General features: G+C 38.8%; 104 protein-coding genes and 2 riboswitches (2 of these 106 running past the window's edge). Of the genes, 76 read left to right on the plus strand and 28 right to left on the minus strand.

Features of this window, described 5'->3' with window-relative positions; genetic code table 11:
• The 8 genes from JTI58_RS16550 to JTI58_RS16585 all read left to right on the plus strand — a co-directional run.
• Nucleotides 1-378, plus strand: partial view of a tetratricopeptide repeat protein gene (locus JTI58_RS16550; protein ID WP_205442373.1) — the end only. The gene continues 891 nt to the left of window position 1, outside the view; only the last 378 of its 1,269 coding nucleotides appear in the window; its start codon lies off the left edge, out of view; the stop codon is at nucleotides 376-378.
• A 14-nt stretch (nucleotides 379-392) separates the two neighbouring features.
• Entirely contained in the window at nucleotides 393-950 is a 558-nt protein-coding gene (locus JTI58_RS16555) for a ReoY family proteolytic degradation factor (protein WP_205442374.1), read from the plus strand.
• 142 nt (nucleotides 951-1,092) lie between these two features.
• Nucleotides 1,093-1,542, plus strand: a complete 450-nt coding sequence (locus JTI58_RS16560; RefSeq protein WP_205442375.1) for a DUF2487 family protein — start codon at nucleotides 1,093-1,095, stop codon at nucleotides 1,540-1,542.
• 154 nt (nucleotides 1,543-1,696) lie between these two features.
• Entirely contained in the window at nucleotides 1,697-2,203 is a 507-nt protein-coding gene (locus JTI58_RS16565) for a QcrA and Rieske domain-containing protein (RefSeq protein WP_205442376.1), read from the plus strand.
• A 19-nt stretch (nucleotides 2,204-2,222) separates the two neighbouring features.
• Nucleotides 2,223-2,897 carry a menaquinol-cytochrome c reductase cytochrome b subunit gene (qcrB, locus tag JTI58_RS16570; protein WP_036123184.1) on the plus strand — a complete coding sequence of 225 codons (675 nt, stop codon included), beginning with the start codon at nucleotides 2,223-2,225 and terminating at the stop codon, nucleotides 2,895-2,897.
• Nucleotides 2,898-2,938: 41 nt separating this feature from the next.
• Nucleotides 2,939-3,712, plus strand: coding sequence for a menaquinol-cytochrome c reductase cytochrome b/c subunit (locus JTI58_RS16575; protein ID WP_205442378.1), 774 nt, complete (start codon nucleotides 2,939-2,941; stop codon nucleotides 3,710-3,712).
• A 263-nt stretch (nucleotides 3,713-3,975) separates the two neighbouring features.
• The gene (locus tag JTI58_RS16580; protein WP_205442379.1) at nucleotides 3,976-4,572 is read left to right on the plus strand and encodes a lipoprotein heptaprenylglyceryl N-acetyltransferase LhaT; all 597 of its coding nucleotides are present in this window, start codon (nucleotides 3,976-3,978) and stop codon (nucleotides 4,570-4,572) included.
• Between the two features lie 54 nt (nucleotides 4,573-4,626).
• Entirely contained in the window at nucleotides 4,627-5,307 is a 681-nt protein-coding gene (locus tag JTI58_RS16585) for a zinc metallopeptidase (protein WP_243456421.1), read from the plus strand.
• 55 nt (nucleotides 5,308-5,362) lie between these two features.
• Here the strand turns inward: JTI58_RS16585 and JTI58_RS16590 are convergent, their stop codons facing one another.
• Nucleotides 5,363-6,232, minus strand: a complete 870-nt coding sequence (locus JTI58_RS16590) for a YitT family protein (protein WP_205442380.1) — start codon at nucleotides 6,230-6,232, stop codon at nucleotides 5,363-5,365.
• Between the two features lie 115 nt (nucleotides 6,233-6,347).
• Between JTI58_RS16590 and JTI58_RS16595 the strand changes: the two genes are divergently transcribed.
• The 6 genes from JTI58_RS16595 (at nucleotide 6,348) to JTI58_RS16620 (ending at nucleotide 11,383) form a co-directional block, all read left to right on the plus strand.
• Nucleotides 6,348-6,683, plus strand: coding sequence for a nucleotide pyrophosphohydrolase (locus JTI58_RS16595; protein WP_036077682.1), 336 nt, complete (start codon nucleotides 6,348-6,350; stop codon nucleotides 6,681-6,683).
• The gene (gene dapB / locus JTI58_RS16600) at nucleotides 6,683-7,480 is read left to right on the plus strand and encodes a 4-hydroxy-tetrahydrodipicolinate reductase (protein ID WP_205442381.1); all 798 of its coding nucleotides are present in this window, start codon (nucleotides 6,683-6,685) and stop codon (nucleotides 7,478-7,480) included. Before JTI58_RS16595 ends, dapB begins: the two co-directional genes overlap by 1 nt.
• A gap of 19 nt (nucleotides 7,481-7,499) precedes the next feature.
• Complete coding sequence (mgsA, locus tag JTI58_RS16605; RefSeq protein ID WP_205442382.1) at nucleotides 7,500-7,904, plus strand: methylglyoxal synthase; 405 nt, start codon at nucleotides 7,500-7,502, stop codon at nucleotides 7,902-7,904.
• A gap of 33 nt (nucleotides 7,905-7,937) precedes the next feature.
• Nucleotides 7,938-9,083: an N-acetyl-alpha-D-glucosaminyl L-malate synthase BshA gene (bshA, locus tag JTI58_RS16610; protein ID WP_205442383.1), complete on the plus strand. Its 1,146-nt coding sequence runs from the start codon at nucleotides 7,938-7,940 to the stop codon at nucleotides 9,081-9,083.
• Nucleotides 9,070-10,242, plus strand: coding sequence for a CCA tRNA nucleotidyltransferase (locus JTI58_RS16615; RefSeq protein WP_205442384.1), 1,173 nt, complete (start codon nucleotides 9,070-9,072; stop codon nucleotides 10,240-10,242). Before bshA ends, JTI58_RS16615 begins: the two co-directional genes overlap by 14 nt.
• A gap of 157 nt (nucleotides 10,243-10,399) precedes the next feature.
• The gene (locus tag JTI58_RS16620) at nucleotides 10,400-11,383 is read left to right on the plus strand and encodes a biotin--[acetyl-CoA-carboxylase] ligase (RefSeq protein ID WP_205442385.1); all 984 of its coding nucleotides are present in this window, start codon (nucleotides 10,400-10,402) and stop codon (nucleotides 11,381-11,383) included.
• A 561-nt stretch (nucleotides 11,384-11,944) separates the two neighbouring features.
• Here the strand turns inward: JTI58_RS16620 and JTI58_RS16625 are convergent.
• Genes JTI58_RS16625 through JTI58_RS16635 form a run of 3 tightly spaced genes read right to left on the minus strand, consistent with a single transcriptional unit; the run spans nucleotide 11,945 to nucleotide 13,700 of the window.
• Nucleotides 11,945-12,781 (minus strand): DUF4097 family beta strand repeat-containing protein, encoded by an 837-nt coding sequence (locus tag JTI58_RS16625; RefSeq protein WP_205442387.1) that lies wholly within the window; start codon nucleotides 12,779-12,781, stop codon nucleotides 11,945-11,947.
• Entirely contained in the window at nucleotides 12,782-13,387 is a 606-nt protein-coding gene (locus JTI58_RS16630; protein WP_205442388.1) for a DUF1700 domain-containing protein, read from the minus strand.
• A complete protein-coding gene (locus JTI58_RS16635; RefSeq protein WP_036124518.1) occupies nucleotides 13,380-13,700 on the minus strand; it encodes a PadR family transcriptional regulator in 321 nt (106 codons plus the stop codon). Before JTI58_RS16635 ends, JTI58_RS16630 begins: the two co-directional genes overlap by 8 nt.
• A gap of 429 nt (nucleotides 13,701-14,129) precedes the next feature.
• Between JTI58_RS16635 and panB the strand changes: the two genes are divergently transcribed.
• The 5 genes from panB to dinG all read left to right on the plus strand — a co-directional run bounded on the left by panB (nucleotide 14,130) and on the right by dinG (nucleotide 21,529).
• Nucleotides 14,130-14,966 (plus strand): 3-methyl-2-oxobutanoate hydroxymethyltransferase, encoded by an 837-nt coding sequence (gene panB / locus JTI58_RS16640; protein WP_205442389.1) that lies wholly within the window; start codon nucleotides 14,130-14,132, stop codon nucleotides 14,964-14,966.
• Nucleotides 14,966-15,820: a pantoate--beta-alanine ligase gene (gene panC / locus JTI58_RS16645; RefSeq protein WP_205447356.1), complete on the plus strand. Its 855-nt coding sequence runs from the start codon at nucleotides 14,966-14,968 to the stop codon at nucleotides 15,818-15,820. The genes panB and panC overlap by 1 nt, the downstream gene beginning before the upstream one ends.
• A 1-nt stretch (nucleotide 15,821) precedes the next feature.
• Nucleotides 15,822-16,205, plus strand: coding sequence for an aspartate 1-decarboxylase (panD, locus tag JTI58_RS16650; RefSeq protein WP_205442390.1), 384 nt, complete (start codon nucleotides 15,822-15,824; stop codon nucleotides 16,203-16,205).
• A gap of 230 nt (nucleotides 16,206-16,435) precedes the next feature.
• Entirely contained in the window at nucleotides 16,436-18,577 is a 2,142-nt protein-coding gene (locus tag JTI58_RS16655) for a 5'-nucleotidase C-terminal domain-containing protein (RefSeq protein WP_205442391.1), read from the plus strand.
• A 180-nt stretch (nucleotides 18,578-18,757) separates the two neighbouring features.
• Entirely contained in the window at nucleotides 18,758-21,529 is a 2,772-nt protein-coding gene (gene dinG, locus JTI58_RS16660; RefSeq protein ID WP_205442393.1) for an ATP-dependent DNA helicase DinG, read from the plus strand.
• 71 nt (nucleotides 21,530-21,600) lie between these two features.
• Here the strand turns inward: dinG and JTI58_RS16665 are convergent, their stop codons facing one another.
• Nucleotides 21,601-22,260: a TetR/AcrR family transcriptional regulator gene (locus JTI58_RS16665; protein ID WP_205447358.1), complete on the minus strand. Its 660-nt coding sequence runs from the start codon at nucleotides 22,258-22,260 to the stop codon at nucleotides 21,601-21,603.
• Between the two features lie 320 nt (nucleotides 22,261-22,580).
• On the opposite strand from JTI58_RS16665, the gene JTI58_RS16670 reads away from it, so the two are divergent.
• Nucleotides 22,581-24,614, plus strand: coding sequence for a CocE/NonD family hydrolase (locus tag JTI58_RS16670; RefSeq protein WP_205442394.1), 2,034 nt, complete (start codon nucleotides 22,581-22,583; stop codon nucleotides 24,612-24,614).
• A gap of 22 nt (nucleotides 24,615-24,636) precedes the next feature.
• Nucleotides 24,637-25,935, plus strand: coding sequence for an MFS transporter (locus JTI58_RS16675; RefSeq protein ID WP_243456086.1), 1,299 nt, complete (start codon nucleotides 24,637-24,639; stop codon nucleotides 25,933-25,935).
• 132 nt (nucleotides 25,936-26,067) lie between these two features.
• On the opposite strand, the gene JTI58_RS16680 is transcribed toward JTI58_RS16675, so the two are convergent.
• Nucleotides 26,068-27,888 (minus strand): sensor domain-containing diguanylate cyclase, encoded by a 1,821-nt coding sequence (locus JTI58_RS16680; protein WP_243456088.1) that lies wholly within the window; start codon nucleotides 27,886-27,888, stop codon nucleotides 26,068-26,070.
• Nucleotides 27,889-28,063: 175 nt separating this feature from the next.
• On the opposite strand from JTI58_RS16680, the gene JTI58_RS16685 reads away from it, so the two are divergent.
• The 5 genes from JTI58_RS16685 (at nucleotide 28,064) to JTI58_RS16705 (ending at nucleotide 31,315) form a co-directional block, all read left to right on the plus strand.
• Nucleotides 28,064-28,831, plus strand: a complete 768-nt coding sequence (locus tag JTI58_RS16685; protein WP_205442395.1) for an isocitrate lyase/PEP mutase family protein — start codon at nucleotides 28,064-28,066, stop codon at nucleotides 28,829-28,831.
• A 25-nt stretch (nucleotides 28,832-28,856) separates the two neighbouring features.
• On the plus strand, nucleotides 28,857-29,414 hold the full coding sequence (locus JTI58_RS16690) for a bifunctional transcriptional activator/DNA repair enzyme AdaA (RefSeq protein ID WP_205442396.1): 558 nt from the start codon (nucleotides 28,857-28,859) through the stop codon (nucleotides 29,412-29,414).
• Nucleotides 29,415-29,428: 14 nt separating this feature from the next.
• Entirely contained in the window at nucleotides 29,429-30,343 is a 915-nt protein-coding gene (locus JTI58_RS16695) for a DNA-3-methyladenine glycosylase family protein (RefSeq protein WP_205442397.1), read from the plus strand.
• Nucleotides 30,330-30,815 carry a methylated-DNA--[protein]-cysteine S-methyltransferase gene (locus JTI58_RS16700; RefSeq protein ID WP_205442398.1) on the plus strand — a complete coding sequence of 162 codons (486 nt, stop codon included), beginning with the start codon at nucleotides 30,330-30,332 and terminating at the stop codon, nucleotides 30,813-30,815. Before JTI58_RS16695 ends, JTI58_RS16700 begins: the two co-directional genes overlap by 14 nt.
• A 182-nt stretch (nucleotides 30,816-30,997) precedes the next feature.
• Entirely contained in the window at nucleotides 30,998-31,315 is a 318-nt protein-coding gene (locus JTI58_RS16705) for a DUF378 domain-containing protein (RefSeq protein WP_205442399.1), read from the plus strand.
• Nucleotides 31,316-31,418: 103 nt separating this feature from the next.
• Here the strand turns inward: JTI58_RS16705 and JTI58_RS16710 are convergent, their stop codons facing one another.
• The 3 genes from JTI58_RS16710 to JTI58_RS16720 all read right to left on the minus strand — a co-directional run bounded on the left by JTI58_RS16710 (nucleotide 31,419) and on the right by JTI58_RS16720 (nucleotide 35,656).
• Entirely contained in the window at nucleotides 31,419-32,939 is a 1,521-nt protein-coding gene (locus tag JTI58_RS16710; protein ID WP_205442400.1) for a CoA-acylating methylmalonate-semialdehyde dehydrogenase, read from the minus strand.
• Nucleotides 32,940-32,952: 13 nt separating this feature from the next.
• Nucleotides 32,953-34,314 carry an aspartate aminotransferase family protein gene (locus JTI58_RS16715; RefSeq protein ID WP_205442401.1) on the minus strand — a complete coding sequence of 454 codons (1,362 nt, stop codon included), beginning with the start codon at nucleotides 34,312-34,314 and terminating at the stop codon, nucleotides 32,953-32,955.
• A gap of 172 nt (nucleotides 34,315-34,486) precedes the next feature.
• Complete coding sequence (locus tag JTI58_RS16720) at nucleotides 34,487-35,656, minus strand: PucR family transcriptional regulator (protein ID WP_205442402.1); 1,170 nt, start codon at nucleotides 35,654-35,656, stop codon at nucleotides 34,487-34,489.
• A gap of 141 nt (nucleotides 35,657-35,797) precedes the next feature.
• Here JTI58_RS16720 and JTI58_RS16725 point away from each other — a divergent pair, with 141 nt between their 5' ends.
• From JTI58_RS16725 to JTI58_RS16755, 7 genes are all read left to right on the plus strand, one after another.
• Entirely contained in the window at nucleotides 35,798-37,042 is a 1,245-nt protein-coding gene (locus JTI58_RS16725) for a Zn-dependent hydrolase (protein ID WP_205442403.1), read from the plus strand.
• A gap of 44 nt (nucleotides 37,043-37,086) precedes the next feature.
• The gene (gene hydA, locus JTI58_RS16730) at nucleotides 37,087-38,490 is read left to right on the plus strand and encodes a dihydropyrimidinase (protein ID WP_205442404.1); all 1,404 of its coding nucleotides are present in this window, start codon (nucleotides 37,087-37,089) and stop codon (nucleotides 38,488-38,490) included.
• A gap of 100 nt (nucleotides 38,491-38,590) precedes the next feature.
• Nucleotides 38,591-39,958, plus strand: coding sequence for an NAD(P)-dependent oxidoreductase (locus JTI58_RS16735; protein ID WP_205442405.1), 1,368 nt, complete (start codon nucleotides 38,591-38,593; stop codon nucleotides 39,956-39,958).
• Nucleotides 39,959-40,420: 462 nt separating this feature from the next.
• A complete protein-coding gene (gene preA, locus JTI58_RS16740) occupies nucleotides 40,421-41,683 on the plus strand; it encodes an NAD-dependent dihydropyrimidine dehydrogenase subunit PreA (protein ID WP_205442406.1) in 1,263 nt (420 codons plus the stop codon).
• Nucleotides 41,684-41,807: 124 nt separating this feature from the next.
• Nucleotides 41,808-43,322: an NCS1 family transporter gene (locus tag JTI58_RS16745; RefSeq protein ID WP_205442407.1), complete on the plus strand. Its 1,515-nt coding sequence runs from the start codon at nucleotides 41,808-41,810 to the stop codon at nucleotides 43,320-43,322.
• A 45-nt stretch (nucleotides 43,323-43,367) separates the two neighbouring features.
• Nucleotides 43,368-43,577, plus strand: a complete 210-nt coding sequence (locus JTI58_RS16750) for a hypothetical protein (RefSeq protein WP_016995612.1) — start codon at nucleotides 43,368-43,370, stop codon at nucleotides 43,575-43,577.
• 76 nt (nucleotides 43,578-43,653) lie between these two features.
• Nucleotides 43,654-43,806 (plus strand): hypothetical protein, encoded by a 153-nt coding sequence (locus tag JTI58_RS16755; protein WP_205442408.1) that lies wholly within the window; start codon nucleotides 43,654-43,656, stop codon nucleotides 43,804-43,806.
• 95 nt (nucleotides 43,807-43,901) lie between these two features.
• On the opposite strand, the gene JTI58_RS16760 is transcribed toward JTI58_RS16755, so the two are convergent.
• Nucleotides 43,902-45,293 (minus strand): branched-chain amino acid transporter BcaP, encoded by a 1,392-nt coding sequence (locus tag JTI58_RS16760; RefSeq protein WP_205442409.1) that lies wholly within the window; start codon nucleotides 45,291-45,293, stop codon nucleotides 43,902-43,904.
• A gap of 260 nt (nucleotides 45,294-45,553) precedes the next feature.
• Here JTI58_RS16760 and JTI58_RS16765 point away from each other — a divergent pair, with 260 nt between their 5' ends.
• From JTI58_RS16765 to JTI58_RS16780, 4 genes are all read left to right on the plus strand, one after another.
• A complete protein-coding gene (locus JTI58_RS16765; protein WP_205442410.1) occupies nucleotides 45,554-46,927 on the plus strand; it encodes an amino acid permease in 1,374 nt (457 codons plus the stop codon).
• Between the two features lie 153 nt (nucleotides 46,928-47,080).
• A complete protein-coding gene (locus JTI58_RS16770; RefSeq protein WP_205442411.1) occupies nucleotides 47,081-48,475 on the plus strand; it encodes a spore germination protein in 1,395 nt (464 codons plus the stop codon).
• 22 nt (nucleotides 48,476-48,497) lie between these two features.
• The gene (locus tag JTI58_RS16775) at nucleotides 48,498-49,580 is read left to right on the plus strand and encodes a GerAB/ArcD/ProY family transporter (protein WP_205442412.1); all 1,083 of its coding nucleotides are present in this window, start codon (nucleotides 48,498-48,500) and stop codon (nucleotides 49,578-49,580) included.
• Nucleotides 49,577-50,689 carry a Ger(x)C family spore germination protein gene (locus JTI58_RS16780; RefSeq protein WP_205442413.1) on the plus strand — a complete coding sequence of 371 codons (1,113 nt, stop codon included), beginning with the start codon at nucleotides 49,577-49,579 and terminating at the stop codon, nucleotides 50,687-50,689. The genes JTI58_RS16775 and JTI58_RS16780 overlap by 4 nt, the downstream gene beginning before the upstream one ends.
• A gap of 37 nt (nucleotides 50,690-50,726) precedes the next feature.
• On the opposite strand, the gene pgeF is transcribed toward JTI58_RS16780, so the two are convergent.
• A complete protein-coding gene (gene pgeF, locus JTI58_RS16785) occupies nucleotides 50,727-51,491 on the minus strand; it encodes a peptidoglycan editing factor PgeF (protein WP_205442415.1) in 765 nt (254 codons plus the stop codon).
• A gap of 148 nt (nucleotides 51,492-51,639) precedes the next feature.
• Here pgeF and JTI58_RS16790 point away from each other — a divergent pair, with 148 nt between their 5' ends.
• The 5 genes from JTI58_RS16790 (at nucleotide 51,640) to JTI58_RS16810 (ending at nucleotide 56,342) form a co-directional block, all read left to right on the plus strand.
• Complete coding sequence (locus tag JTI58_RS16790; RefSeq protein WP_205442416.1) at nucleotides 51,640-52,269, plus strand: transmembrane-type terpene cyclase; 630 nt, start codon at nucleotides 51,640-51,642, stop codon at nucleotides 52,267-52,269.
• Between the two features lie 231 nt (nucleotides 52,270-52,500).
• Complete coding sequence (gene safA / locus JTI58_RS16795; protein ID WP_205442419.1) at nucleotides 52,501-53,109, plus strand: SafA/ExsA family spore coat assembly protein; 609 nt, start codon at nucleotides 52,501-52,503, stop codon at nucleotides 53,107-53,109.
• A 428-nt stretch (nucleotides 53,110-53,537) separates the two neighbouring features.
• Nucleotides 53,538-54,266 carry a TPM domain-containing protein gene (locus JTI58_RS16800; RefSeq protein WP_205442421.1) on the plus strand — a complete coding sequence of 243 codons (729 nt, stop codon included), beginning with the start codon at nucleotides 53,538-53,540 and terminating at the stop codon, nucleotides 54,264-54,266.
• Nucleotides 54,267-54,437: 171 nt separating this feature from the next.
• The gene (locus JTI58_RS16805) at nucleotides 54,438-55,418 is read left to right on the plus strand and encodes a VanW family protein (RefSeq protein WP_205442422.1); all 981 of its coding nucleotides are present in this window, start codon (nucleotides 54,438-54,440) and stop codon (nucleotides 55,416-55,418) included.
• Nucleotides 55,419-55,517: 99 nt separating this feature from the next.
• Nucleotides 55,518-56,342, plus strand: a complete 825-nt coding sequence (locus JTI58_RS16810; protein ID WP_205442423.1) for a methyl-accepting chemotaxis protein — start codon at nucleotides 55,518-55,520, stop codon at nucleotides 56,340-56,342.
• Between the two features lie 51 nt (nucleotides 56,343-56,393).
• On the opposite strand, the gene JTI58_RS16815 is transcribed toward JTI58_RS16810, so the two are convergent.
• From JTI58_RS16815 to JTI58_RS16835, 5 genes are all read right to left on the minus strand, one after another.
• Entirely contained in the window at nucleotides 56,394-57,011 is a 618-nt protein-coding gene (locus tag JTI58_RS16815; protein WP_205442425.1) for an HAD-IA family hydrolase, read from the minus strand.
• 221 nt (nucleotides 57,012-57,232) lie between these two features.
• Nucleotides 57,233-58,618, minus strand: a complete 1,386-nt coding sequence (locus tag JTI58_RS16820; protein WP_243456090.1) for a DHA2 family efflux MFS transporter permease subunit — start codon at nucleotides 58,616-58,618, stop codon at nucleotides 57,233-57,235.
• A 694-nt stretch (nucleotides 58,619-59,312) separates the two neighbouring features.
• Nucleotides 59,313-59,576, minus strand: a complete 264-nt coding sequence (locus JTI58_RS16825; protein ID WP_205442428.1) for a hypothetical protein — start codon at nucleotides 59,574-59,576, stop codon at nucleotides 59,313-59,315.
• Between the two features lie 47 nt (nucleotides 59,577-59,623).
• Nucleotides 59,624-60,400 carry a YibE/F family protein gene (locus JTI58_RS16830; protein ID WP_205442429.1) on the minus strand — a complete coding sequence of 259 codons (777 nt, stop codon included), beginning with the start codon at nucleotides 60,398-60,400 and terminating at the stop codon, nucleotides 59,624-59,626.
• Nucleotides 60,397-61,521, minus strand: a complete 1,125-nt coding sequence (locus tag JTI58_RS16835) for a YibE/F family protein (protein ID WP_205442431.1) — start codon at nucleotides 61,519-61,521, stop codon at nucleotides 60,397-60,399. Before JTI58_RS16835 ends, JTI58_RS16830 begins: the two co-directional genes overlap by 4 nt.
• Nucleotides 61,522-61,741: 220 nt before the next feature.
• Nucleotides 61,742-61,867, plus strand: a riboswitch (FMN riboswitch).
• 116 nt (nucleotides 61,868-61,983) lie between these two features.
• A riboswitch (FMN riboswitch) is annotated at nucleotides 61,984-62,109 on the plus strand.
• Between the two features lie 220 nt (nucleotides 62,110-62,329).
• Here JTI58_RS16835 and ribE point away from each other — a divergent pair.
• The 7 genes from ribE to JTI58_RS16870 all read left to right on the plus strand — a co-directional run bounded on the left by ribE (nucleotide 62,330) and on the right by JTI58_RS16870 (nucleotide 69,063).
• Nucleotides 62,330-62,968: a riboflavin synthase gene (ribE, locus tag JTI58_RS16840; protein WP_205442432.1), complete on the plus strand. Its 639-nt coding sequence runs from the start codon at nucleotides 62,330-62,332 to the stop codon at nucleotides 62,966-62,968.
• Between the two features lie 26 nt (nucleotides 62,969-62,994).
• Entirely contained in the window at nucleotides 62,995-63,624 is a 630-nt protein-coding gene (gene ribB / locus JTI58_RS16845; RefSeq protein ID WP_205442433.1) for a 3,4-dihydroxy-2-butanone-4-phosphate synthase, read from the plus strand.
• Between the two features lie 15 nt (nucleotides 63,625-63,639).
• Nucleotides 63,640-64,107, plus strand: a complete 468-nt coding sequence (ribH, locus tag JTI58_RS16850; RefSeq protein WP_205442434.1) for a 6,7-dimethyl-8-ribityllumazine synthase — start codon at nucleotides 63,640-63,642, stop codon at nucleotides 64,105-64,107.
• 154 nt (nucleotides 64,108-64,261) lie between these two features.
• A complete protein-coding gene (locus JTI58_RS16855) occupies nucleotides 64,262-65,704 on the plus strand; it encodes a spore germination protein (RefSeq protein ID WP_205442435.1) in 1,443 nt (480 codons plus the stop codon).
• 545 nt (nucleotides 65,705-66,249) lie between these two features.
• Entirely contained in the window at nucleotides 66,250-67,557 is a 1,308-nt protein-coding gene (locus JTI58_RS16860; RefSeq protein WP_205442437.1) for an ATP-binding protein, read from the plus strand.
• 98 nt (nucleotides 67,558-67,655) lie between these two features.
• Nucleotides 67,656-68,204 (plus strand): histidine phosphatase family protein, encoded by a 549-nt coding sequence (locus JTI58_RS16865; RefSeq protein ID WP_205442438.1) that lies wholly within the window; start codon nucleotides 67,656-67,658, stop codon nucleotides 68,202-68,204.
• Nucleotides 68,205-68,217: 13 nt separating this feature from the next.
• Complete coding sequence (locus tag JTI58_RS16870) at nucleotides 68,218-69,063, plus strand: GNAT family N-acetyltransferase (RefSeq protein ID WP_205442439.1); 846 nt, start codon at nucleotides 68,218-68,220, stop codon at nucleotides 69,061-69,063.
• Nucleotides 69,064-69,251: 188 nt separating this feature from the next.
• On the opposite strand, the gene JTI58_RS16875 is transcribed toward JTI58_RS16870, so the two are convergent.
• The gene (locus JTI58_RS16875) at nucleotides 69,252-72,347 is read right to left on the minus strand and encodes a copper amine oxidase N-terminal domain-containing protein (protein WP_205442440.1); all 3,096 of its coding nucleotides are present in this window, start codon (nucleotides 72,345-72,347) and stop codon (nucleotides 69,252-69,254) included.
• A 425-nt stretch (nucleotides 72,348-72,772) separates the two neighbouring features.
• Between JTI58_RS16875 and JTI58_RS16880 the strand changes: the two genes are divergently transcribed.
• The 4 genes from JTI58_RS16880 (at nucleotide 72,773) to JTI58_RS16895 (ending at nucleotide 76,663) form a co-directional block, all read left to right on the plus strand.
• On the plus strand, nucleotides 72,773-72,997 hold the full coding sequence (locus JTI58_RS16880) for a transcriptional regulator SplA domain-containing protein (RefSeq protein WP_205442441.1): 225 nt from the start codon (nucleotides 72,773-72,775) through the stop codon (nucleotides 72,995-72,997).
• 15 nt (nucleotides 72,998-73,012) lie between these two features.
• Complete coding sequence (gene splB, locus JTI58_RS16885) at nucleotides 73,013-74,038, plus strand: spore photoproduct lyase (protein ID WP_205442442.1); 1,026 nt, start codon at nucleotides 73,013-73,015, stop codon at nucleotides 74,036-74,038.
• 359 nt (nucleotides 74,039-74,397) lie between these two features.
• Nucleotides 74,398-75,333, plus strand: a complete 936-nt coding sequence (locus JTI58_RS16890) for an arginine deiminase family protein (protein WP_205442443.1) — start codon at nucleotides 74,398-74,400, stop codon at nucleotides 75,331-75,333.
• Nucleotides 75,334-75,349: 16 nt separating this feature from the next.
• Nucleotides 75,350-76,663 carry an amino acid permease gene (locus JTI58_RS16895; protein WP_205442444.1) on the plus strand — a complete coding sequence of 438 codons (1,314 nt, stop codon included), beginning with the start codon at nucleotides 75,350-75,352 and terminating at the stop codon, nucleotides 76,661-76,663.
• On the opposite strand, the gene JTI58_RS16900 is transcribed toward JTI58_RS16895, so the two are convergent.
• The 3 genes from JTI58_RS16900 to JTI58_RS16910 all read right to left on the minus strand — a co-directional run bounded on the left by JTI58_RS16900 (nucleotide 76,610) and on the right by JTI58_RS16910 (nucleotide 78,651).
• On the minus strand, nucleotides 76,610-77,416 hold the full coding sequence (locus JTI58_RS16900; protein WP_205442446.1) for a YqcI/YcgG family protein: 807 nt from the start codon (nucleotides 77,414-77,416) through the stop codon (nucleotides 76,610-76,612). The two genes, JTI58_RS16895 and JTI58_RS16900, sit on opposite strands and share 54 nt — an antisense overlap.
• Nucleotides 77,417-77,671: 255 nt before the next feature.
• Complete coding sequence (locus JTI58_RS16905) at nucleotides 77,672-78,136, minus strand: hypothetical protein (RefSeq protein ID WP_205442447.1); 465 nt, start codon at nucleotides 78,134-78,136, stop codon at nucleotides 77,672-77,674.
• A 77-nt stretch (nucleotides 78,137-78,213) separates the two neighbouring features.
• On the minus strand, nucleotides 78,214-78,651 hold the full coding sequence (locus JTI58_RS16910; RefSeq protein ID WP_205442448.1) for a MarR family winged helix-turn-helix transcriptional regulator: 438 nt from the start codon (nucleotides 78,649-78,651) through the stop codon (nucleotides 78,214-78,216).
• A gap of 121 nt (nucleotides 78,652-78,772) precedes the next feature.
• Here JTI58_RS16910 and JTI58_RS16915 point away from each other — a divergent pair, with 121 nt between their 5' ends.
• Nucleotides 78,773-79,360: an NAD(P)H-dependent oxidoreductase gene (locus tag JTI58_RS16915; protein WP_205442449.1), complete on the plus strand. Its 588-nt coding sequence runs from the start codon at nucleotides 78,773-78,775 to the stop codon at nucleotides 79,358-79,360.
• A gap of 25 nt (nucleotides 79,361-79,385) precedes the next feature.
• Here JTI58_RS16915 and JTI58_RS16920 read toward each other — a convergent pair whose 3' ends face one another.
• From JTI58_RS16920 to JTI58_RS16935, 4 genes are all read right to left on the minus strand, one after another.
• A complete protein-coding gene (locus JTI58_RS16920; RefSeq protein WP_205442450.1) occupies nucleotides 79,386-80,459 on the minus strand; it encodes a sensor histidine kinase in 1,074 nt (357 codons plus the stop codon).
• Nucleotides 80,456-81,133 (minus strand): response regulator transcription factor, encoded by a 678-nt coding sequence (locus tag JTI58_RS16925; RefSeq protein WP_205442451.1) that lies wholly within the window; start codon nucleotides 81,131-81,133, stop codon nucleotides 80,456-80,458. The genes JTI58_RS16920 and JTI58_RS16925 overlap by 4 nt, the downstream gene beginning before the upstream one ends.
• Nucleotides 81,134-81,147: 14 nt before the next feature.
• Complete coding sequence (locus JTI58_RS16930; protein ID WP_205442452.1) at nucleotides 81,148-82,905, minus strand: ABC transporter ATP-binding protein; 1,758 nt, start codon at nucleotides 82,903-82,905, stop codon at nucleotides 81,148-81,150.
• Nucleotides 82,906-83,035: 130 nt separating this feature from the next.
• Entirely contained in the window at nucleotides 83,036-84,754 is a 1,719-nt protein-coding gene (locus JTI58_RS16935; RefSeq protein ID WP_205442453.1) for a PucR family transcriptional regulator, read from the minus strand.
• A gap of 214 nt (nucleotides 84,755-84,968) precedes the next feature.
• Here JTI58_RS16935 and JTI58_RS16940 point away from each other — a divergent pair, with 214 nt between their 5' ends.
• From JTI58_RS16940 to JTI58_RS16975, 8 genes are all read left to right on the plus strand, one after another.
• A complete protein-coding gene (locus tag JTI58_RS16940) occupies nucleotides 84,969-85,577 on the plus strand; it encodes an ankyrin repeat domain-containing protein (protein ID WP_205442454.1) in 609 nt (202 codons plus the stop codon).
• A gap of 31 nt (nucleotides 85,578-85,608) precedes the next feature.
• Nucleotides 85,609-86,487 (plus strand): oxamate carbamoyltransferase subunit AllH family protein, encoded by an 879-nt coding sequence (locus JTI58_RS16945; RefSeq protein WP_205442455.1) that lies wholly within the window; start codon nucleotides 85,609-85,611, stop codon nucleotides 86,485-86,487.
• A gap of 2 nt (nucleotides 86,488-86,489) precedes the next feature.
• Nucleotides 86,490-88,043, plus strand: coding sequence for an acyl-CoA synthetase FdrA (fdrA, locus tag JTI58_RS16950; RefSeq protein ID WP_205442457.1), 1,554 nt, complete (start codon nucleotides 86,490-86,492; stop codon nucleotides 88,041-88,043).
• Nucleotides 88,036-89,463 carry a YlbE family protein gene (locus tag JTI58_RS16955; RefSeq protein WP_205442458.1) on the plus strand — a complete coding sequence of 476 codons (1,428 nt, stop codon included), beginning with the start codon at nucleotides 88,036-88,038 and terminating at the stop codon, nucleotides 89,461-89,463. The genes fdrA and JTI58_RS16955 overlap by 8 nt, the downstream gene beginning before the upstream one ends.
• A 31-nt stretch (nucleotides 89,464-89,494) precedes the next feature.
• Entirely contained in the window at nucleotides 89,495-90,973 is a 1,479-nt protein-coding gene (locus tag JTI58_RS16960) for a cytosine permease (RefSeq protein WP_205442459.1), read from the plus strand.
• Nucleotides 90,974-90,975: 2 nt separating this feature from the next.
• Nucleotides 90,976-91,926 (plus strand): carbamate kinase, encoded by a 951-nt coding sequence (arcC, locus tag JTI58_RS16965; protein WP_205442460.1) that lies wholly within the window; start codon nucleotides 90,976-90,978, stop codon nucleotides 91,924-91,926.
• Between the two features lie 13 nt (nucleotides 91,927-91,939).
• A complete protein-coding gene (locus JTI58_RS16970) occupies nucleotides 91,940-92,398 on the plus strand; it encodes a nucleoside deaminase (protein ID WP_205442461.1) in 459 nt (152 codons plus the stop codon).
• Nucleotides 92,399-92,584: 186 nt separating this feature from the next.
• Nucleotides 92,585-93,820, plus strand: a complete 1,236-nt coding sequence (locus JTI58_RS16975) for a Zn-dependent hydrolase (RefSeq protein WP_205442462.1) — start codon at nucleotides 92,585-92,587, stop codon at nucleotides 93,818-93,820.
• A gap of 130 nt (nucleotides 93,821-93,950) precedes the next feature.
• Here the strand turns inward: JTI58_RS16975 and JTI58_RS16980 are convergent, their stop codons facing one another.
• Nucleotides 93,951-95,111: an MFS transporter gene (locus tag JTI58_RS16980; protein WP_205442463.1), complete on the minus strand. Its 1,161-nt coding sequence runs from the start codon at nucleotides 95,109-95,111 to the stop codon at nucleotides 93,951-93,953.
• Nucleotides 95,112-95,239: 128 nt separating this feature from the next.
• Here JTI58_RS16980 and JTI58_RS16985 point away from each other — a divergent pair, with 128 nt between their 5' ends.
• Entirely contained in the window at nucleotides 95,240-96,118 is an 879-nt protein-coding gene (locus tag JTI58_RS16985) for a LysR family transcriptional regulator (RefSeq protein WP_205442465.1), read from the plus strand.
• Nucleotides 96,119-96,314: 196 nt separating this feature from the next.
• Nucleotides 96,315-97,565 (plus strand): MFS transporter, encoded by a 1,251-nt coding sequence (locus JTI58_RS16990; protein ID WP_205442467.1) that lies wholly within the window; start codon nucleotides 96,315-96,317, stop codon nucleotides 97,563-97,565.
• 61 nt (nucleotides 97,566-97,626) lie between these two features.
• Here JTI58_RS16990 and JTI58_RS16995 read toward each other — a convergent pair whose 3' ends face one another.
• Nucleotides 97,627-99,474 carry a multicopper oxidase family protein gene (locus JTI58_RS16995; RefSeq protein WP_205447372.1) on the minus strand — a complete coding sequence of 616 codons (1,848 nt, stop codon included), beginning with the start codon at nucleotides 99,472-99,474 and terminating at the stop codon, nucleotides 97,627-97,629.
• 325 nt (nucleotides 99,475-99,799) lie between these two features.
• Here JTI58_RS16995 and JTI58_RS17000 point away from each other — a divergent pair, with 325 nt between their 5' ends.
• The 7 genes from JTI58_RS17000 to JTI58_RS17030 all read left to right on the plus strand — a co-directional run bounded on the left by JTI58_RS17000 (nucleotide 99,800) and on the right by JTI58_RS17030 (nucleotide 106,351).
• The gene (locus JTI58_RS17000) at nucleotides 99,800-101,224 is read left to right on the plus strand and encodes a tetratricopeptide repeat-containing diguanylate cyclase (protein WP_205442468.1); all 1,425 of its coding nucleotides are present in this window, start codon (nucleotides 99,800-99,802) and stop codon (nucleotides 101,222-101,224) included.
• Between the two features lie 318 nt (nucleotides 101,225-101,542).
• Nucleotides 101,543-102,025 carry a cell wall elongation regulator TseB-like domain-containing protein gene (locus tag JTI58_RS17005; RefSeq protein WP_205442469.1) on the plus strand — a complete coding sequence of 161 codons (483 nt, stop codon included), beginning with the start codon at nucleotides 101,543-101,545 and terminating at the stop codon, nucleotides 102,023-102,025.
• Between the two features lie 16 nt (nucleotides 102,026-102,041).
• Nucleotides 102,042-103,235, plus strand: a complete 1,194-nt coding sequence (locus JTI58_RS17010; RefSeq protein WP_205442470.1) for a pyridoxal phosphate-dependent aminotransferase — start codon at nucleotides 102,042-102,044, stop codon at nucleotides 103,233-103,235.
• Nucleotides 103,236-103,263: 28 nt separating this feature from the next.
• A complete protein-coding gene (gene asnS, locus JTI58_RS17015; protein ID WP_205442471.1) occupies nucleotides 103,264-104,559 on the plus strand; it encodes an asparagine--tRNA ligase in 1,296 nt (431 codons plus the stop codon).
• Nucleotides 104,560-104,636: 77 nt separating this feature from the next.
• Complete coding sequence (locus JTI58_RS17020) at nucleotides 104,637-105,365, plus strand: DnaD domain-containing protein (protein WP_205442473.1); 729 nt, start codon at nucleotides 104,637-104,639, stop codon at nucleotides 105,363-105,365.
• 12 nt (nucleotides 105,366-105,377) lie between these two features.
• The gene (gene nth / locus JTI58_RS17025; protein ID WP_048389975.1) at nucleotides 105,378-106,040 is read left to right on the plus strand and encodes an endonuclease III; all 663 of its coding nucleotides are present in this window, start codon (nucleotides 105,378-105,380) and stop codon (nucleotides 106,038-106,040) included.
• Nucleotides 106,037-106,351: a YpoC family protein gene (locus JTI58_RS17030; protein WP_205442474.1), complete on the plus strand. Its 315-nt coding sequence runs from the start codon at nucleotides 106,037-106,039 to the stop codon at nucleotides 106,349-106,351. The genes nth and JTI58_RS17030 overlap by 4 nt, the downstream gene beginning before the upstream one ends.
• 393 nt (nucleotides 106,352-106,744) lie before the next feature.
• Here JTI58_RS17030 and JTI58_RS17035 read toward each other — a convergent pair whose 3' ends face one another.
• Both JTI58_RS17035 and recU read right to left on the minus strand, forming a co-directional pair.
• Complete coding sequence (locus JTI58_RS17035; protein ID WP_205442475.1) at nucleotides 106,745-109,408, minus strand: penicillin-binding protein 1A; 2,664 nt, start codon at nucleotides 109,406-109,408, stop codon at nucleotides 106,745-106,747.
• A 2-nt stretch (nucleotides 109,409-109,410) separates the two neighbouring features.
• Nucleotides 109,411-110,055 carry a Holliday junction resolvase RecU gene (gene recU, locus JTI58_RS17040; RefSeq protein ID WP_205442477.1) on the minus strand — a complete coding sequence of 215 codons (645 nt, stop codon included), beginning with the start codon at nucleotides 110,053-110,055 and terminating at the stop codon, nucleotides 109,411-109,413.
• Nucleotides 110,056-110,435: 380 nt separating this feature from the next.
• Here recU and JTI58_RS17045 point away from each other — a divergent pair, with 380 nt between their 5' ends.
• The 5 genes from JTI58_RS17045 to JTI58_RS17065 all read left to right on the plus strand — a co-directional run.
• Nucleotides 110,436-110,630, plus strand: coding sequence for an endonuclease (locus JTI58_RS17045; protein ID WP_205442478.1), 195 nt, complete (start codon nucleotides 110,436-110,438; stop codon nucleotides 110,628-110,630).
• A gap of 210 nt (nucleotides 110,631-110,840) precedes the next feature.
• Nucleotides 110,841-111,224: a YppE family protein gene (locus JTI58_RS17050; RefSeq protein ID WP_205442479.1), complete on the plus strand. Its 384-nt coding sequence runs from the start codon at nucleotides 110,841-110,843 to the stop codon at nucleotides 111,222-111,224.
• Nucleotides 111,199-113,478, plus strand: coding sequence for a DEAD/DEAH box helicase (locus tag JTI58_RS17055; protein WP_205442481.1), 2,280 nt, complete (start codon nucleotides 111,199-111,201; stop codon nucleotides 113,476-113,478). The genes JTI58_RS17050 and JTI58_RS17055 overlap by 26 nt, the downstream gene beginning before the upstream one ends.
• Before the next feature lie 224 nt (nucleotides 113,479-113,702).
• Nucleotides 113,703-114,389 carry a response regulator transcription factor gene (locus JTI58_RS17060; RefSeq protein WP_205442482.1) on the plus strand — a complete coding sequence of 229 codons (687 nt, stop codon included), beginning with the start codon at nucleotides 113,703-113,705 and terminating at the stop codon, nucleotides 114,387-114,389.
• Nucleotides 114,386-115,343: the 5' portion of a HAMP domain-containing sensor histidine kinase gene (locus tag JTI58_RS17065; RefSeq protein ID WP_205442483.1), read on the plus strand. 116 nt of this gene lie beyond the right edge of the window; the window shows 958 of its 1,074 coding nt (coding positions 1-958); it begins with the start codon at nucleotides 114,386-114,388; its stop codon lies beyond the right edge, outside the window. Before JTI58_RS17060 ends, JTI58_RS17065 begins: the two co-directional genes overlap by 4 nt.

Genomic DNA, 115,343 nt, shown 5'->3' on the forward strand with positions numbered 1-115,343 from the left:
AGAGAAGCTATAGCGCTCGATCCTGAATATATGGAAGCGGTACTGGCACTTATTTCTGTGTTTGGACAACAGGAGCGTCATGAGGATGTAATTGAGTTATTTGAGACATTACAGCAAAATGATTTTGAATGGAGCACTTTATATCCTTTTGCAGCAGAGGCATATGAAAATTTAGAATTGTACGACCGTGCATACGAATTTTACCGTTTGGCATATAATGATTTTAAGGAAGACGCAACATTTTTAGAAAAATATGTTTACTTCTTATTAGAGGAAGGAAAGCGTTCAGAGGCAAGAGAGGTTCTTGGACAATTAATCAACATTCAACCGGGTGAACCAGAGTGGCAGGAGAAGTTAGAAACCTTAGAATTTGAGTAAAGGAGGGAGTGGGTATGACTGCTTCTGTATCAGTTGTTGATAAAAAAGCATTTGTTCGATGGTTTTTAAAAAATTATCAATTGAAACGTCGTGAGTGTGTATGGATTTTAAATTACTTATTAAGTAATGATGACTTGTTAAAAAGAATCCGTTTTGTGGAAGAAGCTCACTATTGTCCTAGGGCGATGGTGATGTCGACAGTAGACTCAACAGGTGTGCCTTTTCGTTTCTATAAAGGTAATGTGATGACGGCAGATGCTGAGAAGTCTTTCCATGATTTACGCTTACATGAACAAGAAGATATGTATATACAATTGAATTTTCCAAATATACCACCAAGTGCACAATACTTAGCAGTTCTTGAAGAAAACCCTTATATGCCAGAAACACTGCTAGTCAGTGAAAAGGATCGTTTACTGGCAGAAGAGCTGCTTTCCAATAGCTTACTCGTATTCCAAGAGGAGAAATTACTCGCACAAATTGATGAAGCCCTCGACCAGGGAGATGAAGCGCGTTTTTATGAATTGTCTAATTTGTTACAAGCATTGAAGGAAACGGCTAATTTACGTTAATTATAGGTAAAAATTGAATGTCCTTTATCCATTTCAATATGGTAACATTACTAGTGAATGATTGTTTTCACTTTTAATTGGGTATCCTATTGAAGAGTGGAAAAGGACATTTTTATTTTGCAATAAAAGGAGGGTTTGTTGAATGTATTTTAATGCAAACGATGTAACATCGTTTATGGCACAAAAAGATTTTATTGATACCGCGATTGTTCCACTTGTATCCATTGATCTATCTGCTGAAAAAATGAAACAGAGTGGTGCCGAGGTAGATTTTGTCATGTCTTTAACTTCTTTTATAGAGCAGCAGTTTAAAGGCCGACTACTAGTCATGCCACCATTTTCTTATATGACAACTTTAAAAAACGATGACTTACCACAGCAATTAGAAGCACAATTACATAATGCTGGATTTAAGCATGTGTTCTTCATTACTTGTGACCATTATTGGACAAAGAGTGGAGAGATAGTCAATATGATTTGGTTACCAGCGATTCCGTTAGAAAGTATGGATGCGAGTGTGAAAAAATCCATTCTAGAAGATCAATTACGACAAGTGATTCCAATGCTTTCGACTAAATGGGCACAGATTTAACAATTAGTTTCAATAAATGTTCACATTCTCCAGCTTTCCACAGAATGCTATATTGACCAAGCTATGGACTTGATATATCATATATATGTCCTAGTATTACTATTTGTAAAAGTATGTCCGTTGGACTGACCTTTAAGTTAGAGGGGGGAAAATAATGAGTAATAATCGAGTTTCACGTCGTCAATTTCTAAGCTATACACTTACTGGTGTAGGTGGATTTATGGCGGCAGGCATGCTAATGCCAATGCTTCGATTCGCAATTGATCCAGTGTTACAAAAGCATGATGGTGGAGATTTTGTCAAAACAGAGCATAAAGTCGCTGACCTCACTGAAGAACCTGTAAAAGTTGACTTTTCATTCGAACAAGTTGACGCATGGTACAAATCGAATGTTACAAACGTAGCGTGGGTATATAAAAACGGCGATCAAGTCATTGCTCTATCACCTGTTTGTAAGCATTTAGGATGTATGGTTGACTGGAATGGAGATTCTGGACACCCAGAACAATTCTTCTGCCCATGTCACGCAGGTCGTTATGAGAAAAACGGGAAAAACGTTGCAGGTACACCACCTCTAGGTCCGTTGGATGAATTTGAAGTACAAGAACAAGATGGCTATTTAATGATTGGTCCAGCAAAAGCAAATACTCTAGTTAAATAAGTAAGGGGGTACGACAACTGTGCTAAATAAAATTTATGATTGGGTCGATGAACGCCTAGATATTACACCGATTTGGCGTGATATTGCCGACCACGAAGTGCCAGAGCACGTTAACCCTGCACATCATTTTTCAGCATTCGTTTACTGCTTTGGTGGATTAACATTCTTCATCACAGTAATTCAAATTCTATCTGGTATGTTCCTAACAATGTACTATGTACCAGACGTTGTGAATGCCTGGAAATCAGTTTATTATTTACAAAACGAAGTAGCATTTGGTGAAATCGTACGCGGTATGCACCACTGGGGAGCTTCATTAGTTATCGTAATGATGTTCTTACATACACTTCGTGTATTCTTCACAGGTTCTTATAAAAAACCTCGTGAGTTAAACTGGATGGTTGGTGTAGGTATTTTTGGTGTAATGATGGGTCTTGGCTTTACAGGATACTTATTACCATGGGATATGAAAGCATTATTCGCTACTAAAGTAGGTATCGAAATTGCTGCATCTGTACCGTTTATCGGTGGGATGATTAAAATATTATTAGCGGGTGACACTACGATTCTTGGTGCTCAAACGTTAACTCGATTCTTTGCGATTCATGTATTCTTCTTACCTGCAGTATTGTTTGGGTTACTTGCAGCGCACTTTATCATGATTCGTCGTCAAGGAATTTCAGGACCGTTGTAATTGTCTTGACGGTTCGATGATCTTTAAAAGGAGGGGACACTATGCATCGCGGAAAAGGAATGAAATTTGTCGGCGATTCTCGTATTAAAGCGAATCACAGAATGCCGAATGTTCCAAAGGATTATTCCGAATATCCAGGTAAGACGGAAGCTTTCTGGCCGAACTTCTTACTGAAGGAATGGATGGTAGGTGCTGTATTTTTAATTGGATACTTATTACTAACTGTCGCTCACCCGTCACCACTTGAAGGGCCGGCAGATCCAACTAGAGCGTATACACCACTACCGGACTGGTACTTCTTATTTATGTATCAACTTTTAAAATACTCATTTGCTTCTGGTCCATACAATGTAATCGGAGCTATTGTAATTCCAGGTCTTGCATTTGGAGCGCTATTATTAATGCCATTTTTAGACAAGGGTCCAGAACGTCGTCCATCTAAACGTCCATTACCAACAGCGTTTATGTTATTAACTTTAGCTGCTATGTTCTACCTAACTTGGGAGTCAGTTGTTAACCATGACTGGGAAGCTCAAAAAGCTATGGGTGCCATCGTAGAAACAGTTGAGTTCGATAAAGAATCAGAAGGTTATAAAATCTACGCTGGTTCTGCATGTATTACATGTCACGGTGAAGGTTTAGAAGGTGGGGCTGGTGCGCCATCTCTAATGAACACAGGTTTAACGGTTGATCAAATTAAGGACATTGCTCATAATGGTTCTGAGAGTGGTAAAATGCCACCAGGATTATGGACAGGTTCAGATGAAGATCTTCAAAAACTTGCTGAATTCATCGAAAGCTTAAAAGCAGAGTAATAGTAAAAGAGTCAGGAAACTGGCTCTTTTTTTTCTACCTTGTTATACTATTGGGACTGAAAGCTATGCAAAAAGGTTCCCCTGTATCATGAAATTTAGCGAAAAATGTCGAAAAAACTTTTTTTCTTGAATCAAATAAGCGGATTAAATCAATAAAATAACACATATTGATGTTGAGGTACACTTGAAGTATAGAGGGAAAGCTCTAGGATTTCAGAACTATACATAATCATGGATTGTTTTTATCGGAAGGAGTTGACATCATGCAAATCACAAAAGCACATATTTGGTACCTTCTGACCCATAAATCCTTCTTGATAGCGCTGCTTATTATTAATCTACTAGGTACAATTTATGGCTATTATTGGTATGGGTGGCAGCTAGCCATCACAGAGCCTATTTTTTATATTTTTGTGCCAGATAGCCCGACAGCTAGCTTATTCTTTTGCTTTGTGTTGATCGCTTGGATTATGGGGAAAAGCTGGCCACTGATGGAAGTGCTTGCCCTTGTTACATTGGTGAAATATGGCTTATGGGCAGATGTGATGAATATTTGGACATTAGTTGAAACAGGATCTATTGGCTGGCAGGGCTGGATGTTAGTCGGTTCACACTTTGCTATGGCAGTGCAAGCTGTATTATACATGAAAAAATATATCTTCACTTATTGGCATGTTGCGATAGCAGCTGTTTGGACATTGCATAATGATGTCATTGACTATGTATTTGGTCAAATGCCTATGTATCGAGATTTAGCGAATTACACAAGCTACATTGGTTACTTTACATTTTGGTTATCAATTGCATGTATTTTACTTGCAATTTTCTCAATTAGGTGGCGCAAATATTTGCCGAATTAGGGTATAAATTATAGAATTATAGTATCGAGGTAGAAAGGGGTTAGAAAATTGTCAATGAGCATGTATATTGTATATTTTGCGATTATTATGCTGCTTCCACTTTATGCTCAAATGAAGGTAAAGGGTACGTATAATAAATTTGCAAAGCAACGTACAATGAAGGGGCAAACTGGTGCAGAGGTAGCGCGTGCGATTTTAGATGCAAACGGCTTATATGATGTACGAGTTGTGCCAACGCAAGGTGTGTTGTCTGATCATTATAATCCGGCAACAAAAACTGTAGCTTTATCAGAAAGTAACTTTTATGAAGCGAGTGTTGCAGGTGCTGCGGTTGCTGCCCATGAGGTAGGTCACGCCATCCAACATAAAGAAGCTTATTCTATGCTTACATTACGTAGTAAGCTCGTTCCAGTAGCAAACATTTCTTCCAATGCGTCTTGGATTTTCGTAATGATAGGTATTTTTGCAAGTAGTACGAATTTCTTGCTATTAGGTATCATATTATTAGCAGCAGGTGTTGTTTTCCAATTAGTGACACTGCCAGTGGAGTTTGATGCTTCGAAACGTGCCTTAGTGCAAATGAATTCACTAGGTATTATTTCAAACGAAGAAGAACGTCCAGCACGAAAAGTGTTAAGCGCAGCAGCACTCACATATGTAGCAGCAGCAGCTGTAGCTGTACTTGAGTTATTACGTTTAGTTTTAATTTTTACAAATATGCGTAGCGACGACTAAGAAAAAACTTGTTATAGTGGAGCACCACTATAGCAAGTTTTTTATCTTCGTATGCTTAATGAAGCGGCTGCTTTTGATCGTCTAGTGTGAAGCCTTCTCCTGCCACATCCCGTACTTCTATGATAGAAACAAATGCGTGCGGATCTACTTCATGCACGATAGATTTTAACCGTACAACTTCATTGCGACCAATCACACAATAGATTACCTCTTTCGGTTGTTTGGTAAAATGACCATGTCCTTCTAAAATGGTGATACCTCGCTCCATTCGTAGAGCGATTGTTTCGGCAATTACACCAGACTTTTCCGATATAATAAGCGCACCACGAGCAGCATAGGCTCCCTCTTGAACAAAGTCAATGACACGGGCACCAACAAATACGGCCACTAATGTATACATCATCGACCGCGCATCTAAGAACGTTAGCCAAGACAGGAGGATGACGACGGCATCGAAGACAAACATGGTTTTCCCCATACTCCAGCCAAAATATTTATGCCCTAGTCGTGCCAAAATATCGACACCACCTGTAGTGCCGCCAAAACGAAAGACAATCCCAAGTCCCAGTCCGACGAAGACACCAGCAAACAGTGCCACAAGCAACATGTCATCCTCTAAATGAATGGTAAATTGATATTTTTGGAAAACTTTCAGAAAAAGAGATACGGATAAAGTGCCGACAAGTGTATAGACAAATGATTTTTTTCCAAGTAATCGATAACCTATGATAAACATGGGAATATTTAATAACAGGTTCATTAAAGCGGGGTCCCAACCTAATGTAAAGTATAGTATCAGTGTAATCCCACTTAGTCCACCTTCACCCAGCTGATTTTGGATGTTGAAGTGAACAAAGCCGAAGCTGAAAACGGCTGCTCCGAGCATTATTGCGATAATATTACGAATTTTAATCTGTTTTAGCATTTGACCTCCTGTAGTTCCAAACAAATGAAGTAGTGTAATCTATTATCTGACATTTTATTGGTTTTGACAACAATGGTGTAAATTTTATACGATGGTAAATAGGAGTGTGATTTTTATGGCAGATCAACTAACAATGCAAGCATTACAACAGCGTGTCGATGACTATATAGGACAATTTAAAGAAGGGTATTTTCCACCATTCGAGTTACTTGCGCGTCTAACAGAAGAATTAGGTGAACTATCACGTGAAGTTCAGGATGTGTATGGACAAAAAAAGAAAAAGAGTACAGAGGATACAAACAGTATTGAAGAGGAGCTAGGGGACTTTTTCTTTGTATTAGTTTGTTTTGCCAATGCACAAGGTATTAAACTAGATGAAGCACTATTACGCGTCATACATAAATTTGAAACTAGAGATAAGGATCGTTGGACTAGAAAGGATGAAGAATGATGTCGATTCGTGTAGCCATTGCAGGAGCAAGAGGAAAAATGGGGGCTGAGGCTGTACATACGGTCATGAAACATGACAATATGGAATTAGTAGCTGTACTAGATTATAAGGAAGTAGGAAAAACACTAGCTGATTTAGATATATTTCCAGCAAGTTATACAGTGCCTATTTTTACAGAAATGCATGATCTTGTAGAAGCAACTGCACCGGATGTACTAGTGGACTTAACCAATCCGCATGCAGTCTACAATCATACGAAGGAAGCACTGAATTTAAATGTACGACCTGTAATTGGTACAACAGGATTCACAGATGCACAACTAGAGGAATTATCAGCCATGGCCAAGGAGAAAGAGTTAGGTTGCATTATTGCACCGAACTTTGCGATTGGTGCTATCCTAATGATGAAGTTTGCAAAAGAAGCGGCCAAATACTTACCAGATGTAGAGATTATAGAAATGCACCATGATCAGAAGCTTGATGCACCATCTGGTACAGCGGTGAAAACGGCACAGTTAATACAAGAGGTCCGTACGCCAAAGGCACAAGGACATCCAGAAGAGAAAGAAACCATTAAAGGTGCAAGAGGTGGAGACTTTGATGGCATGCGTATTCACTCCGTACGTTTACCTGGTTTAGTGGCACACCAGCAAGTATTATTTGGAGGGGATGGACAGCTACTAACGATTCGCCATGATTCATTAAACCGTAATTCTTTTATGTCTGGTGTTGCGTTTTGCATAGAAGAGGTTATGAAAATGGATCAGCTTGTTTATGGTTTAGAAAACATCATCTAAAGATTGGGATGGAAGCTATATGAAAATCGCATTGATTGCACATGATCGTAAAAAAGATAATTTAGTACAGTTTGCTATTGCTTACCAAAATATTTTACATGAACACACGCTATATGCTACCGGCACAACAGGACAACGTGTCATCGAAGCTACTGGTTTAGAAGTGACACGTTTTCGTTCAGGGCCACTTGGTGGCGATCAACAAATTGGCGCAATGATTGCCAATAATGATATGGACATGGTGATATTTTTCCGTGATCCGTTAACAGCACAACCACATGAGCCAGATGTTTCTGCACTAATCCGTCTTTGTGATGTTTACCAAGTGCCACTGGCGACAAATATGGGAACAGCAGAAATATTACTAAAAGGCCTACAAGAAGGTTTTGTGGATTGGAGACTGATACAAGAAAGACGTAATTAACAAAAGACGTGATTCAGAAAGGATGATCATCGAATGAAAAAGCTAAAAATCGGCATTACCTGTTATCCTACAGTTGGTGGCTCTGGTGTCATTGCAACAGAATTAGGCAAAATGCTTGCAGAAAGAGGACATGAAATTCATTTCATCACCTCAAGCGTACCATTTCGATTGAATAAAATTTATCCAACCGTCTTTTTCCATGAAGTCGAAGTTAGTAATTATTCAGTGTTTCAATATTCTCCATACGATATTGCATTAGCGAGTAAAATGGCAGACGTCATCAAGGATGAAGAGTTGGATGTGCTACATGTGCATTATGCCATCCCACATGCAGTGTGTGCGGTGCTAGCACGTGAAATGAGCGGTCGAGACATAGGCATCGTCACAACCCTTCATGGCACAGATATATCGGTGCTTGGGCAGGATTCTACGCTCTCACAGGCCATTAAGTATGGGATTGATAAATCTGATATTGTGACAACCGTGTCGCAAGCATTAAAAGAACAAACCTATGAACTAATTGATACAGTAAAACCAATTGAAACGATTTATAACTTTGTGGACGAACGCGAATACTTCCCACGCAATTCAGGAAACTTAAAAGAGCAATTTGGTATTGAAGAAGATGAAAAAGTCCTCATTCATGTATCAAACTTCCGTAAAATTAAAAACCTTCCACATATTGTAGACGCCTTTATGAAAATTCGTGCCAACATGAAGGCAAAGCTCTTATTAGTAGGAGATGGCCCAGAAAAGCATCGTGTCATGGACCAAGTAAAGGAAAGTCCATATATGAAGGATGTTTTATTTTTAGGGAAACAAGAAAACTTAGCTGAATTGTATGCGATTAGTGATCTAAAACTATTACTATCACAGCAGGAATCGTTTGGACTGGTTTTATTAGAGGCGATGGCTTGCGGTGTACCTTGTATTGGATCAAACGTAGGTGGTATTCCAGAAGTCATTGAGCATGGTGTAGATGGCTATATCGTGGAATTAGGGGATACTGATGCAGTGGCGGAGTATGCAACTCATTTATTGCAAGACGAGGAACAATTACTGCGTTTCCGAGAAGCGGCCATCCTTGCAGTAGGTGATAAATTCCACTCGTCCAAAATTGTGGAACAATATGAAAATTTGTACGAGAAGGTTGCGGAAAGAAATCATGCAAAACAATAAAGAATGGCAAGCAGCCTATTCAGTTATTGAACAACTAGAACAGGCTGGCTTTGAGGCGGTTATTGTCGGTGGAGCGGTAAGAGATGCTTTACTTGATCGTCCCGCCCATGATGTAGATGTTGCTACAAATGCCTTGCCTGAAGAAGTAAAAACTGTATTTCAAAAAACTGTAGATATTGGGATTCAGCATGGGACGGTACTTGTTATCGTACCCGCTGGACCAGTAGAAGTGACAACCTATCGGACAGACGGGGAATATACAGATCATCGAAGACCACAGAATGTGCATTTTGTTCGATCACTAAAAGAGGACTTACAACGCCGCGATTTTACGATGAACGCCATTGCCATGCGTCGTGATGGCTCTTTTGTAGATTATTATGATGGACGTCAAGATATTGAAAAGCACCTTATACGAGCGGTAGGAGAGGCACAAAAAAGGTTTGCAGAAGATGCTTTACGGATGCTACGAGCTATACGTTTTTCAGCACAGCTTGGTTTTACGATCGAGGCGAATACATTCACAGCCATCCAACAAAGAGCTGCTGATTTGGCCTTTATTGCAAAAGAACGCATTAAAGCAGAGCTTGATAAGCTTTGGGTAGGACAAACAGTTTTTGGGGGGCTACAAAAACTAGAGGATAGTGGTTTGACGGCCTATTTAGCAGGTGATTTTCAGGCTGAGCAATGGCGTGATTTCCAAACAAAGGACGCTCTCCTTGGCTGGGCCTACTTTGCCTTACTACAAGGAACGGCATGGCGAGAGATAGTGCGTGAATATCGATTATCTAATAAGGAATTGGCGTTTGTTAAATCCGTTTTAACCGCTTATGAGGCTTTAAAAGATGGATGGACAAATCGTCATTATTTTATCTACACAGAGCAACAACTAGAGGCTGCACAATATTTTGCTCAACTTCGCCAATTGAACGTCTCGATACCACAGCAATCTATTCAAGAATTACAGGCAAAGTTACCGATAAAACATAAGCAAGAATTAGTGGTGAATGGGGCTGATTTACTGAAATGGTCTGGCAAAAAAGGTGGACCGTGGGTAAAAGCCGCGTTGGAGGATATGCTGACAGCCATTCTTCATCAGGAACTTCAAAATGATCGACAACAGATTAGAAGCTGGCTAGAGCAGCATGATCTTACTTAAAGCCAAATACATGATAGTCAAAAGCCGTCTCTTTTTTCAGGAGACGGCTTTTATTAATTTCCCCATCGTTGGTGGTCATTTACGCTAATTTACAGTATGATTAAGACAAAATAAGTTACATAACAAGAGTACAGTTAACTAAAGGATTGATGTGAAGATGACAATTTCCATGAAGGACGAAATTTTAAAAAGAATATTGGCTGCTGACGGAGAAGCAGTTTCTGGTCAGGAATTAGCAGATTCTCTTGGTGTCTCAAGGACCGCTGTTTGGAAGCATATGCAAACGTTACAAGAGGAAGGGTATACTTTTGAAACAATTAAGAAAAAGGGGTATGTATTGACAGGTGTACCAAATAGCTTGAGCCCTACACAAATTGAGCTTTTTTTAAAGACAGAGCATTTTGGACGTGAAATCCATTATTACGATGTAGTTGATTCTACACAAACCATTGCGCATAAGCTTGCACAGGAAGGCGCCCCACACGGTACGATTATTATTGGCGAGGAGCAAACAGCTGGGCGTGGTCGTATGGCGCGTCCTTGGGAGTCTGCAAAGGGCACAGGTATTTGGATGACCGTTATCGTGCGGCCAGATGTTACACCACAGCAGGCTTCATCCTATACACTTGTGGTGGCAGTAGCTGTCACGATGGCCATTAAAACCTTATATAAACATATAGAACCAGCGATTAAATGGCCCAATGATTTATTGATTAATGGCAAAAAATGTACAGGAATTTTAACAGAAATGCAGGCAGAGGCTGATCTTGTGCAAGCTTTACTTGTTGGAATTGGCATAAATGCAAACCAAGTAGCAGCTGATTTTTCACCTGAAATTGCCGATATTGCCACTTCACTACAATTAGAAGCAGGAGAAGAAATCAATCGTGCGGCACTTGTGGCCTCTATCTTACACTACTTAGAACAATTTACAGAACTTTATGTCAAAGAAGGTTTTGCCAGTCTAAAGACACTATGGCAGCAATTGTCCTGTACAATTGGCCAACGTATCGAGGTAACGACGATACGTGAACGGTTTGAAGGGGTTGCGAGTGGCATTACAGACGATGGTGTCCTGCAGCTGACGCAGGACGATGGAACGATTCGCACGATCTATGCAGGAGATATTAAAATATTATAAAAAAGAAGCTGCAAGTAACGTCCTGAACTTGCAGCTTCTCATGTTGTTGCAAAAAGATGATGTTAACGGCAGAAAAAGCAACTTTGCAAGGTGAGGGGTTGATTTCCGTTCCGCCAGCATCCTTTCCAGGGGGCGTCCGAGGAGCCGCTTCCCTCACTTACGTTCGCTCTCATACTAGCATAGCAATCAAATAGCCCAATTTCTGTATTCTTAGAGGGGATAAGCTCTTATTTTCAATGTGGAGAAGTAATGCGTGACAACACCCCTTCATAAAGAGTAATGAAAGCCTTCACTTTATTTGAAAACCTTTGCTAAAAAGTTAACATTTTGTAGGTTGGAGTGGAGGGCTACTTGACTCCCGTGGGATAGCGAGACAGGCGAGCCCCTACACGGAGCGGTAGCGGAGGAAGCGATTCGGCGCTCGCCCACAGGAAAGCAAGTAGCCTGCAACGGAAACCATTTTCACCTTTCACAAAAATTCTATTGATGGTTTTGTTTTTCAACAACATGAGAAGCTGCAAGTAACGTCCTGTACTTGCAGCTTCTTTTATTGTCTATTCATTATTTTAGTGACACATCTATATCACCATGTGATAAGGATACATTCAGTTGGTGCTCCCCATTGGTTACTTGAGTTACTGTGCCACTTTGTTCCTCATCATTCATGCTAACATCACCAAAGCTTGTTTTGAGGTCATAGCCTAAATCACTTTGTTTGTTTTGTAAGTGAAGCGTTGTATCGCCAAAACTTGAGGTAATCGTTGTTTGGCCATTTAATGAGCCAGCAATATCGATATCTCCATGCTCACTCTCAACAGTGAAGCCGTTACTAGCAAATTGCTGAAGCGTCAAATCACCAAAGGACTGCCTAATCTCTGTGTTGTCACCAGTCGTGTTGTTGAAAGTAATATCTCCGTAATCTTGGATGAGATTAAGCTGCTGATACTGTAGCCCATGAATGGCTGTATCACCAAAATTACTGTCGATCACAATCGCCTCTATTTTTGTATCTTTTGGGACATAGAGTTTGATTGAAGGGGAAGAGAAGTTTCCAAAGCCAAATTGAAAATCATTCTTTTTCTTTGCCATTGTTTCAATGGTTAAAGTGCCGTTTTCAATATGATAGGTTACATCTTCTTGCGCAAGGACCTTTGTGTCTAATTTATAGTCGCTATCACTTGCAACAATTTCCACATCTCCATAATCATTTACAATATTAATACTTGTGAACGCATCTAAAGTATGAGACTGACTTACTAATTTAGTATTGCTTGGGACGTAAAGACCCTCTGAATCTTTTAGAATCAGCCAGCGACCCCCTGAAAAATAGCCAATCAATGCGAGTAGAATGCCTAATGCAATCATTGTCATGGCAATAAGGGTATTTTTTGACGTCATTTAGAAGTCCCCCTTTTTTCGCTTCTTTGTCATTTTGTGGAATAGTCTTCCTAATGTTTCAACAGAGACAACAACGGTTTTCTTGATAACACGAGCAACAATTGGGAAAAGTAGGACACCTAAGCCCGTTACGATTAACCCGACACCCATAAAGAGCAACGCAGTCGGCCAATGCTCTGTTAAAATTAAGAAACCTGAAATCATAGCCGCAACGCCACCGACAAAAATACTAATAACTGTTGCGACAATAGCAAAGATTAAGCTGATAATAACTGCGCCAAATGAAAAGATAAGTGCAATGGCTGTTGCAAGTAATGGCAATGAAAGGGGCGCAGACAGTATAGCTAGAATAATGAGCCAAATAGCAGACATATTCTTTTTGGTTGATTTTGCCGAGGAGGTTTCCAAATCCTTTAATGCGAAATCAGCTAATATTTGCGAGGCAACATGTGAAGGAGAGCCAAGTTGTGAAATGACCTGATGCTCATTTTCCTCTCCTGCTTCCTCAAAGTATTCTTCATAATAGGCAAGCGCAGCATCTAACTCATGCGCAGGAAGCCGACGTAATTTTCCTCGTAGCTGTTTCAAATAGCTTGCTCTATCCATCTAAATTCCCTCCTAAAAGTACACAATCAACCTTTTCCTTATACACTTGCCATTCTTTTAATAGCTCTAATAATCGTATACGTCCTTGCTCTGTAATTTGATAATAGCGTCTATTTCTTCCTTGATAAGGCTGATCGTACGTTGTTAAATAATGCGCTTTTTGTAAGCGGCGTAATACAGGATACAGTGTAGACTCTGAAATCTCCATGACTGATTGTACCTGCTGCGTTAAAGAATAACCATAGGCGTCCTCTTTGTCGACAATAGCCAGTACACAAGCATCAAGTAAAGCTGAACCAAGCTGAAATGTCATCTTTTCACCTCACATGTAATACCTATACTTCATTTTATATTATATGACATATAGTATGTGGATAGTATATGACGTATAGCATTGATTGTCAATTCTAAAAGATAATTTTTTCCAATGTGGTTAGACGAAGATATTGTAAGAAAATAATATTTGAAGATTAGTAGGAAAATCTGTTATAGTATGTGCGAAGGGCAGTATCCATTGTGAACGGCACCTTCAAAAATGCATCAGACTATACGAACAAATATCTGCCTTGATCTTTTCAGACAGGGACGGAAGAAAACGATACGTTCAAATATAGCTTTTATTTTGCAAGCTATTACCTCTTCATGGGGTCTTTTTATCATTGAACGACACACTACCCTTCTGTCCATTTTCGGCACAGAAGGGTTTTTCTGTTTTCTTCCTTGAAAAAAGGAGGACTACAAAATGAAAACGACGACAGATTTTTTAAAGATGAAAGCGGCGGGCGAGAAAATCGTGATGGTGACGGCCTATGATTATCCAGCTGCTAAATTCGCGGAAGACGCTGGTGTTGAGATGATACTAGTCGGGGATTCACTTGGAATGGTTGTGCTCGGCTATGATTCTACAATGCCCGTGACTGTAGCGGATATGGTTCATCATGCAAAAGCAGTAAGACGAGGGGCAAAGGATACGTTTATGGTCGTTGATATGCCATTTGGTTCTTATCATGGCGATGTCAATGAGACACTAAAAACAGCCATTGCGATGATGCAACAAACAGGAGCAGATGCTTTAAAGGTTGAGGGAGCAGGAGAGGTTATACCTGTCATTCGTAAATTAACGTCAGCTGGTATTCCAGTAGTAGCTCATTTAGGTTTATTGCCACAATCAGCGGGAGTCCTTGGTGGTTATAAGGTGCAAGGGAAAACAGCTGAACAGGCGGCTACACTGATTGAAGAAGCAAAACAATGCGAAGAGGCTGGTGCATGTGCAGTCGTGTTAGAATGTATTCCTCATCAGCTAACAGAGATTGTTTCAGCTAGTCTTGTTATTCCAACCATTGGCATAGGCGCAGGTGTAGAGGCTGATGGACAAGTGCTGGTGTATCATGACATGCTAAGCTACGGTTCGCACCATGTACCGAAATTTGTTCAACAATTTGCTGATATGGGCAAAGAAGCAAGCACGGGTATGATTCGTTACGTAGAAGAGGTGAAAGCGGGTACTTTCCCAGCTCCAAAGCATTTCTTCACAATGAAAGAGGAAGCGTTAGATCAGCTATATGGAGGCGTTAAATGATGAAAGTCGTCACGACTATACAGGCATTAGCCGTAGAAATTCAAGCAGCTAAGCAGGCTCAAAAAACGATTGGACTTGTTCCAACGATGGGCTATTTACATGAAGGTCATTTAACATTAGCACAAACAGCTCGTGCAGAAAATGATGTCGTTGTGATGAGTATATTCGTCAATCCAACGCAATTTGGGCCAAATGAAGATTTTGAAAGTTATCCTCGTGATTTGCCAAGGGATACAGCATTAGCTGAATCTGTCGGTGTTGATATTGTGTTCGCGCCAAGTGTGGACGAAATGTATCCCCAAGATGGAGGCATTCGTCTACATGCAGGTGAGCAGGCCACGATTCTTTGTGGTGCGAGTCGCCCTGGTCATTTTGACGGTGTTTTACAGGTTGTCTCTAAATTATTCCATTTAACACTGCCAACACGGGCTTATTTCGGTCAAAAAGATGCACAGCAGGTTGCGATTATTGCGACGATGATACGTGATTTTAATTTCCCTTTAGAAATGCGCATTGTCCCAATTGTGCGTGAGCAGGACGGTTTAGCGAAATCTTCACGTAATGTCTATTTAAGTGCGTCAGAGCGACAAGAGGCTCCAGCGATCAATGAAGCATTACAATTGGCACGCGATAGCTTTTTAGCGAATGGTGATGCTGATAGCGCACTTGCAAAAGCAAAAGCTCATATTCATGCAAGAACACATGGACGAATTGATTATATAGAATTATTGGCATACCCCGATTTAACACCAGTGACAGCTACAACACAGCAAGTTCTGTTGGCAACAGCTGTTTATATAGGTAAGACACGCTTAATCGACAATTGTATTTTTACTGTGAAAGAGGGACTATAAAATGTTACGTATGATGATGAATAGTAAAATCCACCGTGCAACAGTGACACAGGCGGATTTAAACTACGTAGGCTCCATAACAATTGATGAAGATATTTTAGATGCAGTAGGTATGCTGGCAAACGAAAAAGTACATGTCGTTAATAATAATAATGGCGCTCGTTTTGAAACATATATTATTGCTGGTGAACGAGGTTCAGGTGTGATTTGTGTCAATGGCGCAGCAGCAAGACTTGTACAGCGTGGTGATATTGTCATCATTATTTCCTATGTGTATGTAGATAATCAGGAGGCTAAAGATCATCAACCAACTGTAGCCATCATGGGAGAGGGCAATACGATTAAGGAAATGATTGCACACGAACCAGAGGCAACAGTGATGTGAATTCAGCCATAGTATAAATTTAATACCAGAGAGGAGGATGGCAAATCATAGCCAATCCTCCTTTTTTTACGATTGAATTAGTTATAAAAGTAGCTGGTAAAATTTTGCTTTTATTACTATTAAACTAGTTTTTAAAATTATAATTTTACAAATGTTCTAGTATTTTGTGTCATATTTATGTAGAATTTAGTTGTTAGTACATCATTTTACTAGTGGAGGTATCATTTGTCATGGAAAATAAACGTAACAAATTTTTAACAGTTACTGCGGCAGCATTAGCTGTAACAGCGGTAGCGGTAGTACCAGCATCGGCAGCAAGTCCTTTTTCGGATGTAAAGGAAAGTCATGCAGATTTTGAAGGTATTGCTACACTTTATGCAGCAGGGATTATCAGTGGTTACCCAGATGGTACATTCAAACCAGATACAAATGTCACACGTGGACAAGCTGCAAAAATGATTGCAGGCGCATTAAAATTGGATACTAAAGAAGTAGAGGATCCAAAATTTACGGATATTAGTGCATCGAATCCTTATTATGGCTCGATTGCAGCGCTTGTAGGATTAAATGTCATTACAGGCTATGGAGATAATACTTTCCGTCCAAACCAAACTATTACACATGGTGATTTAGCAAAAATCTTAGCATCTATTCCAACATTACCAGAGCTAGAAAGTGCAAAAAATCATGAGGCTAGTGAAAAAGTTACACGTGGACAACTGGCAACATTCATTGCAGAAGCTCTAACAAAATCAAACCCAGAAACACCTGAAACACCAGAGACTCCAGAAACACCAGAAGATGCATTCTCATTATCGATTTTACACGTTAATGATACACATGCTCGTGCAAATGAATTACCTAAATTGGCGACAGCTGTAAAAGAACAAAGAGAAGCAAAGAAAAATGTTTTAACATTACACGCTGGCGATGCATTCAATGGTACATTATATTTCAATGAATTTCATGGACAAGCAGACCTAGCGCTATTAAATGAAATTGGCTTTGACGCAATGGTATTTGGTAACCATGAATTTGATTTAGGTGCCTCTCCTGAAGGTCATCAAGCATTAGCGGATTTTGTTAAAGGGGCTAAATTCCCATTTGTAGATGCTAATACTGATTTCTCAGCAGATGCTAAATTCACAGGTTTATTTACTGATTTAATTTCAAGTGAGCCTGAAAATGGTAAAATTTATTCTGGTATTGTAAAAGAAATTGATGGAGAAAAAGTAGGTATTTTCGGCTTAACGACTGAGGAAACGGTTGATATTGCTTCTCCTGATAAAGTAACATTTACAAATTATATTGAGGAAGCGAAAAAAGCAGTGGCAGCCTTTGAAGGAATGGGTGTCAACAAAATTATCGCTTTAACACATATTGGCTACAATGATAATCCGAATGTTGATAATGATATTTTACTAGCTAAAAATGTACCAGGCATTGATGTCATTGTTGGTGCACATGATCATACAAAATTAGACGAGCCATTTGTTGTTGATACAAATACAGTAGGTGAAGCAAAGGATGCTACATTAATTGTACAGGCCAATGAGTATGTAAAATACTTAGGTACGCTTGATGTAACATTTGATGGAGATGGTGTAGTTACTGAATATGGTGGCGAGTTAATCGACCTTGGTAAGGTAGCTGAAGACGAGACATTAGTGAAATTACTAGCACCTTATAAAGCAAAAGTAGATGAAGTGAACAACAAAGAAATCGGTGTAACACTAAAAGAAGCTTTAGCTAACCCACGTGCAAGTGAAACAAGTCTTGAAAGTGTGCGTAGTAATGAAACAGCCCTAGGTAATATCATTACAGACGGTATGCTAGCAAAGGCACAAAAATATACTGATAAAACGGTTGTAATGGCATTACAAAATGGCGGTGGTATTCGTGAAGCAATTCCAGCTGGGAATATTACAGTTGGTCAAGTAATTACAGTATTACCATTCGGTAACACTTTAGCATTAATGGATGCAACAGGTGCTGAGCTAAAAGCAGCATTTGAAGTGTCCTTGAAAAATGCACCTAAAGAAAATGGTGGCTTCTTACACATTGCTGGAGCGAAATTACAATATGATTCGTCAAAAGAAGTAGGCTCACGTGTTGTATCTATCGAATATTTAGATAAAGTAACAGGTAAATACGTTGCTATTGAAGATGGTAAAACTTACACAGTAGCTACAAATGCCTATACTGCTAAAGGTGGAGATGGCCTAGATATGTTTGCTAAAGCATATGAAGAAGGTCGTGTTACAGATTTAGGCTTATCTGATTGGGAAAACCTTCAAGAGCAATTACTATCACTTAAAGAAGTGAAAACAACATCAGAAGGTCGTATTGTTGATGTTGCAAAAAAACAATAAGCTTGACATTCTTTAAGTAAACAATCAAGTACCATTCATTTACGCAACCTTAGAGGCTTTCTCTAAGGCTGCGTTTTTTTTGTATGGATGCAGTGATTTAACAAAGGGGAGAAAGGATGCCTAGGAGCCAATTATATGATAAAATTCAACTTATCTAATGTGAACTGTGAGTTGAGATGTATGATGGAAAGTCAAAAATATGCAATTGTAGATTTGGAGACAACTGGTCATTCACCAGCCAATGGGGACCGGATGATTCAAATTGCCGTTGTTATTATGAAGGATTGGGAAATTGAGCGTACCTATACGAAGTTCATTAATCCTGGGAAAGCAATTCCAACTTTCATTCAAGATTTAACGCATATAACGAATGAGGATGTAAAGGATGCTTTACCATTTGAAGCGCATGCGGATTACATATATGAGCTACTTGCTGACTGTGTATTTGTCGCACATAATGCAGATTTTGACTTATCCTTTTTACAAGCAGAGTTTAAACGTGCCGGACTTCCGAAATGGCAAGGCAAAAAAATGGATACGGTGGAACTGGCTAAAATTTTGTTTCCTATGTCTCTCGGTTTTAAGCTAGGGGATTTAGCGGCTGATTTAAATATCGAGCTAGCAAATGCACATCGAGCGGATGACGATGCACGCGCGACAGCAGAGCTATTCAGGCATTGCTGGAAGGAGCTGTTAAGTCTGCCACAGCTAACGCTTGAACAGATGCATAAGCGTTCATTTCGCTTGAAATCAAATATTTCTCAGCTTTTTTTTGAGGCGTTGCAAATTAAACGCCAGCATATTACAGGCCGTGAGAATGTGCATTATTATCGTAATTTTGCGATTGGCAATGGCCGAAATAAGCATGAACATATGACAGAAACGATTCCCTACCCTCAATCAGTAGCTGAGAAAATATCTTTAATGTCAAAGGCAATGCCGAATTTTGAGGAACGACCTGCACAATTTGACATGATGGACACGATTTGGCAGGCATTCCATGAACAACAGGAGTGCGTGATTGAAGCTTCTACGGGCATTGGGAAAACTGCTGGCTATTTACTCCCTGCGATCTTATTTGCCCGTGCTGTCGATAAAAAGATTGCCATCAGCACTTATACTTCCTATTTACAAGAACAGCTTGTAGAAGAGGAGTTACCAAAGATCGAAAAAATCCTTGGAACAAAAGTGAATTTGTGTGTGCTAAAGGGCATGCAGCATTATATTGATCTCGAGCGCTTTGAGCAATGTATGGCACATGCTGATGAATCCTATGATGATACATTTACTATTTTACAAATACTCGTTTGGCTGACAAAAACAGAGACAGGTGTATTGAGCGAGCTCAATGTTTCTGGTGGCGGACAACTATTTTTAGAAAAAATTCGAAAAATACCGAATGACAAGCCTTCAAAGGGTTTTGATTTCTATGAGCAAGCTTTAAAGAACAGTGCAGTTGCTGACTGTATTGTAACGAACCATGCCATGGTGTTAAGTGATTTAGTGCGTCAAACACCACTCTTTACAGAAATAGATGGCTGGATTATTGACGAGGCGCATCAATTTATTCAGGCTGCTATGCAGCAGGATGAAGTGGTCTTCTCCTATACACAGTGGAAGTATATTTTTGGACAAATTGGCACGATGGAGGACACCGCTCTATTTCAACAATTTTGCCAAGCAGCGAAGAAAAAACAGCGAGTGGCCATGCAAAATTTGCAGCATCTAGACGCACAATTTATACGTTTACAGCGGACATTTGATGAAACCATTCAGAGGGCTGTTCAAAAAATGCAACAGCAAATGAAAGGCAAACAAGCAGGTAGTAAATGCACCTTGTTCTTAGAGGATGTCTCACTTGCGAAAGAATCGTTTGCACAAGTAAGCAAACTAACCCAGCAATGGCTGGATCTCGCTACTAGCATTACGCAGTCATTCGAAAATGCGATTGAGCAGCTTGATAAAAACGATCAATATGTATTATCAGAATGGCAATATTGGATTCGAGAAGTGAAGATAAAAATTGCTGAATGGGACGATATTTTTCTATCACCACAGGAAGGCAATTCTGTTTGGTTAGAATTTGATGTACGGAGTGTCCCTGGTAGTCTTCATGTCTTTAAAAAGCCTGTCAATGTCACGCCGATAATTGAACAAGTATTAGCACCATTACGTCAACAAGCAAGTATTGTTTGGACATCTGGCACATTAACGGTACCAGGCAATGAGGGTTTTGTTACACGCCAGTTAGGTATCGCTGATAATGTCGAAGTCTTGAAACTGCAAGCTCCGCCAGCCTACTATGCTGGAGCAAAGGCATTTATTGTCACCGATATGCCAGATATTCAGCATGTCAGCCAGGAAGAATACATTGAGGCTGTTGCCCATGCAATTACGCGGACTGTTCGAATGACAGAGGGACGTTGCTTTGTGCTCTTTACAGCACAGGATATGCTACGAAAAACAGTCGAGCTTATCCAAGATAGTGAACTTTTAGATGATTACATGCTATTTGCACAAGGTGTAACAGGCGGTAGCCGTATGCGTATTCTAAAATCATTTCAAAAATTTAGTCATGCCGTTCTATTTGGTACAAACAGTTTTTGGGAGGGGGTAGATGTTCCAGGAGATGCACTGGCCTCTGTCATTGTCGTACGATTACCATTTTCTTCACCAGAAGAGCCTGTTTTTAAGGCAAGGGCAAAGCACCTAACTACTCAAGGCCGCAATTCCTTTACTGAGCTTTCCCTACCAGAAGCGATCATGAGGTTTAAGCAAGGCTTTGGTCGATTAATACGTTCTTCGCAGGATAAAGGAGCTTTTATTGTCCTAGACCGACGAATTACTAGTAAGTCATATGGGAAAGAGTTTATTAAGGCATTGCCACCTATCGATGTCAAGAAATTACAGCTACCCGAATTGTTAAAGGAACTAAATCATTGGCAAAAATAATAGAAACCCCTTTTAGCATTGCTAGAAGGGGTTTTTTACATATTGTTGAAGCCATAAAAGAGTGGCAATGTTTATGATTCTCGTTGCTTGTTTTTATTTTGCTCATCAAAAAGATTAGCATTACGAACGATTTCTGTAATATATTTCATAGTGATTGCCGTTGCTTGTTCGGCATCATAACTTTTGCGATTATTCAATAGGTTCGTAAACATGCCTTGCCAAATTAATAGTGTAATTTCATTGATGGCATCAACATTGCCTTCAGTTAAGTAGCCTTCTTTTAAAGCGATCTCTAACATAGAACGCCCTCGTTTCGTTAGACTGTGTTGAAATAAAATGGTCTTTAAATCATCAGGGATATTGATTAAATCATTGGGGTAAAAATTATAATAATTTTCCAATAGTGCTTCTGGTGTTTCCCCTAAATCCATGATAAAGACTGCGTGAAAAATCTGAGGTTGTTTGAAGGAATATTGACAAAAGCACTCCCAAGCCAATAAGTATTTTTCAATAGGATCTTTGCCTCTTTCTATGTAGCGAGCAACTTCGTTGGTATAGTCTTGCAAGCATCTCATCGATGCAAAAAATAGAAGATGCGAGATTTCTGAAAAATAATTGTAGATAGTAGCACTGTTGTAACCTGCTTTATCAGCAACCTTTCGAATCGTGACATTTTCCAGCCCTTCTTCTTCGATGATTTCCGCAGTGGCATCTACAAAGTATTTCCACATACGACTCCTTTGTATTTCCTTTTTCTTCAAAGTAATATCCCCCTAACGAACAAATAATTACTGTAAAATCATTAATTAAATGTATATATTTACCGTGTTGTAGCTAATTTAAACTTATTATAGCATAACAATTTTAATTTCCTTCTTTCATTATAGCATTAGCTTTTATCATTTTAAGAGTTGTGCATTAGAATTTCAGGTGATATACTAATCACAATTATTTTATAATCATGATTACTAAATAATCAAGATTCTGAATAATTAGACGAAGAGGATGTATAACAAGGAGTCTTGCTTAGACACAAGGGGAGGATTATGCAATGAGTAAAAAAATTGTGACACAATTTGAGTGTACATATGAAACGATTGAAAACACATGGATCGAGTTAGCAGACGGCACAAAGCTTTCTAGTCGTATTTGGCTACCAAATGTGAAATTAGGAGATAAAGTACCAGCCATTTTAGAGTATATTCCTTATCGCAAAACAGATGGAACGAGAGCGAGAGATGAACCTATGCACGGTTATTTTGCAGGACATGGCTATGCTGTTGTGCGAGTGGATATGCGAGGTTCAGGTGAGTCAGATGGTTTATTAAAGGACGAATATCTAAAGCAAGAGCAGGATGATGCCCTTGAAGTCATTGAATGGATTGCAAACCAAAGCTGGTGTGATGGCAATATCGGGATGATGGGGAAATCGTGGGGCGGATTTAATTCTCTACAAGTAGCAGCTCGTCGACCACAGGCGTTAAAGGCGATTATTACCGTAGGCTTTACAGATGATCGTTATAACAATGATATTCACTATAAGGGCGGTTGCTTGTTAAACGATAACTTCTGGTGGGGTGCTATTATGTTAGCTTACCAGTTACGTCCGATTGATCCTCACATTGTTGGCGATAGCTGGCGTGAGAAATGGATGGAGCGCTTAGAAAATATGCCTTTATGGATGGCACAGTGGATGGAGCATCAAACAAGAGACGATTATTGGAAACATGGTTCAGTTTGTGAGAATTATCAAGACATAGAAATCCCAGTTTTTGCGCTAGATGGCTGGGAAGATTCCTATACAAACACAGTCTTAAGCTTAATGGAAGGGCTTTCTGTTCCGAGAAAAGGCATCATTGGCCCGTGGGCACATGTTTATCCACATGATGGAGTGCCAGGTCCTGCAATGGGCTTTTTACAAGAAGCTGTGAAATGGTGGGATCATTGGTTAAAAGGAATAGACAACGATGTAATGGATGGCCCAATGGTGAATGTCTGGGTTGAAGAGAGCATGGAGCCATCCGTTAAGAAACCAATCAGCAAGGGCTATTGGGTTGGTTTAGAATCGTGGCCAGCAGCGGAATCAATACAAACTAAGGTGTATCAGCTGACACATGGAAAACTAGTAGAAAATCGCAGTGAGCAACAAGAGCAAGTCCTACTAAAAACTCCTCAAAATCATGGTCTTTTATCTGGTGAATGGATGGGTGCTGGCGTACTAGGCGAAAGTCCAGCAGACCAACGATTAGACGATGGAATGGCAATGGTTTTTGAAACGGATAGGCTAGAGAATGCATTAGAGATTGTGGGCTATCCAAAATTTGAAGTGGAATTAAAAAGTGACAAACAACATGCAATGCTGTTTGCACAGCTATCAGACGTAGCACCTGATGGAGCTGTCACACGTGTATCCTATGGCGTGATGAACCTAACACACTTAAATGGGCATGATCGTGTAGACCTGTTAACACCTGGTGAAAAAGTGAAGGCCTTTGTTCAGTTAGACTGTTGTGGCCATCAATTTAAAGCGGGACATCGTTTACGTCTATCCTTAGCTACAACGTTTTGGCCGATGTTTTGGCCAATGCCAGAAGACGCTACATTGACATTAAATCTAGAAACAGCTACCTTATCATTGCCAACCTTCCATGGTCAGCAAGTAGTAGGACCTAATATGAATGCTGAAAGTGCACCATTAACGCCAATCACAACGCTACAAGAAGGAAGAGTCGATCGTTCTATAGCCTATGATATTTTAACAGATACATGGACATGTATTACAGATGGAGTTGGAGGCGTATTTGGTGAAGGCATTTATCGCTTTGATGATATTGATGTCACTGTAGAACATAATTTGAAACGAGAATTAACCTTAACGAATGCTGATCCACTATCGGCTCAGTATACAATCTATCAAAAGATGAAAATTGGTCGTGAAGGCTGGTGGATTGACGCTGATATTACTGTTACCAAAACATCCGATCAGGAAAACTTCCAAATTGTTGGGGAAATGGCCATCAAAGAAAATGACAAACAAGTCTTCCATAAGGAATGGAATCAAAAAATTAAACGTCATGGCTTGTAAATAACATATAAGGGGTAAACATATGGAGGCTAAGTTAAAAAAGAATACAGCTACTTTAGTTATTTTAGCTGTTTCAGGTGCATTAATTTACGCATTGCCTTATTTTAGAAACTACTATTATGATGTCTTTCTAGATGCATTTCATTTAACCAATACACAAATGGGGACACTTGGTAGTGCGTATGGTGTTTGTTGTTTAATTTCCTACATTTTTGGAGGCTTTTGTGCAGATCGTTGGAAAACGAAATATTTATTAACCATTTCTTTAGTAGCCACAGGATTATTAGGGTTTACATTATTATTGTATCCACCCTATCCAGTACTTCTACTGATTCATGCTGCTTGGGGAATCACGTCCATTATGACGTTCTGGGGAGCATTAGTAAAAGCGGTTCGTTCTTTAGGCTCTGAAAATGAACAAGGAAAAGCGTTTGGATTTTTTGAAGGCGGACGTGGTGTAACCAATATTATTCAATCCGCTGTGATTTTAGGAATCTTTGCTTTTTTTGCAAAACATATGAGTGATAAAATGGCTCTCTCAGCAGTGATTACGGTGTATTCTGTCATTTGTCTTTTGTTGGGCCTCATGATTATGATGCTGTATAAAGATCCAGAGCAAGGAACTGTCAGTCCAGAAGATAGGGAGAGCAGTAAAACGTTTGATTGGGCAGTCCTTTGGAAAGTGTTGAAGATGCCAACTACTTGGCTTGCGACTATCCTTATCTTTACGTCCTATGCGATGATTATTAGCTATTATTACATTACACCTTATGCAACGGCCGCATTTGGTGCGTCTACGTTAATTGCTGCGGCTTTGGGCTATTTCTCGCAATATTGTCGTCCAATTGGTAGTTTTAGTGCAGGAATCATAGGCGACCGAATTGGTGTGTCGAATATGGTGTTAATTGGCTATATTTTGTTAGCGTTTGGTTTAGTAGGGCTCATTTTATTGCCAGGAAAAGCTTCTTTCATCCTTATGCTTTTAGTGTTCATTGGGATTATCTATACATCTATGTATGCTTTACAAGCGATGCATTTTGCAATTCTAGTAGAAGGTGATTATCCAGTAGAATCAACAGGAACTGTGTCTATGCCACTGATGATAATTGGTTATAGTGGTGAAATCTTTATGCCAATTATTGCAGGAGCCTGTTTAGATTACTGGGGTGGCACAGCGGGCTATAAAGTATTCTTTGGTATTTTATTAGCCTTAGCTATTATAGGATTCATTACTGTAGTCATTTGGCAGCGTGTGACGAAAGAAAAACGCCGAGAAATTGCCTTACAACGAAAGCTTTCGAAGGAACAGGCACTTACTTAATTTAGATAAACAGAGAGCTTACATTGGTTTCTTCCAAAGCAAAAAAAGCTGCGAATAGTTTTTTTACTATTTAAGGTGCGATATATAAGTTAATTATTCACAAGTCAATGTGTAAACAAGAACAAGGAGGCGTCAAGGTAATGACGCCTCTGTTTTCGTCTCCGGTTTTGTATGATCTAGTAAAAATTCCACACGATTTCTACCATGGTGTTTGGCCTGATATAAAGCCTTGTCACATCTAGATAATAAGGAATGAATTGTATCGCCCATCACAAAGCATGTCACACCAAAGCTTCCTGTTTTGTGACCAACAACTGGAAATGAATGCTGTTCAAGCTGCTGTCTTAGATTTTCAGATAGCTGCACAGCATCCTTTAAATGAGAACATGGGCAAATGACTAAAAACTCTTCACCGCCCCATCTACCAACGATGTCTCCAGCTCGTACATTATTTTTCAATAGCTCTGCTACAGTTTGTAATACAGTATCGCCTACCTGATGACCATGTTCATCATTAACGGCTTTGAAGTGATCAATATCTAACAGAATCGTAGAAAGAGGTGTTCCATTTATTTGAGCATTTTCTAATTCTTTTTCTAATACATCATCTAGGCGTACACGATTTGGAATCTGTGTTAGATGATCTGTGTTAGCTAATACTTCAAGCTTCAGCTTCGCTAATTCAAGCTCTTGGGTGCGAGCGTGTATTTTCTCTTCAAGTTGCTCATTTAACGTTTCTTGCATGATTTGATGTTCTTTCTTGATAATATTGATTTTATCTCCTAATGCTAAAGATAAAAAGATTGATTCAAAAATAGCTCCAATAGCCGGAACCTCCTCAAATATACGTGGATGGAACGGGATCACACTTAAAAAGGCTAGTGCTTGAACGATAATGGAGCCAAGTAAAACCGTCCAACCAATTAGATAAAATCGAGCCATTTTTTGGCCCTTTACTAATACAAAAATGCCTGACAACCATAAAAAAGTAAAGACAACAACAGCAAAGCTAGTTGTAAAATTATTGGTGATGGACACATCCGGAATGATAAAGGAAGCCATTAAAGAACAGATCGTAATCCATAAAAGCAATTTTCCTAGTTTGTGGAATAGCGGTAGAAATTTTTTTAACTCTAAAAATTGAATGCAAAATAAAAGCATAAATACAAGCAAAAGATTTCCACTGACTGTTAAAGATTTGATAAAGAACGCTTTCGGCAACCATGGTCCTAATAATTCAATGTCTAGTGAATTTAACGTAGCTTGATAGAAAATAAAGCTCAGCATATATAAAACATAGAAGAAATATGCTTTGTCTTTTAATGAAAAATATAAAAATAAATTATAAATTAAGAGGGCGGATAAAAAACCATAAAAGATACCTGTTAAAAATTTATATTCGCTGATCTTGTTGATGAAACTGATTTCACTATAAAGATAGGATGTTATACTGAATGGTAATGCCCCGTCTAACTTGAAATAAATTTCACGAATAGCAGGATCATTGATTTGAAATAAATTAGATCGTGAAGATATCGATTGCTCCCCTAGATTGGCGATTCCTCTTTTTTGTACCTCGTAGGTCCCATCTGCTTTAATGACATACATATCAATGCTATCTAGTTTATCAGTTACCTCTAGCCAATAGGATTTATTTTTATCTATTAAAATATCATCCATGGATAAACGTAACCAAATAGTATCTCTCGTATGCCAGAAGAATGGATACGATTGATTACTAGCCACAAAAGAATGGTCATGGACACCACTCAATAAATCTTCGATAGAGGCCTTTTTGGAAGTGTCTCGAAAAATTTCATAATGCTGTCCTAACACAATAGGATCTAGCAGCTTATCTGTTTGGCTGATTGCACTAACAGGGGGGATGAGAGCGAACATAACTAGGATAATAAGTATGAATAAATTTATTCTTCTGACAATTTTATTTTCCATGTAAGGGTCATAGCTCCTATTCTACAGTTACTAGATTATATGTAAACAATTGAATAGCCTATTACAAGATATTTGCCACAACATTATTATAGATCATAACAGCAAGATTGAGGACGAAATAAAAGGATAGTTCCTGATAATATAAGGTCTAACAAACAGCATGGAGGCTTATATTATGTCAAAAATTCAGGAATTCTATGATTTACATTTTTCACAAGAGCTATTATTTATTGGGAATGCTTGGGATGTTTTATCAGCATTATCATTAGAAAAGGCAGGCTTTCAAGCAATCGGCACAACAAGCTGGGGCATAGCGAACTCACTTGGCTATGCGGACGGTGAAAAAATCGATTTTCAACGACATCTAACAATTATTCAATCCATTACAGAGCAAGTCAACATACCCGTATCAGCAGATATTGAAGCGGGGTATGGCCATGATGAACAAAGTATTATCGACAATGTTTTGAGAACGGCAGATGTGGGAGTAGCAGGGATTAACATTGAAGATTCCCTTAAACATCAAACAGGCTTAAGAAGCATAATTGAACACTGTTATTTATTAACAAACATGAGGAAAGAATTAGATAATCATGGCTATAAAGATTTCTTTATAAATGCTCGAACGGATACGTACTTTCAATTGGAGCAACCATTTGAGGAAACAATAACAAGAGCAAAAGCTTATATTGAGAGCGGAGCAAGTGGTATATTTATCCCAGGCTTAACAGATGCCAATGAAATAAGCACGGTGACTTGTAATATAAATGCGCCCATTAATCTTCTTTCTTTACCTAATTTAACGAATGTCAAGCTGTTAAAAGAATTAGGGGTGAAACGTTTTAGCTTTGGTAATGCACTTTCAGATAAAATAATTGCGCATTTAACACAGCGTGCTGCACAATTAATAAAAGACCAAGATACTTCTGTGTTATATATTTAGTCGATGGGAATGAGGTGAAATAATCATGGACAATGCAGTCAATTTATCATTTGAGGAAAAATGGGAAAAGATTATAGCGTGTGATCAAACCTATGATGGGCTTTTTTATACAGCGGTTAAAACTACTAAGGTTTATTGCCGTCCTTCCTGTAAATCCAGAAAACCGAAAAAGATGAATGTTGAATTTTATGAAGATATCCAAGAGGTAGAGGCGGCTGGCTATCGGGCATGTAAACGATGTCAGCCTGAAATCGAACATTCCCCACACACGCAATTGATTAAAAATGTTACGACTTTTATGATGAACGAATATAAACAAAGATTGACTTTACAGGATATGGCGGAGCATGTTGGCCTCAGTCCCTTTCACCTTGAACGACTATTTAAACAAGAGACTGCTGAGACGCCCCGAACGTATTTAGAGAAAATCAGAATTGATAAGGCTGCCCATCTATTAAAACATACCAACTTTACAAATTTAGAGATATGTTATGAAGCTGGCTTTCAAAGTCCATCTAATTTTTATAAAGTTTTTCGACGGATGAAAAATTGTTCACCTACAGAATACCGTAACTTATCGTAACAGGGAGACATGATATGAAATGGACAAACGATGTTGGTTCTTTAGTTATCGAGTTACCACAAGCATTTAATTATAGAGAGTGTTTGCAGTTCTTAAAGCGCTCACATCACGAAATTCTTCACCATATAAAGGATAATGTGCTCTACAAATTATTGAAGATTGATGAACAATTTATTTTATGTGAAATAACTGAGCAAGCCCATAAAATAATAGTAACATTCCCAATGAAACAGCCAGCTAGCCATGAACAGGCAATCATCGCTCAATATGTCGCAGAGTGGTTTGATATAACAAATGATTTGCAGGGGTATTACCAGATGGCTGAAAACGATCAAATCTTAAGTTCACTTGTGAAAAAATATAGCGGATTACGGTTAATCGGGATTCCTGATTTATTTGAAGCATTAGTTTGGGCAATTATTGGTCAACAAATAAATTTATCTTTTGCCTATACGTTAAAAAAGAGATTTGTCGAGCAATTTGGAGAATATATTTACTTTGAACGGCAAAGCTACTGGCTGTTTCCAACGGCAGAGAGAATAGCTGTTATTGAGGTAGATAATTTGATCAACCTCCAATTTACACGGCGGAAATCAGAATACATTATTAATATTGCCAAAATGATCACAAGCGGTCAATTGACAAAAGATTTGTTGCGTCAAAAAGAAGACTACGAAGCCATGAAAAAAAGTTTAATGGACATTCGAGGAATTGGTGCATGGACAGCAGATTATGTGCTTATGAAATGTTTACAACAACCGACTGCATTTCCAATAGCTGATGTTGGTCTGCATAATGCTTTGAAAATCCAACTAGCATTAGAACGAAAACCAACGATTGAAGAAATGAAGAACTATGCGAAACATTGGCAAGGCTGGCAAGCTTATGCCACTTTTTATTTATGGAGGTCACTGTATGAAACGATATAAATTAGATTATCAATCACCCATTGGAATTATTGAAGTAGAGGGAAGTGCTACTGCAATTGATGCCATTAACTTTGCAGAACGAGAGCAGATGATCAACATTCCTCAGCAAGACACACCTCAAGTTCTATTAGAATGTGTTAAGCAATTGCACGAGTATTTTCTAGGTGAACGTCAGGAGTTCTCATTTCCTTATGTATTTCAAGGTACAGATTTTCAACAAGCTGTTTGGCATGCCTTACCGAGTGTAGGCTTTGGTGAAACGGCTTCATACAAGGATATTGCCATTGCTATTAACAATGAAAAAGCTGTAAGGGCTGTCGGTAGTGCGAATGGTAAAAATAATATCAGCATTGTTGTGCCATGTCATCGAATTATCGGCTCCAATGGAACGTTGACAGGTTATGGAGGCGGGATGTGGCGCAAAGAATGGCTGCTTCAGCACGAGCAAACACATAAAAATTCATCCAAGTAATGCGGTTCATAGGAGTATATCCTTACGCCATTTGTACACAGTATAAAAAAGACGTTATTGCAAAAAATAAGACCGTCAAAATGGCGGTTGTAATGACTAGTCTTTGTCATTTTATCGCTTCTTATGACACCTCCCTGCTAAGAAATATAGCTTGGAGTATTGACGATAAAGGAGGTGTACACATGAGCGTGCTTTATAGAATCGCTTTAGTATTAGTCATTATAGGTGCAATCAACTGGGGACTCATTGGATTCTTTAGATTTGATTTAGTGGCTTATTTATTTGGTGGACAAACAGCGGTCTTATCTCGATGGATTTATGCACTCGTTGGGCTTGCTGGGCTGATTACGATACCAATTCTTGTAAAGCGATTTGAAGACGAGGATGATGTGGATACATTCACTCGTATGGATAGAAATCCTAGCTATGGTATGGAGGCTGGGGAGGAAGCAGATTTCTCTGAAGTAAGAGAGACGGAAGAGAAAAAAGAGAACAAGTAGTTACACTGTAAAAACTGGTGACCATGTTAGCTCGTCAGTTTTTTCAATAGCAAGCTTAAATATTCGCGTAGCTACTGACTACGCGAATATTTGTATTTCATGATTAGTCTTGATTACTTGGAAAGGCAAAGGATGAGGTAACGTCATTCCCTTGTTCTATCCATTTTTCTGAGATGGTTTTCGCTTTGGTGAAAAAACGTACTTGGTCAGGTCCAAACATATGCCCTTCACCAAATCTTGAACGTTTCCAGCCACCAAAGTTATGATAGCCTACTGGAATAGGTATCGGTACATTGACACCTACCATACCTACTTCAATTTCAGTGGTAAACTTTCGAGCAGCTGCACCATTGTTCGTAAAGATGGTTACGCCATTCCCTAATTCATGGGCATTAATGAGGGCGATAGCTTCCTCTAGTGTTGCTACGCGCACGACATTCCGTGCAGGCCCAAAAACCTCTTGCTCGTAAATTTCCATCCCAGGCTTTACATGATCGAGTAAAGTAGGACCGAGATAGAAGCCGTTCGATTGTTTGGCAATTTCCGGATTTCGTCCATCACAGACTAGTGTTGCGCCTTCCTCTAGGCTACGATCAATATAGCCAATAATGGCGTCCTTTGATTGCTGAGTGATGACTGGTCCAAAATCAACTTCGGCATCTGTATAGGGACCCACTTTTAATTTGGCAATTTTACTGGCAAGAATACCGACTAATTTATTGGCCGTATCCTCACCAACAGGAATAATGGTTGAAAGTGCCATACAACGCTGAGAGGCAGCTCCATAGGCAGCCCCTAAAAAAGCATTAGCAACATGCTCTAAGTCAGCATCTGGCATCACCACCATATTATTTTTACCGCCACCTAATGCTGTGACACGTTTCCCATGTTGAGAGGCTGTAGCATAAATGGCTTCTGCCACTGGCGTAGAGCCTACAAAGGAAATTGCTTCAATGGCTGGGTGACATAACAGCTCATGAACGGCATCTTTATCGCCATTAATAACCGTCCAAACCCCATCTGGTAAGCCTGCCTCTTTCCACAGCTCTGATAAAAATAAAGCGGAGCAAGGAACTCGCTCTGACGGCTTCAACATAACACAGTTTCCTACTGCCACCGCCATACTTGTAATCGCTAGCGGTACCATGACAGGGAAATTAAACGGCGAAATAGCTGCTACGACGCCTAATGGTTCTTTCACAGAATAGGCATTGATATGACCACCAACATTCACAGAGTACTCTCCTTTAAGTAAATGTGGGGCATTGATGGCTAAATCAACAGATTCTAAACCCCGTGTAATTTCGCCCTTGGCATCCTCAATCGTTTTGCCACTCTCTGTACAGATCAAATCAATTAGCTCATCGATATTTTCTGTTATGAGTTGGCGGAATTTAAGGATAATTTCAGTTCGTTTCCCAACAGATAAGGCGCGCCAAGCAGGAAAAGCCGCTTGGGCAGCAGCGATCGCTTCCTGTACCTCTTGTTTTGTTGCCAAAGGAACACGAGCAATGACAGTGCCAGTGCTTGGATTGTAAACATCTGAAAACTGTCCGCTTTTTCCTAGAACTGTTTGTCCATTGATAAAATGTCCTAACTCTTGTATGTCTGTATTCGTTACCATCTAGCTATTCCTCCTACAGTTTAATAGATTGTAAGGCTTGCACAAATTTTTCAACAATGAAATCCTTCTCATCTGAGGAAATAATCAGAGGAGGAGATAAGGTTAACACATTATTGAAGCCTGCAACGGTTACACCATTTTTCCCAATGATTAACCCTTGTTCCTTACATTGTGTCATTACTTTGTTTACAAGCGTGATATCGAGTGGTGTTTTGCTGTTTTTATCTTGAACAAGTTCTATGCCAATTAATAAGCCTTTCCCTCGAATATCCCCAACATGCGGGTGCTCCTTTAATTGCTCCTGTAGGGTAGTAAGTAATGTAGCACCTAGTGCAGCAGAGTGGGCAAATAAATTTTCCTGCTCCATTATTTCAATATTTTTTAATGCGACGGCACATGCTGCTGGCGATCCACCGAACGTGTTGACATGGCGGAAAAAGTCGTATTCCTCTGTTCCTGCAAACGCCTCATAAATTTCACGTCGAACAGCTGTGGCAGACAGTGGCATATATGCACTGGTTAAGCCTTTTGCCATTGTCACGATATCAGGCTGGATGCCATAGTTTTGGAACCCAAAAGCTTTGCCTGTCCGTCCAAAACCACAAATGACTTCATCAACAATAAGCAGTGCGCCATGCTTCTCACAAACAGCTTTGACTCCTTGTAGGTAGTTGTCATGGGGCATAATTACACCACCGCCAGTAATGATAGGCTCCATAATGACAGCTGCTATGGAATCGGACATTTCCCAAGTCATGACATGATCGATTGCTTGGACGGATGGCAATGCACAAGGGTCCTTACTTTGAATATGGTCTTCATTAGCACGATACGAGTCAGGTGGCGTAACATGTAAAAATCCTGGTGCCAGTGGCTCATATTTATACTTTCGTTGGGCTTGTCCAGTTGCAGCTAGAGCACCCATGGAGCTACCATGATAGGCACGGTAACGCGAAATAATTTTCGTGCGATTAACGTGACCTTTTTGTTGATGATATTGTCTAGCAATTTTGAAGGCAGCCTCATTTGCCTCAGAGCCACTATTGGAGAAGAAGACGACATAATCATCACCTAATAGCTCACTAATTTTTTCACTTAATTGAATGGCAGGGATATGCCCAACAGATAATGGTGTATACGTATTTTCCAGTAATTGCTCATAGGCAGCTTTAGCAATATCCTCTCGTCCATAGCCAACATTCACACACCATAAACCAGCCATCGCATCTAAATAGCGTTTGCCTTCAATGTCGGTAATCCACGCGCCTTTAGAGGATTGCACAATCATCGTTGCATTTGGATTATATGGCTTCATTGAGTGCCATACAAATTGTTCATCTTTTACTTGCCAATTGGGACTTGTAACATTTGTCACGAAGCTTCACTCCTTCTAAACAGGTAGTTGATTAGCATGCATATGTTTTCGTCAGATGTGGACAACAAAAATGCACAGTCGACCCCATTTGTACTTTATATGTATGCTTCAAGTATTTTAGAAGGAGTATTTAATGAGAAAGAAAATTCAGTTAATTTAAAAGTTTGACATGCTATTGATGCATTAAGACATCCTCTATTAAAAAAGCAATATACAAATTAGTCTTCGTAAAGGGATTGCTTAAGTCCATATCCAATAGCATTTCAATTTTCTTAATTTTATAAAGGACCGTGTTACGATGGATAAATTGACGTTCACTAATCCTGCTTGTACTGCCATTTTCCTCTACAAATATGCGTAAAAAAGGTACATAGTCTGTGCCATGTAATTCATCATAGCGATAGAGCTGTCCTAAAATATCCTGACTGAAGGACTTCATCAGGGGCTGGTTTTGCACAGCCATCAATATTTTATAGGCACCGATTTCTTTGTATTTATATAAATAACGATTGTTATGAAGCTGTGCTAAATGAATGACAGTTAAGGATTCATCATAGCTTTGGCGAACTTTTTCTAGCTCTTTATGATAGTTACCTTTACCGATAATAATATCCAAGTAACCATTTTTTAAGATGATTTTTTCATAGATTTCTTCCACGACTTTTGAGAAGGGTATATTTGGTGTATTGATTTGTGCTTTATCAATTAAAAAGATGAGGTGATTTTTATGCTTTAATTTTAAGAAGCGTTGATAGCGATTTTGAAAAGCGAATTGGATCATGACTTCGTAACGGTCAATAGCCGCTTGGGTGCCAATGGTTGTACATGTTATGATCGCTAATTCTCTTCCTTGAGGAAATCCTAGCTGTGCTAGTTGATCTTTCATTGTGTTAGCGTTTTGTTTGTACTGAAATAGTAGATTGAAAAGAACCTTTTCTTCGATAGAAAGCTCTTGATGATGGTTGGCAATAAATTGAAAGGTAGTTTTTAATAGATCGGCAATGCGATAATTCCATGGCATTTGAAAAATAGGGAAATCATGTTGATTGGCAAAAGAGATGACGGCTTCTGGAATATTAGGAATGAATGGTCCTGTATTAATGATAAAGCCAGCTACTTTTTTTGTGTATGCCTGTTTGACAAGCTGTTCCAAGGAATCTTGCTGTGCATCTAAATTAATGCCTGTTGTGACGACCAATTCATTGGGTCTACAAAACATGATTAAATCACTGCTTTCCACAACATTAATACCAGTAACTCTGCGATACGTACCACTATGTCCAGCGACTAATGTGAGCATTGGGAATTGAACTCCCTCTACAATTTTACGAATCGTCCCCATACTTCCCCCCCCTTAATTATGAACATAACTTACCATATATGATGTGCAGTTGCACATATTTTTTTAGTGTTATATCCATATCTCACAAATTTTATCTATTTTAGAATGTTTATTAACTACTGTGAAAGAGAGGACTTGCATATGTATAAATGTAATAGTAGACGATTGCAAGAGTTAATTGAACAATTTAGTCAATTTGGGGCCACTGAAAATGGTGGCGTCACACGTTTGTCTCTTTCGAATGAGGATGTTCTAGCAAGAAACTATTTTTGTGAATGTTGCAAAGCGTTAGGAATGGATATTCAGGTGGATGATATGGGCAATATGTACGCCACTCTTCCTGGTAAGAAGAATGTGCCACCCATTGTCATGGGTTCCCATCTAGATTCAGTTGAAAAAGGTGGAAGATTTGATGGCGTGTTAGGTGTACTAACAGCGATTGAGGCCATTCGAACAATAAAGGAAAATGATATTGAAGTGGACATCCCACTCATGATTGTCAATTTCACGAATGAAGAGGGGGCACGTTTTGATCCAGCCATGATGAGTTCTGGGGTCATCACCTCGAAATTCGACAAAGAAAAAATGCTGCAATCCACAGATAAACATGGCATTCGTTTTCAAGAAGCGTTACAAGCAAGTGGCTATGAGGGAGAGCAAGCCAATCGTCTGAAGGAAGCACTTGCTTATATTGAATTGCATATTGAACAAGGGCCAGTACTAGAGGCAAAACAACTGGAAATTGGTGTGGTAGAGGGTGTACTCGGTATGGTTTGCTACGAAATTACCATTACAGGACAATCAAATCATGCAGGTACAACACCAATGTCAATGCGTAAAGACCCGATGATTGTGGCATCGACCATCATTACAGAGCTACATGAACAATTAGGAAAAATTGATGAACAACTTGTTTTTACCTTTGGTCGTATGAATGTTTCCCCGAATATTCATACCGTCATCCCAAATAAGGTGACATTTACAATTGATTCTCGTCACCAAAAACCAGAGGTCATGCAACAGGTTGAGGATATTCTCAACGCGCTTCCAGAAACAGCAGGTGGATGCCATATTCAGCCTGTCAAGTTGTGGGGCAGGGATACCGTGTATTTTGATAGTGCGATTTGCAATGAAATAGAAAGAGCTTGTCAAAGCTTTGGCTATTCAGCGCATCGAATGTTTAGCGGCGCTGGACATGATGCGCAGTATATGGCAAGTATGGTTCCTTCCGCGATGATTTTTGTTCCAAGTATTCAAGGCAAGAGTCATTGTGAGGAAGAGGAAACAGCCTTTGAGGATTGTGCAAAGGGCGCAGATATTTTACTAGAAACGGTGTTAACGCTACAAACGAAGTTTAGTATGGGCGAAACATATACACTGCATTAACTATCAAGCATTCTCTAATTTTGCGATGAAGGGTGAGAGGCATAATGAAAAAAATCATTAAAGGTGGACGAGTAGCAACGGCTGCTGATGTATATGAGGCAGATATTTTAATTGATAACGGTAAAATTGTTCAAATTGGCCGAAATTTAACGGATGCTGGCGCTGAAATTATTGATGCTACAGGCAAGTATGTATTACCTGGTGGCATTGATCCCCATACGCATTTAGACATGCCATTCAATAATACGGTGACAGATGATGATTGGAAATCAGGCACCATTGCAGCGGCTTTTGGTGGGACAACGACTATTTTAGATTTTTGTTTAACAGCAGGGGAAGAAAAATTATCGGCAGCGGTAGAAAAATGGCATGACAAGGCAAAAGGAAAGTCAGCTATTGACTATGGCTTCCACTTAATGATTGGTGAATTAACACCTGAAACCGAAGCCGAATTACCACAACTATTGGAGCAAGAGGGCATTACTTCTGTCAAGGTCTTCATGGCTTATGCAAAAGAATTCCAAGCGACAGATCGTACACTATTTAAAGCCTTTAAAATCGCCAAGGATCTTGGTGCGATAGTGATGGTCCATTGTGAAAATGGCTCTGTTATTGATGAGCTAGTAGAGGAAGCAAGACGTGCAGGACATAAGGAACCAATCTATCATGCACTGACTCGTCCTGCAGAATTGGAAGGCGAGGCAACAAAACGTGCCATCGAATTAGCCCATATAGCTGGTGCGAAGCTCTATGTGGTGCATGTGACATGTAAAGAAGCGGTAGATGAAATTATTGCTGCCCGTGAAAAGGGCTATGATGTCTATGGTGAAACTTGTCCACCGTATTTAACACTCGATCAATCAGCATTAGCACAGCCAGGCTTTGAGGGAGCGAAATATGTTTGGTCACCTCCACTTCGTCCTAAATATCATCAAGAACATTTATGGCATGCCTTAAAGGCAAAACAGCTACAAACGATTGGCTCAGACCAATGCTCCTTTAGCTTTAAGGGTAAAAAGCAGCTAGGCTTAAATGACTTCTCAAAAATTCCGAATGGCGGGCCATTTATTGAAGACCGCTTCAGTATTTTATATTCAGAGGGCGTGGCAAAAGGTAGAATTTCCATCAATGAATTTGTTGATATGATCTCTACTAGTGCCGCAAAGATATTTGGTTTATTCCCGCAAAAAGGAACAATTGCAATTGGTTCAGATGCGGATATCGTCATTTTTGACCCAGAGGCACAGCGCCAAATTTCGGCTAAAACACATCATATGAATGTGGACTATAACCCATATGAGGGCTGGGAGGTAACAGGTGAGCCTGTTAGTGTACTCGTACGTGGGGAATATGTCATTAAAAATAAAGAATTTGTAGGCGTACTTGGCAGTGGGCGATACATTAAACGTCCATTAAAAACAGTAGCTGCGGAAGCACTTAATATTTAGCTTCCTACAGGGATAGGACCGATTGTTTTGACTGGAGAGCAAAGCAATCGGTCTAGTAATTAGAGTACGGAAAAAATGAACACATGAGGGGGATGTGGAAATGGTTCCGATTCAAGAGAATGCGATGACCATGCAGCTTAGACGTAATTTTGTGGAATTAAAAGGCAAGATGACAAAGAATGAGGCTATTGAGGAAGCCAATCGTTGTCTATATTGCTATGACGCACCATGTATTAAAGCATGTCCAACAAGTATTCAAATCCCAAATTTCATAAAAAAAATTGCATCCGGTAATATGAAGGGTTCAGCTACGACTATATTAGAAGCAAACCCAATTGGTGCAAGCTGTGCAAGAGTTTGTCCAACGGAAGAACTGTGTGAAGGGGCGTGTGTCTTAAATTCTTCAACAAAGCCAATTAAAATTGGTGAGTTACAACGCTATGCAACGGATTGGGCAATGGAAACCAATGCTCAGCTATTTAAACCAGGGTCATATAATGGTCAGAAAGTAGCCATTGTTGGGGCAGGTCCTGCTGGTTTGTCGGCAGCGCGTGAACTCAGTCGCTTAGGCTACCAAGTAACGATCTATGAGGCTGAAGCGAAGGCTGGGGGCTTAGGAAGCTATGGAATTGTAGCGTTCCGATTGCCAAATGATGTCGTAGATTGGGAAGTAGAGCAGATTGAACAGCTTGGTGTGGACATACAAACGAACACAGCTGTAGGTGTGGATATTTCTGCTGCTGAAATTTTGGCGCACTATGACAGTGTTATTTTAGCTGTCGGCATGGGTGCTGTCCCGAATCTGGGCATTGATGGGGAAGATTTAGAAGGGGTACATGATGCCATTGAGTTTATTCGAAAAACAAAAATGGGACCGCTTACAAATGATATTGTAGGGAAACGAGTAGCTGTAATCGGTGCTGGAAATACGGCTATTGATGGTGCTACAAGTGCGGTACGCTTAGGAGCAGACAATGTACAAATTCTTTATCGCAGAACACAAAAAGAAATGACGGCATACAAATTTGAGTATGAATTTGCCAAGCAGGACGGCGTGGAATTTAAATGGCTAACGGCACCAAAGAAAATTATCGGCAATGAAGCAGGAAAGGTGACAGGCATTGAATGTGTGAAAATGAAGCTTGGTGAGGTGGGTCCTGATGGTCGACAACGCCCAGAAGAAGTAAAGGGCTCCAATTTTATCATTGAAGTGGATGCTGTTATTAAAGCCATTGGGCAAACTCGTTTCGTATCGTTAATTGAAGCCTTTGGTTTAGCTCATACAAATGGTGTCGTCGATATTGATGAGACAACAATGCAAACGTCCAATGACAAGGTATTTGCATGTGGAGATGTTGTCTTTGGCAATGGACAGGGTGAAGCGATGGTAGTGACCGCTGTGCAACAAGGCAAAGATGCAGCATACAAGATTCATGAACGTTTAAGAAAACCAAGTGAGATTGCATAAAGTGAACCTTCAATCAGTGGAGGCTCTTCATCCTCCACTGATTGTTAGTTTCACCAATCGGGTTTTTACAGGCTGTTAATACCCCATCTGAATGATTTTATAATATCTTACATTTTGAAGTGTTGGTCTTACAGCCTGTTAATACGGGATAAAGTGAACCTTCAATCAGTGGAGGTTTTTCATCCTCCACTGATTGTTAGTTTCACCAATCGGGTTTTTACAGGCTGTTAATACCCCATCTGAATGAATTTTTATTATCTTACATTTTGAAGTGTTGGTCTTACAGCCTGTTAATACGGGATAAAGTGAACCTTCAGTGGAGGTTTTTCATCCTCCAGTGATTGTTAGTTTCACCAATCGGGTTTTTACAGGCTGCTGAACTTGGAGGTCTTACAGCCTATACCTGACGCTATGCTTTCAGTACAAAAAAGATTGTTAGTAAGGGATAGAGGGGGAACTTACATGGCAGACTTACGCATTAATTTAGCGGGCATCAAATCGCCGAATCCATTTTGGCTAGCATCTGCTCCACCAACGAATTCAGGCTATCAAGTACAGCGTGCATTTGAAGCAGGCTGGGGTGGCGCAGTATGGAAAACGTTAGGGGAACCGATTTTAAATGTGTCTTCCCGTTTTGCAGCTGTTAGCTATAATGGTCAGCGTGTGGCGGGCTTTAATAATATTGAATTAATTACGGACCGACCACTAGAAGTCAATTTACAAGAAATTTATGAGACGAAAAAGAAATTTCCTAATCACGCAATTATTGCCTCATTAATGGTGGAACCAAAACAAGAAAAATGGCATGAAATTGTGAAACGTGTAGAAGATGTGGGGGTTGATGGTCTTGAGCTTAACTTTGGTTGTCCACATGGGATGGCAGAACGAGGCATGGGTTCTGCCTCTGGTCAAGTCCCTGAATTGGTGGAAAAGCAAACGTACTGGGTAAAGGAAGCGGCGCGTACACCTGTCATTGTTAAACTGACGCCAAATATTACGGATATTACCGTGACGGCAGAAGCAGCAACACGAGGTGGAGCAGATGCGGTAAGTATGATCAATACGATTAACAGTTTAGCGGGTGTTGATTTAGATTCTTGGAATACAGTACCACATGTGGCAGGCAAAGGAGCTCATGGAGGCTATTGTGGTCCAGCAGTTAAACCAATTGCACTGAATATGGTCGCAGAGTGTGCCCGTAATCCATTAGTCAATGTACCGATTTCGGGCATTGGAGGCATCTCCAATTGGCAAGATGCTGCGGAATTTATTTTAATGGGTGCAACAGGTGTACAGGTATGTACAGCAGCGATGCATCATGGCTTTAGTATTGTGGAGGATATGATTGATGGGCTGAATAACTACTTAGATGATAAAGGCCTAGCTTCAGTCATGGATTTAGTCGGTCGCTCTGTGCAAAGATATTCAAACTGGGGCGATTTAGATTTAAATTATAAAATTGTCGCAGAAATTAATAATGACGTTTGTATTAATTGCAATAAATGCCATATCGCTTGTGAGGATACATCCCATCAATGTATTGATCTTTATACGGAGGATGGTCGCCCAATGTTAAAGGTTCGTGAGGAAGACTGTGTAGGCTGTAATTTATGCTCGATTGTTTGCCCTGTCGATGGGGCCATTTCAATGGTAGAACGTACATCCACAATTCCGCCAATGACATGGAATGAACGCCAATCACTTCTTAGCAGTCTAGCAAAATAAAGTACCGTTGTTCAATTTTGAATAAAGATTAAAATCGAAATTCCACCTTCCTTCAGCATTTTTGGTGAAGGAAGGCACTTCAAGTAGGTTGTCACGGAAATTAGAAAAAAAGGAGAGAAACATTATGGAACGTGAAGGGAATTATTTAAAATCCCCAGATTTACTTCCAGTGACACATCAACAAAGAAATATTGGAACATTTGGTTTTGCAGTGATTTGGATAGGAATGGCGATTGTATTAGCGGCTTTTGCCATAGGTGGTTCAGCCATCATGAACTTATCCTTACCAATGGTCATAGTGGCAACATTGGTAGGTTCTTGTTTAATCGGTGTTTTTATGACGTTAATTGGTGATATCGGGATAGAGCATGGGCTATCTTTCCCTGTTTACATGCGAGCACCATTTGGCACATTCGGTACGCATATACCTTCTCTTGTAAGAGGCGTTACAGCTGCCTGTTGGTTTGGTCTGAATACGTATTTTGGTGCATTAGCGATAAACGGTATTTTAAATTTATTGTTTGGCTTTGATAATTGGTTTATTTGTTTCCTTGTGTTTGCAGCACTTCAACTCTTTAATACTTCACTGGGCATTAAATCCATTGAGCGCTTTGCTGATTTAGCAGCCCCTGTCATTATTTTAATTTCTTGTTGGATGTATTACACATTGGCAGATAATGCAACATCTCAGGGAAAAAATATTTGGACGTGGGTGGAAACCCCAACAACAGGCTTCGCTGCTTTTACCGCTTTTATGGTAGTAGTGATGGCAAATATGGGCTTTTGGGCAACATTAGCAGCTGATATGCCATCCTTGTCCCGTTTCTTTAAAGCACCCAAAAATGAGCGTAATTGGTTCAAGCGTAATAAAACACAGCTTGTAGGCTCTTTAATTGTCATGCCCATTACAAACACGTTCATTGTTACAATTGGAGCAGTGTGTTATATGGCTGTGGCATCGGCTGATCCAATCAATGCCTTACAGCAAAGTGCAAGTGGCTTTATTCTAGGAATTTTATTGTTGATGATTGTGTTAGCACAATGGTCGACAAATACCTCTGCTAATGTCGTGCCAGCAGCTACTATTTTCTCTAATATTGGAGGACCAAAAGTTCCATTCTGGGTAGGGGTTGTCATTGCAGGTATTATTGGTATTCTTGCTCAGCCTTGGAGCCTATTTGATGTGATGGTCAATGTCCTATTAATCATTGGTGGTATTTTAACGGCGATTGTAGGAATTTTATTTGCTGATTATTACCTCATTCGTAAACGGCGAGTACATGTAAAAGAGCTTTATGAATTAGACGGGCAATTTAAATATTATAAGGGCTTTAATATGGCAGGGTTAATCGCCTGGGTAATCGGCGGAGTAGTTGCGAATATATTTTCAACTTATTCCTCTTTAGTAGGGTTCGCTGTAGGAGCGATTGTATATTATATATTAGCGAAGTATTGGTGGTTTAAAAAGTATCCACAAGCTGAGCTAGATGATCCAAGTGATGCCAAATATTTAGGCATTACGGTTGGACATAATTTAGATGAACTATTTGGGCAACCAGCAGCTCCAACGGCGGCTCCAGATGAAGATGAACTGGTGGAGCAACAAGATCCTCTGTTCGAAATGAAGGGTGCCGAGTAAGAGAGACAACATCAAGACATTTTCAAAAGAAGGTGAGGTGATGGCATGTCTGAATTCCAACAAAGCACAGAGGAAATCCAAAAAGTAGATCATTATTTAGATAGTGGCTTTAAAATCAAATATGTCTACGAAAATTTAAGTGGAATGTTTGTTGAATTTGCTCGTCAGGAAGAAGTGACATTGCTACAAATTCTAACAGCAGATGCACGTAAATACTTCTCTGCCAAATTACAAGAACAAACATTACTACAATAAAGACGTAAACTCTATTCCTTTCGTTAAAATGGGAATAGAGTTTTTTTATTTTCCTTGTATTAAAGGGAGGGATTGGATGAAAAAGATCATGTCTATAGCAGAAAAAGACTTTTTGGCAAGGCGAGGGGTTGATTTCCGTTCCGCCGGCGTCCTTTCCAATCAACCATTCTACAAAAGTGTCTTTACCTTTGCTTTCATACTAACAGTAGTGAAAAAAGTGGAGAAGTAATGAATGACAACACCTCTCCATAAAATGAGTAGTGAACACCTTTGCAAAAAAAGTTAGTGGAATAGCTCGGTGCTCGCACACAGGACATCTTTTCTTTAGTGATTATTCATCACACTATGCTTTTGTCCATATACCGCATAAATAATCACACCAATGATAAACCAAATGCCACAGGCAATCCATGTGTGGACAGATAGCTGTGAAATCAAAAATAGGCACATGAAGAATGACAAAATCGGCAATATCGGGAAAAATGGTACTTTAAAGCCACCAGCCGGAATATTTTTATTTTTACGCAAATAAACAACACCGATTGAAACGATGGTAAATGCCACTAATGTCCCCATATTCACTAATTCGGCAAGCTTTGAAAGAGGCACAAAACCAGCACAGAAGGCTACTAATAGGGCAAATATCCATGTATTTTTTACGGGCGTTTTAAACTTAGGGCTCAGTTCAGCCATACTTTTTGGAAGTAGACCATCACGTCCTAATGCATAGAGTAAACGTGTTCCTCCATAAGACATAACTAATATAACGGTCATCATTCCTACTACTGCACCAAGAGAGATAATCCCCGCAATCCAATCTTGATGGACAAGCTGCATCACATAGCTAACAGGATCACTAACATTTAATTTTTGATAGGGAACGATACCTGTTAACACGAGTGATACAGCAACATAAAGTACCGTACAAATAAGTAATGAACCGATAATACCAATCGGCATATTACGTTGTGGATTTTTTACTTCCTCTGCAGCTGATGACACAGCATCAAATCCTAGATAAGCAAAAAATACGAGTGCCGCACCGCTAAAGACGCCGCTAATACCAAATGGCAGGAAGGGCTCCCAATTGGTAGGCTTTACGTAAAATACGCCTACCCCAATAAATAATAGAATCACAGCAATCTTTATAAAAACCATCACAGAATTAAATCTTGTGGACTCCTTAATACCTAGCGTTAATAAAAAAGCTGTCACAATAATAATCAAAATGGCTGGTAAGTTGATATATGTTCCTGCTGCAGGGTTAAATGCCCCTGATATAGCTGGTGGTAGAACAATATGAAAGCCAGCAAGCAATGCGTTTAAATAAGATGACCAACCTGTAGCAACAGCGGCAACAGCGAGACCATATTCCAAGAGCAATGCCCATCCTACTAGCCAGGCGATGAGCTCACCAAAAACAATATAACCATACGTATAGGCACTCCCTGTGACGGGCACGCTAGAGGCGAATTCAGAATAGCACATCCCCGCGAAAGCACATACGATTGCTGCGATAATAAAGGAAAAAACGATCCCTGGTCCTGCATGGGTTGCCGCAACAGTACCTGGCAAGATGAAAATACCTATACCCACAATAGCGCCGATGCCTAATAGGATAAGATCGAAAGCTCCTAATGTTTTCTTTAGTTGAATAGTCCCTTTATTTTGCAATAAATCCTCTATTTTCTTTCTTCTAAATACTGTTTTACGCACAAAAATTCCTCATTTTCTTAAAAATATATAAAGATATTATACTTTTTTGATAATTAGGTCAATTACTTTTGTGAGATAAAGTTGAATTTATCGAATTTTAAGAATTTTTTGAAATAAAAGAGTGGTATTTGTTGAAACTATCAAATTATCATTATTTTTTGTTTTTCCTAAAAATACATTTGTCTTTTTTAGAATAATTGTTTATGATTTTTAAAGGATGTTCAACGTAGAAATTACATCAGGAAAAGAGGCGTTATGGAGTGGCCAATAAGGAATTACAACGAGGATTAGAAGCACGTCATATTCAAATGATTGCACTTGGTGGTACGATTGGTGTAGGGCTATTTATGGGCTCGGCAAGTGCTATTCAATGGACGGGACCTTCTGTACTCCTTGCCTATGGGATAGCAGGTATTTTTATTTTTTTCATTATGAGGGCAATGGGTGAGATGCTTTATACAGAGCCAAGTACAGGCTCTTTTGCCACGTTTGGCTATAAATATATTCACCCTTTAGCGGGTTATTTAACAGCGTGGAGTAACTGGTTCCAATGGGTTATTGTTGGGATGTCTGAAATTATAGCAGTGGGAACGTATATGCAGTATTGGTATCCGGAATTACCAGCGTGGATACCTGGCCTTATTGCGATGGTGATTTTAGGTGTGGCGAACTTCATCTCTGTCAAATCATTTGGTGAATTTGAATTTTGGTTTGCGATGATTAAAATCGTGACGATTATTTTAATGATTATTGCAGGAATTGGATTGATCTTCTTTGGCTTTGGCAACGATGGTATAGCAATTGGCTTATCTAATCTGTGGAGTCACGGTGGCTTCTTTACGGGTGGCTGGACAGGCTTCTTCTTTGCCTTATCCTTAGTCGTTGCTGCTTATCAAGGGGTAGAGCTCATTGGAATTACAGCAGGGGAAGCAAAAAATCCTCAACAAACGATTACCAATGCCATCCAAAGCATTATTTGGCGTATTTTAATTTTCTATATCGGTGCAATCTTTGTCATTGTTACGGTGTATCCATGGGATGAGCTAGGGACAATTGGTAGTCCTTTCGTGGCGACATTTGCGAAGGTAGGTATTACAGCGGCTGCAGGTATTATTAATTTTGTTGTCATCACAGCAGCAATGTCAGGCTGTAACAGTGGGATTTATAGTGCTGGACGTATGTTATATACACTTGCTATGAATGGACAAGCACCAAAATTTTTCGCCAAGCTTTCTAGTAATGGCGTACCGTTATTTGGAACAGCGGGCGTGTTAGTTGGGTTAGTCATTGGTGTTATCCTAAGCTATATTGCCCCTAAAAATTTATTTGTTTATGTGTATAGTGCAAGTGTCTTACCAGGGATGATTCCATGGTTTATCATTTTAATTAGTCAAATTCGTTTTAGAAAAGAAAAGGGAGCGCAAATGGCGAAGCATCCTTTCAAAATGCCTTTTGCACCCATTACAAACTATGTAACGATTATCTTTTTAATCATGGTGCTAGTTGGCATGTGGTTCAATGATGATACACGCATATCATTAATTGTTGGCATTATTTTCTTAGCTCTCGTAACAATGAGCTACTACGTATTTGGTATTGGTAAAAACCGATACAGCAAAGATTCTATAGAATAGCATAAAAGGATGTATCTCTAACTGGGATGCATCCTTTTTGTATGGCTATTTTTGCTAGCACAATTTTTACATAAATAAACGAAAGAAAAGCCAAACTACTAAAAATGAATGATATGGACTGGTATTCATCGGAATGAAAGGGGTGGAGCGAAAATGAACGAGATACCCGAACAAATTGTCGCTAAATTAAAGCAGGAAATTAACGAAGTCGATGATGTGAAACTGAAAATGATCGCTACAGAAGAAGGGGATGTGACGGTCATTTATTTCTCCTCACTCATCGAAAAAATGACCTTACAAACCATGGTGACGATTCCACTGGCCAATAATTTGAAACAAATTCATCAAATGGCTCAATATGTGGACCCAAAGGATGTACAGGGTGTCGTTAAAAAATTGAATGCTGGGCAAACCCTTCTTTTCTTTCACGAAACCAATGCACTTTTAAGCGTCGATACATATAGTGCACCTACAAGGGCTATTACGGATACGGAAACAGAGTCAACTGTAATTGGTCCACAGGATGCATTTACTGAATCACTCGAAACGAATATTTCGTTAGTGAGAAGACGTATTCAAAGCTCCATGCTAAAAAATGAAAACCGAATTGTTGGGTCCGAAGCTAATATTAAAATATCGATTATGTATATGGATAATATAGTGAGTCATGAAAATTTAGATGATCTAAGAAACCGTATCGACCAGGTAGAATATCCGTTATTTACAGATATATCCGTGTTGAAGCAATTAATTGAGGATAATCCATTATCGCCGTTTCCTCAATATTATATGACAGTCCGTCCAGATAGTATTTGCCGTTATCTTCTAGATGGTAGAATTGTCGTTTTTATGGATAATAGTCAATTAGCGATTGTCTGTCCCACTTCTTTTTTTGAAATGTTCGTGTCGATTGAAGATTATTACAACCGTTGGACAACGGCATCTTTATTAAGGATGCTGCGCTTTTTTGGTTTTTTCTTAACGATCATAATTACACCTATGTATATATCAGCCTTAACCTTCCATCCAGAAATTTTGCCATATGAATTATTATTAAATCTTCAGGAATCCAGAAGTAAGGTGCCATTTCCACCGCTGATTGAAGTGTTATTTATCGAGCTTATTATTGAAGTCTTGCGAGAAGCGGGCTCCCGAATGCCTGCCAAAGTCGGACAAACAATTGGTATCGTAGGAGGTATTGTGATTGGGACGGCCGCTGTAGAAGCTGGTTTACTCAGTAATATACTCATTGTATTAGTCGCAACCTCTGCTCTACTGTCCTTCTTACCGCCGATTTTTTTAATGAGTAATACTAGCCGATTTATCCGTTATATTTTTATTTTATCGGCAGGATTATTTGGATTGTTTGGACAGATGCTCGCCTTTGCATGGTTAATTCACCATTTATTAAGTCTAAAATCTTTAGGCACACATTATATGACACCTGCTATTCCAAGAAAGCCAACCGATTTATTGGATAGTGTCATCAGATTTCCAACAAAATATTTAAGGAACAAATCAGGGATTTCCAAGGCACAGAAAAAATAGAACCAGAATGAGGTGGTCAACTTTGAATACAACAAATGGAAAGGTGTTAAATCGCTATCATGTCATTTTCTTAGCACAAAGTATTATGATTGGTACCGGTATCCTTTCACTACCTCAAAAACTAAGTTCTATGGGCTATACACAAACATTTATGCCGCTTCTCTTTGGCGTGATTGCCAGCCTGACGCTATTTGCCATGGTATGGCTTTGCTCTAAATTTCCCAATGATGATTTATTTCGGATGAATGAAATACTATTGGGAAAATGGCTCGGAAAGTTTATAAATATACTCATCATTATTCAATTTATTGTCTTTAGTGCAGGAATTATTAGTAATTATATGCACTTAATTCAAAGCACAGCTTTACAGGAACAAACAATTACCTTGCCTGTACTTTGCTTTTTACTGTTGCTTATTTACATCGTAAGTGGGGGCATAAAATCAATTGCACGATTTTGTATGATGACCTTTTTTATCACGATTGGCGTCATCTATTTTACGCGCTGGGCGATTGAAAAAGGTGATCCTAGTCATTTTTTGCCTCTATTTAATTTCACACCGAATGAATTTTATGAAGCGTTAAAGCAAGGTTATTTTTCTATACTTGGTTACGAATTGATCTTATTTTATTTTCCTTATATCATCGATCAAAAAAAGGCCTTCCGTCATTCCTTAATAGGCATTTGGATTAGTATTTTTTTATGCTTTATAACAACAGCTATTAGCGTCATGTATTATTCAGAGTGGCAATTGAAAAATGTAGAGTTTTCAGTATTAAACTTGTTTAAAGCTGGAGAATTTACCTTTATTGAGCGAATCGATATCATTGGCATTACACTTTGGGTTCTTCTTATACTATCCTCGGTCACAGCCTATGTTTGGTGTGCAAAAAGGGGTGTGGATACCTTACTTAAAAAGAAAAAACAAAATTATCAGCTATATATCATCGCCTTCATCATTTTTATCATTATAAAAATGCCTTTTTCGCGTGAATTTCAAGAAAAATTATTTATGGCAAGTAACTATATGGGCTATTTGCTGGTGATTTGGCCCGTGTTTTTAATTCTGATATATATAATTCGGAAAAAGCAGGTGCAAGTATGAAACATAAACAGCTATGCATCATTTCTTTTTTGATTTTAGTTTTACTGGCAGGTTGTTCTAAAAAAGAAATAAAAGTTCCTCTAGAGGATGTTGGGATGGTAGATTCGATGGCCTTTGATTATATCGATGAAAACCAGATGAGGCTCACAGTAGCAATTCCTCAATATTCTCCAGACGCAGAAAAAGACACACAAACGTTTTCTATTACAACAGATTTAGTGTCAAGCGGCATCGTGGAAATCGAAAAGCAATCCGATAAGAAAATAGTCTTCAATCAATTGCGAGTGGTCTTAGTCAACGAAGATTTTGCACGGAAAGGGAATGTTCGAAAAATCATTCAGCACTTATATCGTAATGCAGAAGTGGGTAATAAAGTATTGATAGCCGTGGTGAAGGATAATGCGGAAGCGATTTTAAAAGGGGATTATCCTGATAAGCCAAGTATTAATTTCTATTTGAATAATCTATTAGAGCCTAGTATTAATACTGCTTTTAATCCAAATACTAATATTCATGATTTTATGTATTCGATTACCAATCCAGTAATTGATACAGTATTACCTTATGTTGAAAAACGAGGGGAAAAATTAGAGATAAAAGGCGTTGCCATATTTAAAGGGAATCATATGCATGAATTAATTAAACCTGAGGAAGCACTTGTTATCCAAGCATTAAGTGGACGGAAGAACCTTGCGCCTCTGCATCTGGATTTAAACGCGGGACACGGAGAAGAAAAGGTAATGATCGATTTAATCGAGAGCAGTGTGAAAAAAGAGAGTAATAAAAATATGGAATCACCCAAATTAACGATTTTCTTAAAAATTAAGGGTACATTAAGCGAATATAAGGGAGAAAGAGAGTATCAATTATTCACGGTTGAAAGTATTAGTGATTTAGAAAAAGATGTGAATAAACAGCTTGAACAGGATATTGGTGGTTTTTTAGAGCGATTAAATAAAACAGAGGTAGACCCCGCTGGCTTAAGTGAAGAATTCAGAATGTACCATCATGGAAAATGGACGACGAAAAAAACAAGAGAACTCATTGGAAAATTAGACGTAAACGTCCGTGTAGAAACGTCCATTATTAGTACAGGTACATTAAAATAATAGCACAGGCCAACTCGTCAAGAATTGGCCTGTTTTGTTAATGTGCTTTTCGCATAATAAAGCTTAAATGTCTCCCTGCTTGTTTGTCTTGACGGTAAGAAAAGCCATCTGGGCTAAGGAATGTACAGGTTTCATCAATTTGAATTTGTTCAGGAGGAATACTCGCAAGCTCACATTGTTTTTTGACCGTTTGTTGATTATCAATATGATATTTTTTCGTTTCTGCATTGTAATACATAAATTCTTCGGCATAGCCGAGGCTGTGAAACTTTTCATAAACATCCGCATCTACCTCAAATTTTTGCTGACTCAGCGCCATACCAATTTGAACATGAAAATCCTCTGGTCGACATTGTTCTTCCTTCATCAGATGCTGAAACAGTTTGGGTGTTATTTCTTTGACGGTTCCTTGCCATCCTGAATGAATAACACCGACGAGTCCATTCACAGCATTATAAAAAATAACTGGAACGCAATCTGCCGTAAAGCTACATAATAGTAAGTTAGGCTCTACTGTATAAAGCGCATCGGTATTCTTCACCGCTGTATCCATTTGCGCTGCCCCACGTCCTTGATCGGCTAATGTGACTTTATGGAAGTTTGCACTGTGTGTTTGCTCTGTACAAATAAAATTTTGTAAGTCACAGTTCAAAGTCGCGGCTAAATGCTGACGATTGTCAATTATAGCTTGAACATCTTGGCAACTATGCAAAGCCATATTATTGTGCTCTACTTCCATCTCATCTTTTAAGGTAGTCCCAGCAATCAATTGCTCATTATCTACATACATTTTTATTTTCATTTAATCACCTCGTTTTACTATATAGGATTGCTTATGGAATGTATAGGTTGCCGTAGCTACTCTTTTACCCGTCTATCAAACTTTTAGACATATCGAATCGATTTCCTCACATATAGTAGAAGGAATGCTAGAGAGGGGGAGAGAGTGAATGTTGAGTGAACAAGACATATTATTAATTTGCCAAGTAGGCATGGGACTTTTTTGGATATTTACATATATACTTATTATTTATAAAGGATGGCAAGATAAAACATATGGTATGCCTATGGCAGCTATTTGTGCCAATATTTCATGGGAATTTATTTTTGCCTTTTTCTACCCACAAAATGACCTCCAACGCTATATTACGCTGATTTGGTTCGTATTGGATGTCTTTATTTTAATGCAATTTTTACGCTATGCTCCAAATGAATATCGAAAGCTGCTATCAAAAAAGCTATTGTATTTCTCCTTTTTGATCTCGTTAATTTTCAGCATGCTGATCATTTTAGGCATAGTCTATGAGTTTCAAGATTTCGAAGGAAAGTACGTAGCATTCTTCCAAAATCTTATGATGTCAGGGTTATTTATTGCTTTATTATTGAAAAGAGGGAATTTAGCTGGCCAATCAATGGGGATTGCAGTGTGTAAGATGGTGGGTACATTATTTGCTGCAGTTGGCTTTTATCTCTACTTCCGCACGCCATTGATTACCATTATTTCTGTAGCAACACTCTTTTATGATTGGCTCTATATTCTTTTAATTTATCGATTGCAGCGTAAGCAATTAGCAAAATAGGATATATTGTGCAAATTTTGAACACCAAATCTATTAGTAATGTATGCCAATTACAAATAGATTGCAACTTGATGACAAGCCGAATGACAAAGAATAGCGTGATAAAGGGCTTCGACCATTCATATTGCGTGCTTGTCATACAAATGTAAAAATCCTTCCAAATATTTTGTGATGATTATGGCTCTGAAACTATTTACGATAATGGTAGAGCAAATAGGAAGGATGATTAACATGTTTAAAAAAATAAAAAAAGCAGCACTCGCTTCAGTAATAGCAACTTCATTATTAGTACCCGTTGCGGCAATGGCAGCCGAATCCTATACAGTGGCATCTGGAGACACACTATGGAAAATAGCATTAAAAACAGAAACGGGTGTACAAGAATTAATTGATGCCAACCCACAACTTGCCAATCCAAATCAAATTTCCCCAGGACAAAAAATTAACATCCCTGTAAAAGAACAGGCAACAGTTGAACAAGAGGTTGTTAAACTTGTCAATGAAGAACGAGCAAAAGCAGGCCTTTCAGCATTACAAGAAGATTGGGAGCTAGCTAGAGTAGCTAAATATAAGTCGCAAGATATGCACGATAAAAATTACTTTGACCACACAAGTCCAACGTATGGTACACCTTTTACAATGATGAAAAACTTCGGTATTACGTATAAATCTGCTGGTGAAAATATTGCGAAAGGTCAACGCTCCGCACAGGAAGTTGTAACGGCCTGGATGAACAGTGAAGGACACCGCGCCAACATCCTCAATAAAAGCTATACACATATTGGTGTAGGGTATGTACAGGACGGTAACTACTGGACACAAATGTTTATTCAAAAATAAAGAATCACATTATTTTGTACTGAAGCTTTCTTACAAGAGTTGAAAATGATAGAGCATCTACTGGCTAATTAGATAGCTAGTTGATGCTCTTTTTTAAGTAAACGCTGCGGGTATTGGGTGTAGCTTCGCGGGTATCGAGTGTAGCTTCGCGGGTATCGGTTGTAGCTTCGCGGGTATTGGTTGTAGCTTCGCGGGTATCGGGTGTAGCTTCGCGGGTATCGGTTGTAGCTTCGCGGGTATCGGTTGTAGCTTCGCGGGTATTTGCAGCAGCTTCGTGAGTATCCCCCTTGCTTTAAGATGACATCTGCCTGCTGGCTATCACCATTGCGAATTGCTATCTACTAGTAGTCAATAAGTTTCTCCTAGTGTATTTTAGAAATATGACGTAGCTATACATAGAAAATGAGCATCATAGGAGGGAGTGATCAATGATGAATAAAAAGGTTATTTTTATGTTCTTGATTTGCATGACGATGTTCTTGTTTAGTCAAAAAGGTACTTATGCAACAACTGTTCCAGCTCCTGTCGGTGATATATATGTGCAAGATTTTATGGAATTACTCACAAAAGAGGAGAAAGCGCAATTAATACAGATGGCTAAGGAATTGGAGGAGGAAACATCTGCAAAAATTGTTCTATTAACGATACAAACAACAGGTGAGCAAACCATTGCAGAATTTGCGAAAGAGGCTTTCCGACAATATGGTGTAGGGGGCGAAGGTGTTTTATTCGTATTAGCAATGGAGGATCGAAAGACACGTATTGAAGTTGGTGATGATTTAGCAGGTATTATTTACGATGAACTAGCAGGGCAGATTCTTGATGACTACACTATTCCAGCGTTACAAGAAGAAGAGCCTAATCAAGCTATATTCAATACGTTTGAGGTATTAATTCAAACTGTGAAAGAAGGGCATCTATCACAGTCAAAAAATTGGAATTTTGCAGAATGGGGCTTGACTGACTGGCTGGCATTTTTACTGTTTGCTGCTATTGGACTTACTACAGCACTCTTCCTTTTACTTTTTATTATGGGATTGTTTATGAAGGGTGATCAATCAAAAGGTGCTAAATCTCGTTCTGAGGATTCTACAAGCTATTGGCATAATAATGACAATGATTCTGGAGGTGGCGGCGGGGCTGATAGAGGATGGTAGCGTTAGTTGCCTCACCATCTTTAAGAAATAAACAAGCTACCATGTCTTGCAATTGACACCATAGCGTGTTTTTGCTGCCTTAACAAATAAAAATAACCAAAAAACAACACACTATGAGCAATAGACGAATAAGATGTCTCTGTAGTATGAAGATAGAGGTGGTGTTTATGGTTGAAAAAGAAGTGGTTAGCTACAAGCGGCATAATCTGGATGCTAGGTCTAGTAGGGTGTGATAAAGAAGCGGTCAATGATAGCAAGCTAGAACAAGAAATTCAACAACGCGAAGAAGTACAGCAACCTGTTACATATGAACAAGAGCAATTGATTGAGCCTATTGTAAAGGTTGTTGATCCAACTACGAATAAGGTAATTACAACAATATCTCCAAAGGAATTTGGCTTCGATACAGACCCACAAGCCTATCAAAAGCACATAGAACAATTAGCAAGGGAATGGGCGAGAGGAACAGATACTTCAGATGGCTTTGATCAGCGTATGCTACTTGATCGACTGGATGAAAATGGGCAAGTCATCAAGGGGAAGCCGCAAATCATTTTAAAGGAAAGTGAACTAGTGGAGCGAATTATAAAAACTTCAGCGACTGGTGGTCAGGTAGAAATACCACTCTATATAACAGAAAGTGGCTATTATTTTGAGGATCTTCCTTTATTAGAGGAAGTAGTTGTTGCATCCTATACGACGTATTTCAATCGTGCTGATTTAGGAAGAAATAAAAATATAGAGCTTTCTGCAAGAGCCATTAATAATGTGATCGTAGGCAGTGGCGATTATTTTTCTTTTAATACAATTGTGGGACCGAGAGACGAAGCAAATGGCTATCAGCCTGCACCTGAAATTATTAATAAGAAGGTAGTCATGGGTATTGGCGGTGGAATCTGTCAAACATCTTCAACTCTCTTTAACGCAGTAGATCAAATTCCAATCAAATATGTTGAGCGCCATCATCATTCCTTAGATGTAGGGTATGTTCCAAAAGGTAGAGATGCTACGGTTTCTTATGATACGTTAGATTTTAGGTTTCAAAACGCAAATGACGTACCATTTTTAATTAAGGCAAGCTATGGAGAGAATTCTCTAACAATTGAAATTCGAACGGCAGAAAAATATGTAGAATTATTGAAGAACTCATAATGTCGTGATAAGACACCACTAGACGTTGGTGTCTTTTTTGGGATGGCATGATATAGTTAAATTGATACAGATTAGAAAACTTTTAGGGGAGGAAAAACAATGCATCCTAAACTACAAGCAGCTATCGATTCGATTGATTTATACCAAGTAACTTACCCAGAGGATGCTTGTGTCATCGTGGCAGATACGGAAAGAGTGCTTGCCTACAAACCGGGGAAAAAGGTTGACTTAAAAGTTAGGGTTGGTGATCCAGTACATAAATATCGTGGAACAGCAACAGAAATAGCGTTAAGCTCGGGAAGATTTATAAAAGAAGAACGTAGCGCTGAAGGATTTGGTATGGCCTATATCGCCTCTGCCCAGCCTATTTTTGAAGGAGGACGTGTTATTGGCGTATTAAGTGCCATTATTTCGAATGAAAAAATGGATAGTATGCGCCTATTGGCAACTGAGCTTTCAAGTGCTGTTGAAGAAATGACGGCCACAAATGAAGGATTAGCCACTGCCAGTAAGGATGTATCCAATCGATTGGAAGAGCTATCTAATTTCTCAGAATCGATGACAGGCGATATTCAACAAATTAATGTGATTGTCCATTTAGTAAAAGATTTAGCTATGAAATCGAGAATTCTTGGTCTAAATGCATCGATAGAAGCGGCACGTTCAGGTGAACATGGGCGTGGCTTTGCTGTGGTCGCTTCTGAAATACAAAAAATGTCCCAGAGTAGTACTGAAAGTGCCGATAGCATAACTGTGCAACTAGAAAACATTAAACAATCCATCGATCAAGTCAATGCATCAGCCAATCAGATTGCTGCGTTTACACAGCAATTTGCTGCGAGTATGTACGAATTAACAGATGCCTATAAAGGGGTTAATAGTACAGCAGAAAAGCTCATGCAGATTAGTGACATCAAAGGATAACCATATAAAAAGGATAATAGACAAGTAATAGGCTATTATCCTTCTTCATGATTAAATAATCTCTAAAATTTCCTGTGGTGTAGTGACACTGTATTCAGGTTCCTCGTTTTGTACGACCTCTTTGGCATCATAGCCCCATTCCACCCAAATAATGGGTACACCCGCTTTCTTACATGCAACAATATCCCTTTGCTCATCTCCAATGTATATCACGTCAGATGACTCGACATTTGCTTCCTTTAAAAACTTTTTCATTACTTTGTCCTTACCAAAAATGCGGTTGGAGCAAAGAACATCAGCTACACAATGAATACCGTTCATTTTAAGGAATTCTAAAATATTTTCCTTAGAATTAGAGGAAATAATCAGGATTTTATAGCCTCTTTTATCAATTTCTATCAAAACTTCTTTCATGCCCTCAAAAAGATGAACATCATTTAATGATTGACGATACAATTTATAAAATTGCGGTAAAATCATGGGCAATTTATACATCGGAAAGTCAAATAATTTACTGCGTTCTGAAATTGATAATTTTTTTAATGCATCAATTTCCTTCAATTCAATGCCTTTAAATTTATATTTTTGGGCTAATGTATTCCATGCTGATGCAAACACAGCAGTTGAATCTGCCAGTGTCCCATCAAAATCAAAGATAATATGCTTCATTGCAAACTTTCTCCTTTTTCATCTCGTTGTATTGACGTCTTATGCTAAAAAATGTTACATGGAATGGGCGATTTAATGCATCGTGAAACAGCAACCATTTTGAGCGTACGTAAACATCTTATGGTAAATATTATCAGATAATGCGGCGATTGCAACGGAAATGCTACAACAAAATGAGGTGTCTCCAAAGCCCATTGAGACACCTCATTTTTATCAAGAAATTATTGTGTTTTTTTCAAGAAAAACGAGAGAGCGACATTAATAATTGCCAAGACAAAGCTGATAGTAAAGACAAATGCTGAACCTGAAGCCGCTGCTTCTTGCGTATTAGTTGTCATGTCACTTAGGAGCTGCTGTTGTTTTGCTGAGAACAACGACACCATCACAGCAATACCAATTGCACCAGACACTTGTTGAGAGGTTTGTGTAATCGCAATACCATCTGGAAAGTATCGTCTTGGTAAGGCATTCAGCGTATTCGTTTGGACAGAGGCTAATACCATCCCAACGCCAAGCATCATGATGATATGTGTTATGACTAATACCCAAGTAGCTGTTTCGGTACCAGATAGAACATAAAGTCCATAGCCGACCACAACAAGTATCGTGCCGGGGGTAATGACTGCACGAGGTCCATATTTATCGAAGAACTTGCCGATTGTAGGTGCTAATAGACAGTTTAATAGACTACCAGGAAGCAATATTAAACCTGTCACAAAGGCCGATACGAAAAGGGCCATTTGCATATACATAGGGAGCACCACTAGCATAGACAGCATATTGAAGAAGGTAATCATATTCATGAGAAGACCTAACACGAACATGGGATACTGAAATGCTGTCAAATTTAACATTGGCTGTTCCATTTTCAATTGTCGCAATACGAATAAACATAAGGCGATAATACCGAGCAAAATGACGCTAAGAACGGTAATGCTTGTCCAGCCTAAATCTCCGCCAGCACTGACACCATAGACAATGCCACCAAAGCCAATGGTAGATAAGATGATAGACCAGACATCAATAGCAAGCTGCTTTGTTTCATTCACATTGGGAATAAAGATAAAACCAAAAACGATGGAGAATAACAGGAAGGGGATGGTAACCCAGAATATCCAGTGCCAGGATAGCGTATCTAAAATCATCCCTGCCAATGTAGGGCCGAAAGCGGGTCCTGCCAAAATGACGAGACCCATAACGCCCATAGCACCACCACGTTTATTGGCTGGGAAAATCGTGAAAATCACATTTTGCGTTAATGGTAATATAATCGCTAGGCCAGCTGCTTGAATAATACGTGCTAAAAGTAAGGCAGCAAAGACCGGTGCGACAGCGGCAAGCATGGTACCGATTATCGAAAAGAGTAAAGACGCCATAAACATTTGGCGAGTAGTAAACTTTTGCATTAAAATGCCTGTCACAGGTACTAAAATGCCTAATGTGAGAAAATAGCCTGTTGCCAGCCATTGGATGGTTGTAGCGTCCACATCGAAGAGCTGGCTTAGCTCTCCTAGTGCAATATTTAATGCGGTCTCACTAAACAGTCCTACAAAGCCGGCTACTAAGAGAGCCACCATGATCGGACCTGTTTTTATTTCCTTATTCACTGTAAAAACTCCTTCAAAAAATGTTTGACTAGCATAGAAGAATGAAATACAGAACATTCTGAAATTTATAGATGAATTTTAGTCTTATTTCATTCTTCTGCATGATAAAGTTATCGTGATGTGGATTATCAGCGATCGTGTTTCCTATTAGCTAGTACACCTCCGCGATACTAACTCTTCTGTTTTTTACTATAGCAAAAAAAAATTCTCAAATGTAAGCATTAATTTTAGCCTCTACTATACGATTTCACAATTTGGACAAACTTTTTTGACATAGCATTCATTTTTTGAGAGGTACGAGGAGAAATATCTAGAGGCTGGGACAGAACTAGATTATATTGAAAAACAATAAAAATGGATATTAGCTTTTTCACTTTAAGAAGTTAAATATGCCTTCCTAAATCAAAAAAATGTTAGACCAATTATATCTTGGTCTAACATTTTTTCTTTTTGTCCCAGCCTCTACTTAGTGTTGAAAAACAAAACAGTCAATTGAAAGGTAGAAATGGATTTCCATTGCAGGCTACTTGCTTTCCTGTGGGCGAGCGCCGAGCCGCTTCCTCCGCTACCGCTCCGTTTAGAGGCTTGCCTGTCTCGCGATCCCACGGGAGTCAAGTAGCCTTCCACTACAATCCACAAACGTGTTACCTTTTTAGCAAAGGTTTTCAGATAAAGTGAAGGTGTTCATTACTCTTTATGAAGAGGTGTTGTCACGCATCACTTCTCCACATTGAAAATAAGAGTTTATCCCCTCTAAGAATATAGATAATGGGCGATTAATCGCTATGCTGCTATGAAAAAAGTAAAGCCACTTCGCAGAATGGTTGATTGGAGTGGAGCGAACGCAGTGAGTGAAGCGGCTCATCGGACGCCCCCTGGAAAGGACGCTGGCGGAACGGAAATCAACCCCTCGCCTTGCAAAGTTGCTTTTTCTGCCGTTGACATCATCTTTTTGCAACAACATGTAGCACCTATCACATATAAGTGCTAGGTGCTAGTATCTTTTTACAACAGTTTTTCTGTTTTTTCTCGTGTTCGAATTAAATAATAGGCATTGATGGAGGAGGCAATTGGAATAATCAGTGCAATGCCGATGCCTGCACAAAGAATGGTTGTCATTTCAGCACTAAAAACTTTGGAGTTAACAATCTCGCCAATCGAATAGGAGAGATCCTTGAACCAGATTAATAAGCTTAAATAGCCACCAAAGAAAGCAAAAAATAATGTATTGGTATCAGTTCCTAAAATATCTCTCCCGATACTTAGCCCAGATGTAAATAGTTTCTTTCTACTAATCGTGGGATTGCGATAAAAAATCTCATGCATGGAAGTGGCGATAGAAATAGCCACATCCATAATGGCACCTATCGTACTCATAATAATGACTGATGCACCAATCTGCACAAAATTAACGCCAATGTAGAGGGAAAAGATACTAATTTCTTCAGTCGATTCTTCACCAAACCCTTGGATCATCGATTTTTCTGTAATAAAGGTAATAAATAGCAGTAACACAACAATCGTCACCATCGTTGCGATAAAGGCTGTAATGGTTTTACTGTTTGTTTTATTGATATAGAAAAGGCTAATACAACTAATGACCGTACAGGCTATAAACGTCAAGATAATGGGACTATTTTTAGGGTTTGTCATTAAAAAGATGGTGATAAAGAGTACACCAAAGTTTAGAAATAAAGAAAGAAATGAGCGGACACCCTGCTTACCACCTACTATCACCATCAACGCAAATAAAATAACTGCTAATAAGACGATAACATTCATTCTTGAACCCTCTTTCGATTAATGAAAAATATAGCAGTATACTGACTAATAGGAATCGTGAGGACAACACCAATACCCCCTGCTAAGGCACGGGCTAATTCTAAAGAAAGATTCAAGGACAATGTGAGTCCTAATGTGGAAGAATTTTTCAAATAGAGAATAATCATAGGGATGGAGCCGCAAAGGTAGGCAAAGAATAAAATACTTGTAATCGTACCCATGATATCTTTACCGATTTCATGTCCCGAAGATTTAAGTGCTTTGACAGAGATAGTAGGATCTTGCTCGTATAAAGCAAAAATGGAGGAAGCCATCGTAATAGAGACGTCCATGACAGCCCCAAGCGAGCCAATAAATAAACCTGCCATAAAGACTGTGCGATAGGGCCGTGTTAAAAATTGCATTTCTTCATAACGAAGACCATTTTCACCTGTCAACCAAATCACAATTGAGCTAATGATAAGCGCTATAACGGTTCCTAAAAGTGTGGACACAATGGCTACATACGTTTTTGTATTCAATCCACTAATGAGTAGGAGCGAAATAATGGTAAATAACAGGGCACAAATACCACTAACGAATAACAGACTTACGCCCCCATGTGTAACATAAAGATCTAATGCAAATGATAAGATCAAGGCATTGACAACCAAACTAATGATAGAAAACAAGCCCTGTCTTTTGCCTATAATGAGTAAGGCAAAAATAAAAATCCACGCAATCATGATCATGGTTTGATCACGTTTTAAATCGAGGATGGTACCTGTTAACCCTGATTGTGTTGTGTGATTATCTATGGTGACAAAGATTTCATTGCCTACATGGTATTTTTGATCAAAAGCACCAGAAGAAGAATAGTCATTCATCAAATGAATGGATTGCCCCTTATACTGTCCATTTTTGATCATGGCCGTAATTTCCTGTGTAAACAATTCATCCTCATTCTCATACATATCTGTCATCGGTTCCGATTCTGTGACGTTCACCTGTATTACTTCCGCTATCGGTCGTTCATAAAATTTTTCATTATGATGGACGAAAACAATTGAAATTCCACAACAGAGTGCTAATAAGGCATAGAAAACACCTTGCTTAAACGGTATATTTTTTAAAAATGTCAAGGAAATGACCTCCAAACTGTTAGACTGAATAGTCACCTGTAAAGGAACGTTTTTTTGATTGAGAAGTTTCACAAACAAGTTAAATGTCATCATTTTAATAATTTCTTTTACATTTATCAAGTCACGTCAGAGCTGCTTAAAATTTATATGACGAAAAAAATTTAAAAAGAAGGATGGATAATATAATAAAATAGTGTTATCGTAAGACTAGCTAAATAAAAGTATCCTTCGGGGTAGGGTGAAATTCCCGATCGGCGGTGATGAAGCAATTCAAAGTCCGTGAGCGCAAGCTGATTTGGTGCAAATCCAAAACCGACAGTGACAGTCTGGATGGGAGAAGGGTAAAAATGCGAGCTTTTTAAATTAATTCTAATTTAGAAGGTTTATTTGACTATGCATTTATTACGCCACTTCCCAATCATCTTTTGGGAAGTTTTTTTATTTAGCTACAATCGAATAGAAGATGTTCTTCGGGGTAGGGTGAAATTCCCAATCGGCGGTGATGAAGCAATTCAAAGTCCGTGAGCGCAAGCTGATTTGGTGCAAATCCAAAACCGACAGTGATAGTCTGGATGGGAGAAGAACAAATGAGATGACAGTCTATGGAAAAAATCGTTTTCAAGTAGGCTTATTTGTTGATGTCTTATACTCCCAAAACCCCTTTGATGAAAGGGGTTTTTATTTTTTATTGGTAGCTAGTGAAGGGAGAAGGATAAAACACAAAAACAGGTGGATAGACTTTCAAAAATGACGGATAAAACTTCAAAAGTGAAGGATAGAAGAGCAAATAAGAAGAGTAGGTGATGGAATGTTTACAGGGCTTGTAGAGGATATTGGTGTCGTAAAAGCTGTGCAAAGCGATCGGGACAGTATGAAAATTACGGTTCAATCCGTCAAGATAGCGGAGGATGTCAAGCTTGGCGACAGTATAGCAGTCAATGGTGTTTGTTTAACGGTGACACAATTTACTGAACAGCAGCTTACAATGGATGTTATGCCAGAAACAGTGAAAGCAACAAATTTACAGCAGCTGGCGCTAGGTGATTCAGTTAATTTGGAGCGTGCCATGCCTGCTAATGGACGATTTGGCGGTCATTTTGTTGCTGGTCATGTTGATGGAGTCGGTAAAATTTTGCGCATACGTCCAGTAGCAAATGCCGTTTATATGGATATAGAAATGTCAGATGAACTAACAAGCTTTTGTATTCCGAAGGGTTCCATAACAATTGATGGCACAAGCTTAACCCTTTTTCATGTTGAAGCGAATCGTGTCACGATTTCGCTCATTCCTCATACTTACAAAGAAACCGTTTTAGGTATGAAGAGGGTTGGAGCAATCGTTAATATCGAAACAGATTTAGTCGGTAAATATATTTTACAGCAACTAAAAAAAGGGCAAGTAACGCCAACAATTACGAGAGATTATTTAGCACAACATGGTTTTTAAAATAACAGAATGAGGAGATGATAATCGTGCTACATACAATTGAAGAAGCCATTGAGGATTTAAAGCAAGGCAACATGATTGTGGTGGTCGATGATGAGGATCGGGAAAATGAAGGAGATCTGCTGGCACTCGCTGAATTCATCACACCAGCAACGATCAACTTTATGGCAACCTATGGTAGAGGTTTAATCTGTACACCGATTTCGCAACAGATCGCACATAAGCTAGATTTACATCCGATGGTTCAGCGCAATACGGATAACCATCAAACCGCATTTACGGTGAGTATTGACCATGAAGATACAACGACAGGGATTAGCGCCTTTGAGCGTGCATTAACAATACAGAAAATGATAGAAAAGCAAGCTAAGCCGACTGATTTTCGTCGACCAGGTCATATTTTTCCGCTGATTGCGAAGGAGCATGGTGTGTTAGAACGGAGAGGGCATACAGAAGCGACAGTTGATTTGGCGAAGCTTTGTCATAGTGTACCAGCAGGTGTTATTTGTGAAATTATGGGTGATGATGGGCAAATGCTTCGTTTTGAGGAACTGACAAAGTTCGCGGCACATCATGGCTTAAAAATGATATCAATAGAAGCATTGGTTGTTTATCGTAATCAGTTATCCACAAATGAAAATAAAATTTCTATTTAAAAAGGAGCAAGAACAATGGGTCAAACATTTGAAGCACAATTAATTGGAACGGATTTAAAAATTGCAGTAGTTGTAGGTCGTTTTAATGAGTTCATTACAAGCAAATTATTAGATGGAGCAATGGATGGTTTAACACGCCATGGGGTTGATCCCGCATCTATTGATGTCGCATGGGTTCCAGGGGCTTTTGAAGTTCCTTTTATTGCGAAACAACTGGCAGAAACAAAGAAATATGATGCCATTATTGGTTTAGGTACCGTTATTCGTGGCTCTACAACTCATTATGACTATGTTTGTAATGAATCAGCAAAAGGCATTGCCAATGTATCGTTAACAACGAATGTACCTGTTATTTTCGGTATTGTCACGACTGAAAATATTGAACAGGCGATTGAAAGAGCAGGCACGAAATCTGGTAATAAAGGCTATGATGCTGCAATGTCTGCGATTGAGATGGCGAATCTAAAGAAAATGATTGGCTGAGGATAATTTGAATAACTCGTCACAACATTTGTTTCTTTGAATATTTTGAACAACCGTGGGAAAAATATGCTTAAGTGTATTTATTGAAGGTGATTGTTTTCATAAATGTACTAATCTTGAGCTGGCTCAGTAGGAGATGAGAAGTATTTCATCAATGGAACAAATGATCAATTTGAAAATGTTGAAATCACTATTTCAACGCTCTGCTGATGTGATTTTCCAACAATATAATTTTCAGCAATATACAGTACATTTGATAACTTGTGATGCAATGGTCAATGAGCAAATACTTCAAACTGTGGTTGTTCAACGTGTTCAATCTTTGTTAAGCAAAGTCTCTGAGGACATGTTAGAGGAAGAAATCGAACAGCATTTACACATTCCCTATTTACAAAAGATTTTATCGAAAGAGGATGCAGTGACAAGGGTCTATAAAGGCCATGTCTTATTGTATTTTGAAGAAAATCAGTTACTTTATTCTAGCGATATTTCAAAAAGACCAAATCGAGAGCCTGGGGAAACAACACTAGAACTAGTGGTCAAAGGACCTAGAGATGACTTTATTGAAGATGTTTTTATTAATATTGCTTTATTAAGAAAACGATTACCCACTAATTCTTTTAGTGTTGAGACATTAGAAATTGGCAAGCGTTCTAAAACAACAGTAGCCATCCTTTATATGGAAGACATTGTGAATTTAAATATGCTGGAACAAATTCGACTTCAATTACAAAAAATCGATACGGATATTGTTATCAATGGTGATTTGTTAATGGAAACAATCGAAAAGACAGCAACCATCCTTCCAAGACATGATTATACAGGAAGACCTGATTTTGCTATGCAGGCATTAATGAGAGGAAGAATTCTCTTAATGATTGATGGTGTGTCCTATGCCATAATTACACCTACAAATATTATGTTGCTCTTTAAATCGGCAGAGGATAATGAGTACCCAATCATTGTTAGCTCGATGGAACGATTACTCAGAATTGTCGGGATATTAATAAGTATGCTGCTGCCAGGTTTTTGGCTTGCATTGACGACTTATCATCAAGAACAGCTTCCATTTCTACTACTTGCAACAGTTGTCGAATCGAGAACGGGATTGCCTTTCCCAACCATTCTAGAAATTTTAATGATGTTATTTATGTTTGAATTGTTTCGTGAAGCTAACCTACGTCTTCCAAGTGCAATCAGTGGCTCAATTAGTGTGGTAGGGGGATTAATTATTGGAGATGCAGCGATTAAAGCAGGTGTTACAAGCCCCTCAATGATTGTTGTGATTGCCATTTCCAGTATCGCTGCATTTACATTGGTCAATCAATCCTTTGTGACGGCTATGAGTATTTTTCGATTAATCATTATTATGTCTTCGGCATTTTTTGGTTTATTTGGCTTCTTTATTTCAGTCTTTTTCATACTATTATATACGGCAAACATGCAGGTCTTGGGTGTGCCATATATTAACTTTAGTGCCGATTTCGAAAAAGCCAATTTACGTAAGTCCTTATTGCGACTATCTCCAAAGGGCTATAGTAAACGACCTACCTTTCTAAAGCCGCAAGATCAAACACGTACTTCAAGTAAAAAATAAGTAAATTGTATTGTAGATCAGGTATTGTTGATATCTGATCTCAGACTGTAGACGAAGTCGATTTTTTCGACTTTGTCTATTATTTTTTTAGATTAAACGGCTATAAGCACAATTCTTTATAGATTTTCCAAACCCTTTATTTTCAAGGATTCAGAAAAACATCTGAACATAGAAAACTAAAATCAAATGCCGACATATGATAACTTTTTGTTACGAATTTAGTTTGTCGACACTCTGAGATCAGATATTGTTGATACTTGATCTTTTTTTGATACCTTTGCTATAGTGGCCTTTTTCATTTTCCATTTAAATAGGAAATGAGACATAAAACGCTATTACTTACCTTTTTAGTTTACTTTCTTGTCAAGGATTATTAAACTATTTGTTACGGTGTGTAATTTTAGGAATGAGTAAAATAAAAATTGATTTTGTGTTTTAATTTATGTAGGATATACAAGCAATGTTTGCTTTACAAACAAAAAATAGAGTTAATTATAATATAATAATATTCTAGAATATTTATAGATGAGGAAGTACCGTTTTTTATGAAAAATAGAAAAATAAAACTAATATTAATTCTATCAACGATTTTATTATGTTTGTTTACAAGTTTAAACATCTTTACATCCTATGTAAAAATAAAAAAGACCGTTGAAGAGTCGATTGCCAATCAAAGTTTAGAGGCAGCCCATTCTATTGCTGCATCCATTGATACGGATGCATATCAGCAATTTTTAAATAATCCACAGGAAAATGATTATTATTGGAAAGTAAGAAATTATTTAAATGATGCAAGAATAAAATTAGGGGCACTGTTTGTTTATACCTTAAAGGTGGACAATCCTGAAGTATCAATAGCCATGATTACGGGGATGCCAAAAGAAATGAAAGAGGGCTTTGGAATTGGGGTGATTTGTACTGTTCCTGCAAAGCAAGTTAAAAAAGCCTATAACGGTGAAACCTATGTCACAGAGGTAATTCATGATTCTGTACATGGGTCTTATTTGTCGGTTGGTGCACCCATCAAAGATGACAATGGGAAAATTATCGGGTATTTAGGCATTGACATCAGTGCAGATACGCTAAATGGTATTAAGGGTAAAGTCATTGAAGACAACCTATTTAATTTTATTTTTAATGGTGTGCTTATTTTAATTGTCATCGGTTCTTTTTTATTTTTACAAAGATGGTATCAAAAAGAGGTAGCGAAGGAAGTTGGAGCTACAGAGGACACGTACCTAGCAGAAATCAAAACATTGATTACCTCGGTGTCGTCCCTTCGTCATGATTTTACGAATCATATTCAAGTGTTACATGGTTTATTACAATTAGAAAAAACAGATCAGGCTAAACAATATTTATCTTCACTATCCAAAGAAGTGCAAGCGATTAAATCATTAAAATTAAATATTGATCATCCAGGTTTATCCATATTATTGCAAACGAAGAAATTAACGGCTCAAAATCATAATATCGATATGGATTTTACTATTTCTCAAGATGACTTTAACAAGATTAAAACGACAGATTTAATCAAGATTCTATCTAATTTAATTGATAACGCGATTGATGCCGCTGTTGAATTACCTGAGGAACAACGTAAAATTAAAATTTGCTGTTCAGCAAATGAGGCACAGTATGAATTTAAAATTACTAATACAGGGCCAAATATTGCGAATTCTGATCAAATATTTAAGCAAGGATTTTCAACAAAAAAACATGAGAATGGTAGATTAAGAGGCCAAGGCTTATTTATTGTGAAAGAAATTGTTGCTAAATATAATGGTCATATTTCAATTGATTCATCAAAACATTTAGAAACGACTGCCATTGTCCATCTTCCAATAAAATAAAAGAAAAAGCTTTCTACAAGAAATTGTAGGGAGCTTTTTTCTATGTATAGGACATACATTACAAAGTAGAAAGTGATATGATGAAGGAGATGAAGAAAATGGAAAAGGCTCTCCTGGCGTTATTGAGAAAGGGTGGGCTCACTTTATACGCAAGACATGGGACTGCAACTGTCGGTGTCGATCAAGCCTATAGCACATTTCACAGTTGTCGAAATCAACGGAATTTGTCCGATCATGGTCGTAGAGAGGCTATGTATTATGGTCACATGCTACGCTATTGGCAAATTCCCATCCTTTCCACCATTACTACTAGCCCTTTCTGTCGGACGATTGAAACAGCTCGCCTGGCATTTCCAACTGATAATGTGCAAATTGACCCCTTTTTGTTTGAAATCTTTATGTTAGGTGGCAATCTTGCTAGTGTTGAGCAAACTCGCATATTAACGACTTTTACATCAATGTTGGAGATCATACCACCACAGGGCATGAATAGCGTAATCATTGGTCATAGCTTTCCAAGAGATGTGGGGCTTGGTGTCATTTCGAATATGGGGACGGTTGTCATAAAACCGAGGGGTCTAGGACAAGGTTATGAGATTGTCAGAAAACTAACCTTAGAACATTTAGCAACATTAGATTCCATTTGAAAAGAGGGGAAATATGAAGATTAAAACAGTTGCACAATGTACATTAGAGGAAGTATTGAAAGCATGGAACAAAGGCTTTGAAGGCTATTTTGTTGAAATCAATATGACAGCAGAAATGTTTTTACAACGACTAGTAGGCGAGGGGCTATCTCCTGACCATTCCATCGTCGTTTTTGACCATAATGAACCGATTGCCATTGTTATGAATGGCTTTCGTACCATCGATGGCAAAAAAATTGCTTGGAATGGGGGGACAGGTATTTCCCCAGCGTATCGTGGTAAGGGAGTCTCGCGCCTATTAATGGAGGAAACCTTAGCCATCTATAAACAGGAAAACGTAGAAATGGGTACGCTGGAAGCGATTAAGGAAAACCAGATAGCCATTGCTTTATATCAAAAATATGGCTATGTAATTACTCATCACTTACTATTTTTAAGTGGCGAGTATGAAGTAAAAACAGAATCTACAGCCACTCTTCATATAGCAACCATTCGTCCTGAGCAGCTAGCACAACTATCTTTTTATCAGGAAGATGTTCCTTGGCAGTGTAGCTGGCAGAGTGTGAAGCAGGGAGAAGCCAAGGTGTTTTATAACGATAACAAGGAAGCTCTGGGCTATATGCTATACAAAACCGTGTGGAATAAACATGGTGAGGTGGAGCGTATTCTACTTTATCAATTGGTAATACTTGAAGAAGGTAATGTAGATTTACTTCCACAGTTTTTAGCAAGTATTACAACAGATAAAGTCCATTTGACGACAGTGAACTTCTTAGCAAGCAACCCAGCAACGAACTATTTATTAAAGCATGGGCTTAAGGTGACGACAGAGCAGGTACAGATGTTAAAGCGATTCTAAGCAGGTTGTCGTTCAGTATACGAAACGATAAAGAGTGGAAATAGAGCATGAAGTATCTACTTTTGAAGCTATAGGACCACGTTTAAAAGCAGGGGAAAAGTAATCCACTATTACAAAACAAGAAGGGACTCCTTATGGTACACGAAGCGCCATAGGGAGTCCCAGCTATGAAGAAATTACTTTACCTATTAATTAATTTGAGGGTCTTGGGACGTCTCATTATTGGTAGTATCAGGGTTTTTCCGGAGTTGTACCGAATTATTGGATGTGTTCGATAACGTATAAGTTCCTTTTGCCAAAGTCAGAACCTTAGCAACATATTCTGTAGCTGAATCGAGTTCATTACCAAATGCATCTCTTGATGTGCTTAGCGCTTGGCTAACGTTGGAGAGGCTATTCGGAAAAATATTAGTACTATATAGACTTTTAATAGCATCATCGAGTTTAAAATTATCTGCTTTATCCTTAGGCAACATAAATACTTTATACTCCGTTACGCTTTGAACATTATTGACATCGAAACTAATGTTAATATCTTTATAGTTATATCCCTCATTCTGAAGACTAAGTGTCACTTTCTCCACTGATCCAGAGGCTGAACGGTCTTCTAAAGCAATGTAGGAAGATGGGTAGGATAAGCTATACATTTCTTTAGAATTTCCACTACCTACGGACAATATATATACGCGATATTCTTGGCCGTTAGTTATAAGTCTTCCATCTGTATCTCTACTATCAGCCCCCAATTTCATACTATACTGGCCTTTATTCCAACCTATATAATAAGTTACTCTAGTAGCTGCGTTCAGATCAAAGTCATTTGCCTTTGATGCGGGTACAATAAGAATACGGTAACTATCTATATTTGATTCATCAGAAGGTTTCGTAAACGATATCTGTAGATCTCGACCATCTCCATAATCACCAATATCGCTTACATTAATTTTGCTTACCGCTTGAACAGCTTTGCTTTTACTAATTGTAATCACAGACGAAGGAGATGATAGGGCATAGGCATTTGAAGAGTTCCCATTGGCAACAGTCAGTACATAAACGCGATAGCTAGTTCCTTCTGTAATAAAGTTACCACGTACATCCCTAATCCCATCCAACGTTCTAGTTGCTGTTATATTGCCACCTTTGCTTTCTGTGATGTAATAAGAGCTACTATTGGCTTGTGAAAGATTAAAGCTACTGTAATATGCAGTTGGTACCATTAGAATCCGATAATGATTAACATTCGATTCATCTGTAGGCTTCGTGAATGTTACCTGCACATCACGGCCATCCCCTTTATCATCTATATCTGCAACATTCAGATTAGTTACAGCTTGCACTGTGAAGTTCTTAGTTAGTGTAATCGTAGACGTTGCGGCAGTTAGCGCATTGTTTCCTAAGGAATTTCCATTGACTACAGTCAATACATAGATACGGTAGCTAGTATCCTCTTTGATATAATTGCCACGCACATCCCTTGTTTTTTCAGATAACGCCTGCTCATATGTTGATTTCCCAGACTTATTTACAGTCGTGTAATTGTTACTAGAGACACTGTTAGCATCCGTCAGACTAAAGTTATTGTAATTTGCTGTTGGTACAACCATAATCCGATAGTGATTAATATTTGACTCATCCACAGCTTTATTGAAAGAGACAAAAAGGTCACGACCGTTGCCATAATCACTCACATCGCTGGCATTGAGATTCGACACTGCACCCACATTGTTACTAAGTAGCGAAGCCATATTGGAGGCAGAAGAAAGCGTGTTATTCGCTGAATTATTAGCTACAGCCATAACGAAAACACGATAGCTAACACCATTCTGAATGGCATAACCGTCAGTATCTTTTGCACCTGAAGGGAGCACCTGAGTAATATTGTTGCCTGTCTTGTTCACTTGTGTGTAATAAGAGTTAGATAAACTATTGGCCTTCGTCAATGTGAAGTTCGAATAGTTGTTAGCTCTTACAACAAAAATTCGGTAAGAGTTGATATTAGTTTCATCAGAAACTTTGTTGAAGTTAACTCTTAGGTCACGTCCATCCCCAAAGTCATTGACATCTTCCACTTGTGTAATAATTGGAGAAGACACAGTAAGTGTTACTGACAATGAAGCAGGTGACAGCTTATTAACAACTGAATTCGTGTTACTTACAGACATAACGAATGCTGTGTAAGATTCGCTATTTTTAATGAAATCACCAGAAGTATCACGTGTCGAGGAAGACAGAGTTGCTACCAATGTACTGCCGTTGCTTCCCGATTTTTCCACTGTTGTATAGTAGTTGCTGGATAAATTATTCGCAGTAGTAAGACTAAAATTGTTAGCATCCTTGGTCTTTACAATAAACACACGATAATTGGAAGTATTGTTATCATTCTGCGGACGAGTGAAGCTAACTGAGACATCACGTCCATCGCCAAAATCGTTAATATCGCTAATCTTCACATTTGTTACAGCTGTAACAGAAGACATGTTTGTTAGAGTAATCTTCGGAGAAGAAGTCGATAATACACTGGAATAAGAACCTTTACCAATAGCAAGTATATGAACCACATAAGACTGATCATTTTTTATGTAGTCCCCGTCTACATCTCGCGAGCTCTGCGATAAAGTGATGGCACTATTCGAACTCGAAGTCGATACCACCGAATAATTAGAGGAGGAGACTTTTAGAGCCGATGCCAAATTAAAATTTTTAGAAGCCTTCACAACCATAATCCGATAATGATCAACGTATGATTCTGTAGACGATTTAGAGAAGCTAACCTCAAGGTCACGCCCATCTCCCTGATCATTAACATCTCGAACTAACACATTGCTCACAGGAGAAATGCTGCTATTACTCGGAGTGTCAGATTTAATAGAGACGAGCTGTTTTTCCGAGTTCCAGTCAACATCCTGACCTAGTGCTTCACTGACGAAGCGTACTGGCACCATTGTTCTACCTTTTAATACTTGTGCTGGTACATCAAGCGTTACTGTTTGGTCATTGATAGTAGCTGTCTTCGATTTAATCTTGAGGACTACCGTTGTACCTCCTTTAATCCCTGTGACTGTTTGACTCTTTTGATCCCAATTCACGCTTGCATCCAATGCCTCAAAGATTGCTCTAAGTGGCAGCATAACACGCCCTTGAATCATTGCTGGCGGCTGATCAGTTTTCAATTGAACACCGTCCACATTAATTGTGATGGCTTTTGCCGCTTGTGCGGTTGCCGGCTGCAATAATAACGGTACAATGAGTATCGCAGCAAAAAGTAAAGACCATATTTTTTTCATAAATTCCACCCTTCTTCATGCCATTTGATTGACTAGCATGACTTCTAATTTAACGTATCAATACCTTAAAAGTTTCACCCTTTTACCTTTTGAAGAAAATTTAACCATCAAGCTGTGTTGATACTTTTTTCTGATTCACTTTTCGTCAAGCGGGCTGAACAAAAAAATGGCATTTCGAGTGGGAATTGCTACTCTATTAGGCGAAGGGGATTAGCTAATAATGAGGATTATAATGAAAGACTTTACGAGACATTGGCAGTAGGCAACTCTCTTGCCCATAGTCGTTTATTCTATCATCAGCTATTTTCCTAAATAACTGATGAAAATAACCACACAAATGTATGTATATTGCTAATAAAATTTTTTATGACATATTTTTTGTACATTTTCACCAAACTAATGGAAAGGTAGAGGAAGGTGAAGAGATGCAACAACCATTTGATGTGGGAGATATTGTTTATATTTTTTACCGCAATCCACATATTCAAGATGTAACGAATATACAGGAAGCGGCAGTGGTACATCATCCAGAGCAACCAGAGGAGCTAGCGCTATTTTTATTTGAAACATATTATCCAATTACGAATGACATGTTAATTTTTGCAAGTGAGATGGCGGCTGAACAGGCCTATCATCAGTATTTTCATTGAGGGAGGACTAACAGAATGAAGCCATTTACCCCTCAGCTTGTTTATTTTGAGCCTGATGCTCTTCATTATCCACTAGGTCAGGAGCTAAAAGCGAAGTTTGAGCAGATGGGGATTGAAATTCGCTATACAACTTCGCACAATCAAGTGAGAAATCTTCCTGGTGACAATGATTTTCAAAAGTATCGGGTAGCCAAATCGACATTAGTAGTGGGCATTCGAAAAACATTAAAATTTGATACATCTAAGCCCTCAGCTGAATATGCCATTCCATTTGCCACAGGCTGTATGGGGCATTGTCATTATTGCTATTTACAAACAACAATGGGCAGTAAACCTTATATTCGGACGTACGTCAATGTCGATGAAATTCTAGAACAAGCTGATCACTATATGGCTGAACGAGCTCCTGACATCACACGCTTTGAGGCATCCTGTACTTCTGATATTGTAGGAATTGATCATCTAACACATACCTTAAAACGAGCCATTGAGCATTTTGGACAAAGTGAGCTAGGCCAATTACGATTCGTGACGAAATTCCATCATGTGGATCATCTATTGGATGCCAAGCATAATGGGCGGACAAGGTTTCGTTTTAGTGTCAATGCCGATTATGTGATTAAACATTTTGAGCCAGGTACCTCTCCGTTAGCGAAGCGTATTGAAGCAGCGGGGAAAGTGGCAAGAGCTGGCTATCCACTTGGCTTTATTGTGGCCCCAATTTATCTTCATGATGGCTGGCAGGAGGGCTATTACCATATGTTTGAGCGATTGGATGCTGAATTGCCAAAGGATGTGCGAGATGACATCACCTTTGAGTTTATTCAGCATCGCTTTACAAAGCCAGCCAAACGTGTGATAGAAAAAAACTACCCGATGACGAAGCTAGAGCTTGATGAGACGGTGAGACGATATAAATGGGGCAAATATGGGATTGGTAAATATATTTATCAAAAAGAAGAAGAGGAAGACATTAAGGAGCACCTGTATGGCTATATGCAAAAATTTTTTCCTCAAGCGAAATTAGAATATTTCACATGACATTTAGAGAGAGAACAGCTTGTTTTCTCTCTAAATGAATTGTGCTATGCCAGAAAAAACACCTAGTAACTGTAAATCTGTGATGGCTAGTTCTGTTTCTTCTTGCACTGGCAGTATCCTCAAAGCTCTCGTCTAATTTAGGAAGTCCCCATCCTCCTTCATATCTTTTTTGTAGTAATAGTTCGTTTGATGGATTAAGAATGATGACCACTGAACCAGGCAAAATAATTGGCTGCTGTCCTACATACTGTCTTAGAAATGTAAGTATTCCATCATGTTCTAAACTATTGACTTTGTATAATCCGAAAGTCAATGGTAACGCTAACAGAGATCGTTGTGAAGAAGGAGAGAATATTTCAATGGATTCATTTCAACTAAATTGTTGGTCAGAACACGGGGAACTGAAAGTAGTAATGCTTTGTGCACCTTCCATCGTAGATGTAACCGATTTAACAATAGCAGAGCAGGTTGGATGGAGTGCTACGGTCAACCATCAGAAGGCAATGGAGAACTTCATGGCATTAAAGACAACATTAGAAAACGCTGGGGTACATGTACTTGATTATGCAAAGGAACTAGCCCATGATCAGCAGCTATTAAGTGAACGGCTGCTCAATCGTTATTTTGTACGCGACCTCGCCTGTGTCATTGGTAATCGACTTTTACTTGGGAAGGCAGGCAGTTCACTTAGAAGACCAGAGTATCCTTTTGCTCATTCACTTTTAGAGAGATGGTTTCCACAGCAATGGATAGCAAAATCACAACCACTTCATTCATTCGAGTGCGGAGATTTGTTAATTTTAAATAAAGATGCAGTGCTCATTAATCTTGGGATGAGAACAACATTAGAGGCTATCGAAAGCTTGAAGGAAAGCATTTTTCAAGAGGGCTTTTCAGAAATTGCTGTGATCGATTTACCTAAAAGTAATGATACGCTGCATTTAGATATGAATTGTAATGTAGTGAACGCTAATCTGGTAGTAGCTAAAAGCTTTGTACGCTATTTTCCTGTGCAGGTGTTGACAGCACAAAGCAGTCGTTTTGACATGGTAGAGCCATTTTTACAGCGCCATGGTTTTGATGTTTACTGGCTTGACACGTATAAGACCATTCCAGACATTAACTTCATTAACCTGAATCCAGAAACACTGTTGATAAGCAAGCAGGCAACGCAACAACAATTATTGGCGCATCCACTGCTAAAGGAAAAGAATTTGCTTGAAGTCGATGTCACAGAGCTTGAAAAAGGCGGCGGTGGCATTCGCTGTATGACATTGCCATTGGTAAGAACGTAACGAAGGGCTGATAAAAATGACTTCAAAATCAACTAAAGGAAGTATGGCATGGTGGCAGCTTTCGCTTCTTGGTATCGGTTGTACACTGGGCACTGGCTTTTTTCTTGGGACAAGTATGGCCATTCATAAAAGTGGGCCTGCGGTATTAATTCCTTTTTTATTAGCGGCCATTTGTACGTATATTGTGTATGATGCACTTGTCAAAATGTCTGTGGACAACCCAGATAAAGGCTCATTTCGTACCTACGCCAAGCAAGCCTTTGGACGCTGGGCAGGCTTTAGTAATGGCTGGGTGTACTTGATTTCTGAGTTGTTGATTATGGGGAGCCAGCTGATGGCACTCGGTATTTTTACGAAGTTTTGGTTTCCAGCGCTGCCACTCTGGATTGCTGCATCAATTTATGCTGCAATCGGATTAGTCGTTATCCTCACTGGTATGAAGGGGTTTGAAAATTTTCAAAATATCTTCGGCGCCCTAAAGGCAGCGGCCATCATTATGTTCATTATCGTAGCGGTGATCATCATCATGAAAGGCACACCATCCGCTACATTGGCTTCACTTCAAACTAATTATGAAGCATTTTTCTCGCAAGGAATAAAAGGCATTTGGCTCGGCTTGCTTTATGCCTTTTATGCATACGGAGGAATTGAAGTAATGGGTTTAATGGTCATCGATTTGAGAAATCCAAAGGAAGCGCCAAAAGCAGGGAGAATGATGCTGTTTGTGATTACGATTATTTTTATCATGGCTATAGCCCTTGCATTGTTACTCGTTTCGTGGAAAGACTTTTCGATCGATGAAAGTCCTTTTATTACAGCGCTTCAAAATTATCATATACCCTTAGTGGCAGATATTTTTAATGGTGTGTTAATCATTGCTGGTTTTTCAACAATGGTGGCGTCGCTTTATGCAGTCATTACCATTCTTACTACACTTGCTGAGGACCATGATGCACCGGCAATACTCGCAAAGAAAGGAAAAATGAAAGTTCCTTTTCCAGCCTTGTTATTTTTAATGGGTGGGTTAGTGATCACGATTGTGATTGGTTTTTTGCTGCCAGAAAAAATCTTTGAATATTTGATCACGGCAGCGGGTTTAATGTTGATCTATAATTGGCTTTTTATTTTAGTAACATATGGGAAACTTATGGAGTTAACGAAGTGGGGGCATGTAAAGAATGGTATAGGGATGTTGCTCATTGCTGTGACGGTATCTGGGACTTTAGGTGAAAAAACAAGCAGACTCGGTTTTTGCGTGAGCCTGCTCTTTATTGTCTTAATCGGTGTGGCGACGTGGATCGTTGTGAAAAGGCAAAAAAACATTGTGTAATGAACCATTTTCCTGTGACATCCGTAAAAAAGGACACTTGGATGGACTATGGTTATCATCACTTAAAAAATACTGCTTCCATTCATAGCTATCCTCTTGCCCGTACCATTTTAAATCTGGATGCCCTGAAATCGTGTCATAGTCTGCAATACGCTGGCGGATGAGCTTTTTGATTTTTCGTCCAAAGGTGGTCGAGTCGTTAATATCATCAAATATCCAACGTGGTTGAATAGCCATCAATAAAGTGGAAAAATGACGACTCTTTCGCAATTTATGGGCTGGTGTTGCACAAGAAATAAAATAGGGCTCTCCATGAAAGCAAAATTCCCATTCATGGTGGGTTGGTTCCATTGGTATTCCCTCAGGCCAATCCATCTCATCTATATTGGTTAAATTGTTTAAGATGGACCAAAATAACTGCTGATAATCTGCCACTTCAAAGTTTTCTCGCATTTCGTGAGGGGTATGAAAGAATACAGTAAGTGTTGTATATTTTCCGAAAGTTCGTGACGCTTTCGTATAGTCCTTTAAGCATTGTGCCAACATCTTAATCGATTGCTCCTCCCGTGGATCCCCGACAAAACTATAGCGCAAATGGTTTGATAAAAAACCCATTCTTGCTGGTATACACGGAAATGTATTCGCTTCGTCTGCAATCGTGGCAGCAAAGTCAGTATAGGCTGACTGTTGCCATAATGGAAGTGTTTCAAACTTTTCCTCGATCCACTCCCTATCAAACACTACTACTTCCACTTGAGACTCCTCCTTCTACTCACCTTTATACTATTAAAGAAAAGGCAAAGTGGTTACGAATCTAAGGTGAGTGACACGGGTATTCTTATAAAGTTTTTTATTTTTCATTTCAAGTTATGGATATTCAAAAGATAAATAACCCGATTAAAGAGAGTAACCGGTTTTAGTTAAGAAGTGATCACTTTGAGCCAGGAGATGAGCGGTTTTGAATCAAGAGTGATCGCTTTGAAATAAGGCAAGAATGATCACTTCGAACTAGGGAGAGAGCGGCTTAGAAGTAAAAGAGAGCGCTTCAAGCCAGGAAAAGAGCGGTTGTGAACCAAAAGAGAGTGCTTCGAACCAAGGAAAGAACGGCTTTGAATCAGAAGCAAGCACTTCAAACCAAAGAAAGAGCGGCTGTGAACCAAAAGAGAGCGCTTCGAGCCAGGAAAAGAGCGGCTGTGAACCAAAAGAGAGCGCTTCGAACCAATGGATGAGCGGCTTTGCATGAAAAGAGAGCGCTTCGAACCAAAGAAAGGGCGGTTGTGAACCAAAAGAGAGCACCACGAACCAAAGAAAGAGCGGCTGTGAACCAAAAGAGAGCGCTTCGAACCAAGGAAAGAGCGGCTTTGAATCAGAAGTGAGGCCTTCGAACCAAAGAATGATCGGTTTAGAAGTAATAATGATCACTTCTGGCCAAAGAAAGAGCGGTAGCGGTTCAAAATGATCGCTTCGAACCAAGGTAAGAGCGGCTTTGAATCAAATGAGATCACTTCGAGCCAAAGAAAGAGCGGCTTTGAATAAAAAGCCATCACCACTCAGCCTTTTTGTTGAAAAACCTTTTCCTCTAGAATGGTTAGAGCATGCTGGATGTCCTTTAGATCATCCTGTGTTGCGTGTTGAATAAGCTGTAAAAAGCGTTCTTCGATACAAGCGAATGCCTCCTCCATCATTTTTTCGCCTTCTTTGGACAAGCGGACATACTGCTTTCTTCGGTCGGCTGTGTCGCTAAATTTTTCGATTAGCTGTTGTTCCTGCAATTTCCGTAATTCACGGCTTGTATTGGGTAAGGACATGTGCTGACATTCACTGATTTCGGTTGGTGTGACAGGTTGGCTTACTTTAATATATTCAAGAGTTTTATATTGTAGCGGTGTGATATTCGCAGCGGTAACATTTTGTGTGAGATCATGTGTCACTTGATGGATGGTGGCTGTAAATGATACAAACTGATGAAATAATGCGCTTTTATTCAATGGGATCACCTCTTACTGTCAAGATAACAAATAACTTGTCTTAAAACAATTATCATTTGACAACTAAAATAGAATGGACTATTATTTTGTTATCAAATGATAAGTAATGAGGAGGCACACAATGAAAACGTTAATTGTTTATACATATCCCAACCATAAAAGTTTAAATTATGCTTTTTTACAAGAGGTGATAAAGGGGTGTCGTGAAAATCCTGCCATAGAGGAGATTCAAATACTAGATTTATATGAAGAAGAGTTCGATCCACGCTTAATTTTCCATGAGCATAAGCGACGTCGTGATATGTTTCAGGATCCGAAAATGGAAAAATACCGCCAACAGCTCTCTTGGGCAGATCAAATTGTATTTGTTTATCCGATCTGGTGGGGGAGACCGCCAGCCATGCTGTTAGGGTATATTGACCAATTATTTGCGGCAAACTTTGCTTATCGTGATACAAAGAGGTTATTTCCAGAGGGTCTTTTAAAAGGAAAATCGGTTGTCTGTGTGTCCACAATGAAGGGGCCAACCAATTATCCCTTCTTATGGTTGAACAATGCACATAAAATTTTGATGAAGAGAGCGTTGTTTAAGTTTGTTGGAATGAAAAAAGTGAAGTTTTTTGAGTTTGGTAATATGGAAAGCAAAAAAGGGAAACAACAGCAAAAACTAAATAGAGTCTATCAATATTTTAGAAAAGTAGTTTACTAGAAAAAATAACTCGTGCAGACGTTTTTTAGTCGCTTGCACGAGTTGGCGTACTGTCGATGGGCAGTGTAATCAAAAATCTTGTAAATTCAGCTAGCTTGCTTTCTACAGCAATAGTTCCGTGATGCATATCGATAATTTTCTTGACAATGGCTAGCCCTAATCCGCTACCGCCATTTCCAACGGTTCGTGATTGATCAGCCTTATAAAATCTTTCAAAAATATGCTTTTGTTGTTCTTCCGTTAAGCCAATGCCAGTATCCTGAACCATCACCGTTATCGTATCTAATTGCTTCTTCATAGAGAGGGTGATGGTTCCTTTGTCGGGCGTAAACTTAATGCTATTTGTCAGCAAGTTCATCCATACTTGATTCATTAAATCCTCATCTGCTGTGATGCTCATGCCATCAAGATCGAGATCAAAGTCGATCTGTTTGGCTATCCAATTCGGTTCAAGTGCCAGCACAACATTGCGTAATTGTTTATCGAGTCGATAATTTATAGGCTCAAATGGATGATGCTGCGATTCTAAGGATGTTAGCTTGAGTAAATTGTCGCTAATCTTGGATAAACGATTACTTTCCAATTCAATTATATCTAAATAATGCTGACGCTTTTCCTCAGGTAGATTAATATTTTTCAGTGCCTTTGCAAAGCCATTAATAGACGTTAAAGGTGACTGAATTTCATGAGAGACATTGGAAATGAATTCTTGACGCATTCTTTCCAGTTCACCTAATTCAACGGCCATATGATTAATACCATGAATCAATTGCCCAAATTGATCTTCTTCGTCTGCTTTCAAATCCAACTGAACATCAAAATCACCTTTTGCCATGCGGCTTAATGCATCGACAATGGTATCCCAGTAGTTGCGTTGTCGATTTAGTCCAATTAAAAAGATAATAGCCGCTGAACAGGCGAAGAGCACAAACACGCCAATTACTGTTGCTAATTGTAGCCAAAATCCATGAGGCTCTGCCCCTAATCGACCATACAGCCATGTCGTTGCGTGATAGGAAATAAAAGCAAAAACAGTATTGGCAATAAGAAACAAACAAAAGACCATAGCTAATCTTAAAAGGAATCTTCGTTTTCTCATGAAGCTAGTTCCAAGCGGTAGCCGAGCCCACGAATGGTACGAATGACAAAGCCACTCGTCTCCTGTGGGAAGCGCTCGCGTATTCTTTTGATATGGACATCAACTGTTCGTTCATCTCCCTCATAGTCGTAGCCCCAAATTTCTTCGATTAACTGTTCACGGGAAAAGGTTTTGCCAACATAGCTTGCAAATGTAAATAATAGCTCGAATTCCTTTAAACGAAGTAGAATCGTCTCGCCGTTCATCTCCACTTCATGTGTGTGGCGATTCAGTTTGACGTTACCGGCCTCTACAACTTGAGAAAGGGAAATACGATATCTTTTTAAGATTGACTTAACACGTACAATTAGCTCGGCAGGCTCAAATGGCTTCACGAGATAATCATCCGTCCCTAAATGAAAGCCTTTGATTTTTTGAGAGGTTTCTCCTTTAGCTGTTAGCATAAGGATTGGTAGATCTGTATTGAATGAACGTATTTCCTCACATAATGCCCAGCCATCCATGTTGGGCATCATAATGTCCATCACGACCATATCGACTTTTTCAGTGTCTAATTTGGACAGTGCATCAACACCATCGATAGCCTCAATCACCTCTAAGCCCTCATTTTGCAGAAACACTTTTACCAATTCTCGAATATGTGCATCATCATCCACCACTAATAGTTTTGTCATTTCAACAAACCCCTTTATTCAACGTCTTTAATGCGTAATTGCTGTATGGCAAACTCACGATACATAGCATGTGTTTCAAAGAGTGTTTCGTGTGTGCCACAGCCAGTAATATGCCCTTTCTCAATAAATAATATTTTATCGGCATCTACCACTGTCGATAAACGGTGCGCAATGACTAATGTTGTGCGCCCTTGCATTAAGTTGTCTAATGCTTTTTGTACATAAATTTCTGATTTACTATCTAAGCTCGATGTGGCTTCATCCAGCATTAATATTTGCGGATTACGTAACAGCGCCCTTGCAATAGAGATACGCTGACGTTGTCCACCTGAAAGCTTGATGCCTCGTTCTCCAACTTCTGTGTCAAACTTGTCTGGAAGCTCATTAATAAATTGATCTGCATAGGCCATTTTAGCCACTTTTTCTAGTTCATCATCTTGCACTTTACGGTCTATACCATAGCAAATATTTTCTCGAATCGTTCCTGAGAGCAGGGCACTTTCCTGCGCCACATAGCCGATTTGACTGCGCCAAGAGTGGAGTGAGAAAGTTTCGATTGGTGTATCTCCTAGTGTGATACTGCCGTTCGTAGGCTGATAGTATCGTTCTAGCAAAGAAAATGTGGTTGTTTTACCGCCACCACTTGGTCCTACGATGGCTGTTACTTTGCCTGGCTCAATTGTGAAGTTAATATCGGATAAAATAGGCTCTTCACCATAAGAAAAGTCAACATTTTTAACATAAATGGGTTGGTCTACTTTTTCTACAGTTAAGCCTTCTTCAATATGTTCTTCCTCATATTCAAGTAATGCACTAATTCGTTCTGTAGCCCCCATTGCTTTTTGCAGTTGGGTAAAGAACATCGTCAATTGTGTCATCGGCATAATGATTTGGATCAAATATAAAATAAATGCTACCATATCGCCAGCCGTCAGCTCTCCAGAGGAAACACGGACACCACCATAGCCAATAATAGCTACAAGCACTGACATTAAAACAAATGAAATAAGTGGTGAAATCAGTGCGTGGATTTTCGCTTCTTTTAAGCCGAATGTAAAGAGATTTGTAATGCCTTTTTTTCCACGCTCATATTCAATTTGCTCAGCATTCGAGGCCTTTACTAGGCGTGTTTCAGGTAATACTTGATTTAATACAGACGTAAACTTCGCTGTTTCATCTTGCATCCCTTTTGAAATCACAAACATGCGTCTACCTAGCAGCATTAAAATGACCATTGCTAGTGGTACGGCAATTAGCATGACTAACGTCATTTTCCAATCTAAAAATAGAAGAATGATGATAGAACCTATAATGGAAATAACGCCAGATAAACAGTTTGCTAAATGCTCTGTTATAAGCTCTTTCACAACCCCTGTGTCATTCGTAACACGACTCAATGTTTCGCCTGTATCATGTTCATCATAATAGGGGATTGGTAAATGCAACAGCTTTCGCCATAACTGATCGCGTAATTTTGCCACAACATGATGCCCAACGCGATTTAAATAATAGATGGATAATCCACTAGCAATAGCTTGTGCGATAAAGGCAATCCCCAATACAATGATTTGCCAATAATTAAGTGATTCTAACGAAAAGCCATCCACTAATTGTTTTGTAAATAATGGAACAATAAATCCTACACCCGTCGTTGCTAAACTCATCACTAAAGCGATGACAAGTAGCCAAATCGGTGGTTCAGCTCGTTTTACTAATTGTATAAAACGGCGCCAATCTTTTTGTTTTGTTGTATCTTTTGATGTCTCTTGCAAAGAAATAAGCCTCCTTCATTGTCCGAAAACAATGTATTTCGTTTCTATGGCTTTACTATAGCATGCGTTTATGAACTGAATATGAAATGAATGGTCATCAAAAAAGGTGATGCGTTTATCACCTTTGATGCTAGTCTGCGAATTCATCGTGGTATAAAGACTTACCAAGCAAGCGATAGATTCTCAAGGCTAGTTGGATTTGTAAGAGTTCCTCATAGCTTTTTAAATCGGTTTTTAAAATTTCTTTAATCTTTTCGATTCGATAAATTAATGTGTTGCGATGGATAAACATTTCCTTGGCTGTTTCACTTATATTCATATGATTAATAAAGTAATTTTCTAATGTAATTAGGTAGCTTGTCCCATGTAAAAGATCGTGCTCAAAGACAGTGCCCAAGCTTTCTAAGAAAAAGTCCTTGAGCTGCACTTCGTTAATATTCGAATCTAAAAAATGATAGATGGAGTGATCCGCAAAATGAGCTACAGCTCCACGTTCTTCGAAGCGATGCATAAGACGTAGTGCTTCATGTGCCTCTGCAAAGCTTTTATGAACAAATCGAATATGTTTATATTCTTTGCCAATTCCAATTAAGAAGGAGGTTTGGGTATGTTGCTGTACTAATAGTTGGAGAATGTTTTCTGCGTAGTGCTTTGTTTCATTGATCGTGAAATCTTGTTTGCCGTCCTGCTGTCCAACTAATAGGATGATTTGGTTGTTGCGATATAGGCACGTAATTTCTCCATTGATCGTACTAGAATGCTCATAAATTAAGTTCATACATTTTTTTGCAATATTATCGGACTCGTATTTTCGAGAAATTAAATCATGCTGGTTTTGAAGGTTTTCATGGCTAATAGAGATGACGATGCAATAATATTTATGGTTGATCTTTAAGCCGTGGAGATCACAAAGTGTTTGTAGCGTTTCAATCGAAGTGATTTTTCCAGTCAATAAATCATCAAAAAACTCCTGTTTAATTTTTAAACGTACACCCTCAATTTCCTTCTGTTTAATCCTTTCTAATGCCACGATCGTGGAGGCTTGCTCTAAAACGATGTAATCAAACTCATTCAGATCACGTACAGTTTGCCAAATGACAATATAGCCATAAATATAATTGGCAACTGCGACAGGGAGTATTCTACATTTCACTGCGATATCTTCTAATTGATAGATTCGTGTAATGGATTTTTGCATTTCATTGAGATCAATCGGGATAGTATCAATAAAATCCTTTGAAAACGTTGGACGATTCTTCTTTAGGTTGATCCCATAGGCAAGTGGCACTGGATTGGTATCAAGATCTGTATAATGCAGTAAATTCCAGTCATTATCTAAAAAGATAATTGGGTTATTAATTGTTTCGGCTAATTTTGAGGAAATGGATTCAATGCCTCCTCCTTCAAGTGCAACCTTAAATAGCGTATTGTGCATATCTAAAGATTTTCTATTTAATAGATCATAACCTCCTGATGCCTTTTCATTGATGATCGAGATGACCTTGGACAGGGTGTAATTATAAGGCAACTCTAATAACGGCAATCCATGTTGATTGGCAATATCGATCATGTTTTGAGGTGTTTTTTGTAAATAGCGCCTCATTTTGATGACGAGGCCTGCGCAATTGATTTTAGAGATTTCTTGGATGATTTTATTTTGTAATGCTTCATCGTCTTGGAAGATGTAACCGGTTGTTAATAATAATTCATTCGGTGTCAGCCAATCAAATGCATCGGGATTTTCGATAATGTTTACAAGTGCGATTTCATTGTGAATGCCTTGTTCGCCAGCAACAATTTTAATTCCTTCAAGCGCCTTTATGTCTAATATATCTTTGATTGTTAGCAAATGATTTCACTCCTTTGCCATAATCTTATCACAAAACATTGTACATATTGCCTAAATCATCTACATTCTTTTTGGTTTTGCTAAACAATGATATCTACGGCATAAGAGAATAAAATAAAGCTTGTAAGACGGAAATGTGAAAATAATAACATTCTCGCGGTTCATTTCCATTTAGTTGAAATGAACAATAGGTCGGAAAAATGGAGGTATGAAATTGGTAGATATGAATGTGGTCTCAGAATTTTTAACTGCAGCTGAAGCAGGGGATATTAACGCTCTGAAAGGTTATTTACAACAAGGTGTGGATATTAATTCTCGAAATAAGCGTAAGCGTACAGCAATTTTACTTGCTGCGATGAATGATCAATTAGAAACAGTAAAATTTCTAATTCAGGAAGGAGCAGATATCGACCTTCAAGATCAAATTTGTTTAAACCCATTTTTGTATGGATGTATTAACGGAAAGTTAGAGCTTGTGAAAATGATGCTACAAGCAAACACAGATTTAGAGCGTTTAACACGCTTTGGCGGTGTCGGTATTCATCCAGCAAGTGAGAAGGGCTTTGTAGAAGTAGTTCGTGAGCTTGCAACGACTACAGATATCAATGTCAACCATACAAATATTTGTGGCTGGACACCGTTGATTGAAGCCATCCTTCTAAATGATGGTGGAGAAAAGCAACAGGAAATTGTTCGTCTATTAGTTGAACATGGTGCAGATACACAATTAGTGGATCAATACGGAGTGACGCCATTAGCGATGGCTAGAGAAAAGGGATTCACTGAAATTGAAAAAATTCTACTAGAAGCAGGGGCAAAATAGTAGTACTCCTACGACATAAAGAGGTGTACATATGATACATGCCAAATCTGGTGATGATTATTTTCTTCAACAAATGGTGGCAACGGCGTTTACTGGAACGGTCCATAGTGTGTTTCAACATGCCTTAAATATTCAGAGAGATGGTAATGGTGAAATTTTCACACTTGCTACGAAGGCAATGGATCGTGCACCCAATACACTTGTCATTGATCTCGATACGTTCGATCACCTGGACATTCATCAATATGACAGGGTATTGGTTCGCCATAATCAACTTTTAATAGAAGAAAAATTACAAATAGCAATTCACACAGCCACTCGTTGGCAATGTCAGCTACCTATTTATCCATTAAATCGTACAAGTTTAAGAATGAATATGAGCAGTGTGAAACAATTCATTGATTTACAAGGCAAAGGTGGCGGCATAAAACGTAATGATTCACCCGTCAATGAATTTGAAGCGGAGACATCGAGATTGCTACAGCAGCGTACCACTTTGCTTTATGAGGAAATATTGAATCAACGTTTGGATCGCTTTCAGGCATATGCTGCTGATTTAGTCGGCTTGGGGCCAGGACTTACACCATCAGGGGATGATTTTTTAGTAGGGTTATTTGCTGTCATTCACTTAGAAAATAGTCCGTGTTCTATTTATAAACCATTGTGTGAAAGCGTCATCAAAATGATTCAGCCTTTAACCAATGAGATTAGTTATACAACATTGAAGAAGGCAGCATATGGACAAGTAAGGGAGTCCATCTGTTCATTCATACACGCCATTTTATATGGTACAGAAGCGGAATCGATTGAGGCTCTGAGAAAGGTGCTTGCTATTGGCTCCTCCTCAGGAACAGATATTGCCTTAGGGCTAATAAGTGGCTTAGAAGCCAATATAAAATTAGGAGGATAAAGATGAGTATTAAAGTCGTAATTAAGCGCAACACATATTTTGATTCAGTGTCATTGATGTCACTATCAACAAAAGCGAATCAAATTGAAGGCGTTGAGCAAGCAATTATTGGTATGGGTACAGAAATGAACAAAGGGGTCATTCGCAATGTTGGTTTGATGACGCCAGAAGTGGAAGAAGCAACAGCAGGGGACTTAATGATTATTGTCAAAACTACTAGTGCGGATCAAACAGAAAGCGCTTACCTAGCAGTTGAAGAATTACTAACAAATAAAAATAAAGCACAAGCAAAAAGCGATATTAAATATGCAACGATAGATTCTGCTGCACAAGGTATCCCTGATGCAAACTTTGCGGTCATTTCTGTCAATGGTGCATTTGCCGTTCGTGAAGCACGCAAAGCACTTGAAAATGATCTACACGTGATGCTGTTCAGTGATAATGTGAGCGTTGAAGACGAAGTAGAATTAAAAACGTTAGCACATGAAAAAGGTCTATTAATGATGGGGCCAGACTGTGGTACGGCCATTATTGGTAATACAGGTCTTTGCTTTGCCAACGCTGTGAGAAAAGGCAATATCGGTATCGTAGCGGCATCTGGTACAGGTAGCCAAGAGGTAAGTGTTCGTATTCATGACTTCGGTGGTGGAATCACACAACTGATCGGTACTGGCGGAAGAGATTTAAGTAAAGAAGTAGGCGGCATTATGATGCTTGATGGCATTAAAGCACTAGATGCGGATGAAGCGACAAAAGTGATCGTTCTAGTATCGAAGCCACCTGAAGCAAGTGTTGAGAAAAAGGTGCTCGCACAAATCAAAGAATGCAGCAAACCAGTAGTGGTTTACTTTATCGGTGGTAATGAAGAGGCGGTAGTGGCAGCTGGTGGACAATTTGCTAAAACATCGAAAGAAGCAGCATTAAAAGCAGTCTTACTAGCAGGTATTGATGAAGCAGGCATTAACAAACGTGCACTTAACATTCCATTAGTTGAAGAGGTCCGTGCAAAACTAGCACCAGAACAAAAATACATTCGTGGGCTATTCTGTGGCGGTACGCTTTGTGATGAATCTATGTATCTAGCGATGGAAAAATTCGATAACGTTTATAGTAACATCCAGAAAAATCCTGATTTCTTATTGAAAGATATCAATGTGAGTCAAGAACATACGTTCATTGACTTCGGTGATGATGATTTTACAAATGGTAAACCACATCCAATGATCGATCCATCTTCTCGTATTGACCGTTTCTTACAAGAAGCAAAAGATCCGTCAGTTGGTGTCATTGTGATGGACTTCGTATTAGGCTTTGGCTCTCATGAAGACCCAGTTGGCGTTATGCTTCCTGCTATGATTGAAGCAAAACAATTAGCTGAAAAAGAAGGCAGACACTTAGAAATCATTGGGTATGTCCTTGGAACTGATTTAGATACGCCAAACATAGATGAGCAAGTGAAAAAATTAATTGATGCTGGTGTTACACATGCAAGCAGTAGTACAAATGCTGGATTACTTGCTAGAGAAATGGTGTTGAAAGGAGAAAATCATGAGTAAGATTAATGAACTTTTTACAAGTAAAATTAACGTAATTAACGTAGGTATTGAACTTTTTAAAGATGATATTTTAGCACAAAATGCAAGTGCTACACACCTAGAGTGGTCACCACCAGGTGGAGGTAAGCCAGAAATTATTGCAGCATTAAACAGAATCGATAAAGCAGAACTTGCTGAAAAAATTGAAGCAGCAAACCGTCTTGCAGTTGAAAAAATTGTGAACTCTCAACCCGTGCTGATTGGTTTTGATCAAGCCATCAATGTTGTGCCTGGCATGACGAAAAAAACAATTTTACACGCAGGACCACCCATTACGTGGGAAAACATGAATGGCCCAATGCAGGGCGCTGTTATGGGTGCACTTGTATTCGAAGGATTAGCAAAAGACTTAGAAGAAGCAGCAGAGGTAGCGGCTTCGGGAGAAATTACATTCTCACCTTGTCATGAGCATAATGCCGTTGGTTCAATGGCTGGTGTAACATCTGCTTCGATGTTCATGCACATCGTTGAAAATAAAACGTATGGCAATATCGCCTATACAAACTTAAGTGAGCAAATGGCAAAAATCTTACGTATGGGTGCCAACGATGATAGCGTTGTTGAGCGATTAATATGGATGCGTGATGTGTTAGGGCCAATTTTACGTGATGCAATGAAATTAAATCAAGACGGCATCGATCTACGATTAATGCTTGCACAAGCACTTCACATGGGCGACGAATGTCATAACCGTAATAATGCAGGTACAAGCTTATTAATTCAAGCACTGACACCATATATCTTAGAAACAGATTACCCTGTTGAACAGAAGCGAGCAGTATTCGATTTCGTGGCAAGTAGTGATTATTTCTCAGGTCCTACATGGATGGCCTGCTGTAAATGTGCATTAGATGCTGCACATGGAATCGAATATAGTACAGTCGTGACAACAATGGCACGTAACGGTGTAGAATTTGGTGTTCGTATTAGTGGCATGGCAGGTAATACATGGTTTACTGGCCCTGCACAAAAAGTAATCGGACCGATGTTTGCTGGCTATAAACCAGAGGATTCAGGTCTTGATATTGGGGATAGTGCTATTACAGAAACATACGGTATTGGTGGTTTCGCAATGGCTACTGCACCAGCAATCGTTGCTTTAGTAGGTGGAACAGTAGATGAAGCAATTGGTTATTCTCGTAAAATGAAAGAAATTACAACGACAGAAAACCAAAATATTACCATTCCATTATTAAACTTCATGGGAATTCCTACAGGTATTGATATTCGTAAAGTCATCCAATCAGGTATTCTTCCAATTATTAATACAGCTATCGCACATAAAGAGGCTGGAATTGGTATGATTGGTGCTGGTATTACGAATCCTCCAATGGAAGCTTTTGAAAAAGCATTAATCACAATTAGTGAGAAGTGGGCTTAAGCCCACTTCCTATAAGTAGGAGGAGCTTTATATGGAACACGCTAAAATTGAACAGTCCAATCAAGACTATAGAGCACTTGGCTATTCGGAAGAACTTTTACCAAAAGGTCCTCAGGAAAGAGACTGGGGAATCTTTAACTACATTACCGTGTGGATGGGCGCAGTTCACAATATTATGTCTTATATGACGGTTGCAGGATTTTTTGTCTTAGGATTATCAGTTAATCAAGTTTTCTTAGCCATTATGCTTTCAGCAGTGATTGTCTCAGCAGGCTATTGCTTAAATGGATATTCTGCCTCTAAATATGGTATTCCATTTGCCATATTACTAAGAGATTCATTTGGAGTGAAAGGCTCTATTATTCCAGCATTATGTCGAGGATTGATTGCTGGGGTTGTATTCTTTGGTACGACAACAGTTGTGGGCGCTCAATCCCTTAATGTATTATTTGCAAGATTCATTCCGAACTATATGTCTATTGGTGGAGACTTCACTATTTTTGGCTTAGATGTTCCGACAATGATTTCTTATATTATTTTATGGGTCATTACAGTTTTACTATTTTTAGGCGGCATGGATATGCTAACAGTCTTCGGTAAATATTCATCACCGATTGTTTATATTTTCATTATTGGCGCAGCTATTTGGGCAATTAATATTGCTGGAGGAATCGGGCCCATTTTAGAATATAAGCCTTCTACAACAATGGAAAGTCCATTGGTCTTTATTGCCTGTGTGAGCGCATTGGTGTCAAACTGGGCGGGTCCAGTTGTAAATATTGCAGACTTTACGCATCGAGCTAACTCGCCAAAAGCAATGATTTATGGCTTATCCATTGGTATGATCGGCTCGTATCTCTTATTTGCGATTACTTGTATTAGTTTAATAGCAGGGACAGAAATTGCTTTCGGGCAACCAATTTTTAATATTGTAGACGCTATTGATAAAATTCAAAATCCATTTTCTGTAATTGTATTAATTTTAGCTTTAAATGTAGGCGCAACAGCTTTTGTAGTTTTCGGTAACTTATTACCATCGGGATTACAAATGACAACTTTATTCCCCAAAGTATTTACTGTCAAAACAGCAGGTATTTTAACAGCGATTATTGGCACAATCATTTTGCCTTGGAAACTCGTATCGAGTACAGAAACGTTATTTTTCTTCTATAGTTTTATAGGCTCTATGTTTGGACCCATCGCAGGTATTATGTTGTCTAGCTTCTTTATCGAGCGTAAAAGACGTTTAGATTTATCCGTAATTTATGTGGAAGAAGGGAGCAATGGGGCTTATAAATCTGGCTATAATATCGTAGCATGTATCGTCCTTTTGATCAGCTTCCTTTTACCGATGTCAGGTGCTTTCCTGAAAGGTGTGCCGTTCTTAGTACAGCTAAATAACTTTGCTTTCTTTAGCGGACTGATCGTGTCATTCATTTTATATACGTTGTTATATAAATTTAATCAGCAAAATGTTCAAAATAGTGTAGAAAAAGAAGTAGGGGTGTAGTTGTGAATAAATTAGTAATTGTAGCAATCGGCGGTAACTCGTTGGTAAAAGATAGTGGAAGCGAATCCATTCAAAGTCAGCAAGAGGCAGTTGCTCAAACTGTCGAACATATTGCGGATATGATTCAGGAAGGTTATAAAGTGGTTGTCACGCATGGCAATGGCCCACAAGTTGGTTTTACTTTACAACGAAGTGAAATTGCTAATGAGGTATCGGGCATGCCAGCAATTCCCTTAGTAAACTGTGTAGCTGACACACAAGGTGGAATTGGCTATTTGATTCAACAAGCATTAATTAACGAGCTGGCTAAACGTCAAATTGATAAAAAAGTAGTCAGTGTGATTACACAAGTTGAAATCAATGAAAATGATCCAAACTTTATTAACCCCACAAAGCCAGTTGGTTCATTCTTTACTAAGGAGCAAGCCGAGGAGATGTTAGTCGAGCATCCTGATTGGAAAATGGTAGAGGATTCGGGGCGTGGCTATCGTCGTGTTGTGCCTTCCCCAAAACCAATTGATATCGTGGAAAAAGACGCAATTAAATCATTAATTGACAATGATTATGTCGTGATCGCTGTAGGCGGTGGTGGAATTCCAGTTGTTAAAAAAGAAAACAATGTCTATGAGGGTGTAGATGCAGTAATTGACAAAGACTTTGCAACAAGTCTATTAGCTGCACAAGTAAATGCAGACTCATTAATTATTACGACGGGTGTTCCTCGTGTGTTTATTAACTTTGGAAAACCTGAGCAACAAGCACTTAAAGAAATTACAGTCGAAGAAACAAAGCAGCATGTTCAAGATAATCAGTTCCCGCCAGGCAGTATGCTACCAAAAATCGAAGCAAGCTTAAGCTTCTTAGAAAATGGTGGTCATCGAGTGATTATTACAAACCCTGAAAGTCTAAAAGAAGCGATTAATAATCAGGCTGGTACTCATATTATTAACTAGGAGGAATCACGGTATGGATTACATTCAACTAGCTGTTGATAAAACAAAAGAAGGTATCAATCAAAATATTGGTGGACCATTTGGTGCAACGATTGTAAGAGGAGATGAAATCATCGCTGTTGTAGGCAATACAATGATGCGTGATACAGACATCACTGCACATGCAGAAATAGTAGCCATTCGTGAAGCCTCTAAAAAGCTTGGCACAATGGATTTATCGGATTGTGTCATCTACGCTACATGTGAACCATGTCCAATGTGTGTTGGCGCAATCATTTGGTCGGGTATTAAAGAAGTCCATTATTGTAATACAGCAGAAGATGCTCATGTACATGGCTTCTCTGATATGCATTTACGTGATTACTTAACAGGTAAAGATAAAAGTGTGCTGAACATGAAAAAAATTGAAACGACTGAAGAATGTGATGCATTGTTCCATCATTTCAATGACAAAATGGCGAATAGTAAATAGATTGCAGCAGTCATATACTGCTTAAGTCTTTCCGACAAATTAGAGCAGGGATCTCGTTATAGAGAATCCCTTTTCTAATTTTCAACCAAAAAGGTGTAAAATAATTGGTACAATGAAAAAAATGCTATGAAAAAGTACATTTGGTCTGATTTTCATCTTCGTAATGCTTAAGAAGGAGCTGTTTACATGATCTATAAAGAACGTTATCAACAATTACTAGATAAAATGAATCAATATAATTCAGGCGAGAAAGGGATTACGAGAGTTGCCTATACGAATGAAGAACAGGCTTGTTTACATGCCTTTATTCGTTTATGTAAAGATGAAAATCTTCAAATTCATATTGACTATTGTGGAAATCTTATTGCTCGAAGAGAAGGCAGTGTGCCAGGATTGCAGCCTGTTGTCATGGGATCCCATTTAGACACTGTCTATCAAGGCGGTAAATATGATGGCGTTGTTGGTGTAACCGCTGCCCTAGAAGTCATTAAGCGATTAAACGAGCGATCTATTGTGACAGAGCATCCAATTGAAATTATCGCCTTTGCCTGTGAGGAGTCTTCAAGATTTGGTGTGTCGACAGTAGGAAGTAAAGCAATGGCAGGTCTAATCGATAAAGAAAAATACCGCCATTTAGTTGATCGAGATGGTATTACGATGGAGCAGGCTTTTGCTCATTGTGGACTTGATTTTAGTAGTGTTGATCAAGCAACAAGAGTAGAGGAAGGATTCCATGCCTTTTTTGAATTGCATATTGAACAAGGACCATTGCTTATTAACTATGAGAAGAAAATAGGTATTGTAACAGGGGTAGCAGCACCAGTTCGCTTATTAATGAAGTTAAACGGAAAAGCATCCCATTCAGGCACGACCCCAATGAATATGAGAAAGGACGCTCTTTTAGGAGCATCCGAATTGGCATTAGAATTGGAAAAAGCAGCGATAGCAGAGCAGGAGTTTGGTACTGTGGCAACAGTAGGGATACTAGAGGTTGTGGCAGGCTCGATGAACGTAGTTCCAGGTGAAGTGGAGTTAACTGTAGATATTCGATCATCCTCTGTGGAATCGAGAGAACGTGTCCTTCAGCATTTTTATACTGTTATTGCAAACGTTCAACAAAAGAGACAGCTTACGATTGAATACAATGTCATTAGTTCAGAGGAGCCTGTCCTACTTTCTCCAAATCTAATGCAAGATCTAGAAACGATTTGTGTAGAAAAGAAACTCTCCTATCAATATATGCAAAGTGGGGCAGGTCACGATTCTATGAATATGACGAGGCTCGGACCAGTTGGCCTTATTTTTATCCCTTCTGTGGATGGTTTAAGTCATCATCCGGATGAACATACAGCGCTTGAAGATGTATTAATAGGAATCGATGTATTAGAGGCTGTTGTTCTAAAATATGCTTCAGTTAGCTAATTTGCATTTGTCATCTGAAAATCTACGTTTATTGCTAACGTAATGATTCATAAAGGCAAAAATCGATTTCATAATAAAAAGACGACCTTCCTTGTTAGAAAGTCGTCTTTTTCATATGTGCATGATGCATTTACTTCTGATTCCCAATTTTTAGTTGAATCAGAATCATCACGATGACGATAACAATCATGCCAATAATGGCAGTTGTAAAATTGCCTGTGAAATCTCGAACAAGACCGACAAAGAAGGGACCAAATGCAGCAAATACAAAGCCAACTGATTGTGTCATGGCAGCTAAGAAGCTGGCCTCGTGAGTATCTTTGGCCTCATCAATAGGTAGTGTTAGCCCTAATGAGAATAGCCCACCTGCACCAATACCAATCAGAATACTGCTTAGCCAAGGATTATAAGAAAACAGAAGCATCAATAAACCGATTAATTCTAATGATGAACTGCCTACTAGCCATACAGCTCTATGCTGAAAACGGTTATTTAATATAGGCACTAAAAACGTAGCGGGCATTTGGGCAACTGTTAATAGTGTCAGCATCAGCCCAGCTTCGTGTTTGCTATAACCTAAATTTTCAGCGATTGGGGGTAACCAAGCCATAATGGTATAAAACATAAAGGCCATTAAGCCAAAAAAGCCTGTTAAAAGCCAAGCCCTTTGATTCATTAACATTTGCTTCACAGTTATGCTCGTACTAGGTGAATTCGCGACTGTTGCCGTAACTGTTTTCTGTTCAAGGGGCTTCCACCAAAAGAATAAAGCGATTAAAGCAAGAATAGCCCAGGAGGCAGCAGAAACTTGCCATGAATGAAAAAGATTACTTAAGGGAATAGAAAGCCCTGAACCAAGTGCAGCTCCTACTACAAGTGCTAGCGAGTAAATACCCACTACACGAGAAGGGTTCGCAAATTTCTCCTTAATATAGCCTGATAATAATGGTCCCACGATAGCAATGCCAATGCCTGATAACAAGGCCGTTAACAGCATGACCCAGGCAGTATAAGCAAAATATCTGGCAGCTGTTGCTAGTCCAATAAGAATAAGAGAGTAAGCAATAGCTCGCTCAATGCTCCAACGATTGGCTAGTTTGATTGCAAAAGGTGCAAATAAGCCCATACAAAGTACAGCCAAAGAAGTGATTAAACTGGCCGTAGCCGCACTCATATGTAAAGCCTCACGAATAGTCCCTAATAAAGGGGACACCGAAGTAATAACAGGTCGTAAATTAAAAGAAGCTAAAATAATAGCGATAATTGGTACGATTTTACGTTTTATATTCATTGTCTTTCCACTCCGTCATATCAAATAAATAATAAGTCCAAATTGAAGTCTATACTAACTAGAATGATTGAACAATACTATTATTACTATTACAATAATAGTTACAAACTATGATGGGTGTGATCGTTATGGAAATAAGGCATTTGCATTATTTTATGGCAGTCTATGAGGAGCTACATTTTACAAAAGCTGCTGAGAAACTAGGCATCGCTCAGCCAACATTAAGTCAGCAAATACGTGTGCTTGAGGATGAGCTAGGTATGCCATTGTTCGATCGGATTGGCAAAAAAATTGTTGTGACGGAGGCGGGCTCACTATTATTTAGCTATACTTCAGAGGTATTGAATACATTACAAAATGTTAAAGATTCTATTAAAGATTTACAGGCGCTAGAAGGGGGGCAAATACGTATTGGCATTATGCCCTCTGATCTTGACTATCGGATCACACAGCTAGTTATTGATTTCCATCAAAAATTCCCAAAGGTAAAATTAAAGATACTTGCTTCAATCGATATTATGCGGCAGGTGCTTGAAAATGAAGTGGATATCGGCATTGGGACGAATGTAGAATCAGATGATCGTTTGGTTATTATTCCTTTATGTAGAGAGGAATACGTATTGACTGTTTCAAAGGAGCACCCATTGTCAAATCAAACAGCGATCTCAATTGCTGAATTAGAAGACCTTCCTATGGTGATGTATCCAGAAGGTTTTCTTGGTAGAGAGGTTGTAGAAGAGGCTGTAAAAAAGCATGGTTTTCAACTCCATTCTATTCTTGAGACAAGCTCTGTCACGTCCATCATGAATCTTGTTCGAGCCAATATTGGTGTGACGGTGCAGCCTTATCCGTTACTCCAACAAATGAATGATCCTACTTTGTGTAGTATACGGATTTCAAATGGTGCACCAAGCCGTAGCTTATCGATTATTTACCGTGTAGATCGCTATGTCAGTCAGGCAACAACAGCTATGATTGAGCAAATTAAAGATTATTTCAAAGGCTAGTACGAATAAAATAAGGGAGGTATAAAAATAAGTTCCTTTTTTTGGAGCGTTCACATATACTATTTATAAACCGACAGTCAGTCTATTTTTGTAGGGCAAGTCAAAAAAGCTTGTAAAGCCTCAACTTGTGCCTACATTTTTTTTACACAAATGATGACCGACTGTCGGTCTATTTATATAAAGGGGTGGTCAGTATATGGAAATGCTAGTCAAAGAAAAGGGCTTTTCGAAAGATTTCATCATTATGGTAGTTGGTCAGATTATTTCTATTTTGGGCTCTGCGCTTTTAAGATTTGCTCTTTCACTTTTTGTTTTAGACATAACGGGGCGGGCAGATCTTTTTGCCGTGCTTTTTGCTATTTCAAGCCTACCTATTTTACTTACGCCATTTGGTGGTGCTATAGCAGATCGTTTTAATCGGCGTAATTTAATGGTCCTATTTGATTTTGTCAGTAGCGGCATTGTGTGGATGTTTTTTATTGGATTACTAACAGACAATCATTCAGTGCTATGGATTGGCTTGGTCATGGTGCTACTATCATTTATTAGTGCGATGTACACGCCAGCTGTAATGGCGAGTATCCCGCTGTTGGTTAGCGACCAGAAGCTTGAGCAGGCCAATGGAATCGTCAATGGGGTGCAGGCATTAGCAGGGGTGACAGCACCTGTACTTGGAGGTATTTTATATGGAATTCTAGGTCTCAAAACTCTTGTCATAGTGAGTGGTTTATTATTTTTCTTTACGGCTATTGTAGAAATGTTTATGACAATCCCATTTGTAAAACGTAGCTATGATGGTCATTTGGTACCGACATTACTCAAAGACATGAAAGAAGGTTTTACTTTTGTCGTGAAGCAAACATTTATTTTAAAATGTACGCTACTTGCTGCTTTATTGAATTTATTATTGACACCACTATTTATCGTGGGTGTGCCTATTATTCTTCGTGTCACGATGAAAAGTAGTGATACATTATATGGAATAGGAATGGGCATTATTGATTTTGCGACGATTTTAGGCGCGTTAACGATGGGTTATTTTGCTCAAAAGCTGCGCATTCACACCCTATACATTTGGGTGTTAGTGTCAGCCTTTTTGGTAATTCCAATGGCTATGGCTGTATTTCCTAACACACTTCAAATTGGCTATTATCCCTCCTATACTCTATTTATTGGTTGTGCTCTTGTCATTGCGATGATGATGACAATCATCTCTATTTACGTGATGACGCTTGTCCAAAAGGATACGCCGAATGAGCAATTAGGGAAGGTTATGGCGATTATGATGGCCGTATCACAATGTATGGCACCGCTTGGGCAAATGGGGTATGGATTGCTATTCGAGTTCTTTCAAGACAACATCTATGTACCAGTCCTTATGATCTCTGTGTGTGTATTATTATTAGCGTTCGTAACGAAAAGACTATGGCGATTGGAGGCTAAATAATTTGCTAGGACAAAGAAAACCACCTTTTCATTGGTAGTTTTCTTTGTAAAGCAATCGTTAGTTAAAATCTTCTTGTTCTACGACGAGGCCGATGCCTGCTAGTAGGAATATTGGTAGGAATGGTTGGGAACAGTAGCGGTGGCATGTGCTGTGTATTATCTCCAATATGAACAGCAATCGATTCCTCTTGAATAGGAGAGGCTTCCTTTTCTTCCTCATGTGATGAGTGTTCTGCCGCATGTAATAGTGGTGCTGGCGATTCGCTATGATGGGTAGTACTTGTAGTGCTAGTAGGATTTGTGGGAGCGGTTGTTTCTTGATGTGACGCTGAATGTTCTACTTCTGCATGCGGCTGCTGGACAGCATGGACGTCTTTCATGACGAGAATTGGTCGCATCATATCATGATCCTCATGCTCCAGGAAGTGACAATGCCACATATAATTTCCGATATGATCTTTCCAATGCATAATAATTTTCGTAACCTTTCCAGCATCAGCTTTCACCGTATCCTTCCACCCTCGTTCATAGTTTCGCGGTTCTTCAGGCGGTCCTGTAAATTGTACGATGCCTTCATTTTGATAGATCTCTAAATCAAAGGGCCTTCGTTCCAGAATTTTAAATTGAATAAGATGTAGGTGAATAGGATGGATAAAAGGCGTCGCATTAATAAAGTTCCAGATTTCCACACTATCTAAAGATGGTTTTTCTGTTGCTGGGTCATGGTACATACGATCATTTAATAGTAACATAGGTCGCCCAAACTCATCAGTGGTCGCTGTCAGTGGCAGTTGTCTGTCGATATGTGCGTGGTGTGGATGTAGGTCCATAGAAACGGCAAGTCTTTCTGGAATTTCACTTGTATCTTCACATTTTAAAGGCAGAGTTACTCGAAACTGCATAATCACATTTGTATGTTCATCACTGAAATCAGTATCAGTATTAAGTAAGGTGATCTCCTGTCCAGCACAGCTTGAGAAATCGATAATGACATCTGTGCGTTCAGCTGGCAGCAACTCGACAGATTGGATAAGTTGTGGAGCTGCTAAAAACCCCCCATCTGTACCAATTTGAAACATTGGTTGACTATTTGACAGGCCGATGACATAGCCTCTGCGATTGGAGCCATTTAGAAACCGAAATCTATATTTACGTGGCTCAACATTTAAATAAGGCCATAGTTTTCCGTTAACCACTATCGTATTGCCAACAAAGCCTGGTGTGATAGAGGGGTGAACGGGAACTGGGAATGGTGGTTCATCAGGATAAAACAATGAGCCATCCTCGTTAAACGATTTATCTTGTATTAAAATCGGATATTCATAGTCTCCACATGGTAAATTGGAACGTTCCTCAAGTGCATCCCTCAGTAAATAAAAGCCTGCTAATCCTGCATAGACATTTAAACGTGTTAAAGCCATGGCATGGTCATGATACCACATGGTAGTGCCCGGCTGATGATTCGTATATTCATGTATTTCCTTATTAAATTTTGGACCAGTATGCCGATAGTCTCTTGTGTACCATGCTTCTGGATGACCATCACTTTGCCAATCCACATTGGCACCATGTAAGTGAGTGACGGTCCTCACTTCTTTTGAATCGTTGGCGGCATGAAGCGTAAAATCTACTGGCAAAAAGTGCTGTAAGGGCAGCTGATTTTTATATTTCACGTAGATAGTTTTGTCTTTAGAAGCTTCAATGGTTGGTCCTGGATAAAGCCCATTGTATCCCCAAATTAATGAGTTTGGAAAATGCTTATGAAAACGATGCTGGCCTTCCATCATAACCAATTCGTAATAATCATTCTTTTGTTGCCCTCTACTGTATTTGGGTTTAGCGATCATTGGTTTTGGGAGTTCATCTACAAATTTTGGAATCGTTGCTGGGTCAGAGGGGTTAATTTGCATACTCACAACATCACGTCCCTTTTCAATACTTAAAATGGCTAATTATCTCATCATATGGGTAAAAACAATAGGTAACGAGGACAAAAATGGAGAAAAATGTGTAAAGACATAAAAATTTTAGCTACAGATTATTGTTGGAATAAGATGATTCATTTTGAAAGCAAATTGATGTAAGATTTTAGAACAATCACCACAAGCGATTTTTGCAATATAGGTAATAGTTGGTATCTTACGAAAAAGGCGGACGAAGTGAATAAATATGTCTTATAATTGAGAAAGCACAAAGTAAATTGGATGATATAGGGCATGGAGAAGTGGTGAAACGGTGGAATTAACATTAGAAGAATTAAATAAAACGATTATGGAGATGCGCACAAAGGGGTATTTAATAGAAGCGCTAAAGCTAGCTGATCAAGGACTTTTAGTCGCATTAGAGAGCAATAACTATCCATATGTATTGGATTTGTATTATCAAAAAATATTAGTTCATCATTCTTTAGGTGACACATTAAGCATGGTCAGCCTTATCCATGATTATGAAGCCATTTGTCAAAATTATGGTACGACTAAAGATTTAATGCATTATCATTTAGTGATGTCCTTAATCTATGATTTAGTGGGTATCCGTGAAAAAACGGTGGAGATGACGAAAAAATCTATCGCCTATGCACAGGAGCTACAAGATCCAATCATGCTTGTTCGTTGTCATAATAATTTATGCTATCTAGAGGTAGAGAAGGGCTGCACAAAGGAAGCACTTCAAGCAGGGCTATTAGCTAAAGCGTATAATAAATCCCTATCTAGAACAATGCCTGATTTAGCAAAATTACATGATATTCGTATTAATAATAATTTAGCAGATGTGTATATTTTAGAAGGAGATTTTTTGACGGGGAAGGCATTGCTCGACAGTACACTATCTTCTGACATTATTCAGCACCATAAACGCGAAAAAGTAGCGGCACTGTTTGGCTATGGTTTTTTATATGAAAAGCAGCAAAAGCTTGAAGAAGCCGTATCCTATTATAAACAAGCGATAGAACTTGCTCAATCCTATGGGGATAAGCCGATTACAAAAAAAGTGATGCGCTTACTGTTAAATGTATTGTATCAATTGGATTGGCGAGATGAAATTTTTGATGTACAGCGTGAATATATTGATCTCACAGAAAAAATGAGTGTTGCAAGTTTATTACAACAAGTAATGAACTTGGAATTTAAGCGTCAAAAAGAAAAGCTTGAGAAAAAAGCACATTATGATCCATTAACAGGTGTTTTAAATCGACATTTTTTAGACTATGAGGTACAGGAATGGCTGAATGCAGCGAAAATGACGCAATCCTATGTATGTATTACGGTACTGGATGTCGATTATTTTAAATTATTTAATGACACGCATGGTCATTTGTTTGGGGATATGATTTTACAGCTTTTAGCTAACAGCTTGAAGGATTTTTTACAGGATGAAGATGTGAAAATTATTCGTTATGGCGGAGATGAATTCATCATTTGTTTTAGGCATTCACAAAAGGACTATATCAAAACATTGGTCCATAACACACATGCCTATTTGCTCTCACTAAAGCTCGAACAAGAACAGCAAAGCTATCCTTTAAGGGTCAGTATGGGGGCTTGTGTGAATAATCAGAAAAACTATCAATACAAGGAGCTATTTGAGCAAGCAGATAGCTGTTTATACCAAGCAAAAGCGAATGGCCGTGCTAGCTGTGTGCTATACGAATTATCATAATTACTCGTTCCTATTTACATGGTTAAATAGGAATTTTTATTTTGATTTAGCCATGATATTTATTCCTAAAAAGAAGCGTTTTTTATCTGGAATGAAATTTACTGTAGTCATCATTTGAAAACGTTGTTCTAGCAACGTACAATATATGAAATTAAGAAACACCACAGTACAAAATTGTTGTATAATGTTGTGGTATGAGGAAAGAAAGCAGGTTGACAAAATGGAAAGCAAAATGAATGGTTACACAGTTATAGACACACACATGCATCAGCTATGTGTTATACCAAAACAGCTCGATGTGAAACATAAGGTGAATAGATGAAAAACTGGTTAATTTTCATTTCTGTCTTTATTGTTTCGTTGTCACTTGTCATTAGTATTTTAGTACTCTGGAAAGCCGAGGCTCCGTTCCGTTCAATTGAAGAGCAGGCTGAACAGTTGGCACTCGATGCCAAAGCCCTCGCAATTGTATCGGAGTCCTACACATATAATGGCAAACATTCGTATGTTACTGTGTTCGGGGTAGACGAATACGGTGATAAAAAAGCTGTCTTTGTTCCGACGAATCTAGACGAGGATTCCATTCAGGAAGTGTTAGTAGAAGATGGTATTACGGAAAAGCAAGCATTATCGGTTTTTAAAAATGAAGGAAATGTACAAAAAGTCCTCCACATGAAATTAGGCTATGAGGAGCCTGGCGCGGTTTGGGAAATTACGTATCTGAACGACCATGACCAGCTCAACTATGTCTATATTATGTTTAAGGATGGCGACTGGTGGAAGCGCATTACGAATTTATAAGAGGAGTAGATCCCGAATGAAAAATTTATTAGCAACACGTGTAAAAACTTTAACACCATCTTCAACTTTAGCGATTACTGCGAAAGCAAAAGCATTGAAAGAGCAAGGTATTGATGTTATTGGTCTTGGGGCTGGTGAACCAGACTTTAATACACCTCAAAACATTTTAAATGCAGCCATTGATTCAATGGAAAAAGGGTATACAAAATATACACCTGCTGGCGGACTTCCAGTTCTGAAAAAAGCCATTATTGATAAGCTTCAACGCGACAATAACCTTGCCTATCAGCCAAATGAAATCATTGTGGGTGTAGGGGCAAAGCATATTTTATACACGCTATTCCAAGTGATTTTAAATGAAGGCGACGAGGTTATTATTCCAATTCCTTATTGGGTGTCTTATCCAGAACAAGTGAAATTAGCTGGCGGCGTACCAGTATATGTTGAAGGTACACGTGAACAAAGCTATAAAATTACAGCGGATCAACTGAGAGCAGCTGTGACAGACAAAACAAAAGCCGTGATTATCAATTCTCCTAGCAACCCATCTGGCATGATTTATTCTCGTGAAGAGCTAGCAGAACTTGCTGCTGTTGCAGAAGAAAAAGATATTTTAATCGTGTCAGATGAAATTTATGAGAAGCTTGTATACAATGGTATTGAGCATTTTTCAATTGCACAACTTTCTGATGCAGTGAAAGCACGTACAATCGTTGTAAATGGTGTGGCAAAATCTCACTCTATGACAGGCTGGCGTATTGGGTATGCTGCAGGCGACGCAGACATTATTAATGCAATGACTGACCTTGCATCACACTCAACATCTAACGCGACAACAACAGCACAATATGCAACTGTGGAGGCTTATAATGGATCTCAAGATACAGTAGAGGAAATGCGTCAGGCATTTGAATCTCGTCTTGAAAAAATTTATCCACAGGTAAGTGCTATTCCTGGCTTCCATGTATTAAAGCCACAGGGTGCATTCTACTTATTACCAGACGTAGCAGAAGCAATGGCTCATACTGGCTATGATTCAGTAGATGCATTTGCTGCGGATATTTTAACAGAAGCAAACGTAGCAGTGATTCCAGGCTCTGGCTTCGGCACACCAACTACAATGCGATTATCTTATGCTACATCTTTAGACTTATTAGAAGAGGCAGTCCGTCGTATTGATTCATTTGTAAAATCAAAATGGCAAGACTAATCCTGCTAGTCGACTTTGGAGGATTTCTATGAAAAAAATTATGATTAAAGATATGCCACAGCATATCGGTGAAACAGTCAAAATTGGCGCTTGGTTAGCCAATAAACGTTCAAGCGGAAAAATCGCGTTCCTACAGCTACGTGATGGCTCTGGCTTTGTACAGGGTGTTGTTGTGAAAGAAGAAGTGGGCGAAGAAATTTTTGCTACGGCAAAAGGAATGACGCAAGAAACTTCTATGTATGTTATAGGTGAGGTTAAAGCTGACGAACGTTCAAGCTTTGGCTGTGAGCTTGCTATAACTGGTATTGAGGTACTACATGCAGCAACTGATTTCCCAATCACACCAAAAGAACATGGTCCAGAATTTTTAATGGATAACCGTCATTTATGGCTACGTTCTCGTAAACAACATGCTACTATGAAAATTCGTAATGAAATCATTCGCGCTACATACGAATTTTTCAACAACAACGGTTTTACAAAAATGGACCCACCAATTTTAACAGGTTCTGCACCTGAAGGTACTTCAGAGCTGTTCCATACAAAATATTTTGATGAAGATGCTTATCTATCTCAATCTGGTCAGCTTTACATGGAAGCGGCTGCGATGGCTTTAGGAAAAGTATTCTCATTTGGTCCAACGTTCCGTGCTGAAAAATCTAAAACTCGTCGTCATTTAATCGAGTTTTGGATGATCGAGCCTGAGATGGCGTTTGTAGAATTTGAAGAAAATTTAGAAGTACAAGAACAATATGTAGCACACATCGTACAATCTGTACTTGCAAACTGCAAATTAGATTTAGAGCGACTTGGCCGTGATACATCGACACTTGAAAACATTAAAGCGCCATTCCCTCGTATTTCGTACGATGATGCGATTAAGCTTTTACATGAACAAGGCTTCGACGATATTGAATGGGGCGATGATTTTGGTGCGCCACATGAAACAGCGATTGCGAACTCATTTGACAAACCAGTATTTATTACTTGTTACCCAGTAGGCATTAAACCATTCTATATGCAGCCACATCCGGATCGTGATGATGTTGTATTATGTGCTGATTTAATTGCACCAGAGGGCTATGGGGAAATCATTGGTGGTTCTGAGCGTATCCATGACTATGATTTATTAAAATCACGTCTGGAAGAGCATAACCTATCATTAGATGCCTATGCATGGTATTTAGAGCTTCGCAAACATGGCTCTGTTCCACATTCAGGCTTTGGTCTAGGGTTAGAGCGAACTGTCGCATGGATTTCAGGCACAGAACATATCCGTGAAACGATTCCATTCCCACGTTTACTGAACCGCTTATATCCATAAGCTAATCAATTTAAAAGTCGCGTAGTGAACTATCTACGCGGCTTTTCTACTTACTTAAAGAAGGGGTCTGGAGAATAATGAACGTAAATAATCATCGACTCCGTACATGGACTGAGCAGAGAATGATTCCCATTCCTCAGCTTTTTTTTCAGTTTTATAAGGAGTTAAATATGGAGGATGAAGAGGCACTAATTGTCATGCACTTATTAGCCTTTCATATGGAGGGGAATGACTTCCCGACACCGAATGATCTAAAGAATCGTCTCACAATGGCTGACAATGACATCACATCACGTTTACAGCGATTAATGCAAAAGGGATTCCTTGAAATTACACGTGATGTTGATGCAGGAGGCAAGCTATATGAAAAGTATTCCGTATACCCACTTTGGGAGCGCATTTTGCAGATGATTGATATGAAAGAGCAACAACAAACGGCAGTGACTCTTCAACAAGAAGAAGGTGAGATATTCCGTCTTTTTGAAGAGGAAATGGGGCGCCTTTTATCTCCTTTAGAGCTTGAAAAAATTGGATGTTGGCTTGATGAGGACAAGCATAGTCCAGCACTCATCAAAGAGGCGCTAAAGGAGGCTGTCTTTGCTGGGAAACTGAGTATACGCTATATTGATCGCATTTTATTAGAGTGGAAAAAGAAAAATATTACAACACCACAAGCCGCACAAAAGCAAAGTGAGCAGTTCCGTGAGAAACAGACATTTAACAGAGCACCAGCTCGAACAGCTCAGCCAGAATCGCAATCAACGAGTAAAGTACCTTTTTATAATTGGTTGGAAGAAAGAGAATAGGGGGCATCCAGTTTGTTAACGAAAAAACAGTGGGAGCATTGTCTAGAAGAAATGGATCGAATGTTTCCCGACGCACATTGTGAGCTCGTCCATGACAATGCTTTTGAGCTAACGATTGCCACATTATTATCTGCACAATGTACAGATGTACTAGTCAATAAAGTAACGAAAACCTTATTTCAAAAATATAAAACACCAGAAGATTATTTAGCTGTTTCCATAGAGGAATTGCAACAGGATATTCGCTCTATTGGCCTTTATCGCAATAAGGCGAAGAACATTCAGGCTCTATGTCAACGTTTACTAGATGAGTACGGTGGCGAAATCCCTGCAACACGTGAAGCATTGGTGACATTACCAGGCGTAGGTCGAAAAACGGCCAATGTTGTGCTTTCAGTAGCCTTCGATATTCCAGCACTTGCAGTGGATACCCATGTGGAGCGAGTATCCAAACGCCTAGGGCTCTGTCGATGGAAAGATTCGGTGCTTGAAGTGGAAGAAACGATTATGAAGAAAACGCCAATGGACAAATGGTCAAAAACGCATCACCAATTAATTTTCTTTGGACGTTATCATTGTAAGGCACAAAATCCTGGATGTGGTACTTGCCCTTTACTCGACGATTGTCGTGAAGGGCAAAAGCGTTTAAAGAAAGGCATGGTGAAGGAAGCATGAATAGTGAAGCCATTGCAAAAGAAAAAGTAGATGCATGGTTTGCCCAATGGACTTCACTACAAGCCGCTATCCATACAGCACATGATGCAAGAAATGGACTGGCAAAAGGGCTAATGGAAGATGCCATCGAGCTATTTGAACAACTTGTGCAAGATGCAGGCGATGAAGTGCTACCGATTAATGGGGTTGAGCGATTAGCCTTTATTAAAGCTAAGCCAGGTCAATATGCATGCTATCGTCAACTAGATGAGCTATTTAAAGAAACGAAAAAGCGCACAGCACGACTGCGGATTCAAGCTAGTAAAAGCTAGCGTGCGTAGAGTGAAGGATAGAGTGTGAGAAGTGGATAGAACAAGGAAAGTGAAGGATAGACCGCGAAAAGTAGCGGATAGAGCGTAAAAACTGATGGATAGCTTGCGTAGAGTGAAGGATAGAGTATGAGAAGTGGATAGAACAGGTAAAGTGAAGGATAGACCCTGAAAAGTGGCGGATAAAGCGTAAAAACTGATGGATAGCTTGCGCAGAGTGAAGGATAGAGTGTAAGAAGTGGATAGAACAGGTAAAGTGAAGGATAGACCGCGGAAAGTAGCGGATAAAGCATCAAAACTGATGGATAGAACGTCAATATTGACGGATAGCCTCCTCAGCCTTCACTATCTAAAAGAAACACCGAGAAGCAGAAATGCTTCTCGGTGTTTCTTTGTTTATTCTGTGTTTTGATCTTCTTCATTTGGGTTGGTAGGTTCGGTAGGTGGTGTTGGCTGCTGATTGCCATCGTTATTGCCATTGTTTCCACCATTGCCGTTATTTCCATGCCCATTGCCATTCCCATTATTATTGTTGTTATTGCCGTTGTCACCATTGCCATTATTGTTATTACCATTATTATTGTCCTCTTGACCAGGATCAATCGGTAAGTCAATTTCTGGCTCATCTGGATCTTCGGTTTCCAAATCTTCCTCAGGGGTACTTGCGATCTGGAAGGTAGTTGTACCAGGTTCGCTACGTGTGCCATCCACAATGGCTACGACAGAGATTGTATAATTACCATCTTCAAGCGTGTTCGCAACAGTTAAGCCATTAGTGTCCGCTGTACCTAGGATAACCGTTTCTCCACCTTGTCGTGTGGCAGAAACTTCAAATGAAGTTGGTAATGGTTCATCCGTTTCAGGATTTAGGATGGCATCATGTTCCCAAGAAATATTGATGGACTGTGCTCCTAAATCTAAGCTTGCCGATACATTATAAGGTGTAGATAGCTCTGGCGCCTCATAGACCTCAGAAACTTCTGTTGGTTCCGTACCGCGCACGAATAGCTCTGTTTGACGTAGTTCGCTAGGTGTATACTCACTTGCCAATCTTAAAGGTTTAGAGCCAACTTCCACCGTTGCTTCTACAACTGTACTTGGCTTTTTAAAGCTTGCTGTTTCAACGTTCGCTGAAATTTCTTGCATAATGGTCTTAAATAAGTTTTGTGGTAATCGACGTTCTTCCCATGTTGTAATAGGATCAAAGTGTTTTTCATAGCCACTCCATATAGCAATGGAATAATTTGTTGTGTAACCTGCAAACCAGGAATCCGGCACACTCGTATTCGGTAAATTATACTTGCTAAAATCTTCTGCTGAGTAGTTGGTTGTACCTGTTTTACCTGCGATATCTAAGCCAGGAACATTGGCAGCAGTACCAGAAGCATCAGGCTTATTGCCGACTACATCACGTAGCATATCTGTTACCATGTAAGCCGTATAATCGTTCATCGCCACTTTAGACTCAGGTGTGTAGTTTTTAGACGTTTTACCATCACGATAAACAATTTTTGTAATCGAATGTGGATCTGTATAGACCCCGTTATTTCCGAAAGCAGCATAGGAAGCCGCCATTTGAATAGGGGAGATGGTAATCGCACCACCGCCAATTGCATCTGACTCGTATAGATTTTCTGTTTCAATTCCTAAACGTCCAACAAATTCCTTGGCTTTTTCAGTGCCGACCTCTTGTAATGCTTTGACAGCTGGAACGTTACGTGAAGCATATAATGCTTTACGTGCAGTCATGGCACCCATATATCTGCCATCCCAGTTTGTGATTGTTTGTTTTGTACCTGTATAGTTCATTGGTTCGTCGACAAGTGTTTGACCTGTAGACCATTTTAAATATTCGATTGCTGGACCATAGTCAACTAATGGTTTCATTGTAGAACCTGGTTGATTATTTGTTAAGTCCTCGGCATAGTTCCAGCCACGTTCTGCACCATATTTACGACCGCCACCAACGGCTTGAATGGCACCTGTCTTTGTATCGATGACAGCCACACCTGACTGAATATCTTCAGTTGGGAAATTACTATCATCATTCATCACATTTTCTACAACTTGTTGAGCATTTGGATCAAGCGTCGTATAGACTTTGATTCCTTCTGCCATTGCCGAACCGTCACCATTATTTTCTAATTCATTAATAACAATATCCAGGAAGGCATCATATTTGGAACCTGCAAATGATTGGCGTGTTGCATCATCCGCTAAACCTGATTGGACTTCTGCTTTCTTTGCTTCTTCCATTTCCGCTTTAGAAATTTTTCCATGTTGATTCATTAATCCTAGAACGGTATTACGACGTTTTTTTGCAAGCTCAGGGTTTTTTAATGGATTATACGCATTTGGTCGTTGCACTAGCCCTGCTAATAGTGCTTCTTCATCTAAAGTTAAATCTTTTAATTCTTTACCATAGAAGTATTGTGCGGCTGTGCCGAAGCCATAGATACGACCTGACATAAGCATTTTATTGAAGTACATTTCAAAAATTTCTTCTTTTGTATACTTACGTTCTAACTGGAAGGCAAGCCATGCTTCCTGTGCTTTACGCTTTAATTTCTTCTCGTTTTGTAAAAATGAGTTTTTGACAACTTGCTGTGTGAGAGTCGATGCACCTTGTGCACCAAAGCCATCACGGAAGTTTGCTAGAATGGCACCACCAAGACGATAAAAATCCATACCATGATGCTCAAAAAAGCGTACATCTTCTGTTGCCAGAATAGCATTGATCATATCTTCAGGTATATCTTCATATTTTATATATTTACGGTTTTCAGCACCGATTGTTGCAAATAATTCACCGTTTTTATCGTAGAACTCTGAAGAAACAGGATCTTTCAATAATTCTTCATCGAGCTCTGGAGCCGTGCTTGCATAGAAGGCAAATAATGCAGCTCCTCCAATTAAGCCTGCCACACCGATAGCTAAGACTGTTAAGAAAATGCGTTTAAACCATGACTTAGTGGATGAGGCTGGTTTGGTTTTTTTCTTTTTATTTTTTTCAGCGAGAGCTTTTTGATGCTCTCCACGTGTTCGACGACGTTCAGTCATTCTTATTTCTCCTCACTTTCAGACCCGTAGCATTTTGCATCGATCAATTGTTGGATGATGGGTAAATAATCGATACGTGGATAATAACTTGTGGGAATTTCATATGCCTCTTCTTCGATTGTTGAAAAGGGTATCGATTTACGATCGCCATTGTCCATTGCTTGCCAGGCCTTTTGTAAAACTTCGTATGGCACAATAAAATATCGTTCAAAAGCAGAAAAGCGAACGATAATAAAAGCCACACCATTTTGTTCCGTCACTTGCTGCATATGCGTCATTTGATGCTCATGAATATTTTTTAAAGGGAAACTTGTTTTGGAAGCCGTTTCCTTTGCATCAAAATCTATATATTGCCCATTCCAAACACCATTGTAGTCGGTTGTAGAGGGTGTTCGAAAATAAGCTTCACGAATGACAGCAGCACTTCGTGAAGGGTACTCTACTTTGACGATTTGCACAGGAACAGGTTTCTTATGAATGATAGCAAGTCGCCTTTTTATATAATAGTCGTTTGCTTCATTAATTTCATCTTCTAGCGTCTTCCCACGATTACTAAAAGATAAATCTTTGTTTTTGCTCTTTTTTTCTGTTTTCTGTACAGAAGCATTTGGGGTATACAATTTCCCGTTTGGATAACGAATTGTCATTAAGCTCACCCTTTACCTTACTGCTTTTCTATCCACTAGTTTACCATGTTTTAGTGGCTATTCTCTACCTCCATCAGTCATGTAATTGTTACTAGAATAGTAGAAAACCGATGGTAAGTATGAATAATTTGCGTCGAAAAATCGCCAGCTTCCTTATTACTCGAATCGTCAAAATAACTGATAAATTTAAATAGGCCATTAGGATGAAAATATGCTCACATCGAGACCTTTCATTCATGACGATTTTTCAGATCGAAGGTTCATTATTAAAATTTTATCGAAAATCTTCTTCTTTCAGCTAACTTACGCTTATTTTGTCACGCATGAAGGTAATTCTATACATGCGAGGAATACTAAAGTAAAGCAAAGGAGGCGTTATTTTGAACAAGTTAGAACAACTAGTTGCGCAGTTAGATCTGGTCAATCAATTACTTTTCACGAGAGTGTCACTGGAAAACAATGCTCATGGGTTGCATCTTTTTATGCAGCTCAAAGCGGTTAGCCAAAAAGTAAGCTTAGCAGAAAAGAACTGGCAAGTAAAGAATGCTTGTTCGCCTATTAGTAGTGAAAAATGATAGACTTTGGTACACTTATCTCATAAGCAATTGAACTAACGCAATAGCATGAAAATTGATACAATATTTGCCATAAAGGTGAGGTAAATAGGTGTCAAGAATAGTGATATTTCCATAGTGGACATGCTGGACAAGACATATTCACCATGTATATGCAGTCACTACGAAATATATTTGCTATGTGTAATTGATGAGAGATGAGGTGCAAAATTGTTAGTTATCCAGCAAACATCCAAATTAATAGATGAATGTGATCAATGTGTTTCACGTTTTTGGCAAATGCGTGAGGAAGATCGAACACCCGATTTTTTTCAAGAGGTAAAGCCACATGCAGATGAAATTCATCAACTGTTGAAGGAATGGCAGCAAGAAGCCAATAAATGGATTCAAAAAAATCGACCGAAATACATGCATACACAACAAATTGCTTCAGCGGCAGAATCCATGGAGCAATTTGTTGTGCAGTCTTTTTATAAAGAAACAAGTAAAAAACGTTTTTTAGATGCGATTCACTCTACCTCCTATACATTGAAAATCTTTGAACGATTAGTAAAGGAGGTAGAAGAGGGTGCTATCGAAGAAACGAACGATTAGTGAGCTTTTACATGAGTGGAGATATGATGAAGAACTAAAAGAGCGTATCTTGCATTGGCAAACATTAGAAGGACGCCCAGCCAACTATGCACCTTTTCCGGGAAATTTACATCCGTCTTTAGTGAAAGCCTTGCAGGCAAGAGGTATCGAGCAACTTTATACACATCAGCGAGAGGCTTTTGATTTGGCACAGAGTGGTACGTCTTTTACAGCAGTTACGCCAACTGCTTCAGGTAAATCTTATTGCTATCATCTGCCAGTACTACAAAAAATAATGGAAGATAAAAATGCGCGTGCCATTTATTTATTTCCAACAAAGGCATTGGCACAGGACCAAAAAAATGATTTGAATGAACTAATCGAGCAAAGTGGTGAGGAGATTTTAAGCTATACGTATGATGGAGATACGGCTCCAGGTATTCGCCAAAAGGTTCGGAAGGCTGGGCATATCGTGATGACAAATCCTGATATGCTTCATTCGGGAATTTTACCGCATCATACAAAGTGGGTTTCACTTTTTGAAAATCTTCAATATATCGTTATTGATGAATTGCATACATACAAAGGTGTATTTGGTTCCCATGTGGCTCATGTTATTCGGAGATTAAAAAGAATTTGTGAATTTTATGGTAGTAAACCTGTGTTTATTTGTACATCAGCTACCATTAAAAATCCTAAGGAACTTGCTGAGCTGCTAACGAATGAATCACATATGCTCATTGCTGATTCGGGTGCACCAGTTGGCAAGAAAACCTTTCTTTTTTACAATCCGCCGATTATTCATAAAACATTTGGCGTGCGTAGAAGTGCTGTTTTAGAGGTTAGTGATTTAGCCAAAAGGCTGTACACAGCTGGCATTCAATCGATTATTTTTGCTAAAAGTCGGGTACGAGTAGAGATGATTGTAACCTATTTAAAGGAACTAACACGTAATAAGCTGCTTGATGAATCTGTTCGTGGCTATCGCGGTGGGTATCTGCCATCTGAGCGACGTGTCATCGAAAAAGGCTTGCGTGATGGGACGATTCAAACAGTAGTTAGCACCAATGCATTAGAATTAGGTGTCGATATCGGTCAATTACAAGCATGTATTATGACAGGTTACCCGGGAAATATTGCGAGTGCTTGGCAGCAAGCAGGACGTGCGGGGAGACGTCAGGATGAGGCATTGATTATTTATGTTGCACAATCTTCCGCATTGGATCAATATGTGGTCAATCATCCACTATTTTTACTAGGCAGTACACCAGAGGAAGCACGTATCTATCCAGAAAATATGCTGATTTTAATGGATCATTTGAAATGTGCCGCCTTCGAGCTACCCTTTTCAACAGGCGATTCGTATGGGGAATATGACATACAGGAATTGTTGGAATATTTAGCAGAGGAAGGGGTTGTCTTTAAGACGAGTGATAAATGGCATTGGATGAGTGAGCGTTTCCCTGCGCATGATATTAGCCTGCGCTCTGCGTCACAGGAAAATGTGGTTATTATTGATCTGTCCATCCCTGCACAGACAAAGGTCATTGGTGAAATGGATCGTCATAGTGCCATGACACTCTTGCATGAAGAAGCCATTTACTTACACCAAGGTATTCAATTCCAAGTGGAGAAGCTTGATTGGGAAGAAAAGAAAGCCTTTGTACGGGAAGTAGATGTAGATTACTATACAGATGCCAATCTAGCAGTTGAAATGAAAGTATTGGAGGAGGATCGTAGCCGTTCATATGTGGGCGGTACGATTTGCTTTGGCGATGTTGGCTTAGTCGCACAAGCAACAATTTTTAAGAAAATAAAGTTCGGTGGAAAACAGGACAATATCGGGTCGGGAACAATTCATTTACCACCTGATGAAATGCATACTAGCTCATCTTGGCTATCATTTGAAGCACCATCGAAATGGTCAGAGGCAGAGTTAGATGGAGCTATGGTTGGTGCTGCTTATGCCATTAATGCTTTTATTCCGATTTTCATTCGATGTGATAGTAGTGATGTTGCTGTCGTGCCACAAATAAAGGCAACGCATAATGAGCTACCAACATTTTTTGTTTATGACAAGTATCCTGGTGGTATTGGTCTAAGTGAAAAAGTATACGATTTATGGGAGCAACTTTTGGACAAAACACTACAACATGTATCAAGTTGTCCATGTGAAGCAGGTTGCCCATCTTGCATTGGCGTTCAAGACAGCTTGAATGAATCAAAAGGGTATGTTATAAAATTGCTAAGCTATTTAGTGTCCCAACTAAATTAATGAAAAGGAGCGTTGAGGGTACGCCTTCAAAGATATTAACGTATTCTTCCACCTTCTTTGGTATTGATTAATTAATTTTAAATACGTTTTCAAATGATTTCCAGTCTTGAGAAAATTGAAAGGTATTTATTATTTTTTTAATTGATTACTGCTACAATTAATAGGGAAACATGTTTGTGTATAGCCCTATCAAGTTAAATTAAAGATTATTATGAGGAGAAACAATGATACCAAAAATACTTATTATTGATGATGATAATGATATCAGGAATCTCATTTCTGTATACTTAGAAAATGAAGGAATGGAAACATTTAAAGCAGCAGATGCTTTTGAAGGCTTAGAATTATTAAAATCAATTGATGTTGATTTAATTGTTTTGGATATCATGATGCCTAAAATGAATGGTATTCAAGCCTGTTTAAAGATAAGAGAAGAAAAGAGTATGCCCATAATTATGCTTTCAGCTAAATCTGAAGACATAGATAAGATACAAGGATTAACATCTGGAGCAGATGATTATTTATCAAAACCTTTTAACCCATTAGAGCTGATTGCAAGGGTAAAATCTCAATTAAGACGTTCTCATAAATATAATTTGGAAATAAAAAATAATAGGAAAATAATAGAGATAGGCGAATTGAAAATTAATACAGATACACGACAGGTTTTTGTTCAAGGGAAAGAAACGAGATTAACCCCTAAGGAGTTCGATATATTGGAGCTTCTAGCTTATAATAAAGGCATTGTGCTTAGTATACAAAAAATATATGAAGCAGTTTGGAAAGAAGACTATTTTAAGTCAGATAGCACCGTAATGGTCCATATTACTAAAATAAGGGAAAAGATCGAACCAGATCCGAAACATCCAATTTATATTAAAACGATTTGGGGTGTGGGCTACATAATATGATTGTTAAATTTAGGAATAAAATTACAGTAAGGTTGCTTATCTCATTTGCGATAAGTTTATTTTTTTCAATGTTTATTTCTATCCTAGTATCACGATTATTTCTTTACTATATTGATTTAAATATGATTGAAACAACTCCTACTTTCGCAAGTGTATATATTACAATTGAATTTCTCGCTATCATCAGCTCTTTTATAGCTTGTTTCTTATTTTTAATAAGAAAAAAATTAAAGTATATTAAGCATATAACAGAAAGCGTACAACAAATTGCTAATGGAAATCTAGGATTAAATATTGAAGTAATAGGTAAGGATGAAATAACTCAATTAGCAAATAATATTAATATTATGTCAAAAGAATTAGAAAACAAATTTCATCATGAAAGAGAAATTGAAAAGGGGAAAAATGAACTTATTACAAATGTATCACATGATTTAAGAACACCCTTAACTTCATTAATTGGCTATTTAGATTTACTGAAAAAGGGAGAATATAGTCCTGACGCAAAATATAATGAGTATTTAGAGATAAGCTATTCAAAGTCACAAAATCTGAAATTTTTAATTGATGAATTATTTGAGTATACCCGTTTATCAAATCCCAAAATACAATTAAACATTAGTGAAGTAAATATGAGTGATTTGTTAGAACAAATAATAGGAGAGTATATTCCGATTTTTGGACGAGAAAAAATAAGTGTCCAAAAGAAAATTGATGATGAAGCAACTGTATTAATAGATATAGAAAAGGTTGTAAGAGTTTACGAAAATCTTTTTATGAATGTAATTAAGTATAGTGTGAAGCCCTCTACCTTACAGATATCTCTTAATAAACAGGAAGATGACGTTGTTATAAAGGTAATAAATCAAGTTGAAGAATCACCTAATAAAGATTTAAATAAATTGTTTGATCGATTCTATACTGGTGAAAAAGGCAGATTAAGTAATCAAGGAG

It is taken from the genome of Lysinibacillus fusiformis (assembly GCF_016925635.1).
Lineage (GTDB): Bacteria > Bacillota > Bacilli > Bacillales_A > Planococcaceae > Lysinibacillus > Lysinibacillus fusiformis_F.

Excerpts from the sequence above, each read along its gene's own strand:
- JTI58_RS16555 (WP_205442374.1), top strand. The coding sequence starts at position 393 with ATGACTGCTTCTGTATCAGTTGTTGATAAAAAAGCATTTGTTCGATGG.
- JTI58_RS16560 (WP_205442375.1), top strand. The coding sequence starts at position 1,093 with ATGTATTTTAATGCAAACGATGTAACATCGTTTATGGCACAAAAAGAT.
- JTI58_RS16565 (WP_205442376.1), top strand. The coding sequence starts at position 1,697 with ATGAGTAATAATCGAGTTTCACGTCGTCAATTTCTAAGCTATACACTT.
- JTI58_RS16575 (WP_205442378.1), top strand. The coding sequence starts at position 2,939 with ATGCATCGCGGAAAAGGAATGAAATTTGTCGGCGATTCTCGTATTAAA.
- JTI58_RS16580 (WP_205442379.1), top strand. The coding sequence starts at position 3,976 with ATGCAAATCACAAAAGCACATATTTGGTACCTTCTGACCCATAAATCC.
- JTI58_RS16585 (WP_243456421.1), top strand. The coding sequence starts at position 4,627 with ATGAGCATGTATATTGTATATTTTGCGATTATTATGCTGCTTCCACTT.
- JTI58_RS16590 (WP_205442380.1), bottom strand. The coding sequence starts at position 6,232 with ATGCTAAAACAGATTAAAATTCGTAATATTATCGCAATAATGCTCGGA.
- JTI58_RS16595 (WP_036077682.1), top strand. The coding sequence starts at position 6,348 with ATGGCAGATCAACTAACAATGCAAGCATTACAACAGCGTGTCGATGAC.
- dapB (WP_205442381.1), top strand. The coding sequence starts at position 6,683 with ATGTCGATTCGTGTAGCCATTGCAGGAGCAAGAGGAAAAATGGGGGCT.
- mgsA (WP_205442382.1), top strand. The coding sequence starts at position 7,500 with ATGAAAATCGCATTGATTGCACATGATCGTAAAAAAGATAATTTAGTA.
- bshA (WP_205442383.1), top strand. The coding sequence starts at position 7,938 with ATGAAAAAGCTAAAAATCGGCATTACCTGTTATCCTACAGTTGGTGGC.
- JTI58_RS16615 (WP_205442384.1), top strand. The coding sequence starts at position 9,070 with ATGCAAAACAATAAAGAATGGCAAGCAGCCTATTCAGTTATTGAACAA.
- JTI58_RS16620 (WP_205442385.1), top strand. The coding sequence starts at position 10,400 with ATGACAATTTCCATGAAGGACGAAATTTTAAAAAGAATATTGGCTGCT.
- JTI58_RS16625 (WP_205442387.1), bottom strand. The coding sequence starts at position 12,781 with ATGACGTCAAAAAATACCCTTATTGCCATGACAATGATTGCATTAGGC.
- JTI58_RS16630 (WP_205442388.1), bottom strand. The coding sequence starts at position 13,387 with ATGGATAGAGCAAGCTATTTGAAACAGCTACGAGGAAAATTACGTCGG.
- JTI58_RS16635 (WP_036124518.1), bottom strand. The coding sequence starts at position 13,700 with ATGACATTTCAGCTTGGTTCAGCTTTACTTGATGCTTGTGTACTGGCT.
- panB (WP_205442389.1), top strand. The coding sequence starts at position 14,130 with ATGAAAACGACGACAGATTTTTTAAAGATGAAAGCGGCGGGCGAGAAA.
- panC (WP_205447356.1), top strand. The coding sequence starts at position 14,966 with ATGAAAGTCGTCACGACTATACAGGCATTAGCCGTAGAAATTCAAGCA.
- panD (WP_205442390.1), top strand. The coding sequence starts at position 15,822 with ATGTTACGTATGATGATGAATAGTAAAATCCACCGTGCAACAGTGACA.
- JTI58_RS16655 (WP_205442391.1), top strand. The coding sequence starts at position 16,436 with ATGGAAAATAAACGTAACAAATTTTTAACAGTTACTGCGGCAGCATTA.
- dinG (WP_205442393.1), top strand. The coding sequence starts at position 18,758 with ATGATGGAAAGTCAAAAATATGCAATTGTAGATTTGGAGACAACTGGT.
- JTI58_RS16665 (WP_205447358.1), bottom strand. The coding sequence starts at position 22,260 with ATGTGGAAATACTTTGTAGATGCCACTGCGGAAATCATCGAAGAAGAA.
- JTI58_RS16670 (WP_205442394.1), top strand. The coding sequence starts at position 22,581 with ATGAGTAAAAAAATTGTGACACAATTTGAGTGTACATATGAAACGATT.
- JTI58_RS16675 (WP_243456086.1), top strand. The coding sequence starts at position 24,637 with ATGGAGGCTAAGTTAAAAAAGAATACAGCTACTTTAGTTATTTTAGCT.
- JTI58_RS16680 (WP_243456088.1), bottom strand. The coding sequence starts at position 27,888 with ATGGAAAATAAAATTGTCAGAAGAATAAATTTATTCATACTTATTATC.
- JTI58_RS16685 (WP_205442395.1), top strand. The coding sequence starts at position 28,064 with ATGTCAAAAATTCAGGAATTCTATGATTTACATTTTTCACAAGAGCTA.
- JTI58_RS16690 (WP_205442396.1), top strand. The coding sequence starts at position 28,857 with ATGGACAATGCAGTCAATTTATCATTTGAGGAAAAATGGGAAAAGATT.
- JTI58_RS16695 (WP_205442397.1), top strand. The coding sequence starts at position 29,429 with ATGAAATGGACAAACGATGTTGGTTCTTTAGTTATCGAGTTACCACAA.
- JTI58_RS16700 (WP_205442398.1), top strand. The coding sequence starts at position 30,330 with ATGAAACGATATAAATTAGATTATCAATCACCCATTGGAATTATTGAA.
- JTI58_RS16705 (WP_205442399.1), top strand. The coding sequence starts at position 30,998 with ATGAGCGTGCTTTATAGAATCGCTTTAGTATTAGTCATTATAGGTGCA.
- JTI58_RS16710 (WP_205442400.1), bottom strand. The coding sequence starts at position 32,939 with ATGGTAACGAATACAGACATACAAGAGTTAGGACATTTTATCAATGGA.
- JTI58_RS16720 (WP_205442402.1), bottom strand. The coding sequence starts at position 35,656 with ATGGGGACGATTCGTAAAATTGTAGAGGGAGTTCAATTCCCAATGCTC.
- JTI58_RS16725 (WP_205442403.1), top strand. The coding sequence starts at position 35,798 with ATGTATAAATGTAATAGTAGACGATTGCAAGAGTTAATTGAACAATTT.
- hydA (WP_205442404.1), top strand. The coding sequence starts at position 37,087 with ATGAAAAAAATCATTAAAGGTGGACGAGTAGCAACGGCTGCTGATGTA.
- JTI58_RS16735 (WP_205442405.1), top strand. The coding sequence starts at position 38,591 with ATGGTTCCGATTCAAGAGAATGCGATGACCATGCAGCTTAGACGTAAT.
- preA (WP_205442406.1), top strand. The coding sequence starts at position 40,421 with ATGGCAGACTTACGCATTAATTTAGCGGGCATCAAATCGCCGAATCCA.
- JTI58_RS16745 (WP_205442407.1), top strand. The coding sequence starts at position 41,808 with ATGGAACGTGAAGGGAATTATTTAAAATCCCCAGATTTACTTCCAGTG.
- JTI58_RS16750 (WP_016995612.1), top strand. The coding sequence starts at position 43,368 with ATGTCTGAATTCCAACAAAGCACAGAGGAAATCCAAAAAGTAGATCAT.
- JTI58_RS16755 (WP_205442408.1), top strand. The coding sequence starts at position 43,654 with ATGAAAAAGATCATGTCTATAGCAGAAAAAGACTTTTTGGCAAGGCGA.
- JTI58_RS16770 (WP_205442411.1), top strand. The coding sequence starts at position 47,081 with ATGAACGAGATACCCGAACAAATTGTCGCTAAATTAAAGCAGGAAATT.
- JTI58_RS16780 (WP_205442413.1), top strand. The coding sequence starts at position 49,577 with ATGAAACATAAACAGCTATGCATCATTTCTTTTTTGATTTTAGTTTTA.
- pgeF (WP_205442415.1), bottom strand. The coding sequence starts at position 51,491 with ATGAAAATAAAAATGTATGTAGATAATGAGCAATTGATTGCTGGGACT.
- JTI58_RS16790 (WP_205442416.1), top strand. The coding sequence starts at position 51,640 with ATGTTGAGTGAACAAGACATATTATTAATTTGCCAAGTAGGCATGGGA.
- safA (WP_205442419.1), top strand. The coding sequence starts at position 52,501 with ATGTTTAAAAAAATAAAAAAAGCAGCACTCGCTTCAGTAATAGCAACT.
- JTI58_RS16800 (WP_205442421.1), top strand. The coding sequence starts at position 53,538 with ATGATGAATAAAAAGGTTATTTTTATGTTCTTGATTTGCATGACGATG.
- JTI58_RS16810 (WP_205442423.1), top strand. The coding sequence starts at position 55,518 with ATGCATCCTAAACTACAAGCAGCTATCGATTCGATTGATTTATACCAA.
- JTI58_RS16815 (WP_205442425.1), bottom strand. The coding sequence starts at position 57,011 with ATGAAGCATATTATCTTTGATTTTGATGGGACACTGGCAGATTCAACT.
- JTI58_RS16830 (WP_205442429.1), bottom strand. The coding sequence starts at position 60,400 with ATGAATGTTATCGTCTTATTAGCAGTTATTTTATTTGCGTTGATGGTG.
- ribE (WP_205442432.1), top strand. The coding sequence starts at position 62,330 with ATGTTTACAGGGCTTGTAGAGGATATTGGTGTCGTAAAAGCTGTGCAA.
- ribH (WP_205442434.1), top strand. The coding sequence starts at position 63,640 with ATGGGTCAAACATTTGAAGCACAATTAATTGGAACGGATTTAAAAATT.
- JTI58_RS16855 (WP_205442435.1), top strand. The coding sequence starts at position 64,262 with ATGGAACAAATGATCAATTTGAAAATGTTGAAATCACTATTTCAACGC.
- JTI58_RS16860 (WP_205442437.1), top strand. The coding sequence starts at position 66,250 with ATGAAAAATAGAAAAATAAAACTAATATTAATTCTATCAACGATTTTA.
- JTI58_RS16865 (WP_205442438.1), top strand. The coding sequence starts at position 67,656 with ATGGAAAAGGCTCTCCTGGCGTTATTGAGAAAGGGTGGGCTCACTTTA.
- JTI58_RS16870 (WP_205442439.1), top strand. The coding sequence starts at position 68,218 with ATGAAGATTAAAACAGTTGCACAATGTACATTAGAGGAAGTATTGAAA.
- JTI58_RS16875 (WP_205442440.1), bottom strand. The coding sequence starts at position 72,347 with ATGAAAAAAATATGGTCTTTACTTTTTGCTGCGATACTCATTGTACCG.
- JTI58_RS16880 (WP_205442441.1), top strand. The coding sequence starts at position 72,773 with ATGCAACAACCATTTGATGTGGGAGATATTGTTTATATTTTTTACCGC.
- splB (WP_205442442.1), top strand. The coding sequence starts at position 73,013 with ATGAAGCCATTTACCCCTCAGCTTGTTTATTTTGAGCCTGATGCTCTT.
- JTI58_RS16890 (WP_205442443.1), top strand. The coding sequence starts at position 74,398 with ATGGATTCATTTCAACTAAATTGTTGGTCAGAACACGGGGAACTGAAA.
- JTI58_RS16895 (WP_205442444.1), top strand. The coding sequence starts at position 75,350 with ATGACTTCAAAATCAACTAAAGGAAGTATGGCATGGTGGCAGCTTTCG.
- JTI58_RS16915 (WP_205442449.1), top strand. The coding sequence starts at position 78,773 with ATGAAAACGTTAATTGTTTATACATATCCCAACCATAAAAGTTTAAAT.
- JTI58_RS16920 (WP_205442450.1), bottom strand. The coding sequence starts at position 80,459 with ATGAGAAAACGAAGATTCCTTTTAAGATTAGCTATGGTCTTTTGTTTG.
- JTI58_RS16925 (WP_205442451.1), bottom strand. The coding sequence starts at position 81,133 with ATGACAAAACTATTAGTGGTGGATGATGATGCACATATTCGAGAATTG.
- JTI58_RS16945 (WP_205442455.1), top strand. The coding sequence starts at position 85,609 with ATGATACATGCCAAATCTGGTGATGATTATTTTCTTCAACAAATGGTG.
- fdrA (WP_205442457.1), top strand. The coding sequence starts at position 86,490 with ATGAGTATTAAAGTCGTAATTAAGCGCAACACATATTTTGATTCAGTG.
- JTI58_RS16955 (WP_205442458.1), top strand. The coding sequence starts at position 88,036 with ATGAGTAAGATTAATGAACTTTTTACAAGTAAAATTAACGTAATTAAC.
- JTI58_RS16960 (WP_205442459.1), top strand. The coding sequence starts at position 89,495 with ATGGAACACGCTAAAATTGAACAGTCCAATCAAGACTATAGAGCACTT.
- JTI58_RS16970 (WP_205442461.1), top strand. The coding sequence starts at position 91,940 with ATGGATTACATTCAACTAGCTGTTGATAAAACAAAAGAAGGTATCAAT.
- JTI58_RS16975 (WP_205442462.1), top strand. The coding sequence starts at position 92,585 with ATGATCTATAAAGAACGTTATCAACAATTACTAGATAAAATGAATCAA.
- JTI58_RS16980 (WP_205442463.1), bottom strand. The coding sequence starts at position 95,111 with ATGAATATAAAACGTAAAATCGTACCAATTATCGCTATTATTTTAGCT.
- JTI58_RS16985 (WP_205442465.1), top strand. The coding sequence starts at position 95,240 with ATGGAAATAAGGCATTTGCATTATTTTATGGCAGTCTATGAGGAGCTA.
- JTI58_RS16990 (WP_205442467.1), top strand. The coding sequence starts at position 96,315 with ATGGAAATGCTAGTCAAAGAAAAGGGCTTTTCGAAAGATTTCATCATT.
- JTI58_RS16995 (WP_205447372.1), bottom strand. The coding sequence starts at position 99,474 with ATGCAAATTAACCCCTCTGACCCAGCAACGATTCCAAAATTTGTAGAT.
- JTI58_RS17005 (WP_205442469.1), top strand. The coding sequence starts at position 101,543 with ATGAAAAACTGGTTAATTTTCATTTCTGTCTTTATTGTTTCGTTGTCA.
- JTI58_RS17010 (WP_205442470.1), top strand. The coding sequence starts at position 102,042 with ATGAAAAATTTATTAGCAACACGTGTAAAAACTTTAACACCATCTTCA.
- asnS (WP_205442471.1), top strand. The coding sequence starts at position 103,264 with ATGAAAAAAATTATGATTAAAGATATGCCACAGCATATCGGTGAAACA.
- JTI58_RS17020 (WP_205442473.1), top strand. The coding sequence starts at position 104,637 with ATGAACGTAAATAATCATCGACTCCGTACATGGACTGAGCAGAGAATG.
- JTI58_RS17030 (WP_205442474.1), top strand. The coding sequence starts at position 106,037 with ATGAATAGTGAAGCCATTGCAAAAGAAAAAGTAGATGCATGGTTTGCC.
- JTI58_RS17035 (WP_205442475.1), bottom strand. The coding sequence starts at position 109,408 with ATGACTGAACGTCGTCGAACACGTGGAGAGCATCAAAAAGCTCTCGCT.
- recU (WP_205442477.1), bottom strand. The coding sequence starts at position 110,055 with ATGACAATTCGTTATCCAAACGGGAAATTGTATACCCCAAATGCTTCT.
- JTI58_RS17060 (WP_205442482.1), top strand. The coding sequence starts at position 113,703 with ATGATACCAAAAATACTTATTATTGATGATGATAATGATATCAGGAAT.